We start from the raw sequence: 115,107 nt of genomic DNA, 5'->3' as shown, positions 1-115,107 counted from the left end.
GTCGCCGGCGGCTTTCCGCGTTTCCTCCTCCGTCATGCCGATCCGAAGGTTGCGGAAGCCGCTGGTGGAGAGTCGCTCCCGTGCGGATTCGGGATCCGAGGCAACCGCCAGCCGTGCGGTGAGTTGCGCCGCGTTGGCAGCGTCGATCGCCATGCCCCCGGTTGCGTCGGCGATGCACTTCAGCTGGGCGGACGCAGCGGCGTCGAGCTTGAATCCGATGGTGTGGATGGTCAGGTCAGGATCGTGGGGCATCGCTTCGGTGGACTCACACGGAGGTTCGGTCGAGCAGGTGTCCTCCCCGTCGGAGACGAGGATGATCGTGCGCTCACCATCGGCGGGGAGTGCGGCGGCGGCTTGTTGAAGCGCAGCCATGATCGGCGTGTATCCCGACGCGGACAACCCGTCGATTCCCGCTGCGAATGCATTTCGATCGAGTGGTCCGAGTGGCACGACGGTCTTGATGTCGCGGCAACCCGCGACCTTCTCGGCGTCGCTGCTACCCGTGGCGGTGCCGTACGCGATCAGACCGAGCGCAGCATCGTCTGGGAGGCCACTGACGAGAGTGTGAATCGCGTTCTTGGCGGCATCGATTCGAGGACCGGGAGCGTCGTCCTGCTTCATCGACCCCGAGGCATCCAGCACGATGACGGTAGGCGCCGTTGCGCTCACTTCTGAAGCTGGATCAGCAGTGACACTTACCTGCTGGGTCCCGCCTGCTTCTTTGGGCCCGCCACTGCCCTGCGTCGAACACCCGACGGCAATGATCGCAGTCGCCGCAATACAGATCGCCACACGAAGACGCATGGAACGAGGCTACGAGCTGACGTGGCCGGCCAACAGTCGTCCGAACGGACGACACTGGCTCAGCGAATCGCGAGTCGCTCCTTGCGGAGCTTGTCGACCTCGGGCAGATGCAGGGGTTCAAGCTCGTTCACACCCAAGGCGCGCATGAGCAGGAGGTCCGCGAGTTCCGGATTCCGGGCCAAAGCGGGTCCGTGCATGTACGTCCCGATCACCGAACCCTGCACGACGCCTTCGAATCCGTCGCCGACGCCGTTTCCGACACCATGGGTGACACGTGCGAATCCAGAGGCTGAGCTACCCAGAGTTGTTCCGCCGCGGTGATTCTCGAAACCTGAGAGGGGCGCGGTGAGTCCGTCGATCAGCGGCTTCGTGATGACTTCGCCGATGGAACGCTTCTCCTGCGGCGAGGTTGTGACGTCGAGCATCGAGACACCGTCGACGCGTTCGCCGCTGGAGGTTTCGTACCAGTTGCCGAGCACCTGAATGGCAGCGCAGATCGCCAGAACCGGTGCGCCACGCTCTGCGGCGCGTTGCAGACCAGGGTATTTCGCGAGATGACGCGTTGCGAGGCGCTGAGCGGAATCCTCGGCGCCACCCAACGTGTACACGTCGAGCGAATCGGGGACCGGATCGCTGAGGGTGATGTCCACGATTTCGGCGTCGTAGCCGCGCATCCGCAGACGCTGACGCAGGATCAGGGCATTGCCGCCGTCGCCGTAGGTGCCCATGACGTCGGGGAGTACCAGACCGATGCGAACTGTCGAGTCAGACATTGCGAGACTCCTTCGCGATGGCAGTGTTGAGGTCACGGAAGGCCGTGTAGTTCGCCAGTACCTCCACACGTCCGGGAGGGCAGGAAGCGATGGCGCGCAACGGGTCCGGGTCGAGAGTGTGCTCGACGCCCGCGTACGTGAGGCGAACTGCCAGATCTGTTCCGCGTTCACCGGCGGCCACTACCTTGACACCTTCGAAGTGCTCGAACTTCACGTCCCACAGCCAGGAGAGGTCCTCGCCGTCCGGCACCTGACCGTTCACCGCGATGACCAGACCGTCCACCGTGGGATCGATCATCGACAGCGCTTCCTGCCAGCCGGCGGGATTCTTCGCGAGCAGCATGTGAACGGAGTGCGGTCCGACCTCGACGGTGCTGTATCGACCTGCGACTTCTTGAACCGTCGATGCGGCGGCAACTGCCCCGACCGGATCTGCACCCAAAGCCGCTGCAGCCGCTACGGCCTGAGCTGCGTTGCCGCGGTTGGCTTTTCCGGGGAGGGTCAACGTCATCGGAATCTTCAGGCCGTCGGGGCCGTAGAGATTGTCGTCGTCGAGCCACCAGGTCGGCTCGGGCCGCGCGAAGTCGGAACCGGTACTGCGCCAGTGCTTTCCCTCCCACACGATGGGTTCGCCGGTGCGCGGGCAGCTGACGGAATCGCCGGCCCAACCGCCGCCGGCAGCAACCCACACGACGTTGGTGGCGTCGTATGCCACGGAGGTGACCAGTACGTCGTCGCAGTTGGCGACGATCACCGCATTCGGATGCGCGTTGACGCACGCGCGCAGTTTCCGTTCGATCATGTTGATCTCGCCGACCCGGTCGAGCTGATCGCGGCTGAGATTCAGCAGCACGATCACTTCCGGGTTCACGGCGTCGGCTACGTGGGGGACGTGCAGTTCGTCGACCTCGAGTGCCGCCAGCGTCGCATCGGTACGCGCGGCCAGGGCGGCCACGATCCCGGCATCCATGTTGGCGCCGTCGGCCTGCGTGGCGACGTCACCGAGTGTCGCGAGCGCTGCGGCGGTCATACGTGTGGTCGTCGACTTGCCGTTGGTGCCGGTGACCACGACGGTGCGCTTGCCGCGTCCGAGCTGAGTCATGAGCGTCGGGTCGATCTTGAGGGCGATCAGCCCGCCGATCATCGAACCCTTGCCGCGACCGGCCTTCTGCGATGCCCAAGATGCTGCTGCGGCAGCTCGCATGGCGAGCTTTCCGCGCGCTGTGATCGATAGTCCAGTTCCCACGGCCCGAGTTTGGCACAGGGCGTCGTCAGACGCCGAGTCGCGCCGGTGGTGAGGCTGCAGGTGTGTCCGAGAAAACAGTGTTCGCGGGCTTACGCCTCATCTGTGCGGCACTCGCTCCGGCGATCACGATGACCGCCCCGACCAGTGACAACGGGCTCGGATCCTCGTGCAGGAACAGCCAGGACGCGCCGATTCCCACGACTGGCACCAGCAAGGAGAGCGGCGCCACCATGCCGGCGGGATAGCGGCCCATGAGCATCGTCCAGAGCCCGGATCCGGCGATGGTGCCGAGCAGAATGATGTAGGCCAGCCCGACCAGCGACGGCCAGGCGTCGGCGCTGAATGCGGTGCCGAGTGCGTGCCAGCCGACTGTGGGGCCTTCGACCACGGCTGACAGTACGAGCATCGGTAACGGCGGGATGACACACATCCACAACATCAAGCGCATCGGTGCAGGCTCGCCGACGGTGTTCGCCGCAGCCAAGCGGCTGCCGAGATTGCCGAACGCCCAGGACAGGCCGCCGAGGAGCGTGAGGATGACGGGCAGCAGTGCCGCGTGGTGCGAGCGGTCCCAGCCGATCAAGGACATCCCGCCAACGGCGACGGCGATACCGGAGACCTGCCAGACGCTGAGCTTCTCGCGGAGCAGGAAAGCGCCGAGTAGGACGGTGAACGGTGCTGACGACTGCAGGACAAGTGATGCAAGGCCCGTCGGCATCCCCGAATGCATCGCCCAGAAGAGGAAGACGAACTGGCCGAATCCGAAACCGAATCCGTAGAGCAGCAGCCAACGGAGCGGCACCTGTGGACGCGGCACGAAGATGACCACCGGAATCGCGATGATCAGAAACCGCAGCGCTGCGAAGAAGAATGGCGGGAAATGATCCAGGCCGACGCGAATGGCCAGGAAGTTCAGACCCCACAAGACGATCACGGTCAGGCCGAGGAGACGGTCGCGGGGAGTCATGCGTTAATCGTGAGCCTTACGAAGCATCAGAACAAGCGAATATAGATGCACTATCCATGTAGTTTTGCTACATGGATATTCGTCACCGTATGGATGCCACGCGCCTGCGAATCCTCCGCGAGCTCGCCGACCGAGGAACCGTCGGCGCTACTGCTCTCGCCCTCTCGATGACGCCGTCCGCCGTCTCGCAACAACTCAAGATCCTCGGACGAGAAGCGGGGGTCTCGCTCCTCGAACCGGACGGGCGCACGCTGCGCCTCACCGACGCGGGTCGAGCGCTGGTGCTTCGCGCCGACGACGTGGTGGCGGCGCTAGACCGGGCGGCGGACGAGATGGCGTCGTACCGAGGCTCGCCGCGGGGAAAGGTGCGAGTCGCGTTCTTTCCCTCCGGCGCGGCGCTCCTGCTGCCCGGTGTCCTGACGGCGCTGAAGAACTCGGACGTGGACATCGACGCCTACGACGTCGACAAACCGGCGTCCGCCGTCCCTGGACTGTTGGCCGATCACGATGTGATCCTCACCCACCGTGACGAACGCGGAGCCGAGACGTCGTTTCCCCGGGTCAGCGTGCAACCGCTGATGCGTGAACCGATCGATCTGGTGCTGCGGCCTGATCATCCACTTGCCGAGCAGGATTCGGTCCGGCTGGAACAATTGGCCGACGAGAACTGGATAAGCGTGCGCGGCGGGTTTCCGGTCGACGACGTTCTGCTGTCGGTTGCGTCGGTAACCGGCGTCCAGCCTCGCGTCGCTCATCGGATAAACGATTTCCGCGTCATCGAAGAGCTGGTGGCGGCGGGCCACGGCGTGGCTTTGATGCCGCGATACGCGATCACGCATCCCGGAGTGTCGAGGAAACCGGTGGCGGGAGTGCGCGCTGCACGAGTTTATGAATTAGCAACTCGGTTACACGCCAACCGCAGTCCGGCTATCGGAGTCGTGCTCGACGCCTTTCGTGACGTCGCGCGTGCTGTCGGTGAATGAAGGCTGTCGGTGAATGAAGGGCTGTCGGTGAATGAAGGGCCGTCGGTGAATGAACGGCTGTCGGTGAATGAGCAGCTGTTGGTGAATGAACACAAAACGGGAGCGACACGATTAGTGTCGCTCCCGTTTCGGTAGTGCAATCCTCACGGTTTAGTGAGGGTCGCTTAGTGAGGGCCGGTATCAGGCGAGAGCCTTGGCCTTCAGTGCTGCGAATTCTTCTTCACTGATGGTGCCGGCGTCGAGAAGTGCCTTTGCATCTGCGATGGATTCGGCCGGGGACTTTCCGGCAACCTCACGGATGTAGCTGTCCTGTGCGTTCTTGACCTGCTGTGCAGCCTCGAGGGACCGCTGTGCCATTCCGTCACTGCGAACGATCAGGTAGACGAGCGAGGTGAGCAGCGGAATGAAGAACAGGAAGACGATCCAGATTGCCTTCACCCAGCCGGAGGTCTTGTGATCGCGGAACAGGTCGGTGATGATCGAGAAGAGCAGGATCAAGTACGCGATGAACGCGAAGCTGATGATGATCAGCCAGAGGAAGTCCCAAAAGGAATCCATTGTCGAGCTCCATTTCACAAGTCGGATTTGTCTGAGCTGACTATCTCACGCGCACGTGGCGTCTGCATCATCCTCGATGGGTGAATTCTTTTTGTTAACTTCGCTAACCGACTCTTTCGGGACCAATGTCATGCCGAATCGAAAACATCGACCGAAAATCTTCAGTGCTCTGAAAACGACCCTGGCCCCACCCGAAAATCGGGTGAGACCAGGGATTGTTCACGAGTCAGGAGCTGAGTGTCAGCTGGCGCGGTTCACTGCCGAGACCACAGCGCGCAGCGAGGCCGTCGTGATCGACGTGGCGATACCCACACCCCAGACGACGGTGCTCTGACCCTCCGGGCCCGTCACGGCGCACTCGACGTAGGCCGCGGCCTGGGCGTCGTCACCGGCGGACATCGCGTGCTCGGAGTAGTCGAGGACACGAACGTCGAAGTTGATGCTTCCCAGCGCGTCGACGAAGGCAGCGAGCGGGCCGTTGCCGGTTCCCGAGATCTCCTGTTCCTTGCCGTTCACCTTGACGATCGCGGTGATCGCATCGGTGCCGCCGTCCTCCTCGGACGCGGTGACCTTCTGCTTCATGCGCTCGAGCGGGGTGATGGGAGCGAGGTACTCCTCGTGGAAGACGTCCCACATTTCCTTCGGCGAGACCTCGCCGCCCTCGCCGTCGGTGATCTTCTGGACCGACTGCGAGAACTCGACCTGCAGACGACGCGGCAGCACCAGACCGTGATCGGCCTTCATGATGTATGCGACGCCGCCCTTGCCGGACTGCGAGTTCACACGGATGACGGCCTCGTAGCTGCGGCCGACGTCCTTCGGGTCGATCGGCAGGTAGGGGACCTGCCAGAGAATGTCGTCGACGTCGGAGTTCTGGCTGTCGGCGTCGACCTTCATGGCGTCGAGGCCCTTGTTGATCGCGTCCTGGTGGCTGCCGGAGAACGCGGTGTAGACCAGGTCGCCGCCGTACGGATGACGCTCGTGGACGGGCAGCTGGTTGCAGTACTCGACTGTGCGACGGATCTCGTCGATGTTCGAGAAATCGATCTGCGGGTCGACGCCGCGCGTGAACATGTTCAGAGCGAGAGTGACCAGGCAGACGTTGCCGGTGCGCTCACCGTTGCCGAACAGGCAGCCTTCGATGCGGTCCGCGCCGGCCTGGTAGCCCAGCTCGGCTGCAGCGACACCCGTGCCGCGGTCGTTGTGGGGGTGCAGCGACAGGATGACCGAATCGCGGCGGGCCAGGTTGCGGTGCATCCACTCGATGGAGTCGGCATACACGTTGGGTGTAGCCATCTCGACGGTGGCGGGCAGGTTCAGGATGACCGGGTTGGCCGGCGTCGCACCCAGGGTTTCGGTGACGGCGTCACATACTTCCTTGGCGTACTCGAGCTCGGTGCCGGTGTAGGACTCGGGCGAGTATTCCCAGCGCCAGTTCGTGTCCGGGTACTTCTTCGACTCGGCGAGGACCAGTTCGGCGGCGTCGGTGGCGATCTTCTTGATCGTGTCCTTGTCGGCGCGGAACACGACGCGGCGCTGGAGAATCGAGGTGGAGTTGTAGAAGTGCACGATCGCGTTCTCGGCACCTTCACAGGCCTCGAACGTGCGCTTGATCAGCTCGGGACGCGACTGCGTCAGCACCTGGATGGTGACGTCGGACGGGATGGCGCCGTCCTCGATGATCTCGCGAACGAAATCGAAGTCCGTCTGGCTCGCGGACGGGAAGCCGACCTCGATCTCCTTGTAGCCCATACGAACCAGGAGATCGAACATACGACGCTTGCGCGCCGGGCTCATCGGATCGATCAGCGCCTGGTTGCCGTCGCGCAGGTCAACGGCACACCACTGGGGTGCTCGGTCGATGATCTTGTCCGGCCAGGTGCGGTCGGGCAGCGTGACCGTCTCGACCTCTTCGGCGAACGGGCGGTAGCGGAACGTCGGCATCGACGAGTTCTTCTGCGTGTTCCACGCAGGCTGGTCGGACGGTGCCGGCTTCGTGGGCGGGGTGATGGTGCGAGTGCCGGTGGTGAATGCGTCAGCGGGGGACATGGGTGTGATCTCCAGGATTGTGGACCCGGCCTGTTGACCTGTTGGTCAAGACCATGAGTCCGGAAGGCTTGGTCGACCGGCGCACAAAAACCCCGCGGCGGGAGGCCAGTCTGGATCAGACCCCGTCGCGGCAACCAAGAAGGAGTGCGCGCTGCATGCACAGCACTCTACTCCTGGATTTCGCGAGAAATCGGTGGGGTTCGCCCTCATGTCCAATTTGTCGCCGAATTGTGCTGCCGTTTCGGCCCCGAAAATGGTGGACTGTCGTCCATGGATCCCCGAATCGCCGTGGCGAGCACGTACCTCGACGCGCTCCGCAGTCACGATGGCAGTTCCGTACCGCTGGCTCCGGACGCGGTACGCCACGAGGTCGGGCTCAAGACCGGATTTTCGGGGAATCATTTGCGGCGCAGCCTTTCCGGAGGTCCTCAGTATCGCGTGATCCGCGACATTCGTGAGGTGGAGTGGACGGTCGACGGGGACGACCTGACGGCTGACTACCTCCTCGACGCCGGGTTGTTCGGGCGGAACCTGATGACCGTTCGGGTTACCGAGACCTTCCGGATACCCGCTGACGATCACCGCATTCACCACATCACCGCGAAGATTCGACCGGCGCGCGCCAAGCACACGTGATGCGCTCGATCCGCTGGATCGTCTGTTCACTGCTGATCGTTCTCGCTGGTCTCGGTGCTGCCGGCTCGGTGCTCGCGCTGTTCGTCCACACCCAGGTGAACGACACCGACAGTTACGTCGAGACGGTTGCCCCGTTGGCTTCCGAACCTGCTGTCCAAGCGGCTGTCGTTGATCGGCTGACCGAGGAACTGACGCAGCGGTTGGACCGGTTTCCGCAGGTGGTGACGAGACAAGCCGAGAAACTTGTTCGGGAGGCGGCTCAGTCGTTGGTCTCCAGCGACCAGTTCGCGACGCTCTGGACCGCGGCCAACCGTCAGGCGCACGCGCAACTTGCTGCGATGGTGACCGGCAGAGCCACCGACGGCATCGTTCGGTCCGACGACAGCGGAACAGTCACCTTGTCCCTCGAGCCGATCATGACAGAACTGCGGACGAACCTCCGCGATCGCGGATTCACCGTCGTCGATCGTCTTCCGACGTTCGATCCGCAGTTCGAGATCCTGCAATCCGACGAGCTGGTGCGGGCCCAGGACCTCTCGAACACTCTCGACCGGGCAGCGGCCTGGCTGCCGTGGGTGTCGCTGGCCTGTGCGATCGCGGCCGTCGCAGTTGCGCCGAGGAGAATGCGCGCACTGTCCCTGGTCGGGCTGGCGACGGCGGTGGCGATGATCGCCCTGTTGGTGGCGCTGGCCGTCGTGCGGCGGGTCTATTTACAGAATTCAGACATACCGTCATCTGAGGCGGCAGTCGCGGTGTACGACGCGCTGGCAGTTTCGCTGGTCAGCAGTATCCGCGTGCTTCTCGCCTGCGGAGTTGCCGTCACGGTGGTCGGTTACGTTGCCGGTGGCTCGCGTTCTGCGACGTTGATGCGATCGCGGATCTCGCAACTGATCCCGCGCGGATCTGAGGCGAACAGCAGTACGCATCGGGAAGTCCCAGGACCACCTCGGTAAGCTCGACCTCTGGTATCTGTAAACAATTTCGACCTGGAGGTAGAAACGCGTGGCTCTCGTCGTCCAGAAGTACGGCGGATCCTCGGTGGCAACCGCCGAGCGCATCCGACGAGTCGCTGAACGGATCGTCGAGACCAAGAAGGCCGGCAATGATGTCGTCGTCGTGGTGTCAGCGATGGGCGATACCACCGATGAGCTGCTCGATCTGGCTCAGCAGGTGTGCCCTTCCCCGCCGGCCCGTGAAATGGACATGCTGCTGACCTCGGGTGAGCGCATCTCCAACTCCTTGGTAGCGATGGCAATTCACTCCCTCGGCGCCGAAGCTCGTTCGTTCTCGGGCTCACAAGCCGGAGTCATCACGACCGGCAGCCACGGAAACGCCAAGATCATCGACGTCACGCCGGGCCGTGTTCGCACTGCGCTGGACGAAGGCTCGATCGTTCTGGTCGCCGGATTCCAAGGCGTCAGCCAGGACAGCAAGGACATCACGACGCTCGGACGCGGTGGCTCGGACACCACTGCCGTGGCGTTGGCAGCTGCACTCAACGCTGACGTCTGCGAGATCTACACCGACGTCGACGGCGTTTTCTCCGCCGATCCGCGCATCGTCCCCGACGCTCACCGCCTCGAGACGGTTTCCTTCGAGGAAATGCTCGAACTCGCAGCGTGTGGTGCGAAGGTGCTCATGCTCCGGTGCGTCGAGTACGCCCGTCGTTACAACGTGCCTGTGCACGTCCGTTCGTCATACACCACCAAGCCCGGAACAATCGTGTCCGGATCGATGGAGGACATTCCTGTGGAAGAGGCCCTGATCACCGGAGTCGCGCACGATCGCGGCGAAGCCAAGATCACCGTTGTCGGATTGCCGGACACACCGGGACACGCTGCCAAGGTGTTCCGCGCAGTCTCCGATGCCGAGATCAACATCGACATGGTGCTGCAGAACATCTCCAAGGTGGAGACCAACAAGACGGACATCACCTTCACGCTTCCGACGGCCGACGGCCCCCGCGCCGTCGAGATCCTGACCAAGCGTCAGGAAGACATCGGCTTCACACAGATCTTGTTCGACGACCACATCGGCAAGGTTTCCCTGGTCGGCGCCGGAATGCGGAGCCACCCGGGCGTCACCGCCACGTTCTGCGAGGCGCTGGCCAAGGCAGACATCAACATCGACCTCATCTCGACCTCTGAGATCCGCATCTCAGTGCTGGTCAAGGACACCGAATTGGACGACGCTGTACGTGTCATCCACGACGCTTTCGGGCTCGGTGGCGAAGAAGAAGCAGTAGTACACGCTGGAACGGGACGGTAATTTCTCATGACGACTCTCGCTGTTGTCGGTGCGACCGGTCAGGTCGGCATCGTCATGCGCACTTTGCTCGAAGAGCGGAACTTCCCCGCGGACAAGGTGCGGTTCTTCGCATCTGCACGCTCCGCCGGTAAGAAGCTGCCCTTCCGCGGCGAAGAGATCATCGTCGAGGATGCGGCCGCCACATCGGATGAGGACCTGAAGGGCATCGACATCGCCCTGTTCTCAGCCGGTGCGACGCTCTCGCGCGCCCAGGCTCCGCGCTTCGCTGCTGCCGGCGCGACCGTTGTCGACAACTCTTCGGCATGGCGCAAGGATCCCGAGGTTCCCCTCGTGGTCAGCGAGGTCAACCCGCAGGACACGAAGAACCTGGTCAAGGGCATTATCGCGAACCCCAACTGCACCACCATGGCAGCGATGCCGGTGCTGAAGGTTCTGCACGATGAAGCCGGTCTGCAGCGTCTGATCGTCTCCAGCTACCAGGCCGTGTCCGGTAGCGGCATCGCCGGCGTCGAGGAACTCCTCGGCCAGGTGCGCGCCGTAGTCGGAGACGCGGAGAAGCTGGTTCACGACGGCAGTGCCGTCGACTTCCCCGCCCCGAACAACTACGTCGCCCCCATCGCGTTCAACGTCCTGCCGCTGGCAGGTTCGCTGGTCGACGACGGAAGCGGCGAGACCGACGAGGATCAGAAGCTCCGCAACGAGAGCCGCAAGATCCTCGGACTTCCCGATCTGTTGGTTTCGGGTACGTGCGTGCGCGTTCCCGTCGTGACCGGGCACTCGCTCGCGATCAACGCAGAGTTCGCCAACCCACTCTCGGTTGCTCGCGCCAAGGAGATCCTCGCCGACGCTCCGGGCGTCGAGCTGGTCGAGGTTCCGACGCCGCTGGCCGCTGCCGGTGGCAACGCGTCGCTGGTCGGTCGTATCCGTCAGGATCCGGGTGTCCCGGAGGGACGCGGACTCGCGCTCTTCGTTTCGGGCGACAACCTGCGTAAGGGTGCCGCGCTCAACACGATTCAGATTGCCGAGCTGTTGGTCGGCTAGATCTTTCGTTCGGTACCGGCCCCGCACCTAGGTGTGGGGCCGGTGTCGTTTCGACAGGCGCTCTAGTCGAGTTCGGAAATGGCGACCAGGCCACCGAGGTACTCGGCATCCGAATACGCTTTGGCGAGTAGCGCTCCGAGCTCACCGAGAGCTCCGTTGTCGCTGCCGTACGCAACAAACATGCCCGCTTCGGGATCGGTGCCGAAGCGGCCCTCCAGATGCGGTGCATCGCGGCCTACCACTGCGTGGGCGACCGACGCCCAGTCGTAACCGGAGCCTTCGAAACCCTCTACCTGCTCGAATATCGATGCCACCTTGCCGAAATGCTGGTCGGTGAGCATCAGTGACCAGTTGCCCGGAGACGTTTCGAAAAGCTGTAGCGGTTCGATCGATGGTGATGTCATGCGTGCATTGAAGCAGATCCGACCGACAGGTTTCAGTCGGCCGCTAACGCCCGACCGATTGTGCGAGAGCCACGGCAAAACTGGAAAGTCGTTCTCGGGTATAGGTTTCGGGATCACTGACGGCCAGTCGTCCGAGCATTTCGGCGAACGACATCATGGTGTGTGCGAGGAGAACCGGATCAAGGCCTTCGAGCTTCGACTCGAGGGCAATCCCGGCGCGGGCCAGTTCTTCGGCGCGGGCGAAGACAGCTCCGCGAGAGAGCTTCAACAAGCCGTGATACTCGCTGGGGGCGTTCTCGACAGACGTCAGAATCAGGCGCCAGCGCGTCGGGTTCTCCAGTACGGCGTCGACGAAGGCGCCAACGGTCCCGGTGTACGACGCCGCTGGGCCGAGTTCGCTCAGATCTGTCGGCATGGTTTCGAGCACCTGAGCGATGGCTCGCTCGTGCTCGCGGCGCAGCAGTGCAGCGACGAGATCGGTCCTGGTATCGAAAATCGTGTAGAGGACGGGCTTGCCGACACCGGCTTCGGCAGCGACGGATTCCATGCTGAGGTTGTGCAGGCCAACGCGGCCGGTGACCTCGAATGCTGCGTCGAGGAGCTGCTCGCGACGTTGCTCGGGCGCCATGCGAGGGGCGTACTTGCGCCGCGGTGTATCCGTTGCGTCAGCTTGTGACCTGGTCATCGTGTGCATCACCTCCGCTCTCACCCTAATCTGCCTGCCACTTCTTCGTGAATAATACGCAACCGTTGTATTCATCGTCTGCAATTGTTACGGTGGCGTTGTATTCGAATGGTGCTCAGTGAGGCGCCTCTGCCGAGATCTCGAGGAGAACAACCGCTATGACAGCGTCGACCTCTTTAGTGCCGAATGATCTGCTGCTCCATCCCTCCACGTACGATCGGCCGGAGTTCGACGCGACCACGCGGAGACTGCTGGGCGCGACCGTCGACTGGTTCGAGGCGCGTGGAAAGAACCGACTCCTGGCCGACTATCACGACAAGATCTTCTACTCCGATTTCCTCGATTTCGCGGCGAAGGAAGGTCTGTTCGCCACATTTCTGACGCCCGCCCGCGACAGTGGTGGCGACTCTGACAAGCGCTGGGATACCAGTCGTATCGCCGCGCTGTCCGAGATCCTCGGCTTCTACGGACTCAACTACTGGTACCCGTGGCAGGTGACCATCCTCGGTCTCGGGCCGGTGTGGCAGAGCGACAACGAGACGGCAAGGGCGCGAGCAGCTTCCGCTTTGGCTTCCGGAGGCGTTGCGGCATTCGGACTGTCCGAGAAAGAGCATGGCGCGGACGTCTACTCCACGGACATGGTCTTGACGCCCAACGGCAGCGGCGGGTACCTGGCCAGCGGTTCGAAGTACTACATCGGAAATGGCAACTGCGCCAACACGGTCTCTGTCTTCGGCCGTGTCGACGGAGTGGAGGGCACTGATCAGTACGTCTTCTTCTACGCCGACTCGGACCATCCGGCATTCACCGTGGTGAAGAACATCGTTCCGGCCCAGATGTACGTAGCGGAGTTCTCACTCGTCGACTATCCCGTTGCGGCAGAGGATATCCTGCATACCGGCGAGGCAGCATTCAGTGCCGCACTCAACACCGTGAACATCGGAAAATTCAACCTGTGTTTCGGCGGAATCGGTATGTCGACTCATGCCTTGTACGAGACGATTACCCACGCGCACAATCGAATCCTGTTCGGCAATCCCGTCACGGCGTTCCCACACGTACGACGTGAATTCGTCGACGCGTACGCGCGCCTGCTGGCGATGAGGCTCTTCTCGGATCGTGCGGTGGACTATTTCCGCACCGCATCGCCCGAGGACCGCCGCTACCTCTTGTTCAATCCTGTCACCAAGATGAAGGTGACAACCGAGGCACAGAAGGTGATCGGACTGCTCTCCGACATCGCTGCGGCAAAGGGCTTCGAGAAGGACAGCTACCTCGCGGTGGCCAAGATGGATGTCGACGGGCTGCCCAAGCTCGAGGGGACCGTCGCCGTCAATCTCGCCCTGATCGCCAAGTTCATGCCGGCGTACCTCTTTGCCCCCGAGTCATTTCCGGCGATTCCGACGCGTAACGACGCAGCCGACGACGAGTTCCTGTTCCGTCAGGGCCCGGCACGGGGGTTGTCCAAGGTTCGATTCGACGACTGGCGAGCGGTATACGCGAAGTTTGCGGATGTTCCCAACGTTGCACTGTTCGTGGAGCAGGCAGAAGCGCTCGTGACCCTTCTAGCCGAAGCTGCACCGGATGCGGCGCAGCAGGTCGACTTGGACTTCGGCCTTGCGATCACCGAACTCTTCACCCTCGTCGTCTACGGCCAGCTGATCCTCGAACAAGCCGAGATCTTGGGATTGGACGAGGGACAGCGGAGCGATGGGGTGCTGGATCAGATCTTCGATGTCCTGGTCCGCGACTTCAGTGCTGCAGCGGTGGAGTTGTACGGAAAACCCAGCGCCAGTGAAGATCAGCAACGGTTGGCACTCGCATCTATTCGGCGCCCCACGTTCGCGGCGGAGCGATTCGAGTACGTCTGGCAGCAAGTAGTCGCCTTGTCTGGTGCCTACGAAATGAACGGTGCCGGCTCAACGAACGGGGAGGAATGAAATGTCTGAACTGACGATGAATCGACCGCGTGAGGATTACGGCTTCTTCGGCCCAGGATCACCCAGTTGGAAGATCTGGGCCGCGCCGACAGCGCTGATCGGGTTCCAGCGGTCGGTGGTGCTCGAGCACTTCGACCCCTTCTTGGCTGCCGCAGTGGCAGACATGAGCGGGATTTACAGCGATCCGGCCGGGCGACTCGACCGAACCTTGGCGTACTTCCTGACCGTCGCCACTGCCGACGGGCGGACGGCATTGGCCTTGTCCGACCACCTCATGACAGTTCATGCTCAGGCCACGGGCATTGAACCGATCACCGGAACTCGTTACAGCGCAAACAATCCGGCGTCACAACTCTGGATCCACGTGACGGGTTGGCATTCGGTGCTCAAGTGCTACGAGATGTATGGGCCGGGCCCGCTTTCAGCTGTCGAAGAGCAGCGGTACTGGGAAGAATGCGTGATCGCTGCCGAACTACAGACATGCAAGACCTCCGACGTTCCACGCTCCCGAGACGAGGTACGTGAGTACTTCGCTGAAGTCAGGCCCAGATTGTGTACCTCCGAGCGTGCCAACCGGGCGATGCACTACTTGTTGAGAACACCGAGAGCGCAGGGGAAGACGAAGTTCGCGACATTCAGCCGATTGGTCGCGCCGGCCACTATCGCGACTTTGCCCGGCTGGATGCGAACGATGGGTGGGTTCGATCAGCCAGCGTTGTTGGACAGAGCAATTGCGCCCGCGGTGCGAACGGCAGTCCGGTTGGGTAGTTCACCGAAGAACATGACCACTGCTCTGAAAGTCATTGCGCCGATGACGGGCAAGGTGTTGGAGCGCCACCTGCGTGACGAGCAACCCCTGGACCCGAGAGTTGTCACGCCAGCGGAGATTCGGGAGCGATTCCCGCGAGCCGCCAAGGTTGCGCAGGCCGTCTGACGGGTTCGCCACGGCCTGTTGGCACCGCATCGGGGGGATCTCTTCGATGCGGTGCTCGGCCGTGTTCTGTTGTGCCTGAGGTTCGTTCTCAGGTTTTGAATGTGGTGTTCGCCGGGCGCGGTTGCTGCCCGGGGTCGATCGAGGGCGGGGGAATGAACCAGGGTTTGTTGTCGACTCCTATTCGGATTTCCCATTTCCCGACGAACCCTGATTTTCGGTGCATCAGCCGGTGATGTGAACGGCACAGCAGGACCAGGTTGTTCATCACCGTCGGGCCACCGTTCGCCCAGTGCCGGATATGGTGCGCATCAGTCCAGGCGGGCACGCATGTGCAGCCCGGGAAGGCGCAGCCTTTGTCTCGGGCGATGAGGGCGACGCGTTGTTCGGCGGTGACCAACCTCTTCCCTGGTTTCGCATCGAGCGGCGCGCCGTGATCGTCGAGCAGAACGGTCGAGAGGAAACAATCACACCCGAGAAGCCTGGTCTGCGACACCGACAGTGGCCCGAGCCAGGGCATGTGCCCGACATCAAGATCCGACACGGCCACTCCACCACCATCAGTTGGTGTGGCGGCGCAGTCCCGATGCTCAGCGAGATCACGAGCATTGATGTGCACGTTCACGTGCGGACGCTGACCACCATCGGTACCGGTTTTCGCGCAGTCCAGATAACGCCGGATCAGTTCCGTGAACCCGTCCGCGGTCCGTTTCGCCGCCGACCGAGAATCCGGGGTTCCATCGGGTGCCGGGGTGGGCATCGTCAGATTCGACAACGCCGACAACAACATTTCACCGGTCAGGGCGTCGAAATCACCACGCACCACCACCCGACCATTGAGCGTCGACGCGATCCGCAACTCGTTGAGATCGACATCCTCGGCGGGCGGAATCTCATCCGACTCGAACAACCTCTCCAACGTCGCGATCACGTTCCGCACCTTCGTCGTCGTCGCCTCCACACCCGACGCAGCCGCAAGCAGTAGGTCGATACAACGAGGGAGCGCCTCCTCCGGCATGCCCTTCGGTGGTGATTCACAGAACGCCACGATCAACACGGCATGCTCGAACGAGCAATCCCCGCCATCGAACCGAGCAGCCACCGCCGGAAACGGCCGCAAAGCAGCACCCAACGCGGCGATCTTCTTCCCGTCCCGAACCTGCAGCATCGTGTTAGCCGCCAACCAGGACCCCACACCGCGGCTCGCAATCACCTGATCATCCGGGCGCAACGACAACTCGTCCACCACCGCCACACGCACAGCTTCGAGACGAAGAATCTCCGCACTCGCCTCGACAGCAGCAGCGCGCAACTCGGCAGCAGACAACCGCCACAGGCGTCCGCGTAACCCCACCGCAGAACCAGACACCACATCCGACAACAAGACACTCATTGAATCCCCCGATCCCCTCCCCAAAGGATACTCGAACATGCGTTCGAGTCAAGGGCATATTCGAATCTTCGGCTTCTCGCAAAGCTGCAAGAGTGCATCCGTTGTCCGCAAACGTGTTTCGCCGGGACGGAGGAGGTCGTCGAGTACGGCGACCGGTGCGGTGGGGTAAGGGTCGCCGATTCTCGAGCTTTGGTTGGAGAATGTCGTTGGTGTTTGACCGTGCGAGCACGCGGGTAACCCGCTCCGGATGCCGTCAGCGTGAGGGGGCCGTGAGTGGACGAGTCACACAAGATCCGTCGCCGATCGTTTGTTCAAGGGCTTGGCCTGCTGGCCGGTCTGAGCGCGTTGTCCGCTGGATCAGCGACGGCTCGACCACCTGATGTCGATCCACTGCGCCCGTTCCAACTTCCGTCGCCCCGTCTGGAACCGTTTCGGGAGACCCTTCCTGTCCTGCCGGGCATTTCGGGTGGCAACCTGGAGCTTCGTGCGGCATCGTCGATGCACCGATTCCATCCGGACCTACCGTCGTCGCCGTCGCTGGGTTACGGCGGAATGGATTATCTGGGCCCCACCATCGAAGCTCACGTCGATCAGCTCGTCACAGTCCGATATGCCAATGACATTTCTGCGTATCCGCTTGCCGCGGATGTCGATCCGGGTCTGCACGGCGTCAGCGACCTCGACCGCACACAGGTCCCCACCTCGCTTCACCTGCACGGAGGAGTTACTGCACCGCAGTTCGACGGGCATCCGGAGCTGATTCAGCGTCCGGGCGAAGGTTTGGTTCACGAGTACACGAATGGTCGTGCCGCCGGCAATCTTTGGTATCACGATCACGCCATGGGAATGACGCGCCTCAACGTCTACGCCGGGCTGGTCGGGATGTATTTTCTCCGTGACGACGCAGATACAGGCACCACCGGGAATTCTCTCGGCTTGCCGTCCGGCGAATTCGAGCTTCCGATGATTCTGCAGGACAAGGTCTTCACCTCCGACGGTCAACAGAGTGTCCGTTCCACGTGGCTCACTCCGCAGGGTTCCTGGGATCCGGCGACTCCCGGTGACGTGGGTGTAGTGAACGGCGTCGTGTGGCCGAAAGTGGAGGTGGCTCGCGGACTGTACCGATTGCGACTGCTCAATGCCGCAACCTATTCGGTGTGGAATCTGCACTTCGCAAATCGTATGCGGTTCTGGGTGATCGGTTCCGAAGGCGGTTTTTTGGCCGCTCCTGCGCCGACGGATCACGTCCGGCTGAGTCCGGGTGAACGCGCTGATCTGCTGGTCGACTTCAGCATGCTCGAGCCGGGCACGACGGTGGAATTGCGCAACGACGAACCGGTACCCCTTGCGGTGGCGCAACGCGGCACACAGGTGATGCCGGTCTTCTGTCGGTTCGATGTGGGCAGCGCAAAGGGATTCACCGGCTCGATCCCGCAGCAGCTGAATTCCGTTGCTGCCGAACCGGCGTCCCCGGATATGGTGCGAAATCTCACGATCATGCAGCTGTCGCGTCCCTCGGATTACCCGTCGATCACTATGTCGCTCAACAATTTGAGGTTCACCGATTCGGATATCGAACTGCCACGTCAGGGAGCCGTCGAGCAATGGAATCTGATCAACATCACCACGGAACCACATCCGATTCATCTGCACTTGGTGGCGTTCCGCGTTGTGGGACGCCAAAGCCTCGACACTGCAGCACTGATGCAGCGGTATCCGGTGCCTGACTTGGGGGTCCGGTGGACGCCGTCGGCCGAGGAATTTGTGACCTCTTCGCTGCGGCCTCCCGAAGTGTGGGAAACGGGGGAGAAGGACACTGTCATCGTGGATGCCAACTCGATCACCCGCGTGATCGTGCGCTTTCCGACGGCCGACGAGTTGGGCTTCGATCCGGATGCAACTTTCGCGAGAGGTTCCATGGCAGACCACTCGGCACACGGAGAAGCCGGTATGGGGGACCTGCAGGGGTACGTCTGGCACTGCCACATGCTCGATCACGAAGACCACGACATGATGTTGCGATATCGGGTGGTGACGTAGCCTTCAAGGGGAGAAAAGTTCCCAGAGGAGGCAGCTGTGTCGGAAGGTGCGCCCACCGGGCCCCTGGACGGATATCGGGTGATTGAACTCGGAACCTTGATCGCCGGGCCCTTCGCCGGGAAACTGCTCGGCGACATGGGCGCCGACGTGATCAAGATCGAATCGCCGGACCGCCCGGACCCGCTTCGTACCTGGGGTCAGGCCGAGCAGGACGGTCATCGATTCTTCTGGACGGTTCACGCCCGCAACAAGCGGTGTGTGACGTTGGACCTTCGCGTCGACGCGGGACGAGACCTGTTTCTGAATCTGATCGAACATGCCGATGTGGTGGTCGAGAACTTCCGGCCGGGCACCCTCGAGAAGTGGGGCCTGGGATTCGACGTTCTCAGTGCGCGCAATCCGAAGTTGGTGTTGGCCAGGGTATCCGGTTACGGGCAGAGCGGACCGCAAGCCAAGAGCGCCGGCTACGCCTCGGTTGCCGAAGCGGTCAGCGGATTTCGGCATCTGAACGGTTATCCAGGGCAGGCGCCTCCGCGTATTGCCCTTTCGCTCGGAGATTCTCTCGGCGGGATGTTCGCCGTTCAGGGAGTGCTGGCGGCGTTGCTCTCACGAGAGCGGACCGGCCGTGGTCAGGTGGTCGACGTTGCCCTCACGGAATCCTGTCTGGCGGTGCAGGAATCCACGATCCCGGATTACGATCGGGGCGGGATCATCCGGCAGCCCTCGGGAACGAGATTGGAGGGTATTGCGCCGTCCAACATCTATCAGACCTCTGAAGGAAACTGGGTGGTGATCGCAGCCAATCAGGATACGCTCTTCGTGCGTCTGTGCACCATCATGGGGCGACCGGAACTAGCGCATGACGACCGCTTCTCCAATCATGTTGCCCGTGGCAAACATCAGGACGAGCTCGACGAACTGATCAGCGCCTGGGTCGCGCTCCAAGATCCCACCAGCCTGGTGGAACGCCTCACCGAAGTGGGAGTTGTTGCCGGGCCGATCAATACGGTTGAAGATGTCGTCAAGGATCCGCAGCTGATCGAGCGGGGGATGCTCGTCGACCACTACGACGAGCGGATCGGTGAAAACGTCCTCGGCTTGGGCGTCGTGCCTACCTTCAGTGAGACACCCGGATCCGTGCGCAACGCGGGAGCGTCGGCGCCGGGTCACGACAACTCCTCGGTGTGGGGCGGGCTCCTCGGACTCTCGGACGACGAGCAGGCAGAACTGAAGATGAAGGGCGTGATCTGACATGTCGGTACCTGGCGTGGGTATTCCAGCAGTCAGTATTCGTGAAGTCGGACCACGGGACGGGTTGCAGATCGAAGACCCGGTGTCGCTGGCGGAGAAACTTCGTCTTGTCGATGCTCTGGCTGCGACGGGTGTTTCGCGTATCGAGGCGACGTCGTTCGTCTCACCGCGCGCTGTGCCGGCGTTGGCCGACGCGGAATTGTTGGCAGCAGAACTGCACCAGTGGCCCGGCATCGAGTTCTCGGCATTGGTCGCCGGAATCGGTGGAGCGAAACGGGCCGTCGCCTCAGGAGTGAAAACCGTCGAATATGTTGTGTCGGCATCGAATGGCCACAGCGAGGCCAACACTCGGTCGACGACGGAGCAAGCGACCGAACGTATCGGAGAGGTCGTCCGGATCGTCCACGACGCCGGAGGACGGGTGGAGGTCATCGTGGCCACAGCCTGGGACTGTCCGTTCGACGGTCCAACCGACCCGGATCGTGTTCTGCGGATTGCGGAGCAGGCCAAGGAGTTCGGTGCTGATCAGTTCTCGATCGCAGATACCATCGGCACTGCCACGCCGGGACGTGTCGGACGATTGATCGACGCTGTGGGCGAAAGAGTAGGTGACTTCGGCTTGGGTGCGCACTTCCACAACACGCGTGGCGCTGGTCTTGCGTGCGCGTTTGCGGCTGTGCAGCACGGTGTTCGAAACCTCGACGCGTCCACCGGAGGTCTCGGTGGTTGTCCGTTCGCTCCCGGTGCCAGTGGCAACATCGCGACGGAGGAACTGGTCTACATGCTCGAAGACATGGGCATTGCGACGGGTATCGACCTGGATGCGAGCATTCGTGCCGCTGCCGTTGCAGAGGAGATAGTGGGCCATACGGTTCCCAGTAATCTTCTCCGCGCCGGCGATCGGAAGCGGTAGGGACCTTTACCCTTCTCGGTTGGGTGATGCCAGCTGCAGTTTGACCAGCTGCTCGTGCGCCGCGGCCGGCCAACCGATGCGCTGCTTCTCCAGATACCAGGCACCGGCGGCAAATGCGATCGCGAGGACGATCCAGATCGCGACGCTTCCGATCTGAGAGCCCAGGTCGCTCGACGAGGACACTTCGCCTGTGCTGTAGTCGTATTCCGTTGTCGTGGTGATTCCCTCTACTGCGAAGGTCCACAGAATCGGAAGGGCACACAATGCGGCGAGGGCACGCGCGACATGCGCTGGACGCAGTTCGAAGATCATTCATTTCTCCTGGTGATCGACCCGGTGAATCTCACTCTCCTCGAAAGCTATTCGGGTTCGACGGGCGCTGTCTGTAGTCGAATCGGCGGACATGGACGAGGTGCCGAGCTCTCCCCGGTCCCCCTGCCGTAGCAGCTGCATTCCGTTGTGATCGAACTCGATTCGTCGAACGTCTTCAGTGTCGACCAGCATCGTGGCCATAGCGGTACGCCGAGGTGGAAGGATCCGTATGGTCACTTTTCCTCGCGTGATCGCGGTGAGTTCCCGGACGATGCTCGAGTGGATTCGGTCGCGCACGTCGGGGTTCGCGCCATCCATTCCGTGGTCGTCGGGCAGGACCACTTCGACGCCGCGGTTTCGAGCGGCACGCACAGCATCGATGACATCTGTTTGTTGTAAGCCTGTCGCCCTCAGTGAATCTCGGAGTTGCGCCTCGAGGAGTTCGCATTCTTGCCGCTCGGTGGTTGTCAGTGGAACCCCGGAAGCGACCCGTTCGAGGAGCGGGCGTGCAAGGACATCGAGCCTGTCGAGTTGCGCGTCGCGTTCCTCGAGAATCGCAGCACTGGCGGATGCGGAGGCAATTCGTTGGGTGGACTGCTCACGAAGTTCGTAGATAACCCTGGCTTGAGGACGGATGGTGTATGCGAAGAAGGTCGACATCAGAACAGGGCCCGCGTTGATGACCGTCAACGACACTCCGTACATGGCCCCCTGGCCGGTGGTGGAGGACCAGATGGCGGTCACCAACACCATGAGTCCAAGCCCGAGCCACGCGAGTGCTGTACGCCCACGAACGCACATGAAGGTGAAGACTGCCGTCGACATCCCGAACATCCAGAGTTGAGTCATGTCGTTGACGGGGACGGGAACCACTGACAACACCAGGCCGCTCGTGACGGCGCCGGTCAGAGACACCAGAACGCTCTGCCCCAGCGGCATCGGGTCGCCTCTGCTCAGTACGAGTGTGAAAGCCGCAGTCGAGCACACGATAATTGCCAAGATCATCGGCCAGACTGCGCGGACGTCGGAGGATGTGTAGGCGACCGAGATCACGCAGGTGAGCGCGAAGCATGCAGCCATGAATCGAGCAGCACGGCTGTGCATGCCGAGAAGATCGCGGACATCTCGTCCGTCCGGCCTGGTCATGTCATCACCGCTACGGGCAAGCTCAACGTCAGAGTCACCGAAGTGCCGCGGCCGGGTGACGATCGAATGGTTGCCGATCCGCCGTCGAGTTGACGCATTCTGCCGCGGATGCTGACAGTGATTCCGAGGCGATGCGTCTCGACGGAGCTCGGATCGAAGCCGACGCCGTCGTCGGTGACGACTACTTCGAGGTGGGTGGCGGTTGCCGTGACCGTGACCGAACGCCGTGCACTGCTTCCGGCGTGTTTGACGCTGTTGCGCAGTGCCTCGGCCATCGCACGAATCGAGTCGGGTGCGTATCCGCTCGGATCAGACCCGTCGGAGAGGGCGGTCTCGAACGTGATGTTTTCGTCCACTTCCGAAGCGGCTGAACGCAACTGAGCGAGGATTCCGTCGAAGTCGAAACTCGTCTCGTGGTCGGTTCCGGAGCGCAGTTCGTCGAGTCTTGCCACCGTCCTTCGCGCCTGAGCGACGACCGAGGGATCGGCATCGTTTCTCGAAGCAGCGAGCAGAGTCGACATCACGGTGTCGTGGATGAGTGCGTCGAATCTCTCGCGTTCGACGGATTTGGCCTCGGCCGCGGCGGCGCCGGCGGCAGCGGCATGAGTGGTGGCGATGGTCGCATCCAGTACTCGTCCGGTTCGCAAGGCCATGACGGCCGCTGCTACGAAAACCGCGCAGAATGTCCAGGCGAAGGCGAGGTCGGGAACCAACAGGTGCGTCGTGGGACTCGTCCGGATTATGTGATTGGTCAACTGTGCGAGTGTTGCCACTACGAAAAGGTGCACGACGGCAGCGGCCGGTCGCCAAGCTGCAGCGGCAGCAAGGCTGGCGACGCCGGGGAAATTGGAAATCCACAAGGTGAAATCTGTGACGTGGTCACCATTCCACGCCGGCCACCACAGGAGGATGACCACGACGTAGAGAACCGCATTTGCGCTCGCAGTTCGTTTCACCCATCGGGTGTCGGCGTGGAACGTCGATGCTCCCAGCGCCAGCCCACTACCGAAAGTCGCGACCACCGCCAGTGGAGTCCACCACGACGCAGACATCGTGGTGGCTTCTGCAATCGCAGGGGCAAGCAATATCAGATAGCAGACATAGCCGGCGCCGATGAAACGGCCGAAGAGCCTCAGAATTTCGTCAGAAGCACTGGCTGTTTTGTCGAAAGCAACTCTGTCGATCAGAGTTCGTCGATCATCACTATCTGATCTTGTATCGCTCGCACGAGTAATTCGCATTTCGTCGGTGCGTTCCTTCCAACGTCGGCATACTTCTCGCGAATCCGCGACAGGTGGGTCCCCACCGTTCCCACGCTGATGTAGAGGTTTTGAGCGACGCGTGACTTCGAATCACTCAGTAGCCATTCCCTGAGAACCTCGATTTCGCGCTCCGAAAGGTGCGGTCCTACGGGATCCTGTGCCATGCAGTTTTCCACAGTGACTGTCATGAGTTTCGTCCTTACTTCTCTGTAGCGGAATGACAGACCCCCGACAGTGCCGTCTTCTTGTCAGATGAATGTAATTCGAAGAGGGAAATTTTTCCCAGACATCAATTCCTCTGCCCATATTTTCAGGGGCAGCGCTGTGAGAGTTATTGTTGCCGAACCTCATTGTTAGTCAAAGTCAGCTTTTTTCCGGAAGTAGGCCGTTCAGGAATTGGTAACACCCCGTCTTCGACCGCGCGTTTGTACAAATCCGTTTTTGTCGGTGCGGGTCGTCCGACAGCCGCATATTTCTGCCTGATGCGCTGGAGGTAGTCGTTAACCGTCTGCGGCGCCAAACCGGTGAGTCGCGCAACTCGATCCGCCTTCTCTCCGGATGCGTAAAGTTCGAGGACCTCGAGTTGTCGAGGGCTCAGACCCACTTCGTCGAGACCTGGATCCCCGTCGATTGCGGCAGCCCACTCTGTCGTCACCACCTGCCTTCCCGACGCGGCGGCGCGTATCGCATCAACCACGACGGCAGTCGGTTCGGACTTGCGTACAACACCCAGTACGCCGGCACGGGCGGCCGAGCGAACGAGGTACGGGTTTTCCGCCCCGGTGAAGATCAATGTCTCGAGCCCGGCGGACCGCAGTTGCTCGACATTGCTCTTGGGCGATGACCCGTCGGCCAGTCGGAGGTCGAGGATTGCCAGATCCAAGGCGACGTTCTGAGCGAGCATCTCGGACACAGTGGTCGCGATGCACACCAATTCGAGGTCCGGCTCGTCCTCGAGCATCACGGACACGCCGATTGCTACCGACTCGTGGTCTTCCACCAACCCGACACGGCGGTGTGGAAATGCTGTTTGCTCTGGCATAGCGATTGTTTCCCTCCGCTCGATGCGAGGACGTTATCAGGCAGAGCTGACTGACCGGTATGTTACGTGTCAAGATTTGAAGTCAGCCTGGACTGTTTTACGTTTCGGCTCTACAGTTGTCTTGTGACCGAGACCACTTCCGATGCGAAAGTAAGCCGTACCCAGGCCGAACGTACAGCGGCGATGCGTGGGCGCCTCCTCGACGCCGCCGTCGAATCGTTGGTCGAGCTGGGCTACGCACGGACCAGCACGCAAGAGATCGCCCGCCGCGCAGGCGTCTCGCGGGGTACGCAACTGCATCATTTTCCGACCAAGGAATCGCTGGTCGTCGCGGCCGTCGAGTATCTGGTCGACAAGCGGCTGGAAGAAATCCTCACCGCTGAAGTGGATCGTGGTCGAGGCCTCGAGGTCCTGTCGGACGCGTTCTCCGGGCCGCTGTTCTATGCCGCCCTCGAATTGTGGGTCGCGGCGCGGACCGATCCCGTTCTGCATGCGGCGACGGTGCCCCTCGAACGCAAGGTGAGTGAGGCGCTCGAGTTCGGCAGCGCCGAGTTGTTCGGTGATCGGTTCGACTCCGAGTCGGTCGAACTCACCATCGAACTCGTTCGTGGGCTTGCCGTCTCAGCCCTGTTTCGTACATCCGAAGCCGACGACGCGCTCAGAGCGCGACTGTTGCCGGCCTGGCAATCCCGAGTGGAGAAGAAGTGAAGCTTCCCGAACATGTCGAAACGCTGATCGTCGGTGCCGGATTTGCCGGTATGGGCTTGGCCGCCAGAATGCTTCGCGACAATCGCGCTGCAGACGTCGTGTTGATCGAGCGTGGAGCTGACATCGGCGGCACTTGGCGCGACAACACCTATCCAGGCTGTGCCTGTGACGTGCCGACGGCGTTGTACTCGTATTCTTTTGCACCGAGCGCCGATTGGAGTCATACCTTTGCTCGTCAACCCGAGATCTACAACTATCTGAAGAAGGTGGCCGCAGACACCGGCATCGTGGAACGCGTAGTCCTGAACTGCGAACTCGAAGCTGCTGTGTGGGACGAGGATGCGGCGCTGTGGCGTATTCGGACATCTCGAGGGTCGTTGACGGCCAAAGCTCTGGTCGCCGCGACCGGAGCGTTGTCGACGCCCAAGATCCCGGATTTTCCCGGTCTCGACCAATTCTCCGGGACCACTTTCCATTCGGCGACGTGGAACCACGAACACGAACTGCGCGGTGAGCGCGTAGCCGTGATCGGAACGGGAGCGTCGGCGGTTCAGTTCGTTCCCGAAATTGCCGACCCTGCTGCCCATGTCACCGTGTTCCAGCGAACTCCGGCCTGGGTGATTCCGCGGATGGATCGCACCCTGCCTGCCGCACAGAAGGCCGTGTACTCGCGGATTCCCGTTACACAGAAGGTGATTCGAGGGTGGGTTTACGGCTTCCGCGAGCTACTCGGTGCCGCGATGTCGCATGCGACGTGGGTGCTGCCTGCCTTCGAGGCGGCCGCGCGCCTTCATCTGCGCAGACAGGTGAAAGATCCGGAGTTGCGCCGGAAACTGACTCCCGATTTCACGATCGGTTGCAAGCGCATGCTTCTGTCCAACGACTGGTTGCGCACCCTTGACCGCGCGGACGTGAGTCTGGTCGACAGTGGGCTCGTCTCGGTCACCGAAAACGGAGTGGTCGACGGACGCGGAGTCGAGCACAAGGTCGACACCATCATCTTCGCCACGGGGTTCACGCCGACGGAACCGCCTGTTGCGCATCTGATCACCGGAAAACGTGGCGAGACGCTGGCCGCACATTGGAACGGTAGTCCCAACGCGTACAAGGGTACTGCGGTCAGCGGGTTCCCGAATCTGTTCCTCATGTACGGTCCGAACACCAACCTCGGACACAGTTCGATCGTGTACATGCTCGAGTCCCAGGCCGAGTACGTCAACGACGCCTTGAACACCATGAAGCGAGAGCGGATCGATGCCCTCGACGTGAACGAGACGGTGCAGGTGCACTACAACAAGGGAATTCAGCACGAGTTGCAGCACACGGTGTGGAACAAGGGCGGATGCTCGAGTTGGTACATCGATCCGGAGGGGCGCAACTCGGTGCAGTGGCCGACGTTCACTTTCAAATTCCGTTCGCTGCTGGAGCATTTCGATCGGGAGAACTACTCCGCTCGCAAGATCGAAAGCGTCGAGGCATGACCGCGACGCACTACGACGTGGTGGTTATCGGTTCGGGATTCGGTGGCAGTGTCGCCGCTCTTCGCCTGACGGAGAAGGGCTACCGCGTCGGGGTGCTCGAAGCCGGTCGACGGTTTGCCGACGACGAGTTGCCTGAAACCAGTTGGAGACTTCGAAAGTACCTGTGGGCGCCGTGGATCGGATGTTATGGGGTTCAGCGCATCCATCTTCTTCCGGATGTGCTCGTGATGGCGGGGGCCGGCGTCGGAGGTGGGTCGTTGAACTACGCCAACACGTTGTATCAGCCACCCAATCGGTTCTTCGAAGACCGTCAGTGGGCGCACATCACTGACTGGCACGACGAACTGGCGCCGTACTACGACCAGGCCAAACGGATGTTGGGTGTTCGCACCAATCCGTCCTTCACTCCTGCCGATGCGGTGATGAAGGACGTAGCCGAAGAGATGGGCGTGGGGGAGACCTTCACGTCCACCCCCGTCGGGGTTTTCTTCGGGGAGGCAGGAGTTTCCGTGCCGGACCCGTTCTTCGGCGGAAAAGGACCCGAACGCACAGGTTGCACGGAATGCGGGGGATGTATGACCGGTTGCCGAGTCGGTGCGAAGAACACGCTGGTCAAGAACTACCTCCATCTCGCCGAGCAAGCGGGCGCCAGGGTTCATCCGCTCACGACCGTCACCGACCTTCGGCCGGCGGCAAGCGGTGGTTACAGCCTGCTCGCGAGGCGAACGGACGGCGTCCGCCGGCGAGAAGTTCGGTTCACCGCCGATCAGGTGGTGGTTGCCGCCGGAACGTACGGAACGGCGAGGCTGCTGCTCGGTATGAAGGAATCCGGTGCCCTGCCGGGCCTGTCGGATACTCTCGGCACCGTCGTACGTACCAATTCCGAAGCCGTACTGGCCGCAACGTCGAAGTCGCGTCGACGGAACTTCACGCAGGGCGTAGCCATCACGTCGTCCTTTCACCCGGATGATCACACGCACATCGAGCCGGTGCGATACGGCAAGGGCAGCAATGCAATAGGACTTCTGCAGACCGTCCTGAGTGACGGCGGTGGGCGAACTCCCCGGGTGCTGAAGACTCTGGCGGTCGCGGCCCGACACCCAGGAGCGTTCTTGCGGTCGTTGTCGGTACGGAACTGGTCCGAGCGAACCGTCATCGCGCTGGTGATGCAGACCGACGACAACTCCCTCGAACTTTCCAAGAACACCAAACGATTCGGGCGCTCCCTCACCAGTAGACCGGGACCGGGCGATCCACCTCCTCAGTGGATTCCGCAGGGTCATAAAGCCATTCGCAAGGTCGCCGAGAAGATCGACGGCGACCCGGGTGGTTCCATCGCCGAGATCGTGAACATCCCGATGACGGCACACTTTCTGGGTGGCTGCGCGATCGGTGACAGCGCGTCGAGTGGCGTCGTCGATCCGTATCTGCGTGCATACGGTCATGAGGGACTGCACGTCATGGACGGTTCGGTGGTGAGCGCAAATCTCGGAGTGAATCCTTCCCTGACCATCACTGCGCAGGCGGAACGAGCGTGCGCGATGTGGCCGAACAAGGGTGGCGCGGACGCCCGGCCGAAGACCGGCGAGCCATACGTACGTATCGATCCGACTTTGCCGTCCGATCCGGTGGTGCCGACGCATGCACCAGGCGCTTTGCGGCTTCCCCTGACCATTCGAGCTGAGAAGGTGTCCGATGTGGAGCGTGCCTGAATCGACAAGTGACCGCGTCGACTGGCCGGTGAGTGATCCGCCGCCGTGGCCGGCTCGCGTTCGCGCGACACTGTGGTGGCACCGCAGTACGTCGGCGGCGCGGGAGCTCGGCCCGGATGGTCGAACGATTCCGATGACGGTGGCCATGATGGTGGACTACCTCGATTCGCCGGTCGGCCCGTATCGCGAGATCCTCGCCAGTCCGGTCTTGCATGCGCCAGGGAAACGGATCGGGCCTATGCCGCGGATGGCGGTCCCTTTCATCGCGGTGGATTCGGAACCGTCGGTGCACGGTGGGCGAGTCCACTGGCAACTACCCAAGGTTCTGGCCGAGTTCGACGGAGACGTGCAGCAGAAATTCACTGCAACCGGCGACGGTTGGCGGGTGCGTTCGGATACGCGGATGCTCGGGCCGCGTCTGCCGATTGCCGGGGCGTTGGGATTTGCGCAGCCGGAGTCCGGTGGAGGTCTGGCGATCGCGTCGGCAAGGCTGACGGGATCGTTCCGATACGCGCGCGTGGGCGTCGAGGCAGAGGGGCAGACCCTGCCGGACTGGCTTGCTGCGGGCACCCATCACGGCGTCGTGATTCTGGGCGGAAAAATGACTACGGGAGCGGCCAAGCATCGGTAGCGGGGGTTTGACCTGAGAAAAAGCGACCAAGGCCGCCCGTCAGTGACCGGGCGGCCTTGGTCGTGTGGTGTGGTGTGAAAGTCAGGTGTCGACGTCCCACAGGCGCCTCTCGGCGGGTGGTCGCTCGCAGCGACAAAAGGGGTGGGGCCCGGGGCTTGTTCGGACGCCGACAGGGTGTTCAACGGCGGTCTCCCCGGATTTGTTCCCGGGGATCGTGAAGTATTTCCGACGCGGTGTGTAGTGATTCAAGCAGGGCCGACGAGTTCAGGCAGCGCCGAGCTGGGCGAGTTCCATTTTCAGTGCCGTGCACAGGTCCGATCCGGCCGGCCCACTCAGAGCTGATCGCAGTCGATTGTAATACGTCCGCGGCGACAGGCCGAAGGTGACGAAGATGTCCTCGGCAGCGGCGCCGTTCCACGGGCGCCACAGGATTGCGAAGTCGATGAGGTCGTCCGCATACGATCCACGGTTTCGCGAGCGTTTGGCACGTCGAACCTGGCATTCGTGGGTGGTTGCGACGCTCGTCCCTCCACAGAGCTGAGGTGGCATCTTCGTCACTCGGTTCACGAGAGTCTCCTGAACTGGTCGGTCACTCACATGACCAGCACGCCGCCGTCCACGGGCAACGCGACGCCGGTGATGTAACGCGCTTCGTCGGAGGCGAGGAATTTGACGGCGTTGGTGACGTCGTCGTTTTCTACCCACGGGATCGGGTAGAGGATCATGTCGCCGGAGGCCTTGGCGAAGTCGTCGCGACCCGGATTGTCGGTGCCGGGAACGAATTGGTTGTACATCGCCTGGTTCTGCACCATCTCGGTGTCGACCTGCGTCGGGTTCACGGTATTGACGCGAATGCGATGCGGAGCGAGTTCCTGGGCGAGGGTCTTCATCAATCCCACGACGCCGTGCTTGGCCGAAACATAGTGTCCGACACCCGTGTACGCGCGCAGCCCGGCAACGGAGGCGGTGAGGACGATCGCGCCGCCGGTGCCCTGTTCGATCATGTGGGGGATCGCGGCCTTGACGGTGCGCCACACGCCGCTGAGGTTGACGTCGATCATTTCGCCCCACTTCTCCTCGTCCAATTCGTGCGCGTTCCCGAAGGAGAGGATGCCCGCGTTTGCGATGACGATGTCGACGTGGCCGAAGCGATCGAGCCCGGCTTCGAGGGCCAGCTTGACCGAGTCGAAGTTGCGCACGTCGGCGTGCGAGAAGATGATCTTGCCGCCTGCTTCTTCGACGAGACGGATTGTTTCCTGAAGGTCGTCCTCCGTGGCCAAGGGGTACGGCACGGTGTCGTTGTCCTTGACGGAGTCGAGAGCGATGATGTTCGCGCCCTCCTGCGCCAGCCGCAATGCGTGATTACGCCCTTGCCCGCGAGCAGCACCCGTGATGAATGCGACCTTGCCTTCGAATCGTCCGGTCATGGGGATCCTCCTGTTGCTGAAATTGTTGTGTACGTGGGTGATCGGAGAGCTATTTGACGAGTACGCCTGCGTCGACGGGCAGTGCGACGCCGGTGATGTACCTGGCTTCGTCGGACGCGAGGAAAAGCACGGCATTGCTGACGTCGACGGATTCGACCCACGGGATGGGCAGCGCATTCATCGCTTGCGACAACGGGGCGAAATCCTCCCGGGTCGGCTCGTCGATGTCCGGACAGAACAACTCGTACATGGCGTCGTTCATGATCATCGGAGTGTCGACCTGGGTGGGGTTGACGGTGTTCACTCGGATTTGGTGGGGAGCCAGTTCCTGCGCGAGAGTTTTCATCAACCCGTTGACGCCGTGTTTCGCGGCTGTGTAGTGCGCGATGTTGCCGTATCCCTTGAGCCCGGCCGCCGAGCTGGTCAGGATGATCGCGCCCCCGACGCCCTGTTCGATCAGGTAGGGGATTGCTGCCTTGGCGGTTCGCCACGTGCCGCTGAGATCGATGTCGACGACAGTGCCCCACTGGCTTTCGGTGAGTTCGTGTGTAGGTGATGGGATGTTGATACCGACGTTGGCACAGACGATGTCGACGTGACCGAACTGGTCGACTCCGCGGCCGAGGACACCTTTGATCGCGGTGAAGTCGCGAACATCGGCCACCTCGGCCAGAATTCGTCCGCCGACCGCCTCGACCGACCGGACGGTCTCGGCGAGGTCGGCTTCGCTTGCCAGCGAGTACGGAACGCCTTCGACATCGGCGCAGATGTCGAGCGCGATGATGTCTGCGCCTTCCTCGGCCAAGCGGATCGCATGTGCCCGGCCCTGGCCGCGTGCTGCGCCGGTGACGAACGCGACCTTGCCCGAAACTCTTCCGGTGGTGCGTGCTCTGGTGGTCACTTGATCACTCCGTATCGGCGTCGGTCGATGGTCAGTGCAACTGCGGCAATCACCACGATGCCCTTGATGACGAGTTGTGTGTAGGGGTCGACCGAGGTCAGGTCCATTCCGGCGCTCAGCAACACGATCACGAGTGCACCGAGGATCGTTCGATGTGGGCCGCCGACGCCACCGGACAGTGCGGTGCCGCCCACCACCACGGCTGCGATGGAATTGAGCAGGCTCGGGCCTGCACCCATCGGGACGCCGGTGCTGGCCTGGCCGGTGAAGATGATTCCGGCAATCGCGGCGACGGCTCCGGCAACCGCGAAGACCGCAAGTTTGGTGCGTCGTACGCGAACACCGACGAGTGCCGCGGCGCGTTCGTTGCCGCCCACCGCATACATGTGGCGACCGAACGACGTACCGAATGCCAGGACTGTCGCGCCGATGGTCAGCAGGATTGCGATCAGTGCCCCGTTGGGGACGTTGGGGATCATCGACTCGTTCACCAGGCTCTGGAGAAGATTCGAATTATAGGAAACAGGACCGCCTTTGGAGACGGTGTTGGAAATGCCGTCGAGTACGGACATCATTCCCAGCGTCACCAGGAACGACGGAACCTTGAGCATTGTCGTGATCAATCCGTTGACCAGTCCGACCACCGCCCCGGCGGCGATCACCATGACTATCGCCAACGGGCCGCCGAACTTGTCGATCCACGTGGCGATCAGAATTCCGGCGAGAGTGGCCGTCGCCGCCACCGAAAGATCGATACCACCGATCAGAATGACAAACGTGCCGGCGAGCGCGAGCACGGTCAGGAAAGCCATCTGGTTGAGAATGTTCTGCGCGGACGTCGCAGTGATGAAACTTTCCGTGCGCCACTGGAAATAGATGATCAGGACCAGCACTGCAACCGTCGGTACAACTATGTTGCGGTGCTGATCGAGTCGACTCAGCAGACCGCGCGCGCCTGACGGCGCTGCGGCATCGCTGGCCGGCGATTGCTTCGAGAGTGTCTGGGTCACTGCATTCCTCACATCATGTGCTTGATCACGTCGACTTCGGCGGGCTTGTGCTCTGCAGGGGCCGCCAGCTCTGCGCTGATGACTCCGTCCTTCATGATCACGATTCGGTCGGACATTCCGATCACTTCTTCGAGGGATTCGGCGCACAGCAGCACGCCGACCCCCGATGCAGCCATCGACCGGACCAAACCGTAGATCTCCTCTCGCGTTCCGACGTCGATTCCACGCGTCGGATCGCTGAGGACCAGCACTTTGCATTCGCGACCTTGCCACCGAGCGAAGATCGCCTTCTGTTGGTTTCCGCCACTGAGTTCCCCGATGGGCGTCGACAACGACGGGGCCTTGACCTGCAGCGCGCGGGCTAACTGCGTCGTCCATTCCCTTTCGGTCCGTAAACGCAGTAGCCGCGTCCACGGGTGGCGGAGGAGATCGAGGAAGCCGATCGAGATGTTGTTTCTGATCGACGCGCTGCGGAACAGGGAGTCCTGGGCACGCTCCGGCGGGACGTACAAGACTCCGGCTGCCACGGCAGCGGGAACCGACCAGTGCTCGTGCGCAGTACCGTCGACGTGAATCGAACCCGCCGACAACGACTCCGCACCCGCGACTGCTGCAGCCACCGACGCTTTCCCCGAACCGATGACTCCGGCCAGTCCCACTACCTCGCCCGGTCGGACGACAAGATCGACGGACTCGAACTCGCCTGCGCTGCTTGCATCTCGGAGTTCGATCAACGGCTTCGTCGACAGCACTCCGGTCTGTTCGCCTTCGCGGTAGTAGTCCGCGCTGCGTTCGCTACCCACCATCAACTCGTGCAGTTGCTCCGCCGTGACGCCGTCAGCGGAGAGCGTTTCGATGGACCGCCCGTCGCGAAGTACGAGTAGCCGTGTGCTGATCCGCAGGACGTCTTGCAGGATGTGAGAGACGAAGATGAACGACACCCGATCGCGCCACCCCTCGATCAACGCGAAGAGGATTTCCACCTCGGTCTCGGTCAACGCGCTTGTCGGCTCGTCGAGCAGGATCACCGGCGCTTCGGTGGCGTCGGTGATCCGCGAGAAGGCACGTGCGATCTCGACCAGTTGCCTTTGCGGGTAGGTCAATTCGGCGACAACGGCGTCGGCGCGCAGCCCCTCGATGCCGAGTGTGTCGAGTAGCGACTGGGCGGCGTCGCGCATTCTCCGACGCCGGCCGGGTCCCCAACCACCTATCTCGCCCTCACGTCCGAGATAGATGTTCTCGTACACCCGCAGTGCATCGACCAATGACTGCTCCTGGACCACCACGGAGATTCCGAGTTCGCGGAGAGTACGCGAGTCGCCGAGTTCCACGTGTGTCCCGTTGACATCGAGGCTTCCGGCGTCGGGACGCACCGTTCCCGTCAAAACGCCGATCAGCGTTGACTTTCCGGCGCCGTTCTCACCGATCAAGCCGAGAACGTCACCTCGGCTGACGTCGAGTGAGACGTCCTGGAGGGCGTGAACGGGTCCGTAACTCTTGCAGACCCCACGCAAGCTGATGGTTGCTGAGTCGCTCACCTTCGTATCACTCATTCTCAGGCCACGAGTTGGTCTTTGTACTGCAGCAACGGGCCCGAGCGGAACGCGGCTGCGTACTCGGTGCGTACTCCGGTGATATCTGCAGAGTTCCAAGCGCTGTTCAGCGTGTATTGGTCCTGCGATACGCCGACGTAGTACTCCCGCGGATCGATCGGGTTGAGTACGGTCTGCGGGTCCCAATCGTCAGGATGCAGGGCCTTGCTCATTTTTGCCCAGTCGAACGGAAGTGTGGGTGCGTACACGGTTTTCAGTACGTCGTCGGCGATCTCCGGAGTCACCAGGAGTGCTCCCTGTGAAAGGAATCGCTCCGGCAGAGACAGGTCGACGCCGTTGAGTTGATCGAAGATGGTGACACCGAGAATTCCTGCCGTGAGTCCGCCGACCGTCGCGCTGGTCAGGTATTGCTTTCCCTGCGCGATGTATTCGACGTTCTGCTTGTTACCGTCGAATCCGACCACGATCTTGCCGGTGATCTTCGCGGCGTCCAGTGCCGCAATGACTCCTGCAGCTTGACTGTCGTTCTGCGCGAACACCCCGACGAAGTCCGGCACCGAAGGCAAGATGTTCGTGAACGCCTTTCTCGCGTCCTCCGAAGTCCAGTTGCCCGGCGACGCGGTGACGATCTTGATTCCCGGGTAGTCCTTGGCCGCGGCGTTCAGTCCAGCTGTCCGTTGATCGTCGGAAGACGAACCCTTCTGCCCCGGAACATGAATGATGGTTCCGTTGCCGCCGACCTTGTCGAACAAAGCCTTGGCGGTTGCGACGGCGATCTTGGTGGACGGCGGTGTGATGAAGCGGACCCACTTGTCCGCGTCGGCCGGTGTGTACCAGGCGGGCGCCGTGTACGAGCTGGCATACAGAATCCCGGCTGCCTGGCAGGCTTTCGTGACAGCTGCCGCTTGAGCTTCGGTGGCGGGAGTACCGAAGATCGACTTGCCGCCCGAAGCGCGGACGTTGCCTACCTGTCCCAGCGCAGTGTTGACGTTGCCCTGGTCCTCCACCGAGGACATGCTCACGCCCAGCGCGTCCATCGCCTGCTTGCCGCCGTCCGAGAACGCGACGAAGTAGTCGTTGGAGAGAGTTGTGACCTGGCAGAGGGTCTTTTCCTGGACTTTGCCCGCGCCAGCGCCACCGCCGGCGGCGGTACTGGTGGAACTGCCGCCTGCTCCGCAGGCCACTGCGCCGAGGGTGATGCCTGCTGCGCCCATTGCGGCGAAGAAGGAACGTCGGGTCAGTGGATGAGAGAACGTCGCGTTTCGCGCGACGTCCACGATCTTCGATTCGATCGAAGGCATGATCACATCCTTGGTCTCACAAGAGGGGGCTCGAGAGGTTGTCTCGAGGTGTGGAGGAAACGGGAGATTTCGCTACTTCGCCAGCAGATGCGTTGTGAACCAACGGGAAGCGTGTTCGGCCGCTACTGCGAGCTTGGACTGATCGCTGTAGAGCGTCATGTGCGACGTGTGCGGTAGGACGACAAGTTCTTTCTTCGGAGTCGGGATGTTGTTGAAACTCTCGATCTCCAAGTCCCACAACGTGAGGTCGTCGCCTTCGGCGACGATCATCATCGACGGCGTGTCGAGAATCCGGGGTACGAAGTAGTTGACGTCGTAGTCGAGCAGGAGATCGACGGATTCCATGGTCGAACTGTTCTGGTAGAGAGGAGCTTCGGTGGCTTGAAGTGCCGCGAAGGTCGTCTTCGTCTCGGGGAACGGCCAGGACGACAGTTCTTCCTCGGGGTTCTCGCTCGCATGCGCGATGTGCAGTCGCTGATCCGGATCGTCGAAGCGGAGTCGGCGATCTTCGAGAATTGCGTCCCACAGCTTTCGATAACCCATGGTCCCGTGGATCCGACGCATGTTGCGGTACCCGTCGATCACCGGAATCTGAGACACGATGGCCTTCACCCGGGGATCGGTCGCGGCGAGAATCATCACGTGGCCGCCGGAGTAGGAAATTCCCCAGGCGCCGAGACGGTCGTTGTCGATGCCGGGAGTGCGCTCGAGAAAGCTGAGCGCGTTCTGATAGTCACGAATCTGTTGCTTCGGGTCCAGATGTTGGCGGGGCTCACCGTCCGAGACGCCCAGGTTGCGGTAGTCGAAGACCAGCGCAGCCATACCGGCCGTCACGAAGGCCTCGGCGTAATAGGGCATGACCAATTCGCGGACGTAGCACCAACCGCCTGCCAGTACGACGGCCGGAACGTCGTCGTCGGTGTCGGGTCGGTACAGCCAACCGCGAACGGTGACTCCGTCGCTGGAGAATTCGACATCTTCACGGCGCATTGCGCGACTCCTCATGTAACGAGTGAAAGCTGAACGGAAGTAGGTACGAAAGAAAACGGACGGTCTTGTCGCCGTGCGTATTACGGCATCGACGCGGTTCGCTCGTGCCAACTGCCCCGAGCGGATCGTCGCGGATCCGAAGTACTCCGTAATCGTGAGTCACCTCACAGCCTTTGTCAAGTGCCACTGGACAGCGAGGAAAATCCGTCGGTATAGTCCTGCTCACCCACTGCGCATGTATTCGTAACGAGCGCAGCATTATTGGAGGTGTTCCGGCTCGTGAACGGCGAAGAAGTTCTGTGTGCCTACGAAAAGATGTTGTTGATCCGGATGATGGAGGAGCGCATCTCGGCGCTCTACAAGGGCGACACCATTCCGGGGTTCGTTCACACTTCGATAGGTCAAGAGGCGTGCGCGGTGGGGGCTCTCACTCATGCGCGGGTCAGTGACGTCATCACCTCGACGCACCGCGGGCACGGCCATGTTCTGGCAAAAGGTCTCGAGCCCGACCGGATGATGGCGGAGTTGATGGGCAAGGTCACCGGAGCCAACAACGGCCGGGGTGGCTCGATGCACGTGGCGGATCCCCGCTTGGGGATCTTCGGTGCGAACGGGATCGTGGGCGCGGGGTTGCCGATTGCCGTCGGTGCGGCTTTCGCTGCCAAGGATCGCGGTGAGGGCGATCTGGTGGTGGCGTTCTTCGGTGACGGGGCGATTGCGACCGGTGCGTTCCACGAGGCGATGAACATGGCTGCTCTGTGGAAGCTGCCGATCATCTTCCTATGCGAGAACAACGGATTCTCGGAGTTTTCCTCGACGGTGGATCAGCATCCTGTCCCGATCTCTGCGCGCGCAGCGGGATACGGGATGAAATCGATCACGCTGGCAGGCAACGACGTCGAGGCGGTCGCCGACGGTATTCGGCCGGTGTACGAGCAGGTGCGAGGCAGCGGTGGTCCGGTGTTCGTGGAGGTCACGACTCTGCGGGTGCACGGGCACTACGAGGGCGATCCGCAGGTGTACCGCGACAAGGACGAGATGGCGCGAGACATTCTCGCGGCCGATCCACTGACGCTGACGCGTGGCCGACTCCGAGAGTTCGGCATCGGGGACGAAGTACTCGATCTGGTGGACAAGCGGGTGAGGGCGGTGGTCGCCGAGGCGGAGCGTTTCGCGCGGTCGTCGCCGCAACCGGAGGCGTCGAGCGTGATGGAGTACATCTTTTCGCCGCGTCGCATCTACCCGCCGGACCGCCTCGACGTGGGTGTCGGCGCGGGCGGCGCGGCCGTGTCGCAGTCCAAGATCCTCAAGGCGGCGCTCGATGACTCTCTGGCGGCCGATCCGGATGTGTTTCTTGCCGGCATCGACGTTGCCGGCGGAAATGTTTTCGGTCTGACCAGGGGATTGGCCGCAAAGTATCCGGGTCGAGTGCTCGATACGCCGATCTCCGAATCGGCAATCATGGGTCTTGCCGTCGGCTCCGCGATGGCGGGCCGTAGGCCCGTCGTGGAACTGATGTACCTCGACTTCCTCGGGGTGTGCCTGGATCAGTTGATGAATCAGGCGGCAAAACTTCGGTTCATGACGGGCGGCGCAGTGAGTCTGCCGTTGGTGGTGCGGACGCAGTTCGGTTCCGGCAGATCGTCGGGTGGTCAGCATTCGCAGAGTCTCGAGGCGCTGTTGGCGCACATCCCGGGACTGACTGTGCTCATGCCGAGTTCGGGCGCGGATGCATACGGGTTGTTGCGGGCAGCGATCGAGGACGACAACCCGGTCATGTTCATCGAGCATCGACTGCTGTACGAGAAGAAAAGTTTGTTGCCGAGCAAGGATTTTCGGGTTCCGATCGGAAAGGCAGCGGTGACGAGACCAGGTTCGGACGTCACCATCGTCTCGTGGTCGCGTATGGCATTGCACGCCTTGGTCGCGGCGCAGACGTTGGCAGACGAAGGGATCGATGCCGAGGTCATCGATCTACGAACGATTGCTCCGCTCGATCGGGAGACGATTCTCGAATCATTCAGTCGGACGAACCGGATGGTCATTGCCCAGGAAGCCGTCGTGGACTTCGGCGTCGGAGCCGAGATCGCAGCTATGGCGGTGGATTCCGGGTTCTATTCACTGGACGCGCCGGTAGTGCGGGTGGGAGCACGGTACGCGCCTGCGCCCTATGCGCCGGTGCTCGAACGTGAGTGGGAAGTCGGACCTGACGACATCGTTGCAGCCGTTCGGCGGGTGATGTCGTGCTGAGCGCTACCCGCCCGCGGGCAATGACCGGCGGCGGGGTGCTGCCCGAGATGCTTCTCGACGCCCTGCGTCGCGATCCCGAAGCACTGGCCCTTGTCGACGAGAGTGTGCGGTGGACTTACCAGGAATTGGTGGACGCTGCAACGAGCTTTGCAGGCGCACTGCATAAATCGGGATTCGAGCCTGGAGAAGTGGTACTCGTTCAACTGCCGAACTGGTGGGAATCCGTGGTTGCGGCCTGGGGCACGTGGCTTGCCGGCGGCATTCTCCTTCCGGTGGTCCCGATTTACCGCGCACACGAGTTGTCCTTCATCGTCGAGCAAGCTGAGCCGTCGGTGATCGTAGCCCCGCAGGAATACCGCGGATATCGTCACGTCGAGCAACTCGGGACGGTGCTCCGTGATCTGGGCCGAGAGGTTCTTCTGGTGGAGGCTCGAGGCGAAGGTGGGTTGCGACGCACAACGTTCGACGACTTCCTGGACTTCGGGATGGAGTCGAACCGGCCCGACCACCGCGCGGATCCCGACGATGTCGCCCTCGTTCTCTACACGTCGGGAACCACCTCGGCTCCGAAAGGCGTGCTTCACACACATCGGACCCTGATGGCCGAGAGTTCGAGCATGATCGCGCATTGTGGCGTGGATTCGCAGGACCGAATCTTCATGCCTTCGCCGTTACCCCACATCACCGGAATTTCGTATGCGGTAGTTCTGCCGGCAGCGGCAGCCTGCTCTACAGTTCTGATGCAACACTGGGTTCCCGAAGTGGCAGTTGCGTTGATCGAACGCGAGCAATGCACGTTCACCGTGAGCGCGACACCGTTTCTCCGTGGTCTCGCCGACGCCTACGAGAAGGGCGGATATCGACGATCTCAGCTGACCCGATTCGTGTGTGGTGGGGCCGGGATTCCGCCCGAGTTGGTGCGTCGGGCCCATCGCGTGATGGGGACGGCGGTTGTTCGCACCTACGGATCGACGGAACTTCCGACCCTCGTCATGGGTGATCCTTTCGGTGACATCGACCTGCAGGCAGAGGACGAAGGAGCTGTGATCGGCGGAAACGAATTCCGGCTCGGCGAAGACGACGAGCTGTTGGTGCGGGGCCCGGAACTGTTCGTCGGCTACGTCGACAGCTCGATCAACGAGGAATCGTTCACCGAGGACGGCTTTTTCCGGACCGGCGACGTAGCCGCCGTGGACGGACCCGGTCAGATCCGGATCACGTCACGGATCAAGGACATCATCAACCGGGGCGGAGAGAAATTCAGCGCTGCCGACATCGAGTGGGCCCTCGAGGCTCATCCCAATGTGGGAGAGGTGGCGGTGGTCGGGTATCCGGACGAGGATCTGGGGGAGCGCGCGTGCGCCTTCGTGGTTCCGGACGGTGATCCGCCAAGCGTTCGAGATCTGCGGATCTTCCTGCTGTCCGAAGGATTTGCCGTTCAGAAAGCTCCGGAGAGAGTCGAGACCGTTGCGTCGCTTCCTCGGACGGAGAGTGGGAAGGTTCAGAAGTTTCTCCTACGTCGAGCGCTAGGCTTGGGCTCCGCACAGGCGGTCCCCGAGACCTACGGAAGCGAGTTCGGACATGACGGCAACCGGCGCAAAGCCACCTCGTAAGACGGCTGAGTCGACAGCGGCTGCATCGAAGAAATCGCAACCGCGCAAGACGACTCCCCAAAAGACGACGGCACAGAAGAAGTCGGCACAGCAGAAGTCGGCGCCGGCCAAGGTGGCGGCGCGCAAACAGAAGACGGAGGACAACGGTTTGGGGACGTCGGTAGGCAAGACGGTTCGTGCCGAACGCACGAGACAGGGAATCCCGGTTCGTGAATTGGCGAGGCGGCTCGGCGTATCGCCGTCCTTCCTGTCGCAGTTCGAACTGGGGCAGAGTCAGGCCGCGGTGAACACGCTTTTTGCGATCGCGACCGAACTCAACCTGTCCTTGGACGTGCTGCTCGGCAACAGCGTCGATCCGGAACGGGAATCCGCATCCGAAACGAAGACTCACGAACCGCGGATCTCCGACTGCCTCACCTTTCGGTCGGGTGTTCGCTGGCAACGGTTGGCGAACACTCCCGCGAACCATCACGTCCAGTTCCTCCTCACGGAGTACGAGCCCGGCGCCGATTCCGCACCGGGCGATGCACCGCAGACTCATTCGGGTGACGACTACGGGTACGTGCTGGAAGGGACTCTGACGATCGACATCGACGGAATGCGTCGGCTCCTCAAGGCGGGTGAAGCGATACACCTGGTCGGGAACGTTCCCCACCGGTTGCGCAACGAGACGGACGAGACGGTCAAGGCGATCTGGTTCGTCCTGGGCTGAGTAACCGGGTGCGATGCACTGGGTGTGATGCCGCTAGGTGTGACACCGGTCTCGATTCAACTTAGGCAATCCTTTTCTTGACTAATTCCAGAAAAGCGGCATACTGGGAAACATGCGAGACGGAGAGCATGACTTCGACCCCCGAGCGCAATTGCGCGCCGTCGGATTGAGGGTCACTGCTCCGCGCCTCGCCGTGCTGGATGCGGTTACAGCCCAACCGCATTCAGACGCCGATTCTGTTGCAGCACTCGTGCGGCAGCAGCTCGGATCGGTATCCACACAGGCCGTTTACGACGTGCTGAAGGCATGCGTGAACGCAGGATTGCTGCGACGCATCGAGCCGGCGGGTTCGCCCGCACGGTTCGAGACGAGGACTGGTGACAACCACCATCACCTCGTCTGTCGCGGCTGCGGCAAGGTCGTCGACGTCGATTGTGTTGTCGGCCAAGCTCCCTGCCTCGAACCTTCCGATAATCACGGCTTCGAAATCGACGAAGCCGAGGTCGTGTTCTGGGGCCGTTGCGAAGATTGCCTGAAGAATTCTGCCGAATCCGACACCGAGTCGGACGCGGTCTCGCAGAATCGAATTGATGCGTCCAGAACCTCCGAGTCAGCCACCTCGCATGCAGCCCATGCGTTCGGCTCGGATGCAGCCCCGCTCCTCTGACGCCCAGCCCACAACGCTAGGAGGCTTCGCCATGACCAAGCCCACCACCAACAATTTCGGTATCGCGGTCGCAAGTGATGACGAATCGCTGACCGCGGGTATTCAGGGGCCGGTGCTCCTTCACGACCACTACCTGATCGAGAAGCTCGCGCAGTTCAACCGCGAGCGTGTCCCGGAGCGCATCGTCCACGCCAAGGGCGGCGGCGCTTTCGGTGAACTCGTCATCACACACGACGTCAGCAAGTACACCAAGGCCGCGTTCCTGCAGCCGGGTAAGAAGACCGAGTCCCTCGTCCGCTTCTCCACCGTCGCCGGTGAGCAGGGCAGCCCGGACACCTGGCGCGATCCGCGCGGTTTTGCGATGAAGTTCTACACCGAAGAGGGAAACTACGACCTCGTCGGCAACAATACCCCGGTGTTCTTCATCAAGGACGCCATCAAGTTCCCCGACTTCATTCGTTCGCAGAAGCGACTGCCCGGCTCGGGTCTTCGTGACCACGACATGCAGTGGGACTTCTGGACTCTGCGTCCCGAGACCGCTCACCAGGTGACCTGGCTGATGGGTGACCGCGGTATCCCGAAGACCTGGCGCAACATGGACGGCTTCGGATCGCACACCTACCAGTGGGTCAACGCTGCGGGTGAACGCTTCTGGGTGAAGTACCACTTCAAGACCGATCAGGGCATCGAGTTCCTGACGCAGGCCGAAGCAGACAGCCTCGCCGGTAGCGATCCCGACTACCACCGCGCGGATCTGTACAACGCCATCGAGGCCGGTAATTTCCCGAGCTGGACACTCAAGGTTCAGATCATGCCGGTCGACGAGGCCGAAGGCTACCGCTTCAACCCGTTCGACCTCACCAAGGTCTGGTCCCAGAAGGACTACCCACTGATCGAGGTCGGCAAGTGGACGCTGAACCGCAACCCGGAGAACTTCTTCGCGCAGATCGAGCAGGCTTCGTTCGAGCCGTCGAACGTGGTGCCCGGCATCGGATTCAGCCCGGACAAGATGCTTCTCGGCCGCGTCTTCTCCTACGCCGACGCACATCGTTACCGCATCGGCACCAACTACGCCGACCTGCCGGTCAATGCCCCGAAGAACGAGGTGAACTCCTACTCCAAGGAGGGCGCCATGCGTTACAGCTTCAATTCCCCGTCGACGCCGGTGTACGCACCGAACTCGTACGGCGGACCGCATGCCGATCCGTCGGTTGCCGGTGACGAAGGACTGTGGGCGTTCGACGGCAAGGCAGTGCGCGCCGGATACATCGAGCACGCCGAGGACGGCGACTTCACGCAGGCCGGAACGCTGGTCCGTGAAGTTCTCGACGACGCAGCTCGTGAGCGCCTGGTGAGCAACATCGTCGGCCACGCCCTTGCCGGCGTCAGTGAGGAAGTTCTGTTGCGTGTCTTCGAGTACTGGAAGAACGTCGACGCAGATTTGGGCAAGCGCGTCGAAGAAGGTGTACGCGCAGGTCAGTGACCCGCTGACATGAGCATCGCTTAGGTCTACCGAATGCGGACCGCTGCAAGGGAAATCACTTCCCGGCAGCGGTCCGTTTCCGTCTACCCAACTACAGAAGCGCAAACCAATAGACGAAGCATGCGAGAAGGAATACAACGACTGACTCCATGACGACACCCCTGTTCGACGTGCACTTCTGCTGTTCGCACTCTCCATGATCCGCTTCTCGAGCTGAGAATGCTCGGGGCACAAGTTTCGCGAACCGAGGTGTTGGGCAGTCAATTCCCATGGCAATAGGTGCGGTTCTCTTCGACATCGACGGAACGCTCGTCGATTCCAACTATCTGCACGTAGAAGCGTGGTCGCGAGCTTTCTTCGAGGTAGGTCGCCCGGTCGACGCGTGGCGGGTACACCGCAGCATCGGCATGGATGGAGACCAACTACTGGAGTCCTTGCTCGGCGAAGACATCGACGGGTGCGGACCGCGAGCCAAAGAACTTCACACCACGTACTACCGGCAGTCGGCCGACCGTCTCCGAGTACTGCCGGGAGCGCGCGAGTTGATCCGCCGAGTTCACTCGCTCGGACTGCATGTGGTGCTCGCTACCTCGGCGCCGGACGACGAACTGAAGTTGCTACGCCGGACGCTCGACATCGACGAAATGATCTACGCCGCCACCTCTTCGGAATCCGTCGACGAGGCAAAACCTGATCCGGACCTGATCGAGGTCGCGCTCGCGAAGGCAGGTGTCGACGCGGGCAATGCGGTCATGGTCGGGGATGCCGTCTGGGACATGAAGGCGGCGACATGGGCGGGCGTTGTGGCTGTGGGAGTGCGCAGTGGTGGCATGTCGACCGACGAACTCGAAGGTGCGGGTGCGGCTGCCGTGTACGACGACGCCCGCGACCTCCTCGACCACCTCGACGGCAGTGTGATTTCCGAACTCGTTTCAGGCCTAGATACCGGGAGTTGATCAGTGATGGCACGATTCGGCTACACCTTGATGACGGAGCAGGCAGGTCCGAAAGAACTGGTTCGCCATGCAGTTCGGGCCGAAGAAGTCGGCTTCGACTTCGAAGTGATGAGTGATCACTACTCGCCGTGGCTGACCGAGCAGGGGCATGCACCCTACGCCTGGTCGGTGCTGGGGGCAGTCGCCCACGCCACCGAGCGAGTCGGTTTGATGACGTACGTGACTTGTCCGACCGTGAGGTACCACCCCGCCGTCGTCGCTCAGAAAGCTGCGACGATCCAGATCCTCGCGGACGGACGCTTCACCCTGGGATTGGGAAGTGGCGAGAGCCTGAACGAGCATGTGGTCGGCGAGGGTTGGCCGTCCATCGACACCCGCCAGGACATGCTGCAGGAGGCGGTGAGCATCATTCGCGCACTGCTCGCCGGAGATCTGGTGAGCTGGAAGGGGGAGTACTTCGACGTCCAGTCCGCCAGGATCTGGGATCTCCCCGAGAACCCGGTTCCGCTGGCGCTGGCCATGTCCGGAGACAAGTCCGTCGAGCGTTTCGGTCCGATGGCCGACGATCTGATTGCCGTGCAACCGGATTCGGAGCTAGTGCACTTGTGGAAGCACGTGCACGGCCGAGCATACGGATTGGCTCCCGCAGGCCGGACCATCGGTCAGATTCCGATCTCGTGGGACCCTGATCGCGACATGGCAATTGCACGAGCTCATCAGCAGTTCCGGTGGTTCGGCGGAGGGTGGTCCGTGAACTCCGAACTGCCGACGCCGGCGAGCTTCTCGGGTGCGACTCAGTTCGTGCGCAAAGAGGATGTAGCTGAAAGCATTCCGTGTGGTCCCGATCTCGATGTGATCGTCGAAGCGGTCAAGGCATACACCGACGCCGGATTCACCGATGTGGCACTGGTACAGATCGGTGGAGATACCCAAGACCGATTCTTCGACGAGGCGGCCAAGCCGCTGCTCGAGGCTCTGCACGTCGAATTGGGTTGATCGAGAAGATCAATCGAGTTCCGCCGAGTGGGCTCTTGTCGAGTCGCGCGCTACCGCCGTGCAGCCTCGCCTGCTGCGCGACGAGGGCCAGTCCCAAACCGCTTCCGGCGTCGCCCGCACCGGTACCACGAACGAATCTCTCGAACATCGCTTCGCGTTCCGAAGGCGCGATCACGGTGCCGTTGTCGTCGACGAATACCGTCGCCGAACCCGTCGCAGCCCCTGATCGGACAGTGATCTCGACTTCGTCGGCATTGCCGTGCCGAACGGAATTGGTGACGGCGTTGGTCAGCACCAGACGGATACCCGCGGGAAAGGCCTGAACCGAAAGTTCTTCCGGTGCTTTCAAACGAACGTCGACCTGCGGGTGCAGACGGCCTGCGTCAGCGACGGCGCGATCGGCAACCTCGACGAGATCGACGTCGGCACAATCCTCGGGATCGGCCACGTCACCCAGGGCTAGAGTCTCGAGGTCGGTCAGGGTGCGCTCGATCTGGCGCTGCGCCTCCAACAATTCGCCGGACAGTTCGCGCCGTTGGCTTTCCGTGAGATCGAGTGTTGCGAGAACTTCGAGATCGGTACGCATCGACGTGAGAGGTGTGCGCAGTTCGTGGGCGGAGACGCGAGCGAAATCGCGTGCCGACTCCAACGCCTCCTCGGTGCGGCTTCGATCGCTTTCGATGCGACTGAGCATGCTCTGGATTGCCTCCGACAGTTCTTCGGCTTCTCGCGTTCCACGTACCGACGGTGCCCGGCGCGAGAGTCCGTCGACGTCGAGGTTGTTGCCGATCGAACTGGTGGTCTCGGTCAATTGCTGTAGTGGCCGGACGGCTCGGCCGGTGAGGAACCAACCGAGCCCGGCCGCGGCAAGGATGGCGACCACTGCTGCAGCGGCCACTTGGAACTGCTGCTCACGGATTGCCTGGGTCAGTGGGTCTTCGGGGATGCTGACGGCCAGTGCGGCGCCGCTGTCGCCGGGCACCAGAACATCACGACTGCGAACATCGGTGGTAGCCAAGGCGCTGACGGTCGCGGCGTTGAATCCGGGGCTGACCACGGATGGTTCTGTTGTTGCAGTTGGTGTTTCGATGAATAGCGGGCTCGGCGCACTCGCCGCGACGCCCAGGGTGACGGAATCGAGAGTGCGTTCGAGTTGTTCGGATCCGTTGACACGCAGAAAGACCGCGAACGCAATTCCGATCGCGGCAATCACGATTCCGGCTGCCAGGCCCGAGGCGATGGCTACGCGAGTCTGAAGTGACAGCGGCCGCTTCATCGTTCGGCCCTCAGGACGAAGCCCACCCCACGCACTGTGTGGATCACGCGGGGCGCTCCGTCGACTTCGAGTTTCTTGCGTAGGTAGGTGACAAAGACGTCGACGACATTGGTGTCGGCGGCGAAGTCGTAACCCCAGACGAGTCGCAGGAGTTGTGCGCGACTGAGTACGACACCGGTGTGCTCGGCGAGTACCGACAACAGGTCGAATTCTCTTTTGGTGAGTTCGATTCGCCTACCGTCGATGTGCGCTCGATGGCCACGGAGATCGACCGTCAGCGGTCCCACCGTGATCGGATGGTCGACCGACGGGGTGGCTCGCGTCGTGCGTCGAAGTAATGCGCGGAGTCTGGCGACGAGCTCGGCCAACTCGAAGGGCTTGGTGAGGTAGTCGTCGGCGCCCGCCTCCAGCCCCGCGATGCGATCACCCACGGAACTTCGGGCGCTGAGCACGCAGATCGGAACCTCGTTGCCGATCGCGCGCAGGGCGGTCACCACCCCGACGCCGTCGAGACCGGGCATGTTGACGTCGAGAACGAGCGCGGCCGGGCATTGCTTGTTCACCGATGACAAGGCCGATCGTCCGTCGACGGCAGTTGCCGTGTCGAAGCCCGACAATCGGAGTCCACGTTCGAGCGAATTCAGAACCTTCGCGTCGTCGTCAACGATCAGGATGCGCTCGCGTGTACTCACCCCAGCCATGGTGCCATCGGATCAAGGCCTGGGGCCTCGCTCGGAGCGAGGGCCGTCGCATTCTCATCAACTCCTAAGAAACCGACAACAGATCTGCAGTGTTGGCTTCATAACCTCGGGTTTCTCGGATGCGACCGCGCCGAGAACTCGAGAACGTTCGATCAAGGAGAACTACGATGACGCGATTGAAAGTGAACGGCAAGCGGGCCCGCCGGACCGGTGTGGTGGTGGCGTCCGTGGCGGTCCTCGGTATGGCAGTGGCGCCGGGAATCGCCTGGGCTTCCAATCCGATTTCCGACGGGTCACCGGTGGCGGTGCGGTCGATCGCGACCGCTCCGTCCGAGTTGGGTGTGGCTCCCGAAGTAGCGTGTGGTGTCGCGGCGCCGATTTCCGACGAGGAGCTGCAGAAGCTCATCGACGAGGGGAAGGTCGTGCGCGCGGAGGAGGCCGGTACGGCCGCAGTCACTATCGAAGTGCCGAGCGAAGCTGCGACATTCGTTGCGCGTGAAGGGGTGCCGGCGTTGCCGACCGTCGAGTGGGCTCCGACGACCGAAGGTGTTCCGGCAGAGGTGCTCGACATGGCCGGTGTCGCTCCGCTGGAGGAGGGCGTTGCCCTGTCATGCACGGTTGCCGCGGGCTGACGAGCGAAAAAAGCTCCGCATGAACCGCTTTGACCTGGAACGGTACGGCCGTACTCAACTGGGTCTGGAGGTTGGTCAAGCCTGTCGGTAGCACTTGCTACGTTCGGGGCGGTCTCGGCGAGCATGCCGGGGCCGTCGCCGACGGCGTCATGTGTGTGGTGTCTTGCAGAGGTGCGGTACGGCCTGATGCGGGGCGCGTTTCGAAAGGTGTTGTGTTTCATGGTCATGGGCCCCACCCACGCGATGTCCGGTGCTGCTGTGGGGTTGGTGGTTGCGGAGTTGTTGCCTCTCGACTGGGGAGGGCCCACATCCACTGCGGAAACTTTGACCTTTGCCGGAGTGTGCGCCGGAGCTGCCTTGCTTCCCGACCTCGATACCGGTCAGTCGACGGTTTCGCGATCATTCGGTCCGCTCAGCAAAGCGCTGGCCAAAGGCATCGACGCACTTTCGGTGACCTTCTACCGCATCACCAAAGGCAAGAAGGACGGCAAGCGTCGTGGTGGGCATCGGACGCTCACGCACACCGCGCTGTTCGCCGCCGGGTTGGGTGCCGGGGTCTCGGCGCTGGTTGTTCAGTTCGGGAAGCCAGCCATCATCATCACCCTGTTCTTCTGCCTCGGGTTGGCCATCCGTGGATTGGCGGGTGAATTGGCCAAGGAGAAGGGTTGGCTCGCGGTCTCCGCCGTTGCGTTGGTGCTCTCTGCCCTCACCTGGCAGTGGTATCCGAGTGAGGCCGGATCCACGGGGCTAGGTGTTGCGGTGGCACTGGGCTGCGCCACGCACTGTCTCGGCGATGCGATCACCAAGGAAGGGGTGCCGTTTCTCGCGCCCCTGATTCCGCTCGGCGGCAAACGATGGTGGGAACAACGGCTGCCGTCATTCCTGTCCATCCGTGCAGGTGGGAACCTCGAGAAGATCCTGATCGGGCCGGCGTTGACGGTTCTGACTGCCTGGTTGATCATCAGTGCGTTCGACGGTGCCCCGGAAGCGATCTACGCGGTCTTCGCTCCGATGGTGCAGTGAGCTTCGGAAAACTTTTATTACGGAACCACTGGCATCGTAATCATATTTGTTCTACGTTCGTCCCTGACATGAACCGAGTCGGCTGACGGAGTGAGCAGTGGTGCATCAAGCAGAGCGCATGGCAGAGCACAGCTCGAGCGAAGACGGTGTGAGCCGGCGCGGATTTCTCGCAGCGAGTGCCGGCGCAGCTGCTCTCGCGGGCATTTCCTGGGCGCCGGCGGGAGCAGTTCCCTGGGGTTCGGCATCGACCATCGCGCCACCGCCCGGATTTCCGTCGGACATTCCGTTGTTACAGCAGGCGTACGCGAACTGGTCGCGAGAAATCATGCTCGACAGCGTGTGGACGGCCACGGCACGTCACAGCGATGACGTCGTCACCCTCGCCAACTGGGCGTTCGACAACGGGTACACAGTGCGTGCGAAGGGAACGATGCACGGGTGGAGTCCGTTGACGGTGGTGCCCGGCGCGCCTTCGGATCGAGTTCTGCTGGTCGATACGATGGCCAAACTGAATTCGGTTGTGGTGCAGCACGGCACGCCCGCAACGGTCACGGCGGGCGCCGGCGCCAGTATCGAAGCGATTCTGACAGCGCTCGAGCGAGAAGGGCTCGGCTGGGCCAACTCTCCGGCGATCGGTGAGCTGTCCATCGCCGGCGCGCTGGCGATCGGTGCTCACGGGGCAACCTATCCGGCTGTGGGGGAGACGATCACCCCTGGTCAATCGTATGGTTCGCTGAGCAACCTGATCACCGAGATCACGGTGGTGGCGTGGGACGAAGGCATCAATCGGTACGCACTGAAGACATTTCACCGATCGGACGTCGAGAGCACCGCCTTCCTGGCCCATCTGGGTCGAACCTTCGTCACCTCCGTGACGCTGCAAGCCGGGGAGAATTATCGGCTGCGGTGCCGGAGTTTCACCGACATTCCGTGGCAAGAACTCTTTGCTGCTCCCGGTTCGCCAGGGCGTACCTACGAGAGTTTCGTCGAGAAATCCGGACGGGTGGAAGCAATCTGGTTCCCGTTCACGCAAACACCGTGGCTCAAGGTCTGGACACCGACCCCGGTCAAACCGCCGGAGTCCCGAGAGGTGAGCGGGCCGTACAACTACTTCTTCTCCGACGCGATTCCCGAAGAGGTCACTACCCCGTTGGGGATGGTGGCACAGGGTCTCCAAGGTGCGACACCGCTGTTCGGCGCCTCTCAGTTCGGCGCTGTAGCAGCAGGATTGGTGCTGACCGACACCGACGATCTCTGGGGCTGGTCGAAAGACGTTCTGTTCTACCTCCGGCACACGACCTTGCGCGTCGTAGCCGGGGGCGGAGCCGTGATCACCAAGCGGTCCAACATCGGCCGAGTCGTCCACGAGATGACGAGTTGGCTGAACGAACGAATGACGCACTACGCGTCGTTGGGGCAGTATCCCGTCAACATGCCGTTCGAAGTGCGTCTCTGCGGTGTCGACGATGACGGCGAGGTGTTGGTCGACAGCGCCGGAGTGCCGGACCTGTCAGCGGTGCGGCCGCGGGCGGATCGTCAGGACTGGGACACAGCGATCTGGATGAACGTGGTCTCGATTCCCGGCACCGCGGGATTGCCTGCGTTCCTTCGCGAAATGGAACGGTGGATGGTCGCGAACTACTCCGGCGATTACGCGACCTTCCGTCCGGAGTGGTCCAAGGGGTGGGCATTCACCGATCAGGCGGCGTACCAGGACGACGAATTCCTCACCAGCACAGTGCCTGCCACCTTTCGTGCCGGTGGCGACGGGAATTGGGACTTCGCTCTCGCCACTCTCGACGAACACGACCCGCACCGCGTATTCAGCAATGCGTTCCTCGACCGCGTATTGCCACCCAGCTGAATCTCCTACTGCGGAAGCGGTTTGCGCCAACATACGTCGGTGACACGGATACGCTGATTGTTGTCACCGTTCCAATCGACGCTCAGCCCCTGAGTTCGGAGTGCGTCGGCTACCTGGCGCCCGACGGTCTGATCGGTGTGCGCGATCATGTGTGCCTTGGCGGTTTCGTCGCCGCCGAAGGCAGCGGCGACCAGCGCGGGATCGAGATCGTGGGCCGGACGGAACGCACTGTAGGACAAGTAGAGATCGGACGGCTCGTCGCCGAGACGCTCCGCATCTTGCATGTGGAAGAACGTGTACGCCCACTGAGCAAAGGGATACCCGTTCTCGTCGGGTTCGGACGGCGTGCGTTCGTCGTCGATTTCGGTAGTGCCGCACTGCATGCAGCAGGTGAAGTTCATCCGGGCCACGATGCCGTTGCGTTCGAGTTCGGCGAAGGCTGCGGAGAGGCGCTCGAAGTCTCCGGGAGCCGTCCACTGGGTCTGCTCCTCGACTCTTCGGTCCCAGACCTCACGCACTACTGCGTCGATCTGTCTGCCGAGTTCGTCGTTCTCGAAGCCGCCCTCGACACAGTCTCGGGCGGCTTCGCAGATTTCGTCGAACGTAGCGAAACCTGGGACTACCAGTTCGCGTGCTTGCTCACGTACGGCGACGATGTCGGCCTCACTGAGCCCCGGTGCTGACCGTGACTGTGCTGACCGTGACTGTGCTGACCGTGACCAGGGCAATCGCATACCGGCACCGTACTGCACCGATCCGACCGTCAGGCGACGTCGGCTGCTGCTTTCGTTTCCTCCTCGTTTGACGGGGCAGGCTTGTTCGGGATGAGCGCCGTGGCGATCAGGCCCACCACGACAAATCCGGCCGCAAGGTATCCGCCGAGTGTGATGCCGTGAGTCATCGCAGATTGGGCAGCGTCGGCGACGAAGGCAGTGTTCGGTGAACCGGCCAGCGAGTCGATGGCGGCGCCTGCGCTGTCGGTGACTGCCCGCGTCAACTGATCAGCCTGAGCTTGGTCGACACCGGATCCGGTGAGGTCGTTGTTCAGCGTCGAATTGAGAGTGCTGAAGAAGACCGTGGTGAGGACAGCGATGCCCAGTGCGGATCCGAGTTGGCGGAACGCGCTCTGAATGCCGGAGCCTTGACCGGCGCTCTGCTCGGGAATCTCCTCGAGCACGACGTTGGTCACCTGGGCAGTCGCAAAACCGACGCCGATTCCGTAGAAGAACAGCACTGCGGCGATAGTCCACCAGGGGCTGTCTGTCGCAGCGATGAATCCGAGACCGGCGAGACCGAGCGCCTCGAGAGCCAAACCGATACGGACCAAGCCCAACGGCGAGACCTTCGATGCCAGCCCGAAGCTCGCACCACTGGCGACAAAGCTGCCGATGGCAATGGGAACCAGTGCGAGCCCTGCCTGGAGTGCGCTGTATCCGAGCGTGAACTGGAGCCAGAGAGGAAGCACCGCAACGATTCCGAACTCGCCGAGCCCGATGATCAGCGTCGCGATGTTGCCGTTGCGGAACGACGAGATGGAGAACAACCGTACGTCCATCAGCGCCCGCGACGGATCGGCGCTGCGGGTGAGCATGGTTTGACGGTAGGCGAACGCACCGAGCGACAGAACGGCGAGAACCAACGCCACCAGAACCGGCGACGGGCCGCTGGACCATGACAGACCGAATAGATCGAAGGGTTCCTTCGTCGTCAGCCACCCGTACGTTCGTCCCTCGACGAGTCCGAAGGCCAGCAGGCCCAGGCCGGCGATGGACAGTGCCGCTCCGGTGGCGTCGACGCGCCCAGCGGTGCGGGGTGAGGGCGCGATGAACAGCACTGCGCCGATCAGAATGAGCGCAGCAAGCGGAATGTTGATCCCGAATGCCCAACGCCATGAGGCATGTTCGGCAAGCCAGCCGCCGAGCAATGGGCCGAGGGCGGATGCAGCGCCGATGGTGGAGCCCCAGACCGCGAAGGCCTGGCCGCGCGCCTTTCCGGTGAACATCGCGTTCAGAAGCGACAGTGACGTGGGCAGGATCATGGCCGCGCCGGCGCCCTGCAGGAAGCGCGCCAGGATGAGCAGACCGCCGTTCGGCGCCAGTCCGGCCAGCAGGCTCGTTGCGCCGAACACGACGACACCGGCGATGAAGATACGACGGGCGCCGACCAGGTCGGCAACTCTGCCGACCAGAAGCAGGAGTGCCGCGAACACGATTGCGTAGGACTCTTGGATCCATTGAGCCTGAACGGAATTGATCCCGAGATCTTCGATGATCGAGGGAACTATGACGTTGACGATCGTGGTGTCGACGACGATCAATGCCACGCCGAGTGCAATGGCGATCAGGCCCAACCACTTGCGGGTGGTGGGTGAGATGTTCACGAATAAACCTCCATTGTGAAGTAACTTCATTATGAAGGTATATTTGAGGCGGTAAGTTGTCAACGTGCGCGCTGGGTTCGACCGGCCGCCGTCTGGCACAGGAAAGGTGGGATCACCGAGGTGGAGGCACCGCGCGACATCTCCGTGGAGCGGGAGCGGCTGATGGACGAATTCCGCGCGTACGGTGGCACGTTCACCGAATTCAGCCATCGATTCGCGTCGTGGCTCGGCCTGCATTCCACCGACGCGACTGCCTTGATGGAAATCACCGCTGCCGAGGAGAAGGGGACGCCGCTCTCACCCGCCCGCCTCGGAGAGCGGATCTCGCTGACGTCGGGTGCAACCACCGCGTTGCTCAACCGCCTGGAGAAGGCGGGACATATCGTCCGGACCCGAGAGAATGCCGACCGGCGAGTGGTCACGCTGCACAGCAGTGCGCATGTGCAGGACCTGGCGGACGAGTTCTTCGGGCCCCTTGCCGTGCGACTCGACGCCATGATGGCGAAGTACCCGCCCGAACTGCTCAGTCGATTCGAGGAATTTCTCGTCGACCTTCACTCGACGATGAACGAACACCTCGAGCAGGACAACCGCTGAACAAAGAACGCCGCTCGACTCCGGAGAGTCGGGCGGCGTTCTTTGTGCCGGTGACGGCTACTTGCCGAGCTTGGCCTGCAGGTCGTCGAGAACCAGGCCGGCACCTGTCGGGCCGAGGCCCAGGAACCAGGTCTCGTCGCTCACCTCGGTGGCGCGTCCTTCCTTGACTGCGTCCATGCTGGCCCACAGCGGTCCGGCAACAACCGTGGTCTGGCCCGTGTCGGCGGGATTTCCGTAGCTGGAGTAGAAGATTCGGTCACCCTCCGCCTCGGTGATCGTTTCGGGGCTGACCTCGACGGCCAGTTCGTCGATGTCCTGGATCGCCGGGCGGGGCAGACCGACGTCCTTCAAGATGACGCCGATGAACGACAAATTGCCGTACAGGCGCAGCTTCCCGGACATGAAACGAACCAGTGAAACGGTCGGGGAGCCGTCGATCGACTCACGTACCTTGTCGGCGTGCTCTTGGTAGTCGTTGAGAACCTGCTCAGCCTTGGTCTCCTCGCCGAGTGCGTCACCGGCAAGGAGGAAGTTCTCCTTCCACGGAAAGCCGGGGCGGATGCTGAAGACCGTCGGAGCGATTGCCGCGAGTTGCGGGTAAAGCTTGTCCTGGCGCAGCTTGCTGCCGAGGATCAGATCGGGCTGCAGTGCGGTGATCGCCTCGAGGTTGAGGTTGTTGGTCGTGCCGACATCGGGGACACCGACCAACTTGTCCGCCAGGTACGACGGCTGACCGGCGGCGCTTTCCGGGCTGGCGATGCCGACCGGGGTGATCCCGAGCGAGAGAACCTCGTCGAGTTCACCGCTGTCGAGGACGACGACGCGGGTCGGCTTGGCCTCGAGGGTGGTCTCGCCCAGGGCATGGGTGATGGTGCGAGGGAACTCGCCTGGCGCGGCATCGCTGCCGAGCTTCGCGGTTTCCGTGTCGGCGGTGCTGAACAGCTTGCCGCCAGTCGCGACATCGGTGTTGCCGTTTGCGTTGCCGCCGGCGTCGGACGAGCCGCAGGCCGTAGCGAAAAAAACAGTCGCCAAGGCAACCATGGCGACCCGGACCGACGTGCGGCTCCGGAGAGTGGTGCGTGAGTGCATTAGGCTACCCTACCTTTCGGCTATCGGGCTTGGTCAGGGAGGTATCCGCACCGTTGATGCCAGGTGAGCGGCGCGTCAGGTCTCGCTCAGCGGGACCGCTACGCAATTCGGACTACAGGGTGCGACCAACGTGTTAGCTTCGCGAAAGACCTGTACCGGTAAGCGAAGACGCGTGTAGTGAGGATTTCGATGACCCTGAACATTGCCGATCTGTTCGAGGCCGTTGCCGATGCGATCCCCGATCGAGTTCCCTTGATTCTGGAAGACGTGCGATTGAGCTACGCCGAACTCGAACTGCGATCGAACCGACTCGCTCATCAGCTGCAGTCGGTGGGCGTCGAGCCTGGGCAGCACGTCGGTATTCACATGCGTAACTGCGTCGAGTACGTCGAAGCGCTCCTGGCTTGCTTGAAGATCAGAGCGGTACCGATCAACGTCAACTTCCGCTATACCGATGCAGAACTCCTGTACATCTACACCAACTCTCAAATGGTGGCACTGCTGGTCGAAGAGGAATTCGCGCCGACGGCATTGGCCGTGGTTCCGCAGTGTCCGGAGATCACCCACGTGCTGATCGTCGGCGAAGACTACGAGAACGCCCTTGCCGCGCAGACTGATACCCGCGACTTCGGCCCTCGCAGCAACGACGACCATTTCGTCATCTACACCGGCGGCACAACCGGAATGCCCAAGGGTGTGGTGTGGCGGCACGAGGACTTCTTCTTCGCCGCGCTGTCCGGAGCGAACCTCAGCGGGCCGCCGCGTCGGAGTCTCGAAGAGGTTGTGGATGCAGCTGTAGCGAACACCAATCCAACTGTGCTGCTACTCATCCCGCCGCTCATGCATGGAGCCGCAATCTATTCACTGCTCACGGCATTCCTCATGGGAGCGCCCCGAGTACTGACCCGCAGCTTCGATCCGATGGAAGTGCTGCGACTGGTCGAGGCCGAGAAGATCACCGGAATCACCGTCGTCGGCGACGCAATTGCTCGGCCGATCGCCGACGCCATCACCGCAAGCGAAGGGCGCTACGACCTTTCGACTCTCCAACTGATCGGGTCGGGTGGCGCGTTGTTCTCCCCGAACCTGAAGGCAGAACTGACAACCCGACTACCGGGGTTGGTGATCAAGGATGCATTCGGTGCTTCGGAATCCGGCAACGACGGCGTCGTCGAATTCGGTGAGGACGGTTCCAAGCGAATTCGATCCAACCCCAACATGATTCTTGTGGACGACGAATTCCGTCGCATCGAACCAGGCTCGGACACAGTCGGTTTCATCGCCCGGGCCGGCCATGTTCCTGTTGCCTACTTCGGCGACCCGGCCAAGACTGCTGCAACTTTTCCCGTCGTCGACGGGGTTCGTCTGGCGGTACTCGGGGACATGGGCACGATGGAAGCCGACGGAACCATCGTGCTGCTCGGGCGCGGTTCGATGTGCATCAACTCCGGCGGCGAGAAGGTCTACCCCGAAGAAGTGGAGCAGGCACTCAAAACTCACCCGGCAGTTTTCGACGCTTTGGTGGCGGGTGCGCCCGACACTCGATTCGGTGAGAAGGTCGCCGCGGTGGTGCAGGTTCGACCGGGATTCGAAGATGTTGCGACGGAATCATTGTCGGAGCATTGCCGCACCCACGTCGCCGGGTACAAGATCCCCCGCTCGATCGTGCTCGTACCAACCATCCTCCGCTCGCCCAGCGGTAAGGCCGACTACCGTTGGGCTCGCGAAACCGTAGCGGGAGCGTAAATCACCTTCCGGCACTTCGGACGACGCACCACTCGTTTCCCTCGGGATCCAGCAGCACCTGAAAGGTGCCGGCCGGGTCCTGCTGGACAGTACCGACCCGAGTTGCGCCGAGGCGCTCGGCAGCTTCGGTCGCAGCGACGACGTCATCCACACTGACGTCGATGTGTAGACGATTCTTCGTCAGCTTGGATTCCGGTACACGCTGGAAGGCGAGGCGAGTCCATCCTGGAGGGTCGACAAACGCCCACTCTGCGCTCCGCTCCACCGGCTGCCCACCGAGGATTCCGGCCCAGAAGGTCGCCAACTGGGCTGGTGCGGAGCAATCCACAACTACTTCATCGACCTGCCCGATCACCGCTTTACAGCTCCGCTGAATTCGGCTGTCACACCTGCGCTGAATTCGGCTGTCACAGCTGCACTCAATTCGGCTGTCACAGCCAGGGCTCGATCGGCTTCTTCACCCACATGATCTTCTCGTCCGGATGCTCACGCCGAGCTTCGGGACGGTCTGGGTTGGCTGCTGCCCACACGGCTTTCTCGTCGAGCAGTCCGGCTGCGATCGTCCAGGTCTCCCGCGTGCTCGGCGGATTGGCGCCCGCCGCCCGCGCAAGCTTGCGCAGCCGATCGTCGGGCATGTCGAGCAACTCTGCACTACTGATATCGCGATCCCAGGCGAACTTGGCAAGACCGACAGCTTTCTCACGTCGGCTACGGCTCGCCATGTCGTTGTGCGCGAAGTCTGGTTCGGATGCCACGGCTTCACCTTATCGTCAACGAAATCGAGGCCCTCCCGCGTAAAGCGGAAGGGCCTCGATTTCTGTTCTTCACTGTCGGGGTGGCGGGATTTGAACCCACGACCTCTTCGTCCCGAACGAAGCGCGCTACCAAGCTGCGCCACACCCCGTGTCGAACCTCGGTTAGCTTACATTACCGAGTCGACTGACATTAAATCCGCAGGTCAGTTGCGTAGAACCGACGCTGGAGACTCTGCGGAACTGTGTGCGGAGACATGCTCCGGTTCGCGCCTGGTCGCCGGAACCAAAGTCAGCAGAGTTGCCTCGGGGCGGCAGCAGAAGCGTGCCGGAGCCCACGGCGAAGTGCCGATGCCTGCTGAGACGTGCAGCTGGGTGTGTGCGCCCCACTTCGACGGTCCCTTGACCCGGGATCGGTCGATCTGGCAGTTGGTGACCAGCGCGCCGTAGAACGGAAGGCACAGCTGACCACCGTGCGTGTGGCCGGCGAGCACCAGGTCGTAGCCGTCGTCGGCGAACCGGTCGAGAACTCGAGGTTCGGGTGAGTGCGTCAGGCCGAGCTTGAGCTGGGCGACGGGATTCGGTGTTCCGGCGACGGTGTCGTAGCGATCGCGCTTCAGGTGCGGATCGTCGACGCCGGCGGCAGCGATGCGAATACCGGCCACTTCGAGTTCGCGGCGCACGTGGGTCATGTCCAGCCATCCACGTTCGGTGAACGCGGCCCGCAGATCGCCCCAGGGGAGGGGATCGCCGGTGATGCGCTTGTCCTTGTTGAAGATGTAGCTCAGTGGATTCTTCGGTTTCGGAGCGAAGTAGTCGTTGCTGCCGAAGACGAACAGACCCGGCCGAGCCAACAGATCGCCGAGCGCCTGGACCACTGCCGGGACGCTGCGCTGATGCGACAAGTTGTCGCCGGTGTTGATTACGAGGTCGGGGTCGAGGCCTTCGAGCTCACGCAACCAATTCTGTTTCAACCGTTGGTTCGGCATCATGTGCAGGTCGCTGAGATGGAGGACCCGCAGCGACGACGAACCGGGCGCCAGGACTGGCATCGTCACCTCACGCAGTGCAAATGCATTGCGTTCGATGCCGGATGCGTACCCGATCCCTAGTGCAGCGGCGCCCGCGGCACCAAGTGCGGTGCGGGCCAGATTGGTGCGGAACTGGGAAGACACCTCTCAAGGATACGGGTGTGGCGTTCTTCTGCGTCGCTCTCGCCGCCTTTTACAGCTATTCCACAGAGAATTGTGTCCGGGCGGAGGTAACTATCGGCACGCTCGAAACGCCGAGCGCGTAGCGTTTCCACCATGTCCGACACGACACCATCGCTCAAAGCCACCCTCCGAACCGACATGGTTGCATCCATGAAGGCGAAGGATCCGCTACGTACAGCCACCCTTCGGATGCTCATGGCAGCCATCCAGACCGAAGAGGTGGCCGGTAAGGAAGCACGAGTCCTCACCGACGAAGAAATCATCAAAGTCCTTGCAAAGGAATCGAAGAAGCGCGGCGAATCGGCCGAGATCTACACCGAGAACGGCCGCGGAGAACTTGCCGCGAAAGAGCGCGCCGAAGCTCAGATCATCGACGAGTACCTGCCGACGCCGTTGACCGACGCCGAACTCGTCGACGTCGTCGACACCGCCCTCGCTCAGGTGTCCGAGGAGCTCGGTGAGCGTCCGGGTATGCGTCAGATGGGCCAGGTCATCAAGGCCGCCAGCGCGCTGGCCAAGGGCAAGGCCGATGGCGCACGTATCTCTGCAGCAGTGAAGTCCCGCCTGTAGAAGCGCGCCACCGGAAACCGAAAACGGCCGCGAACTCCGAGTCACTCGGAGATCGCGGCCGTTCTTGTTTTCAGAGCCGTCAGTTTTCAGGGCCGTCAGTTCGGTGGGGTCCCCGCAGGCGGTGCGGGTTCGCCTCCCGGCGGAGTCGCATCCGGGGGAGTCGCGCCCGGTGCCGGAGCCGCGGGGGATGCGGGTGCTGCCGGAGCCCTCACGGAGCCGTCACTGATGTAGATCGTGACGGTCGAACCCGGGATCGCGGACCCGGACGGCGAAACTCCGGTGACCGTTCCCGCCCGTGCTCCGGATGCCGTGGTCACGGAATTGACCGTGAAGCCGGACGCCTGCAACCTCGACGTCGCCGCCGACTGGCTCAGGCCGACAACCTCGGGAACCTGGCCGTTCTGTGATCCCCGTGCGTACTTCTCGTCGATCGGGGGCAGCGAGGTGGGCCCGAAGTTGTTGGCGACCGGGTTCATTGCCGCGAACCAGGATCTCGCCGGTTCGGTACCGCCGTACAGGTTGCCGCTGTAGCAGGGGCGTAGCGGGCTCGAGCAGATCTCGCCGGGTGTAGGGGAGTCGCCGAAGATGTAGACGGCCGCAGCGAGGTTGTTGGTGAAGCCGAGGAACGCCGAGGACTTGTGGGTCTCGGTGGTACCCGTCTTGCCCGACATCGGCAGGCTCCATCCGGCGCTGCTCGCGGCACCGGCAGACGTACCGGCGCCGACGTCGTCACGGCTCATGGCGTTGGCGAGTGTGTCTGCCAAGCCGGGCTCGACGACCTGCTCACAGCCCTGCTCGGTGACGGCCACCGGCTTGCCGTAGCGGTCGAAGACCGAATCGATGGGACTCGGCGGGCACCACTTGCCGTGCGAGGCGAGAGTGGCCGCGACGTTGGAGAGTTCGAGCGGGTTGATCCAGGTGGGGCCGAGGGTGAACGAACCGAGGTTCTGTTCCTTCTGGAAGTCGGCCATGCTGCGCTCGTCGAAGCCCGAGGTGTTGGGATCGGCGTACGAGCGCATGCCGAGACGGACAGCCATGTCGACGGTCGGCGTGACGCCGGTCGCCTCGATGAGCTTGACGAAAGCGGTGTTTGGGGACTGTGCCAGGGCGTCGGTCACGGACAGCGTCGGCGGATAGTTGCCGGCGTTCTCCACGCAGTACGTCGAGACCGGGCAGCCTGCCGCACCACCGCTACCCATGCCCTTGGCTTCGAAGCGCTTGGGCACGTCGAGGGTCGCGTTGATGCCGAGGCCCTTCTCCATCGCCGCAGCGGTCGTGAAGATCTTGAAGACGGAACCCGCACCGTCACCGGCAAGGGAGTACGGCTGCGCCTGGACGGTTTCGTCGGCGTCGGCATTGAGTCCGTACGTGCGACTGCTGGCCATCGCGATGACCTTGTGTGAATCCTGGCCCGGCCTGATCACGTTCATCACGTTCGCGATGCCGTCGAGGTTGGCGCTCGCGTTCGCGTTCAGTCCGGCCTTGGTGGACGCCTGGACCTGCGGATCGAGAGTGGTCTTGATGAGGTAACCACCCTCGTTGATCTGGTCGCGGGTGATTCCGGCATCCGAGAGGTACTTCAGTGCGTAATCACAGAAGAATCCGCGATCGCCTGCAGCGATGCAGCCGCGCGGCAAGTTGTTGGGGGTTTCGAGGACGCCGAGGGGCTCTTCCTTGGCTGCACGGAACTCGTCGGCACGATCCGGAATGTTCGTGATCATGGTGTCGAGCACGGTGTTACGACGCTCGGTCACGCCCTCGACGTTCGTGTACGGGTTCAGCGCGGAGCTGGACTGAACCATGCCGGCCAGCATCGCGGACTGCGGAACGGTCAGATCTGCGGCGTCGACGCCGAAGTAGGTCTGAGCCGCGTCCTGAATGCCGAAGGATCCGTTGCCGAACGGTACGAGGTTGAGGTACCGGGTGAGGATCTCGTCTTTCGTGAGTTCCTTGTCCAGCGTCAGCGCCATCCGGATCTCGCGGATCTTTCGGGCCGGGGTGGTCTCGATGGCAGCGCGGCGCTCGGCATCCGTCTTGGCCACGACCAACAGTTGGTAGTTCTTCACATACTGCTGATCGAGTGTCGACGCGCCCTGCTGCACTTCACCGGTCGTCGTGTTGGTGAGGAAGGCGCGCAGCGTTCCCTGCCAGTCGACGCCCTTGTGGTCGGGGAACCGGCGGTCCTCGATGGAGACGATCGCCAACTTCATGTTGTTGGAGATCTTCTCGCTCGGGACTTCGAAGCGTCGTTGGTCGTACAGCCAGGCAATGGGATTGCCTGCCGCATCGACCATGGTGGACACCGCGGGGACCGTGCCTTCGACCAGTTCGGCCGAGACGTTGTCGACGGTATCGGCAGCGCGATTGGACGCGAATCCGAATCCGCCGGCCACCGGGAACATCACCCCTGCGACCAGGACACCCGCCAATGCGGAGCTTCCGGCGAGCTTCGCCACTGTTTTTGCAATCGACACGATCTACAGAGTACGTGTGCCCACCCATTGGAACCGGTTTCAGTGTTTTGCGGGTGTTCAAAACCTCCTGAACACGCGCTTTGTACTGCCGTACCAAAAAATGCTCCCGACCGTCTTGCGTTAGGGGCGTTCTTTACCTAAATTGTGATCAGTGTGATCGACGTAACACTCGATCACGAATGTGTCTCAGCTTTCACGTGCTACCGCGAGACGGCTGAGATGGTGCGCTGCTCGCCTCATGGCGACGGTCAGACTTTGTAGAGGGGACCCAGAATGTACACAGCCACCCCGAGTAGCCGTTTGGACATCGAGCAGGCCGAGGCACGAATTGCCTGGGTAACTCAGGCGCGATGCCGCGAGGTCGATCCCGACCAACTTTTTGTTCGTGGCGCCGCACAGCGCAAGGCAGCCACCATCTGCCGTCACTGCCCGGTCCTCATGCAGTGCGGAGCAGATGCTCTCGACAACCGTGTCGAGTTCGGTGTGTGGGGCGGAATGACCGAACGTCAGCGCCGTGCACTGCTCAAGCAGCACCCCGACGTCGACTCCTGGTCCGAGTTCTTCGAAGACCAGCGCCAGCATCACTCAGCAGTCTGATCCAGGTCGATCGGGGGATCAGCCCTTACGAGTGAGCTGATCTCCCACCGCGCGCAGCGCCTCGAGGTCCGAGACCTCGAACGGTAGCGACGGAACACCGATCAGCGGCACCCTCGGGTGAGCTGCGGTGAATCGACTCAGCAAGGCGATTTCTCGCTTCGCGATCACTGCCCGATGGGCATGGATGCGGAGAACGGCTGCGGTGAGGGCCTCGGCCTCGGTCGCATTTTCCTTCGCTTCCAGTTTGTCGGCGGCGGTCACCGCATGATCGGCAGGCAGAGCCGTCAACGTCGGGTGAGTGCGGTTGAGAACCAGACCGGCCAACGGCATCGAGTCACCCGCAAGGCGATCGACGAAGAACGCCGCCTCACGGAGAGCGTCGGGCTCGGCCGCTGCGATCACCAGGAAATGAGTCCCCGGCTGACGCAGCAACTCGTAGGTCTTCGTGGCGCGTTCACGGAAACCGCCGAACATCGAGTCGAGCGACTGCACGAATGCCGATGCATCCGAAAGCATTTGGCTTCCCACGATGGTCGAGACACCCTTCAGGGCCAATCCCATCGCGCCGGCCACGAGCCTGGTCAGGCCACGGCCGGGTGCCGAGAGCAGCCGGATCATCCGTCCGTCGAGGAATGTTCCGAGCCTCTGTGGAGCGTCGAGGAAGTCGAGCGCATTGCGCGACGGCGGGGTATCGACGATCACCAGATCCCACGCGTCGTTCGACGCCAGCTGCCCCAACTTCTCCATCGCCATGTACTCCTGCGTTCCGGAGAACGATGTGGCAACGGTTTGGTAAAAGGGATTCGCCAGGATCTGCTCGGCCTTCTCAGGGCTCGAATGCTCGATGACCATCTCGTCGAAAGTCCGACGCATGTTCAGCATCATCGCGTGGAGTTCGCCCGTGGCCTCGGGACCCAGCTTCACCGGCTGCGGAGTGTTGTCGAGTTCGGCCACACCCAAGGCCTGTGCGAGGCGACGGGCCGGATCGATGGTGAGGACGACTACGCGTCGGCCCTCTTCGGCTGCCCGCAACGCCAGCGACGCAGCCGTCGTGGTCTTGCCGACGCCACCTGCGCCGCAACACACCACGATCCGGGCCGTCGGGTCCTTGATGATCGCCGAAATATCGAGGGCAGGAGCTGCGCGTCGGCCGGTCCTGGAACTGCCGACCGTCACGTTCTCGGTGGTCTCGGTCATCACACGCCCTGTTCCGTGAGGTATTCGGCCAGCTCGTAGAGCCCACCGAGATCGACGCCGTCGGCGAGTGCGGGAAGTTGCACCCGCGCGCCGTCGATCTCGCGGAGCTTCTCCGCACTGGATTCTTGAGCTTCGAGCACCGACGCGTGCTCGATCGTCTCGGTGAGCAGGCCGGCGAAGTCGTCGTCGGACAGATCGATGCCGACATCGGAGAGCGTCGACCGGATCGAAGCTGCATCGATGTTGCCGGCTGCAGCACCGGAGAGTTGGTCTTCGGGCAAGAACCTCGGGCTGGCGCGGTTGACGATGATGGCACCGAGGTTGAGGTCGTCACGCGCCAGTTCTGCGGCGGCGTCGGCGGTTTCCTGAACGGGCAGCGCTTCGAGAAGCGCAACAAGATGTACGACGGTCTCCGGCGAGTGCAGCAGCCGAACGACGCCTTCACTCTGAGAATGCACCGGGCCGCCCTTGGCGAGGTCGGCCATCGCCTTGGTGACGTCGAGGAAGCTGCCGATCCGCCCGGTCGGGGGAGCATCGACGACAACGGCGTCGTACACGCGTTTGCCGGTTCGATCGGTGCGGATGACGCACTCCTTGATCTTGCCGGTGAGCAGAACGTCGCGAAGGCCTGGAGCGATTGTGGTGGCGAATTCGATGGCGCCGAACTTACGCATCGCCCGGCCGGCGAAGCCGAGGTTGTAGAACATTTCGAGGTATTCGAGGAACGCGGTCTCGATGTCGACGGCCAGAGCCATCACTTCACCGCCACCTTCGGCGGCCGCGACCTTGGTCTCCTGCGGTGGAAGCGGTGGTACGTCGAAGAGCTGCGCGATTCCCTGGCGGCCCTCGACCTCCACGAGGAGAACGCGCTTGCCGCCTTCGGCCAACGCGAGCGCCAACGCGGCGGCAACCGTGGACTTACCGGTTCCGCCTTTACCTGACACAAAGTGCAGGCGGGCCTTCGTCGCAGACTCGGGCCAGGTCCTGCTCAGCTCATCTTGGGATGCAACCACACCGCGAGCCTATAAGTCTGGGGCCGAAGATGTACGCGGGATAGGCTCACCGCATGAGCGAAATAACTTCCTGGGAATACACCGTGACTCCGTTGCTGGTCCACAATCCGAAGGCAATTCTCGACAACTGGGGTGTCGACGGCTGGGAACTCGTCGCCGTCCTGCCGAGCGCGTCGGGCGAGCAGCACGTCGCGTACATGAAGCGTCCGAAGGGCTGAATCACATGGCAGAGGCAACACAGACCTGGTCGGAGCGTCTCGCCGAACTGGGCATTGCACTTCCCGCCGTCGCGGCACCCGTCGCTGCTTACGTTCCCGCGGTTCGCAGCGGCAACCACGTGTACACGTCGGGTCAGCTCCCGTTCGTCGACGGAAAACTGGCGCTGACCGGCAAGCTCGGCGCGGGCGTGTCGGATGAGGACGCCAAGGCCGCGGCTCGCACCTGCGCGCTCAACGCTCTCGCTGCCATCGACGCCCTGGTCGGCATCGACAACGTCGTCCGTGTCGTCAAGGTTGTCGGCTTCGTGGCATCCGCCGAAGGATTCACCGGTCAGCCCGGCGTGATCAACGGCGCATCCGAGTTCCTCGGTGAGGTGCTCGGCGACGCCGGTATCCACGCCCGTTCGGCAGTCGGCGTGGCAGAACTTCCCCTCGGCTCTCCGGTCGAGGTGGAACTGATCGTCGAAGTTCGCTGATGTCGACTGTCCATCCCGCCTACGCGCAGCTTCGCCGCGTCACCGACATCGCTTCGGTCTTGCTCGAGAACAACCCGGGCATGATGACGCTGGACGGTACGAACACTTGGATTTTGCACGCTCCGGGCAGCGTCGAGTGTGTTGTCGTCGATCCAGGCGACAACGACGAGGAACACCTGCAACGTGTCGCTGGTATCGGTCCGGTAGCGCTGACCTTGATCACGCACCGGCACTACGACCACACCGGCGGGGTGGACCGTTTCCACGAATTGACTTCGGCTCCAGTGCGTTCCGTCGACCCAACTTTTCTTCGCGGGGGCGCTTCGGCGCTTGTCGACGGTGAAGTGATCGAGGTAGCGGGCCTGAAGTTGCGGATCCTCGCGACGCCGGGCCATACCGCGGATTCGGTGTCGATAGTCATCGAGAACGATGCGAGCGTGCTGACGGGCGACACCATTCTCGGCCGCGGCACGGCAGTTCTCGACGACTCCGACGGCGATCTGGGGGACTACCTCACCTCGCTGCGATCGCTGGCCGCACTCGGCGAAGGACTGACGGTTCTTCCCGGGCACGGTCCGGACCTACCCGATCTGCAGGCGATTTCGCAGCAGTACCTCGCCCACCGCGAGGAGCGTCTGGATCAGGTGCGGGCTGCTCTGTCGACGTTGGGCGAGTCGGCCTCGGTGCGCGACGTAGTCGAGCACGTCTACTCCGACGTCGACCCGAAGCTGTGGCCGGTCGCGGAGAAATCCGTCAACGTGCAGTTGGCGTATCTGCGACGCTGAGGCGCTCGGCGCCGACACGAAGAGCTGAGTTGTGTGGCCGAACTGCCGCCATCTATGCCGATCGAGGTATAGCTGGCGGCAGTTTTTGCATTTGTTTGATATGGGTCACGGGCCAATAGTTAGTTCATGACCTCACAATGCGACGGATGGATCCGCAATTACGTGGACGGCTCCTATGTCGAACCCGACGAGTCGTCGAGCTTCGATCAGGTCGACCCAGCAACGGGCCGTGTTCTCGCCCGGGTCCACGAGGCCGACAAGGCCCTGGTCGATCGGGCCGTGACCTCTGCCAGACGTGCTCTGGACAACGGTTGGGCCGATACGCCGGTTCGAGAGCGGACGGCTCTGCTGCGACGCGCTGCCGACCGGATCGAGGAGCGATTCGAAGAGTTCGTCGCCGCAGAGATGGCGGACACCGGCAAGCCGATCACGCAGGCACGCGAACTCGACGTCGCGCGCGCCCTGACGAACTTCCGCACCTTCGCCGACATCGTCGCCGCGGCGGGACAGGAATCGTTTGTCACGGATCTCGCGGGCGGCAAGCAGGCGCTGAACTACGCGATCCGCAAGCCGCTCGGCGTCGTCGCCGTGATCGTTCCGTGGAACCTGCCGCTGCTTCTCCTGACCTGGAAGGTTGCGCCCGCGCTCGCGTGCGGAAACTCCGTGGTGGTCAAACCCTCCGAGGAGACCCCGGCGACTGCGTCGTTGCTGGCCGAGGTGCTCGAAGAGGTCGGCCTGCCTGCCGGCGTCTACAACGTCGTCCATGGATTCGGTGCGAACTCGGCCGGCGAGTTCCTCACCACGCACCCCGGTATCGACGGCGTCACCTTCACCGGATCTTCGGCAACGGGTTCGCATGTCATGAAAACCGTTGCCCCGCGGGTCCGTCCGGTCTCGTTCGAGCTCGGCGGCAAGAACGCCGCGATCGTGTTCGACGACGTCGACATCGACGAGGCTCTGACGGGTCTGACCAAGTCGGTGTTCACCAACACCGGCCAGGTCTGCCTGTGCACCGAGCGGGTGTACGTGCACCGCAGCATTTTCGACGACATCGCCGGTGGACTCGTCGAGCGGGCAGCAGGACTGCGTCTGGGCGACCCGACGCTCGATGCAACGACGACCGGACCGCTCATTTCGCAGGCACACCGGAAGAAGGTACTCGACTACTTCGAGATCGCCGAGCGGGAAGGCGCGAAAGTGCTGACCGGCGGCGGTATTCCGGACCTCGGACAGGAACTGTCGGGCGGATCCTGGATCGAACCTACCCTGTGGACAGGCTTGACCAACAAGGATCGCGTCGTGCGCGAGGAGATCTTCGGACCCGTCGCAGCACTCATTCCGTTCGAGACCGAAGGCGAAGCGATCGCCCTCGCAAACGACACCGAGTACGGCCTTGCTGCCTCCGTGTGGACCAACGACCTGCGCCGCGGGCACCGCGTCGCGCAGAAGATGAACGTCGGAATCTCCTGGGTCAACACGTGGTTCACCCGCGAACTGCGATCTCCCTTCGGCGGCATGGGCCTGTCCGGCATCGGACGTGAGGGCGGCGAGTCCTCGCTGCACTTCTACACCGAACCGACGAATGTATGTGTGCAACTGTGAACATCGAAACCGCAAAAGATTTCCAGAAATGAGCGAGGCGTGATGACAGCCCCCGAAGACACCGTATCCGCGCTCGCGCGTCGCCTCGACGACGCTGCGCAGACGCGCACCGACACGCCGAGCCTCGCCGACGAACACACCATCGACATCGACCAGGCCTACCGGATCCAGAACGAACTCCTCGAACGGCGCACCAGCCGTGGTGAATCGATTGTGGGCATCAAGCTCGGCTTCACGAGCAAAGCGAAGATGGCGCAGATGGGTGTCTCCGAAGTGATCGTCGGTCAGTTGACCGACGCGATGTGCGTGAGCAACGGCGGCGAAGTCGACCTGAGGACGTTCATTCATCCCAAGATCGAACCCGAAGTGGCATACCGCTTGTCGAAGGACGTCGATCTCGACGATCCGAACGTCGACATCGAAACCTGCGTCGACGCACTGGCTCCCGCAATGGAGATCATCGACTCGCGGTACCGCGACTTCCGCTTCACCTACACCGACGTCGTCGCTGACAACACCAGCGCTGCCGGGTACGTGATCGGGAGGTGGCTGCCGCTACAGAACGTCGAAGACCGTTCCGTACGTATGGAAGTCGGCGGCGAGACGGTAGTCGGTTCCACGTCGGCCATTCTCGGCGATCCGGCGCGCGCTTTGCATGCACTGCTCGACATCGCCCGCCGACGCCGAATTCCGTTGCGCGCCGGTCAGGTAATTCTGGCCGGTGCCGCCACAGCAGCTGTGCGACTCGACGAGGGCGTCGCACAGTGCACGATCGACGGACTCGGAACCGTCACGGTGAAAGGTGTGAAGCGATGAGTGGGGCGCAGGTCATCGAGAAGCTGGCGAAGCCGCGCGGAAAGTTCCCCCACGTCAAGGTGGTCGGCGATTTCGTCTATGTCTCCGGGACCAGTTCGCGTCGACCCGACAACACGTTTGTCGGCGTCGAGGTCGACGAGATGGGGACCACGGCGCTCGACATTCGGGCGCAGACGCGTGCCGTCATCGAGAACATCACGGCGATTCTCGCCGAAGTGGGCGGAGAACTGAGTGATCTGGTTCAGGTCACCTCCTACCTGGTGTCGATGAACGACTTCGGCGGATACAACGAGGTGTACGCCGAACTGTTCGACGAAAACGGTCCGACGAGAACGACTGTGGCTGTTCACCAGCTGCCCCACCCTCACCTGCTCATCGAAATTTCCGGCGTGGCGTACGTGCCCGCCTCCCGACGCTCGGCGTCCGAAGATACGGAGAATGCATCATGACCACGATTCCTCCCGTCATCGACTTCAAGAAGTGGATCGACGACAACCGCCACCTCCTGCAGCCGCCCGTCAACAATCAGACGATGGCGCTCGGAGACGATTTCATCGTGCAGGTCGTCGGCGGCCCCAACCAGCGGACCGACTACCACCTCGATCCGTACGAGGAGTGGTTCTACCAGCTCGAAGGCGACATCCACGTCAATGTCATGACCGAAGACGGTCCTCAGCGCGTCGACATTCGCGAGGGTGAAACTTGGTTGCTGCCAGGAGACATTCCGCATTCGCCGCAGCGTCCCACCGCGGGCTCGATCGGCCTGGTCATCGAACGCGTCCGCAAGGAAGGCACGCTCGAGAAGTTCCAGTGGTACTGCCTCGAATGTGATCACAAGATTCACGAGGTCGAACTTCAGGTGCGCGACATCGTGGCCGACCTTCCGCCGGTGTTCGTCAAGTTCTACGAGAGCGAAGAAGCCCGCACGTGTGACAAGTGCGGCACGCTCCATCCCGGCAAGGGCTGAGCTATGAGCAACCTGATCGACATCCACACCCACTACGTGCCCAACGGGTGGCCGGATCTGACCGAAGACGCGGGGCCGCAAGCGCCGTGGCTGAAGGTCGAGTCGGAAACCGAAGCAATGATCATGATGGGCACCAAGGAGTTCCGTCGCATCCAATCCGATGCCTGGGACGCCGAGGTGCGGCTTCGGGACATGGATGCCGACGGCGTGCAGACGCAGGTCGTCTCACCTACTCCGGCGTTCTTCAACTACGGCCGGAGCGGTGAGCAGGCAAGTCGCATTGCACGGATCTTCAACGACCTCGCACTCGAGATCGTGGAGCCGGCGAAGGATCGGTTGATTCCGTTCTGCCAGGTGCCTCTGCAAGACACCGACGCAGCGTGCCGTGAGTTGGAGCGGTGCATCGCGAACGGGCACCGCGGTGTCGAGATCGGCAATCATGTCGGCGATCTGGACCTCGACAGCGAGGGCGTGGTGACGTTCCTGCAGCACTGCGCGTCGCTGGACGTGCCGGTATTCGTGCACCCGTGGGACATGGCCAACTCTCCGCGCCTCGATCGCTGGATGGCGCAGTGGCTCACTGCGATGCCGGCCGAAACGCACCTGTCGATACTCGCACTGATTCTCGGTGGGGTGTTCGACAAGATCGACGATCGTCTCAAGATCGGATTTGCTCACGGTGGTGGATCTTTCGCGTTCTGGTTGGGACGGATGGAAAACGCCTGGCACGGCCGCAACGACATCATCGGTACGTCGCAGTTCCCGCCTTCGCACTACCTGGGAAGGTTCTACGTGGATTCCGTCGTCTTCGACGAGCGTGCGCTGCGACTGTTGGTGGACACGGTGGGGGTGGACCGTGTGATGGTGGGTAGTGATTACCCGTACCCCTTGGGGGAGCGTCCGGTCGGTGAGGTGGTTCGCAAGAGTGAGTTCTTGGACGATACTGCGCGCCAACTGATTTCGCGGGGGAATGCCGAACGCTTCCTGGGTCTCGTCTGAGGCCCCGGCTATACCTTTTCCGGTATGGCGGACGGTGAATTCGGCATTTGTGAGTCATGTCTCGAGCGAGCACAATTCCAAACACAACGATCGACGACGCTCGTGATACCGACAATCCCGAAGACGGGGTCGGTGACTACAGACTTCATCGTCCGCCTGCCCCATCCAATCGATAGGTTCCGCGATGTCAGACAAGATATCCAACAGCACTACGAGCGACGGAAAGCCGTTGCCGGAGAAAGCGGCCCGTAGCCGAGTTGCCATGGCAACCCTGGCCGGCACAACTCTCGAATGGTACGACTTCTTCCTCTACGGCACAGCCGCCGCGTTGATCTTCAACAAACAATTCTTCCCGAGCCTGAGCCCCACGGCCGGCACGCTGGCTGCCTTCAGCACCTTCGCCGTCGGGTTCATTGCACGGCCGGTGGGTGGACTCGTGTTCGGGCACTTCGGTGACCGGATCGGGCGCAAGGCCACGCTCGTGGTCTCATTGGTGATGATGGGCATCGGGTCCACACTCATCGGCCTCATCCCGAACTACGACTCCATCGGTTTCTGGGCGCCCGTCCTCCTGGTGGCGATGCGCGTCGTTCAGGGCATCGGTCTGGGCGGTGAAGGCGCCGGCGCGACACTCATGTCGATGGAGCACGCGCCGGCGGGGCAGAAGAATCTCTATGCAGGTTTCCCTCAGATGGGCACACCCGCCGGACTGGTTCTCGCCAACGGCATCTTCCTGACGACCAACGCCGTGATGTCGGACTCGGCATTCGCTTCGTGGGGTTGGCGAATCCCGTTCCTGCTCAGCTTCGTTCTGGTGGCGATCGGTCTGGTGATTCGCCTGCGCGTCACCGAGTCGCCGTCATTCGCCGGGATCATGGAGAAGGGCGAAATAGTCCGCTTCCCGCTGCGTGAGTCGCTCAAGGTCGGCTTCCCCCGTTTGTCTCTCACGCTTGCCGCGTGCTTGGCGAACTCCGCCGTGGCGTACGCCTTCATGGTGTTCACCCTGTCGTACGGAACTCAACATCTGGGCTACGACAAGCAATTCCTGGTGCTCAGCGTGACCGCGGCAGCAGTCCTGTGGTTCCTTTCCATCCCGTTCTGGACAAAGATCGCCGACAAGTACGGGCGTCGGCACATGTTCATCGGCGGATCTGCCGCAATCCTGTTGTGGTGCATCGTGTTCTTCCCGCTCCTCAACACCGAGAACAAAATGGTCGCCGTCATCGCGTTCCTGGGCATGGGCCTGATCGTTCCGGTCACACATTGTGTCCAGGGCAGCATCATCGCCGATACCTTCCCGGCCAAGGTCCGCTATTCCGGCTCGTCTCTGATCCTCCAGAGCGGTGCAATTCTCGGCGGTGGACTGGCACCGATGATCGCCACGGCTCTGCTCGACGCCACCGGATCTTCGGTCGGTGTGACCTGGTATCTCGCCGGGGTGTGCACGATCAGCCTGGTCGGCGCCATCGCACTGTTCAAGATTGTCCCCGATTCGTCGCGGGGCTTGGAGCACGAGGAGATTCGCGTCTCCGAAAACGCCTGAGTCCTGGTTGATCCGACATCGGCCCGTTCCCTCTGGAGGGAACGGGCCGATCGGCGTTTCACGGTCGCATGAGCTCAGTTGCAAAGGACTCCAGCGTCGCGATCAGGGCCTGCGCGGACGGACTCGACGTGCGAGTCGCCGACGAGGTGATGCCGACGCTGTGCCCGATCGGATCGAGTGTGATGGACAGGGTGGTCAAGCGCGCATCGTCGCGGGGGATGAGGCTCGGTAGTACCGCGATCATGTCGGTCTCGACCAGTAGCTGACGCACGGTGAGGAAAGAGGTTGCCTCGACCCGATTTTCGGGCAACGGCAAGCCGTTCCGGGCGAAGAACTCCTCGAGTTCGCGTCGGAGCACTGTCTCGACCCCGGGAAGGATCCAGGGGAAGCCGCGTAGTTCTTCGAGTTGGACGTCCTCGCGGTGAGCGAGCGGGTGATCTACGCGGGTGACGAGTTCGACGGATTCGGCGTAGAGGTTCCGTCTTGTCGCGGTGTCATCGGTAGGTGAGGTGAGCCGGCCGACGATCAGGTCGATTCGGCCCGCTTCCAGATCGGTGAGCAACTGCTCTGGCGTACCTTCGCGCACGACGACGGTGAGCAACGGGTGGTGAACCTTCAGGCGCGCGATAGCGCCGGGAAGCAGCACGTTGGATCCGGCGAGATGTGTTCCCACGATGACGGTTCCGCGATTGGCGTCGGCAAGTTCGACGACGTGCCGCCCGGCTTCGGTCAGCTGCGCGATCACGGCCCGTGCATGAGTTGTGAAGGCCTCGCCGAAAATGGTCGGGGTGATGCCGCGTGGGCCGCGGTCGAAGAGCGAGACACCGAGAATGGACTCGATGTCGTGCAGACTCCGAGTCGCGACGGGTTGCGTGATGTGAAGTGCGGCAGCGGCGCCGACCACACTGCCCTGACGGCTCAATGCGTCGACGAGCAGGAGATGGCGGAGTTTGAGTCGCCCGTCGAGGAGCTTGGGCATGTCCATGGAGCAATCCTAGACGGGATTTCTCCGGGTGGGTAGGCGCCCGAAGTTGCTCAGGAGAAGGTGATTCCGATCGATTGGGACGAGGCGTACTTCTCCCAGGTTTCGCTGCTGTCCGGACTTCCCGTGTGCGCAAACGACGTCCAGTGCCGGCGTATCCGACGGCCCAGTGCGTCGATGCTCTGCCAGTCGCTGCTGCCCAGCATCGGTGAGCCCTGCCAGGACTGCTCGGTTCCCAACACGAAGGGTAGTTCTATGCAGTGAGTTGCTCCGAAGACGTCGTCCGTCGGTGCCCAGTCGAAGCGGTACGTGTACACCGACGCGCCGGCCGCTGTGAAGGTCTCGGCCAGCTCCATTGCCGGTTCGGCAAACATGTTCTGTGTCAGTGCCTTTTCGGCGACGTGTTCGGGATCGGGTACTCCCGCTACGTCGCGCACGAAAGCAGATCCCTCGTCTCGGGTGTATCCCACGATGACGTCAGGCGCTGTTTCGAAAGTTCGGATCACCGGTTCCAGTTCGGAGATCGGCGCGAAGGGCGGTTGCACGACATTGGGGGACCGCCGGCTGAACTCGACAGCCGTGCCGCGGAATGCGTCGAGAATGTGGGAGAGCGGCGCGGTCCGAGGATCTCCGTCGAGCAGTCGGGCAAACGTCTCCCCGTTCTCGATCGCGGCAGCCTGCGTGAAGTTGAGGTCCGGCCGTGGAGTGCTCTGCAGAATTGCTCGATGGAACAGAGTTCGAGAGTTGTTACTGCTCAACAGATTCACAATCGAATGAGCGCCGGCCGACTGCCCGAACACGGTGACCGAGTCGGGGTCGCCGCCGAATGCCTCGATGTTCTCGCGCACCCACTCGAGCGCTGCGATCTGATCGTGGACCCCGAGATTGCCTTCGCTGACGCCGTCGAGGAGGAGGTATCCGAGCACGCCGACGCGATAGTTGACCGACACCACGACGACGTCGCCCTCGGCGGACAAAGCGCCGCCGTCGTACCAGGGGAGTGAGCCGCCGCCACTGGAGTACCCGCCACCGTGAAGCCACACCATCACCGGGCGATGACCGGTCAGCGACGGGGTTGTGACGGTGACGGTGAAGCTGTCCTCGCTGTGCTCCGGTTCGGGGAGCGGTGGCCCCATGATGCGTTCGAGTCGTGAAGGTGGTTGGGGGAAGACCGTTCCAAGCGCTGTGGCGTCGAAGACGTCGGAGAACGGTTCCACCGGTCGCGGCTTCTCGAAGCGCGGTGCGCTGGCGTAGGGGATCGCACCGAAGTAGTAGGAACCGTCACGCTTTCGGCCGCGGACCTTCCCCGAAGGGGTGGATGCGATCACCGTCTCGAACGAGGGCATGGGTTCCTTTCTTCTTGTGCATGCTTTTTCGAGCATGCCAGGTGGATGCCGCGGCACAAATGCCTTTGTGGTCGTGCGGTATGCGTTACGGCGTGAGTGCCTGTACCAGTCGATCTTCGAGTCGCGTCGTCACTCGGCTGTAAACGGAACCGTCGTCCAGGGCCCGGGACATCACGATCGCCCCTTGGATCCCGGCCACGGCTTCTTCGGCGAGTCCGATGGAATCTTCGGCACCGACGAGTGCCGCCTCGAGAGCCGCTGTCCATTCGTCGAAGTATGTTCGCACCCTGGCGCCGAAGCGGTTTCGCTCTTCACCGAGTGCAAATGCGCCGAACAGGCAAATGCGTTGCCCTGACCGAAAGTAGTCGCCCGCGGTAGCGAACATGCTCTGGATGCGCTGCCTCGGTGGAACCGATTCTGCTCGAAGAGGTTCGAAGACTTCGCTGCGAAACCATCCGTCGACCTCGTCGAGCACCACCTCGGCCATCTCTTCCTTCCCGCGCGGAAAGAAGTTGTAGAGACTGCCTTTGCCCAAACCGGTGTGTTCGGTGATGACGGCCAGGCTTGCTCCGTCGAACCCGTAGGTTCGAAACACGTTCGCGAGAGCGGGAATCGTGTCCGAGCGTTCAGCTACCTGTCTGGCCATGGATTCATCCTTTCATCACAGACCCAACTCGCTCAGGCCCGGATGATCGTGCGGGCGTGGTCCGGTCGGATCCCAGAAGAACTTTCGCTCGGACTCCTCGATGGGAACGTCGTTGATGCTGGCATGACGGTGGTGCATGAGTCCGTCGGCGTCGAATTCCCAGTTCTCGTTGCCGTAGGAGCGGAACCACTGCCCGTCGTGATCGTGCCACTCGTACGCGAATCGCACTGCGATGCGGTCGTCGCTGTGTGCCCACAACTCTTTGATCAACCGGTAGTCCAGTTCGCGGGTCCACTTCTCGGTCAGAAGTTCGACGATCTCGGATCGGCCGGTCACGAACGTCGACCGATTACGCCACCAACTGTCCGGCGTGTAGGCCAGTGACACCTTGTGCGGGTCGCGGGAGTTCCATCCGTCCTCGGCGAGGCGGACCTTCTGGACGGCAGTTTCGTGAGTGAAGGGCGGAATCGGTGCTCGGACGGTCATTGCGGGGCCTCTCGATCAGATATGTACCTATCGGTACAGACTTTACCGATAGGTACAACAAGAGTCCAGTGAACGACTTCGGCCGCCCCCACCGAAGCGGGAGCGGCCGAAAGAGTCGAACAGGAAGAGCTAGCGCGCGCGACGAGCGAGGCGCTCGGAATCCGAGATCAGGACGCTCTTGCCTTCGAGGCGAAGCCATCCGCGGTGTGCGAAATCGGCGAGCGCCTTGTTGACGGTCTCGCGGGAAGCGCCGACGAGCTGGGCGATCTCTTCCTGCGTGAGGTCGTGAGTGACGCGCAGGGCGCCACCTTCCTGAGTGCCGAAGCGCTGCGCGAGCTGCAGGAGCGCCTTGGCGACACGGCCGGGAACGTCCGTGAAGATCAGGTCGGCCAGGGTGTTGTTGGTACGACGCAGACGGCGGGCGAGAACGCGCAGAAGCTGCTCGGCGATCTCGGGGCGCTGCTGGATCCATGCCTTGAGAGCGTCGCGGTCCATGCTCACGGCGCGAACCTCGGTGACGGTCGTAGCCGTCGAGGTGCGGGGGCCGGGGTCGAAGATGGACAGTTCGCCGAACATGTCGGACGGGCCCATGATCGTCAGCAGGTTCTCGCGACCGTCGGGTGAGCGTCGACCGATCTTCACCTTGCCGGACACGATGATGTACAGGCGGTCACCGGGTTCACCTTCGTTGAAGATGACATGTCCACGGGGGAAGTCGACGGGCTGCAGCTGCTTTGTCAGCGCCGCTACCGCTGAGGGCTCGACTCCTTGGAAGATGCCGGCTCTTGCCAGGACGTCGTCCACGTGCGCTCCTTGTTGGGATTTGTTCGTTTGTGGTGTCATTTTTGCGCTATCTATCTTTGTACCCTCGCTGCGCACAAACCGTCGTACACAGGCTCAGCCCTCATGAGTGAGACACTGTGTCCAATGCAATCTGTGTTCAATGCAACAGGTACGGCATCGAAGTCTACGTCCCGTTAGCTCGCGACGAGTGATTGATGCCACGTAAGAGCCGAAAATTCTTCCGGAATCTGCTGCGGTGACTACTTTGTATGGCCGTCAACTTGCCCGTTGTGTCCGGATTTCGCCCAGGCTGGCGCTCTCGGGAGCCTCCGACTGACGGCCCTTACGCCTCCGGTGGAAGCGGGCGAACGCATGGGGAAACCCATCGCTTGCCAGGCGGGCGACGTCGTCGTGACTTGCCTGGTCGAGGAAGTCTTCTACTTCATGCTCTTGGACCGAGAGCCGACGCAATCGCCCTTCGACTCGTTCCATCGCCAGGGCAAAGAGCATAAGCAGTAGCGGAAAGAGAATTACTGCGAGTCCTTGCATAGGGGGAAGTAAACACGTCGAAGGTCTCAGAATCGACACGACGGAGTCTCCACTCATGTCGTATCCGTACAGTTGTCTGAGTGCAGACCACCCCGACAGGCAGTTCAGAGCAGCGGAAGAAACCGCGTTCGGGGGGTGCGCGGAAGGAAGAATCACACCTCGGATTGGTACGCCGGGCGCGTCGGATGAATCGTGAGCTCGCTGTGGCTTTCCCACACGTGTACTGCGAACTCGACTTCACGACTCCGTTGGAACTGGCAGTGGCGACAATCCTGTCGGCGCAATGCACCGACGTCCGCGTCAACATGGTCACGCCGGCACTCTTCGCCCGTTATCCCGACGCAAAGGCATACGCGGAAGCCGATCGGACCGAACTCGAGGAGTACATCCGCTCCACCGGCTTCTACCGGAACAAGACGACGTCGCTGATCGGACTCGGTCAGGCGCTACTCGAACGCCACGACGGGCAGGTCCCGAACAAGCTCGAAGATCTGGTGAAACTCCCAGGCATCGGACGCAAGACCGCGAACGTCGTGCTGGGCAATGCCTTCGACATTCCGGGAATCACCGTCGACACCCACTTCGGTCGGCTCGTGCGTCGGTGGAAGTGGACCGAGGAAGAAGATGCCGTCAAAGTGGAACACGCCGTCGGGGCACTGATCGAACGTAAGGAATGGACTCTGCTCTCGCATCGCGTGATCTTTCACGGCCGACGGGTCTGCCACGCGCGCAAGCCCGCGTGCGGTGTGTGTGTTCTGGCCAAGGACTGCCCGTCGTACGGTCTCGGCCCGACCGACAAAACCGAGGCCGCGGCCCTGGTTAAAGGCCCCGAGACCGATCATCTGCTCGCCCTGGCAGGGTTGTGATCACCGATGACAAGTGCCGGAAGATGGTCTCTCGCTGCGCTCGTGGTCGTCGCGGCTCTCGTCGTGGCGATCTGGCCGCGCGGAGGAGACGACACGACGCCCACCTCGACGGGCCCGTCCTCGTCCGCGTATCAGCCGCCGACGTTCACTCCGTCGTCGGAATCGCTCGATCAACTCCGTAGCCAGGCGGCTCTGGCCTCCTGCCCGACTCCGACCGGCGAAGCGCCTGCCGGCTCGGCTCTCGCCGGAATCACCCTCGACTGCGTCTCCGACGGAGCGCCCGTCGACCTTGCCGCAGCGGTGGGCGGAAAGCCGACTCTGCTCAATCTGTGGGCGTACTGGTGCGCGCCATGCGCCGAAGAGCTTCCGTACCTTCAGGAATTCGCGGAGCGCGCCGACGGCAGCATCAACGTGCTGACCGTGCATTCGGATCCGAATCAGGAGAACGCTTTGACGCGACTCATCGACTACTCGGTGCGTTTGCCCGGCGTCCAGGACGGTGACGGCAAGGTACGGATCGCAGTGGGCGCACCGCCGGTGCTGCCGGTGTCGGTGCTCGTGCGCGCGGATGGAACAGTCGCCAAGGTCTTGCCCCAACCCTTCCGCAGTGCGGACGAGATCGCCGCCGCTGCGGCGCAATATCTGGGAGTCGTCGTATGAGCACACCGGTTCCCGAGTGGTTGCGCGCTGTCGCCAGCACCCAGCCCACCGATCCCCATCGGATCAACCCCGTCCTCGAGCGTCGCGCGCCGCGCGGCACCGTGACGCGTCCGGCCGCGGTGCTCGTGCTCTTCGGCGGACCGCGTGAGGCCGACCCTCTCGCCGTCGGCGGCTTGCCGGAGGGCGCAGACGTCCTGCTGACCCAACGGGCGTCGACGATGCGTCAGCACAGCGGACAGGTCGCATTCCCGGGCGGCGCCGCCGATCCGGGCGACGACGGCCCCGTCGGCACCGCGCTGCGTGAAGCGCAGGAGGAGACCGGGCTCGATCCGAGCGGAGTTCAGCCGCTCACCGTGCTGCCGGAGATCTTCATCCCGCCGTCGGGTTTCGACGTGACGCCGGTGCTCGGCTACTGGGAGCAGCCGACGACGGTGGGCATTCAGGACGAGGGCGAGGTCGGACGGGTGGCCCGGGTGCCGCTGCGCACGTTGCTCGACCCCGACAACCGGTTTCAGGTTCGACATCCCCTCGGGTACCAGGGCCCGGCGTTCCGCGCCGACGGCATGCTGGTCTGGGGGTTCACAGCAGGAATACTCGCGGCGCTGTTCACGGTGTCGGGCTGGGAGATTCCGTGGAACTACGAGGACGTGAGAGACCTGGACACAGCGCTGTCCGAGTTCGGTGAAGGTGTCGAGGATTCGGCGGTGCCGCGATGACAGGTTCTCGTTGGGTGGACATCGCGATCGTTCTGGTCGCCCTCATCGCGGCCACGTCCGGATGGCGTCAGGGAGCGGTGGCGTCGGCGCTGGCGTTCGTCGGCGTGATCCTCGGTGCCGTCGCCGGGATTCTGTTGGCGCCGCACCTGCTCGTGCACGTCACCGAAGGCAAGCTGCGCATCCTCGCGGGCATCTCGCTGATCGTCGTGTTGGTCATCATCGGCGAGGTCGCCGGCATGGTGCTCGGACGCGCGGCGCGCAGCGGAATGCACAGTCCGACGGCGCGATCCGTCGACAGCGTCATCGGTGCGGGTCTACAGGCGGTGGCTGTCGTGGTCGCGGCGTGGTTGCTCGCGATTCCGCTCACTTCCTCGTCGCAGCCGAATATTGCCGCAGCTGTTCGTGGTTCGGACGTTCTCGCCAGCGTGGACGAAGTGGCGCCGCAGTGGCTGCGCCGCATCCCGACCGAGTTCTCGGCGCTGCTCGACACCTCCGGCCTGCCTGACGTCATCGGCCCGTTCGGGCGCACGCCCATCACCGAGGTCGAAGCACCCGACGCGAGCGTTCTCGCCAGTCCGTTGGCGGCGCAGTTGCGTCCGAGTGTTCTCCGCATCAACGGCGTCGCACCGAGTTGCCAGCGCGCGCTCGAGGGATCCGGATTCATCGTCGCCCCCGAACGCGTCATGACCAACGCCCACGTGGTTGCCGGAACCGAGAGCATCACCGTGGACACCATGGAGGGCGCACTGCCCGCGCAGGTGGTTCTCTTCGACTCCGCCGTGGACATCGCGATTCTGGCGGTTCCCGGATTGGACGCGCCGGTGCTGCCGTTCGCTCCGGAGCAGGCTCGGACCGGTGACAACGCGTTGGTGCTCGGCTACCCCGGCGGTGGTCCGTACACGGCCAGCGCAGCCCGCGTTCGTGAGGTCCTCAACCTGAACGGGCCGGACATCTACAAGGCCGGAACCACCCAGCGTGAGGTCTACACCGTCCGCGGATCCATCCGGCAGGGCAACTCGGGTGGACCGATGGTCGATGATCAGGGGCGGGTCCTCGGCGTCGTGTTCGGTGCTGCCGTCGACGACAGTGACACCGGATTCGTCCTCACCGCGCAGGAAGTCTCGCGCCAGTTGAACGCGGCTGCCTCGGCATCGACGCCCGTACCGACGGGCGCGTGCATCCTGTAGCGGTCACTTCTCCGTAAGGAGGAAGTCCCCGAGTTCGCGATTGACGCGCTCGGGGGCTTCCTGATGCGCGTAATGACCGACTCCGGCAATGGTGCGCAGTTTCTCGCCGGGAGCCCAGTGCTTGTCGCGACGCACGGTACGGGTGAGCACGTACGGGTCGAGTTCGCCGTGAATCTGGACGATCGGAATGCGAAGAACCTGATCCATCAAACGCATGAAACGTCGGCCCTCGGGGCGGAGCTGGCTGCGGAAGGCCCAACGCTGGTACTCCAACGTGGAATGCGCGACGCCCGGGATCCGGATCGCGGACCGCATCTTGCTCATGACGTCTGCGAATTCGGGTTGCTGCGGCCAGGTGGGGCCGGACCGCGAGCGAACCAGACGCTCCACTTCGGCGCCGTTGTCGGCCGTCAACCGACGTTCCGGGCGTAGCGGTACCTGATAGGCCAGGAACGAGGGCAAAAGCGCGCGGCGCTGATAGGGGTCGCGGACGACTGCTTTCTTGAGCGCCATCGGGTGTGGAGACGAGATCAGCGCGATCGACCGCACCAGGCGTGGATGCAGGAGCGCGGTCGCCCAGCACACCAACCCGCCGTCGGCATGACCGATCAGCGTGGCCTTGCCGTAACCCATCGCACGAATGAGGCCGGCTACGTCACCGGCGAGCGTCCAACCGTCGTAGCCGCGAGGGGGCTTGTCGGAATCACCGTACCCACGAAGATCCATGGCGACGACGCGGAATCCCTGCTCCGACAGTGCCGTCAACTGATGGCGCCAGGACCACCAGAAATCGGCGAATCCGTGCAACAGGACCACCAACGGAGCATCCGGCTCCGCGTCGCCTACCTCGACGACGTGAAACCGGATGCCGTTGGCGTGAATGTCCCGGTGAATCCAGGGGCCGTCGAACCTGACGGTGGATGGATCTGGGGCTGCCACTTTCGATCAGACTCGCTACCGGCGCGCGTTGAAATCGACCGACGGCTTTGCGTCGTCATGGCTGCCGGGGATGACGTTCTTGGCCTGCTTGAGCGATTCGATCGTCTTCTCCGGAGCCCTCAGCTTGCGCACGCGCAGATAACCGAGCAGCGCCAGAATCGCGGTGGTCACCACCATGATCAGGAAGACGATGAGGAACGCCAGCCAGCGCGGCACCCAGGTGTCGAGCATCTCGGCCAGGAAGAAAAAGAAGAAGAACGAGCTGAACAGCAGAACCGTGAAGGCCAGGATGAAAAAGACGCTGCCCTGCAGACCCTTCTTGACCTCGCCCGTCACCTCGGCCTTGGCAAGTTCGACCTCGGCGCGCACGAGGGTGGAGACCTGTGCGGTCGCGTCCTTGACGAGGGCCCCGATGGTGGCCTCGCCCGGCGTGCGGGCGTCCACATCGGTGAGAGGGATGGAAGAGACCGTGTTCGGTACTCCATCTCCGGTGAAGCGCTGGCTCTCTCCGTTGGTCAAGCTCACTTGTCGACCTCTCCAGGTAGTTCTCTCGCGTCCGTGGCAATGGCGGTGGAAGCGTCGTCTCGAGCCGCATGAACTCGTCCACGTCGCCACAGCAGCGCTGATCCGATCAGCGATGCCACCAACGATGTCACGAGAACTGCGGCCTTCGCTATCTCGGCCTCGCTGCCATCGCCGACCCCGTCCAATGCGAGGTCTGCTACAAGCAGGCTAACGGTGAACCCGATGCCACCGAGAACTGAGAGGGCAAACATGTCTCTCAATTCCAGTGTCTTGGGTTTGGTTGCTATCCCCAATTTGATCGCGAGCAGGGAAATTCCGAAGATTCCGACGGTTTTGCCGACCAGAAGACCGACGACAACCGATTGCCCGACGGGGTCGGTGAAAATGTCGCCGAGCACCGCCGCGTTGATCGGAACACCGGAGGCGAACAGTGCGAAGACGGGGACACAGAAGCCTGCAGAGTAGGGCTGAATACGGTGCTCGAGACGGCTACCGGGCGCGTACTCCTCGTCCGGATCGCGCCTCACCCGGGTGAGTAAGCCGAGCGCGACGCCCGCGAGTGTGGCGTGTATCCCCGCTTCGTGCATCGCGTACCAGGTCAGTAGTGCCAGCGGGACGTAGAGGAACGGCGTCGTGATGCGTTTGTGTTGGGCGTAGGCGTAGGCAGCCAGGGCTGCGGCCGCGGTCAGCAGCCACAACATCGCGAGGGAACCGGTGAACAGTACGGCGATGAGGATGATCGCGAGCAGATCGTCGACGACGGCCAGGCTGAGCAGGAAAACTCGGGCGCTCGCCGGGATCTTCGAGCCGGTCAGCGCGAGCACGCCGAGGGCAAAAGCGATGTCCGTCGCGACGGGAATGGCCCAGCCCTTGTCCATGCCGGGCGTACCGAAACCGATGGACGCCGCGATGATCGCGGGAACCAGGACGCCGCCGCACGCCGCGATGATCGGGAGCATCGCGGCTTTGCGGTCCGCGAGTTCGCCGACCACCAGTTCACGTTTGAGTTCGAGGCCGGCGACGAAGAAGAAGACGGCAAGCAGTCCGTCCTGCGCCCACGTGCCCAAGCTGAGGTCGAGATGGAGTGCGGACGGACCGATCTGGAAGTCACGTAGTGCGATGTAGCTCTCACCGAAAGGAGAGTTCACCCAGATCAGAGCGAGGGCGGCAGCGATCAGGAGGATCGATCCGCCCACCGTTTCGGTGCGGAGGTAGCGGGACAGTTCGGAACGCAGGGTGGAGATCACGCGTGGGGACGACCTTTGTTCGTGCAACCGAATTCGGATGCAACAGACATGAACGTGATCGACGTTGTGACGCATCGAATGCACGTGCCGACCAGACTTCCCGGCTCACCTTTACGGAATTTTATCGCGGATTGCCCGCTGAGCCGAATTCGCGAACCGAATTTGCGTCGGAAAACCCCGCGGGTGTTCAATTCCTACTGATTGGGACTCTATCCCACCAATTGGACATCTTTCGTATAACGGCGCAGGAGCATGTTTTGAGCACGTCAGTCAGTGAGAATCCACCCAAGCCGGAGGGCGGCGACGCAGATACCGTCGCCGGAGTGCCGCGCAGCCGAATCGTGGTCGCCAGCATGGTGGGTACGTCCATCGAGTTCTACGACTTCTACATCTATGCAACAGCGGCAGTATCGGTGTTCCCGCACCTGTTCTTCCCGAAGGGCAACGACACCACCGCGCTTCTCGCGTCGTTGGCGACGTTCGGACTCGCGTTCGTCGCCCGTCCCCTCGGTTCGATTCTCTTCGGGCACTTCGGTGACCGCGTCGGACGCAAGGCAACTCTGGTCGGCTCGTTGCTGACGATGGGCATAGCGACCTTCCTCATCGGACTACTGCCGACCTATCACCAGATCGGACTGCTGGCCCCGGCGTTGTTGGCGCTCATGCGTTTCTGCCAGGGTCTCGGGCTCGGCGGCGAATGGTCGGGTGCGGCTCTGCTCGCGACCGAGACAGCCAAGGAAGGCAAGCGGGCCTGGGCGGCGATGTGGCCGCAACTCGGTGCGCCCATCGGCTTCTTCATGGCCAACGGACTGTTCCTGATCATCACGTTGTTCATGAACCACGACAATTCCAGCCCGGACCTCGAGGGTGCCTTCCTGAGTTGGGGATGGCGAATTCCGTTCCTGCTCAGCGCAATCATGGTGATGATCGGCCTGTACGTCCGGCTCAAGCTCGAGGAAACCCCGGTGTTCGCGCGCGCAGTCGAGCGCGGCGAGAAGGTCAAGACTCCGGTGGCCGAGGTATTCAAGACCAGTTGGCGTCAGCTGATCATCGGTACGTTCGTGATGCTCGCGACGTACACGCTGTTCTACATCATGACCACCTGGGTTCTCAGCCACGGAACCGGCAAGACGCCGGCCGACGGTGGAACCGGTGCGGGCTTCAAGTACACCGATTTCCTTGTCCTGCAGTTGATCGCAGTCGTGTTCTTCGCTGCCGCCGTGCCGGTCTCGGGTTGGCTCGCCGACCGTTACGGGCGTCGTATCACCTTGCTGATCATCACCGGTCTGATCATGGTGTTCGGCTTGACCTTCGGTGTCTTCCTCGAACCGGACGGAATGAACGACGGTCGCATGTTGGCGTTCCTCATCGTGGGCATGCTGCTCATGGGCCTGACCTTCGGCCCGATGAGTGCCGTTCTCCCGGAACTCTTCCCGACCAACGTCCGCTACACGGGCTCGGGAATCGCGTACAACACGGCCAGTATTCTGGGCGCAGCGGTGGCGCCGTTCATCGCCGTCTACCTCGCGAAGAACTACGGCGTCGGTTGGGTCGGCATCTATCTTCTCGTAGCGGCGACGCTGACTTTTGTCGCGCTGCTGGTCATGCGTGAGACGAAGGGTGAGTCGCTCGACGATGTAGGGGCATAACCCTGCTGTGCGCCTTTATTAACCCCCGGCGGTTAATAAAGGCGCACAGCAGTTGTCAGGGAAGCTGAGCAGGCAGGACGTGCTCACCGGTCTTGTCGGTGCTCAAGGCCAGGGAGCTGATGTACTGCTTCTCGCCGTTCGGGCCGGGAACGTTCGACGCGAGCATGTCGGGACGCTCGAATTCGATTCCGCTGACGCAGCACAGAAGCGTTTCACCGGAAGGGTTCCCGTACTCGTCGAACATTGGCAGATCGATGCCGTCGTCGGTGCGTCGTAGGTAGTACTTTCCCTTGGTGGCGACGGCCAGGACCGGCGGCATCACCAGCGCGATGACGATTGCGACGATCGGGGAGAACGGCTTGATCGCCGAACCGAAAGCACCGAAGAACGCCAGGATCGAAATGCCCGCGGCCAGCAGCATCGACACGAAGCCGACGGGGTTGACGTCGTAGAGCATCCCGCGTCGGAACTCGGGGACTTTCGGGGAGAGCTTCAACCAGTACTTGTTGATCGCGATGTCCGAGGCGACGACCACGACCCAGGCGATACCGCAGTTGGCGTAGAAGCCCAGGATCGTGTTGAGGAAGTCGAACATGTTGGCTTCCATCAAGATCAGTGCGATCGCCAGGTTGACCAGAACGAAGACCATGCGTCCGGGGTAGGTCTTGGTGACGCGGGTGTACGAGTTGGTCCAGGCCAGTGAGCCGGAGTACGCGTTGGTGACGTTGATCTTGATCTGGCTGATGACCACGAGGATCACGGCCAGCGTCATGGCCAGCAAATGCGGCATCATGTCCTGGTAGATCTCGAGGAACTGGTGCACGGGCTGGTTGGCGATCGAAGATCCGTCGACGACGTTCGCGATGATGTACACGGCGAGGAACAGTCCGACGATCTGCTTGAACGCGCCGAAGATCACCCAGCCGGGGCCGGCGAGAATTACTGCAGCCCACCAACGACGGGTGTTCTCCGGCGTCTTGGGCGGCATGAAGCGTAGGTAGTCGATCTGCTCGGCGATCTGTGCGATCAGCGACAAGCAGACACCCGCGGCCAGCATCACCGATCCGAAGTTGACGCCCTTGCCGTTTGCGCCGTCCTCACCGCCGAAGGCGAAGAACGCGCTCACCGAATCAGGGTGCTTGAACAGCAGATACAGGAACGGCAGCACCATCATGACGAGCCACAGAGGCGTCGTCCACACTTGGAGCTTTGCCAGAGCCTTCATTCCGTAGATGACCAGTGGAATGACCATCAGGGTCGAGACCGCGTAGCCGATCGAGAGTGGGATCCCGAGCCCCAGTTTCAAACCCTGTGCCATTATGGAACCTTCGAGCGCGAAGAAGATGAAGGTGAACGTCGCGAAGATGACGTTGGTGACCACCGAGCCGTAGTAGCCGAAACCGCTTCCGCGAGTGATCAAATCGAGGTCGATATTGTATCGCGCGGCATAGTAGGCGAGTGGGAAGCCGGTCGCCATGATGACGACGGCAAACACGGCGATGCCCAGCAATGCGTTACCGGTGCCGTACGAGATGCCGATGTTGGCGCCGATCGAGAAGTCTGCGAGATACGCGATTCCGCCGAGCGCGGAGGTCGCGACGACGCCGGTTCCCCATTTGCGGTAGCTGCGTGGCGCAAATCGGAGGGTGTAGTCCTCCAGAGTCTCCTTCAGTGCGGCATTCTCACCGAGATCTGCCCCGTCCGGTGCGCCGGCGGACACCTGCTCGTTCACTGCTGTCATGACGTCACTTCCCCTGGGTGCCTGTGCATGTGCACTTTGTGGTGCAGGCACCCAACCTAGGGAGGTGGCGTTACGCGGACATGTTTGAAATGTGTCGCCCACGTTGCGGATTCGATCCGCAACGTGAGCGAGCACTCATGGGACTTTCTTTACCTGTATCTGATCACCAACTGCCCGCGCCTGCAAGGCGAGTGGTTGCGTCCCGACCGGCCGAAGGTCGAGAACGGCGGCGGCCACCGGGTCGGCCAAAACGTTCCGGATGGTCCGGCGCAGGCCACGTGCTCCGTACACCGGGTCGAACCCGCGCCGTTGCAACAGGGCGACGGCGCTGTCCTCCACCTCGACGTCGATGCCTCTCCTGGCCAACCGAGTCGTGATCAGTTCGATCTCGAGACGGGTCACTTGTTCCGCGGTCTGTTCGTCGAACTCGTCGAGGATCACGGTTTCGTCGATGCGGTTGAAGAATTCGGGGTCGAAGAACTTCTCCAACGCGCGTTGCACCAGATGATGACCATGGCGCGGTCGATCGATCCGGACGCGATCGGCGAGCTGCCGCAGGTGAGAGCGCCGACGTTCTGCCACCGCAGCAGAGCCGAGATTCGAGGTCAGGAACACGTAGCTGTTGCGGAACGAGATCTTCTGCTGACCGTTCGCCAACCGGAGTTCGCCGTTGTCGAGGACCTGCAGGAGCGCACGCAGCACGGTGGGGTCGGCCTTCTCCACTTCGTCGAACAGGACGATTCCGGGGGTGTACGGATCGCCCTCGACGGTGTTCTTGTCGAACAGCGTGAAGGACTCCTTGCTACCGGCATATCCAGGTGGAGCCCCGGAGAATGACGCCGCATAATGCTCTTGCGCAAGAGCATTCATGTCGATGCGGCACAGATCATCGGGTCCTGACCGTAGTTCTGCGGCCACGCGCCGCACCAATTCCGTCTTGCCGACGCCGGTCGGGCCAACGAGAAGGATGTTTGCGAGCGGACGCGTCGGATCCGTGGCACCGACATGCGCGATCGAAATCGCACGAACCACTGCGTCGACGGCGGCCTGTTGTCCGACGATCTTGGAACTCAGGGCTTTCGAGAGCTTGCGAGCGTCGAAGGCCCCGACCGGTACGGGTTCGGTTCGTTCCTCGGCCGGCGGTGGTGCTGCTGCACTGTTCCGGTCATGGAGCATGTCGGTGATATAAGGCACAGTGAGATCCTTACGCTTCGATTGTCTTCTCGACCGGCAGGTTTCCGACGCGACAATCCGCTACACCCACTGTGTCTCGGGTGATGGCCTCGACGCGTTCCTGAGCCTTCTGGGCGTCGGTGACCCACAGCTTGTAGAACTCGAACGGGCAGTCCGCGACGCCCTTGTCTCCGTCACCTGCTGCGTGGACACCGGAGTAGCCGCGATGGAGGAGTTTGAAGATGTGGTTCTGGGACTGATCGTTCTCGCGTGCGTCGCGAATGGCTGAGACGGAAAGCTGCGCGTACTGGATTCCGTATTCTTCTTCGCCGGTTTCACCCAGCGTCCGGCCGTCGAATCCGATGATCGCGGAGTGTCCGAAGTAGGAGTAGACGCCGTCGAATCCGGCCGCATTGGCAACTGCCACATAACAATTGTTGGCCCAGGCCATTGCCTTGGACATCATCACCTGCTGGTCCTTGGCGGGGTACATGTATCCCTGGCAACGGACGATCAGTTCCGCACCCTTCATCGCGCAGTCGCGCCAGATCTCCGGGTAGTTGCCGTCGTCGCAGATGATGAGCGAGATCTTCAGCCCCTTCGGGCCTTCGGTGACATACGTCGTGTCTCCCGGGTACCACCCTTCGATGGGGCACCAGGGCAGGATCTTTCGGTACCTCTGAACGATCTCGCCCTTGTTGTCGATGAGGATCAACGTGTTGTACGGGGGCTTGTTCGGGTGGTCTTCGTGCTGTTCGCCGGTGATGGAGAAGATTCCCCACGTGTCGGCTTCGCGGCACGCTGCGGAGAAGATCGCGGTCTCGTCGCCCGGGATGGTGGCTGCTGTCGCGTACATCTCCTCTTCGTTGTACATGATTCCCTGCGTGGAGTATTCGGGGAAGACCACCAGATCCATTCCGGGGAGGCCGGTCTTCATGCCGATCATCATGTCGGCGATCTTGCGCGCGTTCTCGAGGACGCCGGCGCGATCGTGCAGGCGGGGCATCTTGTAGTTGACCACTGCTACGCCGACCGTGTCGTTGCTCGAGGAGATGTCACCGTGTCGCATTGTCTTTCACTCCTTGGTTGTGTCGATCAGTTGAAGGCTGGACGGGATTGGGGTACTGCGGTTTTGGGTGCAGCGAGGATCTTGGCCAGGCCCAGGAGAACCAGAAGTGCTCCGGCCCAACCGGCCGCGACGGCGGGTGTGGTGTGGAAGTTGTCGGTCAGGATCAGAAATGCGGGGACCGTGCACGTGGGCTGGCTCAGGAGGACCGCTGCCCAGCCGGTGAAGCGACTGAGATTCTCGCGGCCGAGCCCGAGTACCAGGAAGAACAGCGTCCACAGCGCTGCCCATGCGAGCCAGATGACCCCGAAGACGGGGTCGTTGCTCACTGTGAAAGAGAGGAAGGAGTACACGAGCGCGGCGCACGCGACGAACAGCGAGAACCACCCGATTCCTTCCGGCTCGAAGCCGGCGAGATTGCTGATGCCCACGTAGAGATAGGTGAATCCGAACAGATAGAGCCCTGAGGCCGCCAGGACGGCACTCGAATCTCCCTGAGCCTGAATCAACATGACGGTGGGGACGACGCATTGAAGTGCGCCGACGAAGAGGTTGAGGACCGAGGCGGATCGAACGGGAACTGTGCCGAGCAGCATCAGTCCGTTGACGAAGAGGACGGCTCCCACGTAAAGCAAACCAACACTGCCCATCGGGCACCTCCGGTTACTTCGGGACGGTTACTTCGGGACGGGTTACTTTCAAATGAAATGATTCCAAATGAAACTAAGTGATGCGCGCCACAGAAGTCAAGAGGGAGATCTCAGGGAAAATCTCAGAGCGTTGCGATGATCGAGAAGTCGAGTCCGTCGGCGACGGCGAGCTGAATCTTCTGCCGTGCAACACGATCACGAAACTCGACGGTTCCGCGAGGCCCGTCGTACGCGGCACCCTCGACGACGGCGTCCAGGTCACGCGGATGAGTGCTGTCGGCGCGCCGCACCAGGGCCGAAAGGGTATGTATCCCTTCGTAACACGATTCGGCGGCATTGTTCAGCGCCGGAGCGTGCGCGCCGTGCAGTGCAACGTAGCGCCCGAGAAGATCCATGGAGTTGCCGTCGACCATCGAACGGAAGTACGCGGCGGAGGCAAACAGGTTGCGGGTTGCCCTCGGCCCGCTCGCGAGCAGCATGTTCTCTTCCATCAACGGGCTGAACCGGATCATCGACTCGTCGAGGCCGCGGCGGGCGAAGGCGCGGTTGAAATCGACGGCGTCCTGGCCGACGAGGAGCATGATCACGCCGTCGCAACCGGAGTTCGAGACGGTCTCGACCAGTTGTTTCATGTTGCCGCGCCCCAGGTCGACAAACGAACCGCCGACAAGGCTGAGATCGAGTTCGGTGGCGAATTGCCTCACGGCTCCGAGAGAGCTGTGCGGCCAGATGTAGTCGTCCCCGACGACAAACCACTTACGCGCTCCGACGTTGTCGCGCAGCCACTTCAGCGCCGGCGCGATCTGCTGCCGTGGTGTTTCGCCGGAGCAGTAGATGCCGGACCTGACCTCGCCGCCCTCGTAGAGCGAGGTGTACGAGTACGGAATGCGGTCCGCGACCACGGGTGCAAGAGCGTGGCGGACAGAGGAGATGTGCCAACCGCTGACGGCGTCGATGTCGCCGGCGTCGAGTAGTTGTCCCACGCGGGCGGCGACGACGCTCGGCGAAGCGCCGCCGTCGATCACTTCGATCTGGACTTCGCGTCCCAGCACGCCACCGGAGTTGTTGAGGTCGCGGGCGGCCAACTCGCTGATTGCTTCGCAGGAGGGGCCGAACAGTCCGGCCGGCCCCTGAAGGGGAACCACCATGCCCAGGCGCCACACCGCGCTGCGCGCGCGTTCGAGCGCGCCGGTAGCGCTCATGCGTCGCCGCCGGAATCGGGAGTCAGCGGCCTGGCCTGGGTTACTATCATTTCATTTGAAAGTATTGCCCGAGAAGTGTGAACTGCGCAACAGCGGGGGAGCGATCAGTGGGAAAAAGTGACTCCGGAATTCTTGATGCGTCGCTGACGACTGCGCTGGTCCGAGCAGCTCGAATGGCCGCGGCAGCGGCGGAGAAGGCGCTGGCGGCAGAGAATCTCACTCTTGATCACTGGATGACGCTCGAAGCCCTGGCGTCGACCGAGGGGCTGACGATGGCTGAGCTGCGCGATCGAACGGGAACACCGGCTCCGACGCTGACGCGAGTTGCGGACAAGTTGGTCTCGCTCGCGCTCATCTACCGCGAAGTCGGGGAGGACGACCGTCGGAAGGTACGCGTGTTTCTCTCCTCGCGCGGAAAGTCCTTGCACAAGAGGGTTGCCGCAGACATCCGGGTAGCCGAGGAGTCCTGGCTGACGTCGAAAGAGGAAGTGAAGTTGCGAGAGGGGCTTCGCCCCTGTGTGCCTTTCCGGTAGTGGGGACTACCAAAAAGGCGCACAGGGGCCGAAGGCCCTACTTGCCGCGGATGGCGTCGAATACCTTGGGGTCGACCAGGGTCGAGGTGTCTCCGAGGTCGCGGCCTTCGGCGACGTCGCGCAGGAGGCGGCGCATGATCTTGCCGGACCGGGTCTTCGGCAGTTCCGGCACGATCGTGATCTGACGCGGTTTGGCGATGGGGCTGATGTCGGTGGAGACCTGAGCCTTGAGTTCGGCGATGAGGACGTCGCCGGTGTTCTCGACGCCTTCACGCAGGATGACGAACGCGACGATGCCCTGTCCGGTGGTCTCGTCCGCGGCACCGACGACGGCGGCTTCGGCGACTCCGTGATGGTTCACCAGTGCTGATTCCACTTCGGAGGTGGAGATGCGGTGACCGGAGACGTTCATGACGTCGTCGACGCGGCCGAGGACCCAGAGTGCGCCGTCGTCGTCGTACTTGGCGCCGTCACCGGCGAAGTACCAGCCTTCTTCGGCGTAGCGGGACCAGTAGGTGTCGCGGTAGCGGTCCATGTCGCCCCAGATGCCGCGGAGCATCGCCGGCCACGGCTCGTCGAGGACGAGGTAGCCGTTGCCGCCGGGGCCGAGGGGCTTGGCGTCGTCGTCGACGATCTTCGCGGAGATGCCGGGCAGTGGTGCCATGGCGGATCCGGGTTTGGTGGCGGTGATACCGGGGAGTGGGGAGATCATGATCGCGCCGGTCTCGGTCTGCCACCAGGTGTCGACGATGGGGGCTTTGTTGCCGCCGATGACCTCTCGGAACCAGCGCCACGCTTCGGGGTTGATGGGCTCGCCCACAGATCCGAGGAGGCGGATCGAGGACAGGTCGTGGGCGTCGGGGATCTCGCGGCCCCACTTCATGAACGTGCGCACGAGGGTGGGTGCGGTGTAGTAGATGGAGACGCCGTACTTCTCGATGATGTCGAAGTGGCGGTGCTCGTTCGGGGAGTTGGGGGTGCCTTCGTAGACGACCTGGGTGACGCCGTTCGAGAGGGGTCCGTAGACGATGTAGGAGTGTCCGGTGACCCAGCCGATGTCGGCGGTGCACCAGTAGACGTCTTGTCCCGCTTTGTGATCGAAGACGTTGTGGTGGGTGTACGAGGCCTGGGTGAGGTAGCCGCCGGAGGTGTGGATGATGCCCTTGGGCTTTCCGGTGGTGCCGGAGGTGTAGAGAATGAACAGGGGATGCTCGGCGTCGAAGGCCTGCGCCTCGTGCTCGGGTGAGGCCTGTGCGACGGTTTCGTGCCACCACAGGTCGCGGCCGTCGGTCCAGTCGACGTCGATGCCGGTCCGGTTGACCACCAACACGTTCTGGACGGATTCGGCGCCGGCGACGGATTCGTCGACCGCTGTTTTGATGGGTGCTGCTGCGCCGCGTCGCCACTGCCCGTCGACGGTGACCACGAGTTTGGCTTGGGCGTCGTCGATGCGTGAGCGTAGGGCGGTGGCGGAGAATCCGGCGAAGACGACCGAGTGGGTCAGGCCGAGGCGGGCGCAGGCGAGCATGGTGACGATCGCTTCGGGGATCATCGGCATGTAGATCGCTACGCGGTCACCGGCGACGAGGCCGAGGTCGGTGAAAGTATTTGCGGCGCGGCTGACTTCGGCGAGGAGGTCGTTGTAGGTCAGGTCGCGGGAATCGCCTGGTTCGCCTTCGAAGTGGATGGCGATGCGGTCGCCGTTGCCGGCGACGACGTGGCGGTCGACGCAGTTGTAGGCGACGTTGAGCTTTCCGCCGACGAACCACTTGGCGACGGGGGCGTCGGTCCAGTCGAGGACGTCGGTCCATTTCTCGTGCCAGTGAAGGCGCTCAGCCTGATTCGCCCAGAAAGCGAGGCGGTCGGTATCTGCGGCAGCCTGCAACTCCGGTCCCGCGTTGGCGGCCGCAGCGAACTCTGCGCTCGGCGGATATGCCTGGGGGACGTCTGTTTCGGCTGCGCTTGTCATGGCTGACGGCCTTCTTTCCACTTTGATCGACACTTTTCTGACTCCGTGTGAGGGTAGTCACAAGCTCGCGTAAACGCACCGTTGCATCACGTTGCAACCCGTTGTCCTGCGACGATCGGTCGAATTGATGCGACGGGTGGTCGCTTCCGCCGACGAGTGAATGGGCGCGGACAGATTTCCCTCGGAATTGCGGACAATGGGTGCGATGCGCGCCCCGCGTCGGATGTGTCTATTGTCAAACCATTATTCGACCACAACTCGAAGTCACGTTCACTTTCAGTTGTAGGCGACACGACGCCGGCAGTTACGGCTGTCGGCAGGCCGCGAGCATGCTCGGGGTCACTTAGATGTGGAAGGAATTCCTTTGCGTATCTCACGCATAGCGACGGGCGCGGTCGCGCTCGGAATGACGGCAGTGCTGATCACGGCATGTTCGTCCGGCGATTCGTCGGGCGGATCGTCCAGTGGCGTCGTCAACGCCTGGGCGGGCGAGCCTCAGAACCCGTTGATCCCCACGAACACGAGTGAGAACATGGGCGGCCGCGTCCTCGACTCGCTGTTCTCCGGTCTCGTTTCGTACACCGCAGACGGCGGTACGGAGAACGAGGTTGCCGAGTCCATCGAGAGCACCGACGGTCAGAACTTCACCGTCAAGCTCAAGGACGGTTGGACCTTCACGGACGGCACCCCCGTCACCGCGAAGTCGTTCGTCGACGCGTGGAACTACGGCGCCCTCTCCACCAACGCTCAGCTTCAGGCATCGTTCTTCGATCCGATCAAGGGCTACGACGAAGTTGCCGCCGAGGTTCCGACGGCACAGACCATGTCGGGTCTGAAGGTTGTGGACGACTCCACCTTCACCATCGAACTCAAGCAGCCCGAGTCGGCGTTCCCCGATCGCCTCGGCTTCACGGCGTACTACCCGCTGCCCGAGGTCGCGTTCAAGGACATGACCGCCTTCGGTGAGAACCCGATCGGCAACGGCCCGTACAAGCTCGACGGAACCGGCGCGTGGCAGCACAACGTCCGCATCGACACCGTCGTGAACCCGGACTACAACGGCAACCGTAAGCCGAAGAACGCCGGCGTCGACTTCATCATGTACAACAGCCTCGACACGGCGTACACCGATCTCCTGGCCAACAACGTCGACGTTCTCGACCAGGTTCCGCCGAGCGCCGTCACGACCTTCGAGTCGGACCTGCCCGGACGCACCGTCAACCAGCCGTCGGCAACCATCGAGACGTTCACGATCCCGGGTCGCCTGCCGCACTTCAGCGGCGAAGAGGGCATGCTCCGCCGTCAGGCGATCTCGATGGCGATCAACCGCGATCAGATCACCCAGCAGATCTTCAACAAGACCAGGACGCCTGCACTCGACTTCACCAGCCCCGCAATCAAGGGCTGGAACGACTCGCTGACCGGTAACAGCAACGTGAAGTTCGATCCCGAGGCGGCCAAGGCTGCTTGGGCCAAGGCCGACGCCATCGCACCGTGGTCCGGCAGCTTCGAGATCGCCTACAACTCCGACGGCGGACACCAGGAATGGGTCGATGCCACGGCGAACAGCATCCGCAACACCCTCGGTATCGACGCAAAGGGCAAGCAGTACGCCACCTTCGCTCAGATCCGCACCGAAGCCACCGACCGCACCATCCAGAGCTCTTTCCGCTCCGGTTGGCAGGGCGACTACCCGCAGCAGTACGGCTTCCTGGCGCAGAACTACCAGACCGGCGGCAGCTCCAACGACGGTGAGTACTCCAACCCCGAGTTCGACCGCCTCCTGCGCGAATCGGCCGGCCAGACCGATCAGGCGAAGGCTCAGGAACTGCTCGATCAGGCCCAGGAAGTCCTGCTCAAGGACCTGCCCGCAGTTCCGACGTGGTACCGCAACGCTGCCAGTGGATGGTCGGAGAACGTTTCCAACGTGACCATCAGCTGGAACGGTGTTCCGGTCTACGAAGACATCGAAAAGAACTGACGCGTAGAACGATCCGCATCTGAAACGTGAGTTCGGGGCGGCAGGCGCCCTGCCTGCCGTCCCGAACTCGTGTTCACACCGGACTGTCCGCTGACGTACACGATCATCGACAAGGAGGTGATCCGATGCTCTGGTACATCGGTCGCCGAGTGCTTCAAATGATCCCGGTTTTTCTCGGGGCCACTCTTCTGATCTACGCCATGGTCTTCCTGCTTCCCGGTGATCCGATTGCCGCGTTGGCGGGCGACAAGGCGCTCAGTCCGGCTGTGGCAGCACAGCTTCGGGAGCGCTACCACCTCGATCTCCCCTTCTATCAGCAGTACCTGCTGTACCTGAAGGGCATCTTCACGCTGGACTTCGGCACATCGTTCTCCGGACGACCTGTCAGTGAAGTTCTGGCACAGGCATTTCCGATCACGATGAAACTTGCCTTCATGGCACTGATCGTCGAGACCGTCTTCGGTGTCGGCTTCGGCCTCATCGCCGGCCTGCGTAAGGGCGGATTCTTCGACAGCACCGTCCTGCTGTTCAGCCTCGTTCTCATCGCCATCCCGATCTTCGTGATCGGCTTCCTGGCTCAGTTCTTCATCGGCGTCAAATGGGGCATCGTCCCGCCGACGGTCGGTGGCAACACCAGCTTCACCAATCTCCTGCTCCCCGCCCTGGTTCTGGGTTCGGTCTCGTTCGCCTACGTACTGCGACTGACCCGAACGTCCGTGGCGGAGAACCTGAGTGCCGACTACGTGCGCACTGCCACCGCCAAGGGACTTTCCCGTGGACGAGTGGTTCGCGTGCACGTGTTGCGCAACTCGCTGATCCCCGTGGTCACGTTCCTGGGCGCCGACCTCGCAACGTTGATGGGCGGCGCCATCGTCACCGAGGGCATCTTCAACATCAACGGCGTCGGCGGCACGATCTACCAGGCCGTGACCAGAGGTGAAGCGCCGACGGTGGTTTCGTTCGTCACCATTCTCATCGTGATCTACCTGATCGCAAATCTGCTCGTCGACCTCTTGTACGCCGCGCTCGATCCGAGGATCCGCTATGTCTGAGACCGTGAAGACCGGACGCGCCGTCCGGCAAAGTCATTTCGTGGCACCGCCCGAAGTTGCGGCACCCGGGGAGACGGACGCCGTCAAACTCGATCAGGCGCCGACCAGCATGTGGACCGATGCGTGGCGCGACCTACGCAAGCGCCCCCTGTTCATCATCTCGACGATCATCATCCTCGCGGTCATCGTCATCGCAGCGTTTCCGAGCTTGTTCACGAGCACCGATCCGCGGTTCTGCGACCTGACCTACAGCATGCAGGGGCCGACCTCAGGGCACTGGTTCGGTTTCGACCGCCAGGGCTGTGACGTGTACTCGCGCACCATCTACGGTGCTCGCGCATCCGTACTCGTGGGCGTCGGTGTCACTGCGTCGGTGCTGGTGATCGGCGTGATCTTCGGTGCGCTGTCCGGTTTCTACGGCGGATGGACCGATTCGATCCTCTCCCGTGTCGCCGACATCTTCTTCGGCATCCCGCTGATCCTGGCTGCCATCGTCCTGATGCAGCTGTTCACCGATCGCACCATCTGGACCGTCGTCGGCGTCCTGGCACTGTTCGGTTGGCCGCAGATGGCACGAATTGCTCGAGGCGCGGTGATCTCGGCGAAGAACAACGACTACGTCATGGCTTCGGAAGCGTTGGGTGTCTCGAAGCTCAAGACACTGATCCGCCACGTCATCCCGAACTCGTTGGCGCCCATCATCGTGGTGGCCACCATCTCGCTCGGCACGTACATCGTCGCCGAGGCGACGCTGTCCTTCCTCGGTATCGGACTTCCGTCCACCGAGGTTTCGTGGGGCGGCGACATCAGCAACGCTCAGGTGACGCTGCGTCAGGGATCGACCATTCTGTTCTACCCGGCAACGGCTTTGGCGATCACCGTCCTCGGATTCATCATGATGGGTGACGCTCTGCGCGACGCCCTCGATCCCAAGTCGCGGAAGCGGTGAGCACGATGACCACCAAGGAAACTCTCACCTCGGAGGAAACTCCGTTGCTCGAGATTCGTGATCTCGAGGTGTCGTTCCAGTCCAATTCCGGTCCGGTCCCGGCAGTTCGAGGCGTCAGCCTGACCGTGTATCCGGGTCAGACGGTCGCCATCGTGGGCGAATCGGGTTCCGGTAAATCCACCACCGCGCACTCGATCATCAATCTGCTTCCCGGCACCGGCAAGGTGACGGCAGGCGAGATCATCTTCGACGGCAAGGACATCTCGAAACTTTCGGAGAAGGACTTCGTCCACATCCGGGGCAGCCAGATCGGTTTGGTTCCGCAGGACCCGATGTCGAATCTGAATCCCGTGTGGAAAGTGGGCTTCCAGATCGAGGAAGCTCTGGCCGCCAACGGAATTGCCAAGGGCAAGGCAGCCAAGGTTCGGGCCGCCGAACTGCTCGAGGAGGCCGGCCTCGCCGAAGCCGAGAGCCGGTTGGGCCAGTACCCGCACGAGTTCTCGGGCGGTATGCGTCAGCGCGCACTGATCGCGATCGGGTTGTCCGCTCGTCCGAAACTCCTGATCGCGGACGAGCCGACGTCGGCGCTCGACGTCACCGTCCAGCGTCAGATCCTCGACCACCTCGACGGTCTGACTACGGAACTCGGCACCGCCGTTCTGCTCATCACCCACGATCTGGGGTTGGCCGCCGAGCGTGCCGAGCATCTGATCGTGATGAGCAAGGGTCGTATCGTCGAATCCGGTCCGGCACTGGAGATTCTGAAGCGCCCGCAGCATCCGTACACGCAGAAGCTGGTCGCTGCTGCGCCGTCGTTGGCGTCGAAGCGGCTCAGCTCGTCGGTGGCACGCGCCGAGATTCGCGAACAGGCGGAAGAGGTCGCCGAAGCGGTGAAGGCCGAGGAAAGTACGGCAGAGTCCTTCGGCAAGGCGACCGACGACGTTCTTGTCGTCGATCATCTGACCAAGGTGTTCAAGCTGCGCAAGGGTTTCCGCAAGACCACCGACTTCACAGCCGTGAACGACGTGTCCTTCAAGGTCCGCCGCGGAACCACAACGGCGATCGTCGGGGAATCAGGTTCCGGTAAGTCGACGGTCGCGCAGATGGTCCTCGGTCTGCTCGAGCCCACCGCAGGCAACGTGGTCTTCGACGGTCAGGACGTGGCGAAACTCGGTGCGAAGGAAACCTTTGCATTCCGTCGCCGAGTGCAGCCGATCTTCCAGAACCCCTACGGCACGCTCGACCCGATGTACTCGATCTACCGCACGATCGAGGAGCCGCTGCGTACCCACAAGGTCGGGACCAAAGCCGAGCGTGAGGCTCGCGTCCGCGAACTTCTCGACAAGGTGGGTCTACCGCAGTCGGTCATGCGTCGGTTCCCGAACGAACTCTCCGGTGGACAGCGTCAGCGCGTCGCGATCGCGCGAGCACTGGCCTTGCAACCGGAGGTCGTGATCTGCGACGAGGCGGTCTCCGCTCTCGACGTGCTCGTGCAGGATCAGATCTTGACCCTGCTGAACGACCTGCAGGCAGAGTTCGGGTTGACGTATCTCTTCATCACGCACGACCTGGCCGTGGTTCGTCAGATCGCGGACAACGTGTTGGTGATGTCGCGTGGCTCGATCGTCGAATCGGCACCGATCGACGACGTGTTCGGCAATCCGCAGCAGGACTACACACGCAAGTTGCTCGACGCGATTCCCGGTGGGTCCATCAAGCTGGGAAGCTGACGCAACAGGTAGGTAGGCAAGTCCGCAGAGGGGCTGCAAGGGTACCGTCGTTGATCGTGACGGACCCCTTGCAGCCCCTCGTCGATCTTCCAGGCGTACGCGCCGCCGCCGACCATGCGCGCGACGCTCTGGGTGAGGTTCATCGGCACAAGACCAACCGTCGCGGTTGGCCCACGACTGCCGCCGAAGCCGCGGTTCGCGCTGCGCGAGCCTCCGCATCGCTCGCCGGAGGCACCACCGAATTGCCGGCCGAGGGCATGGCCGGTGACCCGATTCTCGCGGGTGCTCTGCGCGTGGCTCAGGCTCTCGACGGCGACAGTCTTCCGCTCATGGAGTCGACGTGGAAGCGCGCCCCACTTCAGGCTTTGGCCCGGCTGCACCTGTTGGCCGCGGCGGATCTCGTCGAGGACGCAGATCAACTGGGGCGGCCACGGTCGGATCGCGGAGTGGGGGAGCGGTTGGACGCTCTCGCCCAACTCGTTACAGGCGGAACCAGTGCACCGGCACCTGTTCTGGCGGCCGTCGTACACGGAGAACTCTTGGCGCTGAGCCCGTTCGGCACCGCTGACGGCATCGTCGCCCGCGCGGCCTCGCGTCTGGTTGCGGTCTCGTCGGGGCTGGATCCGCACAATCTCGGGGTCCCCGAGGTCAGTTGGCTTCGGCGGCCACAGGCGTACACGGACGGCGCGGCAGGATTCGCTTCGGGAAATCCGGCGGGCGTCGGCAGTTGGGTGATTCTGTGCTGTGGTGCGCTCGAAGCCGGTGCGCGAGAGGCGACTTCGATTGCCGACGCCGCTACCGGATAGTCCGGCAAATTGCCCCTGCCGGAACATAACGAACGGGCGGCGCTGCCGATAACTCGACTTCGCCGCCCGTCAGCACGGACTACTCGTTACCAAGCGTGCTCGGTGGGTTGTGTGGGTGGCCTCGGCGAGGGATCGCACTTTCTGAGGTCGTCCCCGCAACCTGTGCGGGGTCCTCGCTCAAATTGAACGAATCTCGCAGGCCCACAACGCTTCTGCCCTTATAGTGGCTTGTGCTCCGCGTGGGTGCCCTAGTGCCCGTGCTAGGAATTTCGGTTGGGGAAACGGTCCTTCTCTTCCGAGCCGTTCCTGGCCTTCCGTTCTTCCGTAACTCCTTTGTACCCTGTGTCCGGGCTCACAGCAAGTACCAATTTTTGTTTGTGGGCCTTGGATTTCAGCGTTTCCGGCGCAGTAGCCCGAAGGTCATGGCGCCGGCCACCAGAGCTGCGATTCCCACCGCAGCGGTAGTAGCCACCGTGGTCGTGGACTGGGCCGACAATCGGGCACGAAGTGAGACCGGATTCGAGAAAGTCAGTATGGGCCAACCGTTTACGGCCGCTTCCTTGCGCAACGCTCGATCGGGGTTGACTGCGGTCGGATGTCCGACAGCCTCGAGCATGGGTAAATCCGTCACCGAGTCGGAGTAGGCGTAACTGGCGGCGAGGTCGTAACCGTACTCCGCGGCGAGTTTTTCCATGGCTTCGACCTTGCCGGGGCCGTAGCAGTAGAAGTCCACCTCGCCGGTGTAGTGGCCGTCTTCCTCCCTCATCGACGTCGCGACGGAATGGGTGGCGCCGAGGGCGCGGGCGATCGGTGCGACGATCTCTTCACCCGAAGCAGACACGACGATGACGTCGTGTCCACGCAGCTTGTGATCTGCGATCAGATCGGCCGCCTCGGCGAAGACGAGTGGATCGACGATGTCGTGCAGAGTCTCCGCGACGACGGCCTTCACCTGTTCCACGTCCCAGCCCGCACACATCGCCGTCAGATGCTCGCGCATGCGCTCCATCTGATCGTGATCGGCGCCGGACAGTAAAAACAAGAATTGCGCATAGCTGCTCTTGAGAACCGAGCGTCGATTGATCAGACCCTGTGCGAAGAATGGCTTGCTGAACGCCAGGGTGCTCGACTTCGCGATGATCGTTTTGTCCAAATCGAAGAAAGCGGCTGTCCGCCCGGTATTCAGTCCGTTCGCAGGCTTGTCGGTCACAGGATTGAGGATAGTCCGACAGGCGGTTCGTGTGCTCTTCGGCAAGCGTCCTCTTTCGGCGAAAAACAGCAGTTCAGTGCAGCTCAGGCTTGCATTTCTCGCCGATGGCGGGTGTAAGATCGTTGCTGTTCGATTCGTTCGAACTAGTTCAGCCCGACCCCCCGGGGCTGAACTCAGACGGCCCCCGCCTCCTCCCCCCATTGGCGGGGGCCGTCCTCTGTCTCAGGCCTGTTTCTCCCCAACCTCCCAGTTGTCCACAGGGTTGTTCGGCCCACTGTTTTCGGTGCCGGTGCTCGTTCAGGCTCTGCAGTCATGAACACGACGATCAGCTCTCAGGAAACCGGGGCTCCCATTCTGGTTCTCGTCGACGACGCGAAAATCCTCGCGAGCGTGCGACGCGTCGCTGCCGCGGTGGACCGCCGGCTGGACGAGGCCGAACATCCCGTGTCCCGGCAACAGTGGAACCGGGCCTCGGCGGTGGTACTGGACGCGTCGGCGGCGCGAGATGCTCTGGCTCGTTCCCCCAAGCGAACGCGAGTGTTCCTCGTATGCGACGGCACACCGACCGTCGACGATTGGAAGAGCGCCACCGCGATCGGAGCCGACAGCGTTCTGTCCTTGCCCGAGGAAGAGAACGCGCTGGTCGCAGTTCTGGCCGATCACGTAGACGTCAGTGGTGACGGCACCGTCGTGAGCGTGGTGGGTGGTTGTGGCGGCGGCGGAGCCTCGGCAACTGCTGCGGCTGTCGCGTTGACGTCGGCGGCACGTCACGTCCCGACGCTGTTGGTGGACGTCGACGCACTCGGTTCCGGCGCCGACGTGCTGTTGGGTATCGAGACTGCTCCCGGATTACGTTGGGGTGCACTGACCGTCGAGGGCGGGCGGTTGTCCCCGGAGGCGCTGCGCGATGCACTGCCGGCGAAGGGAAAGTTTCTGAGGGTTCTGGCGAGCAGTCGCCGGGAGATCGACGGTCCGACAGTGACCGCCGTTCGCGCCGTGCTTGACGCAGGTCGCAGTTCCGGCGGGCTCGTGGTCTGCGACGTGCCACGTCATCCCAGCGAGGTAGGTCAGGCCGTGTTGGAGATGTCGGATTCGGTGCTCGTGGTGGTTCCGGCCACCGTGGCCGCATGCGTCGCGGCCGAGAAGGTCGGAGCCTGGGTGGTGCGACACAACTCCAACGTCGGGCTCGTCGTGCGTGGGCCGGCACCGGGAGGCCTACGCGGCGCCGATGTGGCAGACATGCTCGGCCTGCCCCTGACGGCCGTGATGCGCGGCCACCGATCGCTGGCGCCGATGCTCGAGCGTGGTGGCCTCGAATTGACCCGCGGTTGTCCGTTGAGTGTGGCGGCAACAGCGGTACTCGACGCCGTCGAATCCGGCGCACGCCCGCGCAGGGCTGCGGCATGAGTGCGTTGGTCACGGCCGAACTGCTCGACCGAGTTCGCGAGCGATTGACGGCGTCGTCGGTCGGCGAGCCGACGGCGGCCACCGTTGCCGATGCCGTGCGAGCTGAGTCCTCGGGCGTTCTGGCGGACACGGATCTGTTGGAGGTCGTCAGGGTGCTCCAGACGGAACTGACAGGCGCGGGGCCGCTCGAACCTCTGCTGCACGAACCCGGGGTCGCCGACGTACTGGTGACCGCGCCGGATCAGGTCTGGGTGGACCGCGGGGTCGGCCTCGAAAGGTCGGGGGTCCGGTTCACCGACGAGGCAGCCGTGCGTCGACTGGCGCAGCGGTTGGCACTGTCGGCAGGTCGACGCCTCGACGACGCCCAACCGTGGGTCGACGGCCGCCTGCGGGGCGTCGGCGACGGGCACTTCGGGGTACGACTTCATGCCGTACTCGCACCCGTGGCCCAGGGTGGAACCTGCGTGTCACTGCGAGTGTTGCGGCCCGCAACACAGGGTCTCGACGCGCTGTCCGCCCACGGCGCCGTGGAACCGGACGCGCGGGAGCTCCTCAATCGCATCATTTCTTGTCGCTTGGCTTTTCTGGTGATCGGCGGGACCGGTGCGGGAAAGACCACGTTGTTGTCCGCCATGCTCGGCGCGGTCGACCCGCGCGAGCGAATCGTCTGTGTCGAGGACGCGGCCGAACTGGCGCCGCCGCATCCACACGTCGTCCGCCTCGTCGCCAGAGCTCCCAACGTCGAGGGCGTCGGAGAGGTGACGGTGCGCGATCTGGTTCGGCAGGCACTACGAATGCGTCCCGATCGCATCGTCGTCGGTGAGGTCCGCGGCGCAGAGGTGACTGATCTGCTCACGGCGATGAACACCGGCCACGACGGCGGCGCCGGCACCGTTCACGCCAATTCGCCCGAAGAGGTGCCGGCCAGACTCGAGGCGTTGGCGGCGCTCGGCGGGATGGATCGCCACGCGTTGCACAGTCAACTTGCCGCGGCAGTTCAAGTGATCCTGCACGTGCACAGATTGGCTGACGGATCGAGGCGTCTCGAACAGATCGGTGTCATCGACCGCGGTGCGGACGGGTATGTACGAATCATGCAGGCGTGGCCGGACGGCGGTTCGGGTCGTGAGCGGCTCGAGCGGATGTTCCGGCTTCGCAATCGAGAGGTCGGGACGTGACGGTTTCCCTCTTGGCCTTCGCGTTGGCGGTCTCGATTGCGCCGGTGCGGGATTCACGTGCTCGGCTCGCCACGTACACCCCGAGCGTCCGCAAGTCCTCCCGGCAGATTCCGTGGCAGTTCGTCGCCGCATTTCTCGCGATTTCGGCCGCGTGGATCCTCGGAGGTCTTCCGGCAGGGTGTGCGGCTGTCGTCCTCGCCGGGACCCTGATCCTCCGTGGCCGACGCGCGAATGCAGCCGAAACCCGGGATCTCTCACAGAAGATGCTGCTCTCCGGTCTGGAGGTGCTGATCGCCGAGCTGAGCGTCGGCGCGCATCCTGCAGCGGCCAGTTCTGTTGCAGGCGAGGAATGTACCGGAGAAGTGAGTGCCGTATTCCGTTCCGCTGGGGCCAGGGCGCGTCTCGGTGGTTCTGCCGCAGCGGCCTTCGCGGTACCGGATTCGTGCATCGAGCGTGAGTTCTCCCGCATCGGATCCGTCTGGCGGGTCGCCGACCAACACGGGCTGGCGCTGGCGGAACTACTCGGCGCCGTCCGGACGGATATGTTGGGACGTAGACGCTTTCGTCAGCGTACCGAGGCCGGGTTGGCGGGCGCTCGGGCGACCGCTGCGGTGTTGGCCTTTCTCCCGCTGTTGGGGATCGGTCTCGGGCAATTGATGGGTGCTTCGCCGCTGCGCGTGCTGTTCGGAGGTGGGCTCGGCGGCGTGCTCCTGGTGATCGGAACCGCTTGTGTCTCAGCTGGTCTGCTCTGGACCGACCGGATAACTGCGAAGGTCACGTCGTGAGTTGGGCATCCGTGGCGATGATGGCGTTGGCGCTCGCGATCATTCCCGATCGGCGCGGTGCTTCGGCCAGGGCGGCAGAAATTCTCTTCGCGGACACAACAACAGAAAATTCGGTTCCAGTCCCAGACAAGCCGGATCCACTCGCAGTTGCCGCAAGTCTCGACCTTCTCGGGGCCTGCCTACGAGCGGGGCTTCCCGTCTCCGCCGCGATCACAGCGATGGCGTCGACGGCACCGAAACCGATGGCCGACTCGCTTCGTCGCGTCGCCGACCTTCTGGCGCTCGGTGCCGATCCCGACGCCGCGTGGAGCGAGGCCGCTCTCGATCCCGATACCGAGGCGCTCGCCAGAATGGCTCGGCGTTCCGCCCGTTCGGGTTCGTCGCTGTCCTCGTCCATGGCCGAACTCGCCGAGCGCAGTCGAGGTGACGCCGAGGATCTTGCTGCCGCCGCAGCCGAACGCGCGGGAGTGCTGATCAGCGGTCCACTCGGGCTGTGTTTCCTGCCGGCGTTCATCGCCTTGGGCATCGTCCCGGTGGTGATCGGGCTTGCCACGACTGTGCTCGGTAACGGCCTGCTGTGAGCCGGATCCGAGTGAAAGCTCCTGCGGCAGAAGTGCTGCCACAGGTTTCGATTGAAGGGGGAGAAATGATTTCGAAGACGTTGAGGACGGTGTCGGCCAGATTTGCGCTGTTGGTAACGGAGGACGACGGTATGTCCACCGCGGAGTATGCGATCGGCACGATTGCGGCTGCCGCATTCGGTGCCGTCCTGTACACGGTTGTCACTGGCGACTCCATTGTCTCGGCGCTGACAGGCATCATCGACAAGGCTCTCAAGACAGCTGTGTGATGTTGTCCACGAGAGGTATTCGGCAAGCCGACGACGGCGCCGTGACGGTGGAGGCCGCGATTGCTCTGGCTTCGATCGTCACGGTGGTCGTGCTGTGTATCGGCGGAGTCCTGGCGGTGTCGATGCAGGTTCGGTGTGTCGACGCCGCTCGTGAGGCCGCGCGGTTGGTGGCACGTGGTGATCGTGAGTCTGCGGTCACCACGGCCCGCCGGATCGCACCCGAAGATGCGTCGATCTCGGTGGAGATCGTGGACGGTTTTGCCGTTGCCGTTGTCAGCGCCGAGAGTGCGTTGCTGCCGTTGGTCGACATTTCTTCCGAGGCGGTGGCAGCTGTGGAGTCGGGAGTGGAGGAGGGGTGAACCTACGTGACGACGAAGGTGTTGCCACGGTTCTGGCGTGCTGCGTTCTGGCGGCGATCGTGATGGTGACCGGTGGGATGCTGCATGTCGGTTCCGCAGTGGTGGCTCGGCACACGGCTCAGTCGGCCGCTGATCTTTCGGCTCTCGGCGGTGCGGGCGCCTTGGACGGCGGCGACGAGTCGGCGTGTGAGATGTCCGCGGTGATCGCGGAGCGGATGCGTACGGTGCTCGAGGAGTGCGAGGTGCAGGGGTGGGATGTATTGGTCGAGATACGCGCACCGGTGTTGTTGTCGGGCTTCGGGATCGGGGATGCGCAGGCTTACGCGCGTGCGGGTCCGGTCAGCTGATGGTGTCGATGACGGCGGTCAGAACCTTGACCGCGCCGTCTTTGTCGAGTGGGTCGTTTCCGTTGCCGCACTTGGGTGAATAGACGCAGGACGGGCAACCGTGAGCGCACTCGCAGGACAGTATGGCGTCGCGCGTCGCGGTGAGCCATCGGGACAGTTCGCTGTGCCCTCGGTCGGCGAACCCGGCGCCGCCGGCATGACCGTCGTAGACGAAGACGGTCGGGAGTCCGGTGTCCGCGTGCATCGCGGTGGACACTCCGCCGATGTCTCCGCGGTCGCAGATCGCCACCAGTGGCAGCAGGCCGATTGCGGCATGTTCGGCGGCATGCAGTGATCCGGGGAACCGTTCGGGCGGGACCCCGATGGATTCGAGGAGTTCCGGCGTGACCGTGTACATCACTGCCCTGGTGGGCAAAGTGTGTGCGGGCATGTCGAGTTCGATCGAGTCGAGGACTTCACCCGAAGTCAACCGTCGTAGGTATCCGACGACTTGATGTGTCACCTCGACCTGGACGAGAGCGACGGCGATGTCGCCGTAGTTCTTGTGCTCGAGTTGTTCGGTGATCGTGATTTCGGTGGTCTCGCGGGCCGAGGTGGTCCAGTCCGGATTCTCGGTGTGTACCAATGCGAGTCCGACGTCGAGGTCCAGTTCGTCGACGACGTAGGTCTCGCCTTGATGGATGTGCACGGCGCCGGGATGAACTGTGGCCGGAGCGCGGCCCGCGTCGACAGTGCCCAGCATCCGGCCGGATTCCCCGTCGACAATGGCCACCTGAGTTCCGATGCCGCCGCGAATGTCCAAAGAGCCGTGGGGGTTCGAATCGGCGGTGACGAACCATCCGTGCTTTCGGCGCCGGATCTTGCCTTCCTCGGACAGTCTCGTCAGAACCTCGAGAGCCCCGAACGCGTCCACCTCGGCATCGGAAAGTGGGAGTTCCATTGCAGCGCAGAGAAGTTGTGGTCCCAGGACGTACGGATTTCCGGGATCTGTCACCGTCGCCTCGACGGGTTTGTCGAGTACCGCTGACGGATGGTGAACGAGGTAGGTGTCGAGTGGATCGTCGCGGGCGATCAACACGACGAGTGAACCCTCACCGCGTCGCCCGGAGCGACCCGCTTGCTGCCAGAACGAGGCGACGGTGCCCGGGAAGCCTGCCACGACAACGGCGTCGAGGCCTGCGATGTCGACGCCGAGCTCCAGTGCGTTGGTGGTGGCTGCGCCCAGCAGTGTGCCGTCGGCGAGTGCAGCTTCCAGTTCGCGTCGGTCCTCGGCCAGATATCCGGCGCGATACGACGCGACTCGCTCGGCGAGGTCCGGGTCCACCTCGGCGAGTAGACGTTTGGTGGCCATCGCGGTCAGTTCGGCGCCGCGGCGGGAGCGGACGAAGGTGAGAGTGCGGGCGCCTTCGATCATGAGGTCGGCCATGATCCGCGCGGCTTCCGCGCCCGCGGGACGTCGTACCGGGCTACCGTTTTCGCCGGTCAATGCCTCGAGTAGCGGCGGCTCCCACAGCGCGACGGTGCGTGGGCCGTGCGGCGATCCGTCTTTCGTGACCTCGGTGCAGTGTGCGCCTATCAGCCGCGATGCCGCTGCGCCGGGATCTGCTGTGGTCGCACTCGCCAGGATGAAGGTAGGTTCGGCGCCGTAACGGGCTGCAATTCTGCGTAGTCGCCGGATCACGAGCGCGACGTTGGATCCGAAGACTCCCCTGTAGGAGTGGCATTCGTCGATGATCACGTATTTCAGGTTGCGGAAGAAGTGCGCCCATCGCTGATGGGTACGAAGCAGCGAAATGTGGATCATGTCGGGGTTGGTGAAGAGCCAGCGTGAGTTCTCACGTGCCCAAGTGCGGAGTTCCTGCGAGGTGTCGCCGTCGTACGCACTGGCGTTCGTGCTGCGAAGTTCGACGTCGAAGTCGGTGAGGGACAGCACTGCTCGCAGTTGATCGGAGCCCAGCGCTTTGGTGGGGGAGAGGTACAGGGCTGTTGCGAGCGGATCGGTCGCCATGGCCGTCAGCACCGGGAGTTGGTACGCCAGTGACTTACCCGACGCCGTACCGGTGGCCACGACCACGTGTTTTCCGGCGTAAGCGAGGTCGGCGGCCTCACTCTGGTGGATCCACGGGGACCGCACGCTGTGCTCGGCGAGCGCACGTACGACGCTGGGGTGCACCCACTCCGGCCATTCGGTGAACTCGGCTACGCGAGCAGGTAACTGCGCGGTGAACATCAGTGGTTTTTCGCTTCCACTGACCCCGGCGACGACCCGATCGAGCAGCATCTGCCCGTAGGTCTCGCCAGGCTTCCCTCCCGGGGCGGGAGTCGGGGAAGGTGCGTTCACGTGACTCTCCGGGCTCGGCGTTGGGGTGTGGCGGCAATCGGAAACTGTCGCTACCTGCAGTTTTGATGATACGCAACGGTCGGCGGTCTTGGTGGAACCGGGTGCTCGGCGCGCGCGCGGGAAACCACGATCGTGGGCTGTTTTTCTCGTAGCGAACTTTTAACGTTTTTAGTTCCCTTTTCGACTGTTGTGCACGCGGAGAACATGGTTGACTGACAATCGGTCGCAGCTTCTGTGTTCGTAGGCTTGAGAAAGTGCACGCTCGCAGGATCGTTGTTGCGGGCGCGGTGCTCTGCCTTTCCTGAGGGGGAAATAAAGACGTACAGCGGTCGGAACCGGCCCGGTGGACTGTAAGGGCTGTTCACCGAATCCGGTGTTAGAAAGAGAAGGAAAAGCATGGCACAGGGCACTGTGAAGTGGTTCAACGCTGAAAAGGGCTTCGGCTTCATCGCTCCCGAAGACGGTTCCGCAGACGTCTTCGTTCACTACTCCGAAATTCAGGGCAACGGCTTCCGTACCCTCGAGGAGAACCAGCGTGTGGAGTTCGAGGTCGGCCAGGGCACCAAGGGTCCCCAGGCTACCGGCGTTCGCGCGGTCTGATTTTTCCGCTCACTTGCTGAGCGAATAGTTCGGACAGTATTTGTCCCCCATCGCATCCGTGCGGTGGGGGACAAATCTTTTCGGGCTGAGTTAGTACTTTCCCTGTCCGAGGTGAATGCACGCAGCTGTTCGGCCACGGCCGGTCGTCTATGCCGTCGATACCTTCGTGGCTTACGTTTCACTCTGTGAGCCAACTGTCCTTTTTCTCTGCCGAGTCGATTCCACCTGCCGTGACGGACCTTGCCGGAATGCTGGCCGGACCGGGGCAGGTCGTGACCTCGGAGGATCGCGCGCGGATCTCGATCGTCGTGGATCGGGACTGGAGAGCACAGGCCGTTGCCGAGTTGATCGCGCAGTGCGGACTCGGGGCCGAGGTGACGCGTAGCGAAGAAGGCAGCCCACTCGTCCGAACTCAGTCGACGCCCGCACTCCTTCCGCTGTCCGTGCAATGGACCAAGGGAGCAGTGAAGGCGGTGCCGGTCGGGTGGGTTCCTAATTCTCGCCAACTCCGAGTGTGGGCCGTCGCCGCCGGCCGCCTCGAAGAAGGCGGTGAACGATTCGTGTTCGGCCTCGACCCCCATGCGAAGGAGACACACGCACCGCTGGCTCAGGCCTTGATGAGGGTTGGTATCGCGCCGACTCAACTGGGTAACCGGACACCGGGTCCGGGGCTCCGTGTGTCGGGAAAGAAGAGACTGACAAAGCTCGTCGAATACCTCGGTGAGGCGCCGAAACACGTCGACACCTCGGTCGCCTGGCCGCACGTCTGACAGTGCTCATGCCGCGTGTCCGACGGAGCCCATACTGTACTGATCTGCACGAATGTCTTGCGGGTATGTCACTCTGTAAAGAGAGACACGGGGTATAACTTGCTCCACACGTCTAGTTCTGAAGATCTGCCGACGGCAGTGAACGTCCAAAGGAAGGCTCGGGCAGCAGGTGGCTAAAGCGGACAACGGCAGCGGTCAGGGAGCGTCCGGTAACCCTCGTCGCCTCGTGATCGTCGAGTCACCGACCAAGGCGCGCAAAATCGCTCCCTACCTCGGTAAGGACTACGTCGTCGAGGCATCGGTCGGTCACATTCGCGACCTCCCGCGCGGCGCAGCGGACGTTCCGGCCAAGTACAAGGGCGAGTCGTGGGCCCGTCTCGGCGTCAACGTCGATCACGACTTCGAGCCGCTCTATGTCGTGAGCCCGGAAAAGAAGGGCAAGGTCGCCGAACTCAAGTCTCTGTTGAAGGACGCCGACGAGCTCTTCCTCGCAACTGACCCCGACCGCGAGGGCGAGGCAATCGCCTGGCATCTCCTCGAGACCCTCAAGCCCAAGATTCCGGTTCGTCGAATGGTCTTCCACGAGATCACCGAGCCGGCAATCCGTGCTGCCGCCGAAGACACCCGCGAACTCGACACCGACCTCGTCGATGCTCAGGAAACCCGCCGCATCCTCGACCGTCTCTACGGTTACGAGGTCAGCCCGGTTCTCTGGAAGAAGGTCATGCCGAAGCTCTCGGCCGGCCGCGTCCAGTCGGTGGCCACTCGCGTCATCGTCCAGCGTGAACGCGAGCGGATGGCGTTCAAGTCGGCGTCGTACTGGGATATTTCCGCGACGCTCGACGCCGGTGCAGAGGCCAGCCCGCGTAGTTTCGGTGCGCGCCTGGTCTCCGTCGACGGTTCGCGTGTCGCCTCCGGTCGCGATTTCGGAGCTGACGGAAAGCTCAAGGGCAGCGCGGTCACCGTGCTCGACGAGGCGTACGCGCGTCGTCTCGCGGAAGCGTTGCAGGGCGTCGACCTCACGGTTTCCTCCGCCGAGGACAAGCCGTACACGCGCAAGCCTTACCCGCCGTTCATGACGTCGACGCTCCAGCAGGAAGCCGGACGCAAACTTCGTTTCACGTCCGAGCGTGCAATGCGCATCGCACAGCGTCTGTACGAAAACGGCTACATCACCTACATGCGTACCGACTCGACGACTCTCTCGGAGTCGGCGATCGCTGCCGCTCGTGCGCAGGCCACCGAGTTGTACGGTCCGGAATACGTGCATCCGACGCCGCGTCAGTACACCCGCAAGGTCAAGAACGCGCAGGAAGCCCACGAGGCGATCCGCCCCGCCGGCGACGTGTTCCAGACCCCGGGTCAGCTGCACTCCAAGCTCGATTCCGACGAGTTCAAGCTGTACGAACTGATCTGGCAGCGGACCGTCGCTTCGCAGATGGCCGACGCCCGCGGTACGACGTTGACGCTTCGCATCTCCGGCACGGCAGGCACCGGCGAGGACTGCACGTTCTCCGCTTCGGGTCGCACCATCGTGTTCGCCGGCTTCCTCAAGGCTTACGTCGAAAGTGTCGACGAAGAAGCCGGCGGTCAGTCCGACGACGCCGAATCCAGGCTTCCGGTACTGGTCAAGGGCCAGGAAGTCACGGCCACCAAGCTCGATCCGGACGGGCACAGCACCAACCCGCCCGCTCGCTACACAGAAGCCAGCCTGATCAAGACGCTCGAAGAACTCGGCATCGGCCGTCCTTCGACCTACTCGTCGATCATCAAGACCATCCTCGATCGCGGATACGTCTACAAACGTGGCAGCGCGCTGGTTCCGTCCTGGGTGGCGTTTGCCGTCATCGGACTGCTCGAGGTGCACTTCGGCCGGCTGGTCGACTTCGACTTCACGGCAGGAATGGAAGACGATCTCGACGCGATCGCCGGCGGCCGTGAGCAGCGCGGCAACTGGCTGAGCAGCTTCTACTTCGGCGGCGAGACAGGCGCCGAAGGTTCGGTCGCCCGCGAGGGCGGGCTGAAGAAGATGGTCGGAGTCAACCTGGAGGAGATCGACGCTCGCGAGGTCAACTCCATTCGTCTCTTCGACGACGCCGAGGGCCGCGAGGTTCATGTGCGCGTCGGCCGGTTCGGGCCGTATCTCGAGCGCATGGTTCAGAATCCGGACGATCCCGAAGGCGATCTGATCTCGCAGCGGGCAAATCTTCCCGATGACCTGCCACCGGACGAGCTCACTCCCGAGTACGCCGAGAAGTTGTTCTCGACACCTCAAGAGGGCCGCAAGCTGGGCGTCGACCCACTGACGGGCCACGAGATCGTCGCGAAGGAAGGCCGCTTCGGTCCCTACGTGACCGAGATCCTGCCCGAACCGCCGGCCGAGCCGGAACCGGACATCGTTCCCGTCACCGCTCCCGAGCCGGAAGAAATCAGTTCGGGCAGCACCAAGACTGCGGTGAAGAAGGCCGCTGCCAAGAAGGCGCCTGCGAAGAAGGCTGCCAAGAAGGTCGCGGGCCCGAAGCCTCGGACCGGATCGCTGCTCAAGTCCATGGATTTGGCGACGATCACCTTGGAAGATGCGCTGCGTCTGCTGTCGCTTCCGCGCGTCGTGGGTGTCGACCCCGAATCGAAGGAAGAGATCACCGCGCAGAACGGCCGTTACGGTCCGTACCTGAAGAAGGGCACGGACTCACGCTCGCTCGCCAACGAAGAGCAGATGTTCACCGTCACGCTCGACGAGGCGCTCAAGATCTACGCCGAGCCGAAGCGTCGTGGGCGTCAGGCGTCTGCAACGCCTCCGTTGCGTGAGTTGGGCGTCGATCCGGTCAGCGAGAAGCCGATGGTGATCAAGGACGGCCGTTTCGGTCCGTACGTCACCGACGGCGAGACCAACGCCAGCCTTCGCAAGGACGACGACGTCGAATCCATTTCCGATGCTCGTGCATCGGAGTTGCTGGCTGATCGTCGTGCGCGCGGCCCGGTCAAGAAGAAGGCAGCGGCCAAGAAGGCTCCGGCAAAGAAGGCCGCTGCCAAGAAAACAGCCGCAAAGAAGGCCCCGGCAAAGAAGGCCGCCGCCAAGAAGGCTCCGGCGAAGAAGGACTCGTAAGGCTTCGTCGGTGCCGACGGTTAGGGTTTTTGCATGAGTACTGAAGTGGCCGAACGAGGTGTGTTCGGTCGGCTGGTGGGTCAGCACGACGTCGAGCAGAGCCTGCGTGATGCTGCACTGTCGGCTCGTGGCGATTCCAGCGGCTCGGAGATGACCCACGCGTGGCTCTTCACCGGGCCACCCGGCTCAGGTCGTTCGGTGGCTGCTCTCTGCTTCGCCGCTGCCCTGCAGTGCACCTCCGACGGTGCACCAGGGTGCGGTGAGTGTCATGCGTGTACGACGACGATGGGTGGAACCCACGGTGACGTACGACGGATCATCCCCGACGGCCTGAGCATCAGCGTCAAAGGCATGCGCGAGATAGTCAACATCGCTTCGCGTCGACCGACGACGGGGCGGTGGCAGGTGATCGTGGTCGAGGATGCCGATCGTTTGACCGAAGGCGCAGCCAACGCCCTCCTGAAGGTTGTCGAGGAGCCGCCGGACCGCACGGTCATCCTGCTCTGCGCGCCGACGACCGATCCGGAAGACATGTCTGTCACCCTCCGATCGCGGTGTAGGCACATGCCGTTGGTGACGCCGTCCGTCGAATCGATCGCCCAGGTACTGATCGACCGCGACGGGCTGGATCCGGAACGGGCGAGAATCGCCGCATCGATCAGCGGCGGACATGTCGGCCGGGCTCGGCGTCTCGCCACCGACGAGAGCGCGCGCGACGAGCGTCAGCGTTCGCTTCGACTAGCCGCCGACGCGATCGGGGCTTCGACGGCGTACAAGGCCGCAGAGAACTTGGTGAAGTCGATCGAGGCTGACACCAAGGCGTTCTACGCCGAACTCAAGGAACAGGAGCTCGAGGAGCTCAAGGTTTCCTTGGGTGGTGGTGGAACCGGCAAGGGAACAGCCGGGACTCTGCGCGGATCGGCTGGTCTGATCAAGGACCTCGAAGCGCGTCAGAAATCGCGCGACACCCGGGCCCGCCGCGATCTTCTCGACCGGACGCTGATCGACCTGGCCGGCATGTACCGGGACGCGCTTTCCTATTCGCTGGGGTCGACGTCGACGGCGACCCATCCCGACATGGCTCGGCAGGCCGCCGAGTTGGCTGCACGAACGTCCCCGGAGGGGTTGCTCAAATGCATCGAAGCGGTGCTCGAATGCCGCGAGGCCGTCGACTTCAACGTCAAGTTGCAGTGGGCGCTCGATGCGATGGTTGCCTCCATCGGAGCCGCTTTCCGACCCCCGTTTTCGCGATCCGGGGGTTGACCAGATAGACTCGCCACCGCCGAAAGGCACGCTGCCTTAGCTCAGTCGGTAGAGCATTTCACTCGTAATGAAAAGGTCGAGAGTTCGATTCTCTCAGGCAGCTCAGCCAAGAGCCCCACACCCGGAAATCCGGATGTGGGGCTCTTGTCGTTAGTTCCCAATTCTTGCGTATGTGCGGTTTATCCTGAGTTCGGCGAACACGTGCCTGAACAGGGGAGACCTCGATGTCGGATCAGAACTGGGGACCAGGTCAACCATCGCAGAATCAGCCGCCGTACGGGCAGATGCCGCCGATGCCGCCGCAGGGTTATCAGCCGCCGACGCCCGCCTATCCGTACGCAAGCTGGATCTCGCGGGTGTTCGCGTCAATCCTCGACGGCTTTGTCGTTCCGCTCCCGGGCGTCATCCTCGCGATCATCGGGGCGGTGATCGCGTTCTCCGGATCCGAAGTGACCACATACGACGACGGCAGCGTGAGCGCTGAAGGCGGCAATCCGGTCGGCGTGATCGTCATGGTCGTCGGCATACTGGCGATCTTCTTGATCGAGGTATGGAACCTCGTCTTCAGACAAGGGAACACCGGACAGACGCTCGGCAAGAAGTGGCTGGGAATTTCGGTGATTCGGGAGTCCGACGGTGTACCGCTCGGCCCGGTGATGGCGCTGCTTCGTTGGATCATGATGGCGATCCTGGGTGGGGCATGCTTCCTCAACTATCTCTGGCCGCTCTGGGACTCGAAGCACCAGTGCTGGCACGACATGGTGGTCCGGTCGGTAGTCGTTCGCGCCCGCTAGTCGCTGCCGGGGTCTCTTACAGTGGGTGCCATGGAGTTGGAAGCGGTCACAAGTCGACGACGCTCGCTGGCCGCACCCGTCGGTGTTGCTGCAGTGGCCGTGACGGCCGCCGCGGTACTCCACTTCCGTGATCCCCACAGCGCGGGTAGTTACGGCGTTTGTCCGATGTACGCGTTGACGGGATTGTGGTGCCCGGCGTGTGGTGGCCTTCGTGCGGTCAATGACCTGACTAATCTGGATATTGGCGCCGCAGTGTCCAGCAATGCCTTGATCGTGCCGTTTATCGCGGTGTTGGTGATCGCGTGGATCGGTTGGACAGTGCGCCGTTGGAAAGGCACGCGGGATCGCATGATCGTGCTTCGGCCGACTGTGACGATCGTGGTGCTCGGAGTTCTCGTTGCATTTACGGTTGTTCGAAACACCCCGTGGGGGAGCTGGCTCGCGCCGGCGTGACGGTAAGAGGTCGACATGGCACTGCAGGTTTTTTCGCTCATCGTTCTGCTCGGCGCGCTGATCATCTTGATTCCGACGGCACGACGTGTCTTCGGCAAGAAGGACGACGAGTAGGCCTCGACAACTGGGCCCGCGCGGCACATGCTGGCGGTATGGCTGATTCGTTGAAAGCCCGCGTCAAGGAAAAGTTGCTGAGGCAACTCGCCGAGGACGGTCGGCACCCGATTCAGGAAGCTGAGGGTGACGATCCGCGGTTGGTGTCGATCAACGACGATCTCGAAGCGTTGGAGCATGCCGAGGAAGGCGATCCGATCGTCGAAGAACTGGCCGAGAGGTACTGGGTTCCGTGAAGTTAACCGACCGCAGTCCTCTGACCTGGCGATTTGGTGTTGTGTTGATCTTCGCGTAACTTTGTCCAGGTCAGAGCGACACGGACACCGACTCCCACCTGCGAGGGTGAGTGACACGAGGTTGTACGAAGTGCCTGGCGAACACAATCCAGTTTTTCTTCACGGGGTTCCGGTTTGCGCCGGTGGCCAGGTTGGGATAGGCTGGAAAAGTTGCCCCGGAGCGGCGGCCATAGGGTCGTGGTGATGGTGTGTGCGTGTTCTTTGAGAACTCAACAGTGTGTCGATGAATGTCAGT

The 115,107-nt window shown here is 62.7% G+C and carries 111 protein-coding genes and 2 tRNA genes (1 of these 113 only partly in view); 63 read left to right on the top strand and 50 right to left on the bottom strand.

What is annotated here, in order from left to right; genetic code table 11:
- The 4 genes in view from M1L53_RS14225 to M1L53_RS14210 are tightly spaced (at most 59 nt apart) and all read right to left on the bottom strand, a layout consistent with a single transcriptional unit that may run on beyond the window.
- On the bottom strand, positions 1–804 hold the start of the coding sequence (locus tag M1L53_RS14225) for a VWA domain-containing protein (protein ID WP_054188601.1). It extends 897 nt beyond the left edge of the window; the window shows 804 of its 1,701 coding nt (coding positions 1–804); the start codon lies at positions 802–804; the stop codon falls past the left edge of the window.
- Between the two features lie 59 nt (positions 805–863).
- Positions 864–1,577 (bottom strand): type 1 glutamine amidotransferase, encoded by a 714-nt coding sequence (locus M1L53_RS14220; RefSeq protein ID WP_007731510.1) that lies wholly within the window; start codon positions 1,575–1,577, stop codon positions 864–866.
- The gene (locus M1L53_RS14215) at positions 1,570–2,823 is read right to left on the bottom strand and encodes a MurT ligase domain-containing protein (protein WP_003943457.1); all 1,254 of its coding nucleotides are present in this window, start codon (positions 2,821–2,823) and stop codon (positions 1,570–1,572) included. Before M1L53_RS14215 ends, M1L53_RS14220 begins: the two co-directional genes overlap by 8 nt.
- 25 nt (positions 2,824–2,848) lie before the next feature.
- Positions 2,849–3,790 (bottom strand): EamA family transporter, encoded by a 942-nt coding sequence (locus M1L53_RS14210; protein ID WP_054188600.1) that lies wholly within the window; start codon positions 3,788–3,790, stop codon positions 2,849–2,851.
- An 89-nt stretch (positions 3,791–3,879) separates the two neighbouring features.
- On the opposite strand from M1L53_RS14210, the gene M1L53_RS14205 reads away from it, so the two are divergent.
- Positions 3,880–4,773 (top strand): LysR family transcriptional regulator, encoded by an 894-nt coding sequence (locus M1L53_RS14205; protein WP_003943476.1) that lies wholly within the window; start codon positions 3,880–3,882, stop codon positions 4,771–4,773.
- Positions 4,774–4,953: 180 nt separating this feature from the next.
- Here the strand turns inward: M1L53_RS14205 and M1L53_RS14200 are convergent, their stop codons facing one another.
- Positions 4,954–5,331: an SHOCT domain-containing protein gene (locus M1L53_RS14200; RefSeq protein ID WP_003943489.1), complete on the bottom strand. Its 378-nt coding sequence runs from the start codon at positions 5,329–5,331 to the stop codon at positions 4,954–4,956.
- 240 nt (positions 5,332–5,571) lie between these two features.
- Positions 5,572–7,380, bottom strand: coding sequence for a 2-isopropylmalate synthase (gene leuA, locus M1L53_RS14195; RefSeq protein WP_003943488.1), 1,809 nt, complete (start codon positions 7,378–7,380; stop codon positions 5,572–5,574).
- Between the two features lie 270 nt (positions 7,381–7,650).
- Here leuA and M1L53_RS14190 point away from each other — a divergent pair, with 270 nt between their 5' ends.
- Genes M1L53_RS14190 through M1L53_RS14175 form a run of 4 tightly spaced genes read left to right on the top strand, consistent with a single transcriptional unit; the run spans position 7,651 to position 11,325 of the window.
- Positions 7,651–8,016 carry a hypothetical protein gene (locus M1L53_RS14190; RefSeq protein WP_003943492.1) on the top strand — a complete coding sequence of 122 codons (366 nt, stop codon included), beginning with the start codon at positions 7,651–7,653 and terminating at the stop codon, positions 8,014–8,016.
- Positions 8,016–8,969 carry a hypothetical protein gene (locus M1L53_RS14185; protein ID WP_007731502.1) on the top strand — a complete coding sequence of 318 codons (954 nt, stop codon included), beginning with the start codon at positions 8,016–8,018 and terminating at the stop codon, positions 8,967–8,969. Before M1L53_RS14190 ends, M1L53_RS14185 begins: the two co-directional genes overlap by 1 nt.
- Positions 8,970–9,018: 49 nt before the next feature.
- Complete coding sequence (locus M1L53_RS14180) at positions 9,019–10,284, top strand: aspartate kinase (protein ID WP_003943494.1); 1,266 nt, start codon at positions 9,019–9,021, stop codon at positions 10,282–10,284.
- A 6-nt stretch (positions 10,285–10,290) separates the two neighbouring features.
- Positions 10,291–11,325, top strand: a complete 1,035-nt coding sequence (locus M1L53_RS14175; protein ID WP_054188599.1) for an aspartate-semialdehyde dehydrogenase — start codon at positions 10,291–10,293, stop codon at positions 11,323–11,325.
- A gap of 62 nt (positions 11,326–11,387) precedes the next feature.
- Here M1L53_RS14175 and M1L53_RS14170 read toward each other — a convergent pair whose 3' ends face one another.
- Together M1L53_RS14170 and M1L53_RS14165 are read right to left on the bottom strand one after the other, a co-directional pair.
- Positions 11,388–11,729 (bottom strand): Imm51 family immunity protein, encoded by a 342-nt coding sequence (locus M1L53_RS14170; RefSeq protein ID WP_003943507.1) that lies wholly within the window; start codon positions 11,727–11,729, stop codon positions 11,388–11,390.
- Between the two features lie 43 nt (positions 11,730–11,772).
- Positions 11,773–12,423: a TetR/AcrR family transcriptional regulator gene (locus tag M1L53_RS14165; RefSeq protein ID WP_007731498.1), complete on the bottom strand. Its 651-nt coding sequence runs from the start codon at positions 12,421–12,423 to the stop codon at positions 11,773–11,775.
- 149 nt (positions 12,424–12,572) lie between these two features.
- Between M1L53_RS14165 and M1L53_RS14160 the strand changes: the two genes are divergently transcribed.
- Positions 12,573–14,354, top strand: coding sequence for an acyl-CoA dehydrogenase (locus M1L53_RS14160; protein WP_054188598.1), 1,782 nt, complete (start codon positions 12,573–12,575; stop codon positions 14,352–14,354).
- A gap of 1 nt (position 14,355) precedes the next feature.
- Positions 14,356–15,288 (top strand): oxygenase MpaB family protein, encoded by a 933-nt coding sequence (locus M1L53_RS14155; RefSeq protein WP_080961232.1) that lies wholly within the window; start codon positions 14,356–14,358, stop codon positions 15,286–15,288.
- 88 nt (positions 15,289–15,376) lie between these two features.
- On the opposite strand, the gene M1L53_RS14150 is transcribed toward M1L53_RS14155, so the two are convergent.
- A complete protein-coding gene (locus M1L53_RS14150) occupies positions 15,377–16,678 on the bottom strand; it encodes an HNH endonuclease signature motif containing protein (RefSeq protein ID WP_142006321.1) in 1,302 nt (433 codons plus the stop codon).
- Between the two features lie 273 nt (positions 16,679–16,951).
- On the opposite strand from M1L53_RS14150, the gene M1L53_RS14145 reads away from it, so the two are divergent.
- Genes M1L53_RS14145 through M1L53_RS14135 form a run of 3 tightly spaced genes read left to right on the top strand, consistent with a single transcriptional unit; the run spans position 16,952 to position 20,882 of the window.
- Entirely contained in the window at positions 16,952–18,718 is a 1,767-nt protein-coding gene (locus tag M1L53_RS14145; RefSeq protein ID WP_054187013.1) for a multicopper oxidase family protein, read from the top strand.
- A 36-nt stretch (positions 18,719–18,754) separates the two neighbouring features.
- Positions 18,755–19,969: a CaiB/BaiF CoA-transferase family protein gene (locus M1L53_RS14140; RefSeq protein ID WP_007732303.1), complete on the top strand. Its 1,215-nt coding sequence runs from the start codon at positions 18,755–18,757 to the stop codon at positions 19,967–19,969.
- Positions 19,970–19,985: 16 nt separating this feature from the next.
- Positions 19,986–20,882 carry a hydroxymethylglutaryl-CoA lyase gene (locus M1L53_RS14135; protein ID WP_371748385.1) on the top strand — a complete coding sequence of 299 codons (897 nt, stop codon included), beginning with the start codon at positions 19,986–19,988 and terminating at the stop codon, positions 20,880–20,882.
- Positions 20,883–20,888: 6 nt separating this feature from the next.
- Here the strand turns inward: M1L53_RS14135 and M1L53_RS14130 are convergent, their stop codons facing one another.
- The 5 genes from M1L53_RS14130 to M1L53_RS14110 form a co-directional block, all read right to left on the bottom strand.
- On the bottom strand, positions 20,889–21,194 hold the full coding sequence (locus tag M1L53_RS14130; RefSeq protein ID WP_054187015.1) for a hypothetical protein: 306 nt from the start codon (positions 21,192–21,194) through the stop codon (positions 20,889–20,891).
- Positions 21,195–22,340, bottom strand: coding sequence for a hypothetical protein (locus tag M1L53_RS14125; protein WP_232318992.1), 1,146 nt, complete (start codon positions 22,338–22,340; stop codon positions 21,195–21,197).
- Entirely contained in the window at positions 22,337–23,392 is a 1,056-nt protein-coding gene (locus M1L53_RS14120; RefSeq protein ID WP_054187016.1) for a sensor histidine kinase, read from the bottom strand. The genes M1L53_RS14125 and M1L53_RS14120 overlap by 4 nt, the downstream gene beginning before the upstream one ends.
- 131 nt (positions 23,393–23,523) lie before the next feature.
- Positions 23,524–23,766, bottom strand: coding sequence for a LuxR C-terminal-related transcriptional regulator (locus M1L53_RS14115; RefSeq protein ID WP_054187017.1), 243 nt, complete (start codon positions 23,764–23,766; stop codon positions 23,524–23,526).
- 167 nt (positions 23,767–23,933) lie between these two features.
- Positions 23,934–24,644, bottom strand: coding sequence for a response regulator transcription factor (locus tag M1L53_RS14110; RefSeq protein ID WP_050656944.1), 711 nt, complete (start codon positions 24,642–24,644; stop codon positions 23,934–23,936).
- A gap of 183 nt (positions 24,645–24,827) precedes the next feature.
- Between M1L53_RS14110 and M1L53_RS14105 the strand changes: the two genes are divergently transcribed.
- From M1L53_RS14105 to M1L53_RS14090, 4 genes are read left to right on the top strand one after another with little or no spacing between them, the layout of a single operon-like run.
- Positions 24,828–25,352 carry a TetR/AcrR family transcriptional regulator gene (locus M1L53_RS14105; RefSeq protein WP_202427151.1) on the top strand — a complete coding sequence of 175 codons (525 nt, stop codon included), beginning with the start codon at positions 24,828–24,830 and terminating at the stop codon, positions 25,350–25,352.
- On the top strand, positions 25,349–26,833 hold the full coding sequence (locus tag M1L53_RS14100; protein ID WP_007732326.1) for an NAD(P)/FAD-dependent oxidoreductase: 1,485 nt from the start codon (positions 25,349–25,351) through the stop codon (positions 26,831–26,833). The genes M1L53_RS14105 and M1L53_RS14100 overlap by 4 nt, the downstream gene beginning before the upstream one ends.
- Complete coding sequence (locus M1L53_RS14095; RefSeq protein ID WP_054187018.1) at positions 26,830–28,545, top strand: GMC oxidoreductase; 1,716 nt, start codon at positions 26,830–26,832, stop codon at positions 28,543–28,545. Before M1L53_RS14100 ends, M1L53_RS14095 begins: the two co-directional genes overlap by 4 nt.
- Positions 28,529–29,176, top strand: coding sequence for a hypothetical protein (locus M1L53_RS14090; protein ID WP_042922823.1), 648 nt, complete (start codon positions 28,529–28,531; stop codon positions 29,174–29,176). The genes M1L53_RS14095 and M1L53_RS14090 overlap by 17 nt, the downstream gene beginning before the upstream one ends.
- A 264-nt stretch (positions 29,177–29,440) precedes the next feature.
- Here the strand turns inward: M1L53_RS14090 and M1L53_RS14085 are convergent, their stop codons facing one another.
- The 7 genes from M1L53_RS14085 to M1L53_RS14055 form a co-directional block, all read right to left on the bottom strand.
- Entirely contained in the window at positions 29,441–29,743 is a 303-nt protein-coding gene (locus M1L53_RS14085) for a hypothetical protein (RefSeq protein ID WP_054187019.1), read from the bottom strand.
- A gap of 26 nt (positions 29,744–29,769) precedes the next feature.
- Positions 29,770–30,603: a mycofactocin-coupled SDR family oxidoreductase gene (locus M1L53_RS14080; RefSeq protein WP_054187020.1), complete on the bottom strand. Its 834-nt coding sequence runs from the start codon at positions 30,601–30,603 to the stop codon at positions 29,770–29,772.
- Between the two features lie 49 nt (positions 30,604–30,652).
- Positions 30,653–31,504: a mycofactocin-coupled SDR family oxidoreductase gene (locus M1L53_RS14075; protein ID WP_054187021.1), complete on the bottom strand. Its 852-nt coding sequence runs from the start codon at positions 31,502–31,504 to the stop codon at positions 30,653–30,655.
- Complete coding sequence (locus M1L53_RS14070; RefSeq protein ID WP_168421999.1) at positions 31,501–32,514, bottom strand: ABC transporter permease; 1,014 nt, start codon at positions 32,512–32,514, stop codon at positions 31,501–31,503. The genes M1L53_RS14075 and M1L53_RS14070 overlap by 4 nt, the downstream gene beginning before the upstream one ends.
- Before the next feature lie 8 nt (positions 32,515–32,522).
- A complete protein-coding gene (locus tag M1L53_RS14065; protein ID WP_185744486.1) occupies positions 32,523–34,052 on the bottom strand; it encodes a sugar ABC transporter ATP-binding protein in 1,530 nt (509 codons plus the stop codon).
- Between the two features lie 17 nt (positions 34,053–34,069).
- Complete coding sequence (locus M1L53_RS14060; protein WP_142006323.1) at positions 34,070–35,368, bottom strand: sugar ABC transporter substrate-binding protein; 1,299 nt, start codon at positions 35,366–35,368, stop codon at positions 34,070–34,072.
- Positions 35,369–35,440: 72 nt separating this feature from the next.
- Positions 35,441–36,358 carry an alpha/beta hydrolase gene (locus tag M1L53_RS14055; protein WP_054187024.1) on the bottom strand — a complete coding sequence of 306 codons (918 nt, stop codon included), beginning with the start codon at positions 36,356–36,358 and terminating at the stop codon, positions 35,441–35,443.
- A gap of 279 nt (positions 36,359–36,637) precedes the next feature.
- Between M1L53_RS14055 and M1L53_RS14050 the strand changes: the two genes are divergently transcribed.
- The 7 genes from M1L53_RS14050 (at position 36,638) to M1L53_RS14020 (ending at position 45,035) form a co-directional block, all read left to right on the top strand.
- Positions 36,638–38,608 (top strand): thiamine pyrophosphate-dependent enzyme, encoded by a 1,971-nt coding sequence (locus tag M1L53_RS14050; protein ID WP_198165719.1) that lies wholly within the window; start codon positions 36,638–36,640, stop codon positions 38,606–38,608.
- Complete coding sequence (locus M1L53_RS14045; protein WP_142006325.1) at positions 38,602–40,221, top strand: AMP-binding protein; 1,620 nt, start codon at positions 38,602–38,604, stop codon at positions 40,219–40,221. The genes M1L53_RS14050 and M1L53_RS14045 overlap by 7 nt, the downstream gene beginning before the upstream one ends.
- Positions 40,190–40,933, top strand: a complete 744-nt coding sequence (locus M1L53_RS14040; RefSeq protein WP_054187027.1) for a helix-turn-helix domain-containing protein — start codon at positions 40,190–40,192, stop codon at positions 40,931–40,933. Before M1L53_RS14045 ends, M1L53_RS14040 begins: the two co-directional genes overlap by 32 nt.
- 112 nt (positions 40,934–41,045) lie before the next feature.
- Complete coding sequence (locus tag M1L53_RS14035; protein ID WP_054187028.1) at positions 41,046–41,600, top strand: Fur family transcriptional regulator; 555 nt, start codon at positions 41,046–41,048, stop codon at positions 41,598–41,600.
- Between the two features lie 31 nt (positions 41,601–41,631).
- The gene (locus M1L53_RS14030) at positions 41,632–43,083 is read left to right on the top strand and encodes a catalase (RefSeq protein WP_003943483.1); all 1,452 of its coding nucleotides are present in this window, start codon (positions 41,632–41,634) and stop codon (positions 43,081–43,083) included.
- Between the two features lie 269 nt (positions 43,084–43,352).
- Positions 43,353–44,039, top strand: a complete 687-nt coding sequence (locus M1L53_RS14025; protein WP_003943463.1) for an HAD family hydrolase — start codon at positions 43,353–43,355, stop codon at positions 44,037–44,039.
- Positions 44,040–44,045: 6 nt separating this feature from the next.
- Positions 44,046–45,035, top strand: coding sequence for an LLM class F420-dependent oxidoreductase (locus M1L53_RS14020; protein WP_054187040.1), 990 nt, complete (start codon positions 44,046–44,048; stop codon positions 45,033–45,035).
- Here M1L53_RS14020 and M1L53_RS14015 read toward each other — a convergent pair.
- Together M1L53_RS14015 and M1L53_RS14010 are read right to left on the bottom strand one after the other, a co-directional pair.
- The gene (locus tag M1L53_RS14015; RefSeq protein WP_054187029.1) at positions 44,932–46,311 is read right to left on the bottom strand and encodes a sensor histidine kinase KdpD; all 1,380 of its coding nucleotides are present in this window, start codon (positions 46,309–46,311) and stop codon (positions 44,932–44,934) included. The genes M1L53_RS14020 and M1L53_RS14015 overlap by 104 nt on opposite strands.
- Positions 46,308–47,012 carry a response regulator transcription factor gene (locus M1L53_RS14010; protein ID WP_054187030.1) on the bottom strand — a complete coding sequence of 235 codons (705 nt, stop codon included), beginning with the start codon at positions 47,010–47,012 and terminating at the stop codon, positions 46,308–46,310. Before M1L53_RS14010 ends, M1L53_RS14015 begins: the two co-directional genes overlap by 4 nt.
- A gap of 167 nt (positions 47,013–47,179) precedes the next feature.
- Between M1L53_RS14010 and M1L53_RS14005 the strand changes: the two genes are divergently transcribed.
- From M1L53_RS14005 to M1L53_RS13995, 3 genes are all read left to right on the top strand, one after another.
- Positions 47,180–47,644 (top strand): hypothetical protein, encoded by a 465-nt coding sequence (locus M1L53_RS14005; RefSeq protein WP_050656940.1) that lies wholly within the window; start codon positions 47,180–47,182, stop codon positions 47,642–47,644.
- 219 nt (positions 47,645–47,863) lie between these two features.
- The gene (locus tag M1L53_RS14000; RefSeq protein WP_054187031.1) at positions 47,864–48,667 is read left to right on the top strand and encodes a metal-dependent hydrolase; all 804 of its coding nucleotides are present in this window, start codon (positions 47,864–47,866) and stop codon (positions 48,665–48,667) included.
- Positions 48,668–48,785: 118 nt separating this feature from the next.
- Positions 48,786–50,531 carry a cholesterol oxidase substrate-binding domain-containing protein gene (locus M1L53_RS13995; protein ID WP_054187041.1) on the top strand — a complete coding sequence of 582 codons (1,746 nt, stop codon included), beginning with the start codon at positions 48,786–48,788 and terminating at the stop codon, positions 50,529–50,531.
- Positions 50,532–50,536: 5 nt separating this feature from the next.
- On the opposite strand, the gene M1L53_RS13990 is transcribed toward M1L53_RS13995, so the two are convergent.
- Positions 50,537–51,265, bottom strand: coding sequence for a DUF6891 domain-containing protein (locus M1L53_RS13990; protein ID WP_231782865.1), 729 nt, complete (start codon positions 51,263–51,265; stop codon positions 50,537–50,539).
- Positions 51,266–51,294: 29 nt separating this feature from the next.
- Positions 51,295–52,911 (bottom strand): DHA2 family efflux MFS transporter permease subunit, encoded by a 1,617-nt coding sequence (locus tag M1L53_RS13985; protein ID WP_054187032.1) that lies wholly within the window; start codon positions 52,909–52,911, stop codon positions 51,295–51,297.
- Between the two features lie 120 nt (positions 52,912–53,031).
- Between M1L53_RS13985 and M1L53_RS13980 the strand changes: the two genes are divergently transcribed.
- Positions 53,032–53,508, top strand: a complete 477-nt coding sequence (locus M1L53_RS13980; protein WP_003943458.1) for a MarR family winged helix-turn-helix transcriptional regulator — start codon at positions 53,032–53,034, stop codon at positions 53,506–53,508.
- A gap of 57 nt (positions 53,509–53,565) precedes the next feature.
- Here M1L53_RS13980 and M1L53_RS13975 read toward each other — a convergent pair whose 3' ends face one another.
- Positions 53,566–54,597 (bottom strand): ABC transporter substrate-binding protein, encoded by a 1,032-nt coding sequence (locus M1L53_RS13975; protein WP_042446652.1) that lies wholly within the window; start codon positions 54,595–54,597, stop codon positions 53,566–53,568.
- Between the two features lie 189 nt (positions 54,598–54,786).
- Here M1L53_RS13975 and M1L53_RS13970 point away from each other — a divergent pair, with 189 nt between their 5' ends.
- Positions 54,787–56,343, top strand: coding sequence for an acyl-CoA synthetase (locus M1L53_RS13970; RefSeq protein WP_054187033.1), 1,557 nt, complete (start codon positions 54,787–54,789; stop codon positions 56,341–56,343).
- 1 nt (position 56,344) lies between these two features.
- Here M1L53_RS13970 and M1L53_RS13965 read toward each other — a convergent pair whose 3' ends face one another.
- The 4 genes from M1L53_RS13965 to M1L53_RS13950 form a co-directional block, all read right to left on the bottom strand.
- On the bottom strand, positions 56,345–56,698 hold the full coding sequence (locus M1L53_RS13965; RefSeq protein ID WP_042446659.1) for a VOC family protein: 354 nt from the start codon (positions 56,696–56,698) through the stop codon (positions 56,345–56,347).
- A 76-nt stretch (positions 56,699–56,774) separates the two neighbouring features.
- Positions 56,775–57,098, bottom strand: a complete 324-nt coding sequence (locus tag M1L53_RS13960) for a hypothetical protein (RefSeq protein ID WP_003943496.1) — start codon at positions 57,096–57,098, stop codon at positions 56,775–56,777.
- A 75-nt stretch (positions 57,099–57,173) separates the two neighbouring features.
- A tRNA-Pro gene (locus M1L53_RS13955) sits at positions 57,174–57,247 on the bottom strand.
- A 54-nt stretch (positions 57,248–57,301) separates the two neighbouring features.
- A complete protein-coding gene (locus tag M1L53_RS13950; RefSeq protein ID WP_054187034.1) occupies positions 57,302–58,270 on the bottom strand; it encodes a metallophosphoesterase in 969 nt (322 codons plus the stop codon).
- Between the two features lie 132 nt (positions 58,271–58,402).
- On the opposite strand from M1L53_RS13950, the gene M1L53_RS13945 reads away from it, so the two are divergent.
- Positions 58,403–58,879, top strand: coding sequence for a GatB/YqeY domain-containing protein (locus tag M1L53_RS13945; protein WP_003943491.1), 477 nt, complete (start codon positions 58,403–58,405; stop codon positions 58,877–58,879).
- Between the two features lie 95 nt (positions 58,880–58,974).
- Here M1L53_RS13945 and M1L53_RS13940 read toward each other — a convergent pair whose 3' ends face one another.
- Complete coding sequence (locus M1L53_RS13940) at positions 58,975–61,335, bottom strand: transglycosylase domain-containing protein (protein ID WP_047270021.1); 2,361 nt, start codon at positions 61,333–61,335, stop codon at positions 58,975–58,977.
- A gap of 291 nt (positions 61,336–61,626) precedes the next feature.
- Between M1L53_RS13940 and M1L53_RS13935 the strand changes: the two genes are divergently transcribed.
- Positions 61,627–61,950, top strand: coding sequence for a WhiB family transcriptional regulator (locus M1L53_RS13935; protein WP_007732375.1), 324 nt, complete (start codon positions 61,627–61,629; stop codon positions 61,948–61,950).
- An 18-nt stretch (positions 61,951–61,968) separates the two neighbouring features.
- Here M1L53_RS13935 and M1L53_RS13930 read toward each other — a convergent pair whose 3' ends face one another.
- Positions 61,969–63,147 (bottom strand): ArsA family ATPase, encoded by a 1,179-nt coding sequence (locus tag M1L53_RS13930; RefSeq protein ID WP_007732380.1) that lies wholly within the window; start codon positions 63,145–63,147, stop codon positions 61,969–61,971.
- The gene (locus M1L53_RS13925; RefSeq protein ID WP_037130910.1) at positions 63,147–64,160 is read right to left on the bottom strand and encodes an ArsA-related P-loop ATPase; all 1,014 of its coding nucleotides are present in this window, start codon (positions 64,158–64,160) and stop codon (positions 63,147–63,149) included. Before M1L53_RS13925 ends, M1L53_RS13930 begins: the two co-directional genes overlap by 1 nt.
- Positions 64,161–64,213: 53 nt before the next feature.
- Here M1L53_RS13925 and M1L53_RS13920 point away from each other — a divergent pair, with 53 nt between their 5' ends.
- The 9 genes from M1L53_RS13920 (at position 64,214) to M1L53_RS13880 (ending at position 71,566) form a co-directional block, all read left to right on the top strand.
- Positions 64,214–64,378: a hypothetical protein gene (locus M1L53_RS13920; RefSeq protein ID WP_003943454.1), complete on the top strand. Its 165-nt coding sequence runs from the start codon at positions 64,214–64,216 to the stop codon at positions 64,376–64,378.
- 5 nt (positions 64,379–64,383) lie between these two features.
- On the top strand, positions 64,384–64,854 hold the full coding sequence (locus tag M1L53_RS13915) for a RidA family protein (RefSeq protein ID WP_003943508.1): 471 nt from the start codon (positions 64,384–64,386) through the stop codon (positions 64,852–64,854).
- On the top strand, positions 64,854–65,639 hold the full coding sequence (locus M1L53_RS13910) for an MBL fold metallo-hydrolase (protein WP_007732381.1): 786 nt from the start codon (positions 64,854–64,856) through the stop codon (positions 65,637–65,639). Before M1L53_RS13915 ends, M1L53_RS13910 begins: the two co-directional genes overlap by 1 nt.
- 126 nt (positions 65,640–65,765) lie before the next feature.
- Complete coding sequence (locus tag M1L53_RS13905) at positions 65,766–67,241, top strand: 2-hydroxymuconic semialdehyde dehydrogenase (RefSeq protein WP_054187035.1); 1,476 nt, start codon at positions 65,766–65,768, stop codon at positions 67,239–67,241.
- A 42-nt stretch (positions 67,242–67,283) separates the two neighbouring features.
- Positions 67,284–68,057: a 2-keto-4-pentenoate hydratase gene (locus M1L53_RS13900; RefSeq protein ID WP_042446669.1), complete on the top strand. Its 774-nt coding sequence runs from the start codon at positions 67,284–67,286 to the stop codon at positions 68,055–68,057.
- Entirely contained in the window at positions 68,054–68,506 is a 453-nt protein-coding gene (locus M1L53_RS13895; protein WP_007732394.1) for a RidA family protein, read from the top strand. Before M1L53_RS13900 ends, M1L53_RS13895 begins: the two co-directional genes overlap by 4 nt.
- Positions 68,503–69,024, top strand: coding sequence for a 3-hydroxyanthranilate 3,4-dioxygenase (locus M1L53_RS13890; protein ID WP_003943511.1), 522 nt, complete (start codon positions 68,503–68,505; stop codon positions 69,022–69,024). The genes M1L53_RS13895 and M1L53_RS13890 overlap by 4 nt, the downstream gene beginning before the upstream one ends.
- Before the next feature lie 3 nt (positions 69,025–69,027).
- Positions 69,028–70,023, top strand: coding sequence for an amidohydrolase family protein (locus M1L53_RS13885; protein ID WP_042922846.1), 996 nt, complete (start codon positions 69,028–69,030; stop codon positions 70,021–70,023).
- A gap of 184 nt (positions 70,024–70,207) precedes the next feature.
- Positions 70,208–71,566, top strand: a complete 1,359-nt coding sequence (locus tag M1L53_RS13880) for an MFS transporter (protein ID WP_042446679.1) — start codon at positions 70,208–70,210, stop codon at positions 71,564–71,566.
- A gap of 58 nt (positions 71,567–71,624) precedes the next feature.
- Here the strand turns inward: M1L53_RS13880 and M1L53_RS13875 are convergent, their stop codons facing one another.
- The 6 genes from M1L53_RS13875 to M1L53_RS13850 form a co-directional block, all read right to left on the bottom strand.
- Complete coding sequence (locus M1L53_RS13875; RefSeq protein WP_003943516.1) at positions 71,625–72,551, bottom strand: LysR substrate-binding domain-containing protein; 927 nt, start codon at positions 72,549–72,551, stop codon at positions 71,625–71,627.
- A 50-nt stretch (positions 72,552–72,601) separates the two neighbouring features.
- Complete coding sequence (locus tag M1L53_RS13870) at positions 72,602–73,894, bottom strand: carboxylesterase family protein (RefSeq protein WP_042922849.1); 1,293 nt, start codon at positions 73,892–73,894, stop codon at positions 72,602–72,604.
- Positions 73,895–73,979: 85 nt separating this feature from the next.
- The gene (locus M1L53_RS13865; RefSeq protein WP_054187036.1) at positions 73,980–74,540 is read right to left on the bottom strand and encodes a TetR/AcrR family transcriptional regulator; all 561 of its coding nucleotides are present in this window, start codon (positions 74,538–74,540) and stop codon (positions 73,980–73,982) included.
- A 15-nt stretch (positions 74,541–74,555) separates the two neighbouring features.
- Positions 74,556–75,026 (bottom strand): nuclear transport factor 2 family protein, encoded by a 471-nt coding sequence (locus tag M1L53_RS13860; protein ID WP_007732407.1) that lies wholly within the window; start codon positions 75,024–75,026, stop codon positions 74,556–74,558.
- 129 nt (positions 75,027–75,155) lie between these two features.
- The gene (locus M1L53_RS13855; RefSeq protein WP_003943506.1) at positions 75,156–75,830 is read right to left on the bottom strand and encodes a Crp/Fnr family transcriptional regulator; all 675 of its coding nucleotides are present in this window, start codon (positions 75,828–75,830) and stop codon (positions 75,156–75,158) included.
- A 255-nt stretch (positions 75,831–76,085) separates the two neighbouring features.
- Entirely contained in the window at positions 76,086–76,358 is a 273-nt protein-coding gene (locus M1L53_RS13850) for a hypothetical protein (RefSeq protein WP_039973294.1), read from the bottom strand.
- An 80-nt stretch (positions 76,359–76,438) separates the two neighbouring features.
- On the opposite strand from M1L53_RS13850, the gene nth reads away from it, so the two are divergent.
- From nth to M1L53_RS13830, 4 genes are read left to right on the top strand one after another with little or no spacing between them, the layout of a single operon-like run.
- On the top strand, positions 76,439–77,224 hold the full coding sequence (gene nth, locus M1L53_RS13845) for an endonuclease III (protein ID WP_003943471.1): 786 nt from the start codon (positions 76,439–76,441) through the stop codon (positions 77,222–77,224).
- A gap of 6 nt (positions 77,225–77,230) precedes the next feature.
- On the top strand, positions 77,231–77,884 hold the full coding sequence (locus M1L53_RS13840) for a TlpA disulfide reductase family protein (protein ID WP_003943500.1): 654 nt from the start codon (positions 77,231–77,233) through the stop codon (positions 77,882–77,884).
- Positions 77,881–78,600 carry a CoA pyrophosphatase gene (locus M1L53_RS13835; protein ID WP_007732411.1) on the top strand — a complete coding sequence of 240 codons (720 nt, stop codon included), beginning with the start codon at positions 77,881–77,883 and terminating at the stop codon, positions 78,598–78,600. The genes M1L53_RS13840 and M1L53_RS13835 overlap by 4 nt, the downstream gene beginning before the upstream one ends.
- Positions 78,597–79,787, top strand: coding sequence for a MarP family serine protease (locus M1L53_RS13830; RefSeq protein WP_003946095.1), 1,191 nt, complete (start codon positions 78,597–78,599; stop codon positions 79,785–79,787). Before M1L53_RS13835 ends, M1L53_RS13830 begins: the two co-directional genes overlap by 4 nt.
- Before the next feature lie 3 nt (positions 79,788–79,790).
- Here the strand turns inward: M1L53_RS13830 and M1L53_RS13825 are convergent, their stop codons facing one another.
- From M1L53_RS13825 to nhaA, 3 genes are read right to left on the bottom strand one after another with little or no spacing between them, the layout of a single operon-like run.
- Positions 79,791–80,726, bottom strand: a complete 936-nt coding sequence (locus M1L53_RS13825) for an alpha/beta fold hydrolase (protein WP_007732412.1) — start codon at positions 80,724–80,726, stop codon at positions 79,791–79,793.
- A 15-nt stretch (positions 80,727–80,741) separates the two neighbouring features.
- The gene (locus M1L53_RS13820; RefSeq protein ID WP_007732413.1) at positions 80,742–81,251 is read right to left on the bottom strand and encodes a phage holin family protein; all 510 of its coding nucleotides are present in this window, start codon (positions 81,249–81,251) and stop codon (positions 80,742–80,744) included.
- Positions 81,248–82,582 carry a Na+/H+ antiporter NhaA gene (gene nhaA / locus M1L53_RS13815; RefSeq protein ID WP_007732414.1) on the bottom strand — a complete coding sequence of 445 codons (1,335 nt, stop codon included), beginning with the start codon at positions 82,580–82,582 and terminating at the stop codon, positions 81,248–81,250. Before nhaA ends, M1L53_RS13820 begins: the two co-directional genes overlap by 4 nt.
- A gap of 173 nt (positions 82,583–82,755) precedes the next feature.
- Between nhaA and M1L53_RS13810 the strand changes: the two genes are divergently transcribed.
- Positions 82,756–84,147: an MFS transporter gene (locus M1L53_RS13810; protein WP_003946096.1), complete on the top strand. Its 1,392-nt coding sequence runs from the start codon at positions 82,756–82,758 to the stop codon at positions 84,145–84,147.
- A gap of 55 nt (positions 84,148–84,202) precedes the next feature.
- On the opposite strand, the gene M1L53_RS13805 is transcribed toward M1L53_RS13810, so the two are convergent.
- The 5 genes from M1L53_RS13805 to M1L53_RS13785 form a co-directional block, all read right to left on the bottom strand.
- Positions 84,203–85,888: a cytosine permease gene (locus M1L53_RS13805; protein WP_054187037.1), complete on the bottom strand. Its 1,686-nt coding sequence runs from the start codon at positions 85,886–85,888 to the stop codon at positions 84,203–84,205.
- A 135-nt stretch (positions 85,889–86,023) separates the two neighbouring features.
- Entirely contained in the window at positions 86,024–87,082 is a 1,059-nt protein-coding gene (locus M1L53_RS13800; protein WP_007732419.1) for an AAA family ATPase, read from the bottom strand.
- 10 nt (positions 87,083–87,092) lie between these two features.
- Entirely contained in the window at positions 87,093–88,130 is a 1,038-nt protein-coding gene (locus tag M1L53_RS13795) for an aliphatic amidase (protein ID WP_003946093.1), read from the bottom strand.
- A gap of 26 nt (positions 88,131–88,156) precedes the next feature.
- Positions 88,157–88,777 (bottom strand): AmiS/UreI family transporter, encoded by a 621-nt coding sequence (locus tag M1L53_RS13790; protein ID WP_054187038.1) that lies wholly within the window; start codon positions 88,775–88,777, stop codon positions 88,157–88,159.
- Positions 88,778–88,899: 122 nt separating this feature from the next.
- Entirely contained in the window at positions 88,900–89,979 is a 1,080-nt protein-coding gene (locus M1L53_RS13785) for a substrate-binding domain-containing protein (protein ID WP_007732424.1), read from the bottom strand.
- A gap of 107 nt (positions 89,980–90,086) precedes the next feature.
- Between M1L53_RS13785 and M1L53_RS13780 the strand changes: the two genes are divergently transcribed.
- Positions 90,087–90,512, top strand: coding sequence for a MarR family transcriptional regulator (locus tag M1L53_RS13780; RefSeq protein ID WP_042446697.1), 426 nt, complete (start codon positions 90,087–90,089; stop codon positions 90,510–90,512).
- Between the two features lie 37 nt (positions 90,513–90,549).
- Here the strand turns inward: M1L53_RS13780 and acs are convergent, their stop codons facing one another.
- On the bottom strand, positions 90,550–92,481 hold the full coding sequence (gene acs, locus M1L53_RS13775; protein WP_042446700.1) for an acetate--CoA ligase: 1,932 nt from the start codon (positions 92,479–92,481) through the stop codon (positions 90,550–90,552).
- 364 nt (positions 92,482–92,845) lie between these two features.
- Here acs and M1L53_RS13770 point away from each other — a divergent pair, with 364 nt between their 5' ends.
- The 5 genes from M1L53_RS13770 to M1L53_RS13750 all read left to right on the top strand — a co-directional run bounded on the left by M1L53_RS13770 (position 92,846) and on the right by M1L53_RS13750 (position 98,999).
- Positions 92,846–94,462 carry an ABC transporter substrate-binding protein gene (locus M1L53_RS13770; protein WP_007732431.1) on the top strand — a complete coding sequence of 539 codons (1,617 nt, stop codon included), beginning with the start codon at positions 92,846–92,848 and terminating at the stop codon, positions 94,460–94,462.
- Between the two features lie 125 nt (positions 94,463–94,587).
- Entirely contained in the window at positions 94,588–95,514 is a 927-nt protein-coding gene (locus M1L53_RS13765) for an ABC transporter permease (protein ID WP_007732434.1), read from the top strand.
- Complete coding sequence (locus M1L53_RS13760; protein WP_019746638.1) at positions 95,507–96,463, top strand: ABC transporter permease; 957 nt, start codon at positions 95,507–95,509, stop codon at positions 96,461–96,463. Before M1L53_RS13765 ends, M1L53_RS13760 begins: the two co-directional genes overlap by 8 nt.
- A 5-nt stretch (positions 96,464–96,468) precedes the next feature.
- Positions 96,469–98,193 (top strand): ABC transporter ATP-binding protein, encoded by a 1,725-nt coding sequence (locus M1L53_RS13755; protein ID WP_099696931.1) that lies wholly within the window; start codon positions 96,469–96,471, stop codon positions 98,191–98,193.
- 56 nt (positions 98,194–98,249) lie between these two features.
- Positions 98,250–98,999, top strand: coding sequence for a hypothetical protein (locus M1L53_RS13750; protein ID WP_020905979.1), 750 nt, complete (start codon positions 98,250–98,252; stop codon positions 98,997–98,999).
- A 391-nt stretch (positions 99,000–99,390) separates the two neighbouring features.
- Here the strand turns inward: M1L53_RS13750 and M1L53_RS13745 are convergent, their stop codons facing one another.
- Positions 99,391–100,209, bottom strand: a complete 819-nt coding sequence (locus M1L53_RS13745; RefSeq protein WP_003946123.1) for an HAD-IB family hydrolase — start codon at positions 100,207–100,209, stop codon at positions 99,391–99,393.
- A gap of 312 nt (positions 100,210–100,521) precedes the next feature.
- On the opposite strand from M1L53_RS13745, the gene ssd reads away from it, so the two are divergent.
- The 7 genes from ssd (at position 100,522) to M1L53_RS13710 (ending at position 105,135) form a co-directional block, all read left to right on the top strand.
- Positions 100,522–101,616 carry a septum site-determining protein Ssd gene (gene ssd, locus M1L53_RS13740; RefSeq protein WP_042446709.1) on the top strand — a complete coding sequence of 365 codons (1,095 nt, stop codon included), beginning with the start codon at positions 100,522–100,524 and terminating at the stop codon, positions 101,614–101,616.
- Positions 101,613–102,794, top strand: a complete 1,182-nt coding sequence (locus M1L53_RS13735) for a TadA family conjugal transfer-associated ATPase (protein WP_042446712.1) — start codon at positions 101,613–101,615, stop codon at positions 102,792–102,794. The genes ssd and M1L53_RS13735 overlap by 4 nt, the downstream gene beginning before the upstream one ends.
- Positions 102,791–103,579 carry a type II secretion system F family protein gene (locus M1L53_RS13730; protein ID WP_042446714.1) on the top strand — a complete coding sequence of 263 codons (789 nt, stop codon included), beginning with the start codon at positions 102,791–102,793 and terminating at the stop codon, positions 103,577–103,579. Before M1L53_RS13735 ends, M1L53_RS13730 begins: the two co-directional genes overlap by 4 nt.
- On the top strand, positions 103,576–104,160 hold the full coding sequence (locus tag M1L53_RS13725) for a type II secretion system F family protein (protein ID WP_054186587.1): 585 nt from the start codon (positions 103,576–103,578) through the stop codon (positions 104,158–104,160). The genes M1L53_RS13730 and M1L53_RS13725 overlap by 4 nt, the downstream gene beginning before the upstream one ends.
- Before the next feature lie 65 nt (positions 104,161–104,225).
- Positions 104,226–104,429 carry a DUF4244 domain-containing protein gene (locus M1L53_RS13720; RefSeq protein WP_042446719.1) on the top strand — a complete coding sequence of 68 codons (204 nt, stop codon included), beginning with the start codon at positions 104,226–104,228 and terminating at the stop codon, positions 104,427–104,429.
- Positions 104,429–104,788, top strand: coding sequence for a TadE family type IV pilus minor pilin (locus M1L53_RS13715; RefSeq protein WP_042446722.1), 360 nt, complete (start codon positions 104,429–104,431; stop codon positions 104,786–104,788). Before M1L53_RS13720 ends, M1L53_RS13715 begins: the two co-directional genes overlap by 1 nt.
- A complete protein-coding gene (locus M1L53_RS13710) occupies positions 104,785–105,135 on the top strand; it encodes an Rv3654c family TadE-like protein (protein WP_007732450.1) in 351 nt (116 codons plus the stop codon). Before M1L53_RS13715 ends, M1L53_RS13710 begins: the two co-directional genes overlap by 4 nt.
- Here M1L53_RS13710 and M1L53_RS13705 read toward each other — a convergent pair.
- Positions 105,128–107,416: a DEAD/DEAH box helicase gene (locus tag M1L53_RS13705; RefSeq protein WP_054186588.1), complete on the bottom strand. Its 2,289-nt coding sequence runs from the start codon at positions 107,414–107,416 to the stop codon at positions 105,128–105,130. The two genes, M1L53_RS13710 and M1L53_RS13705, sit on opposite strands and share 8 nt — an antisense overlap.
- 456 nt (positions 107,417–107,872) lie before the next feature.
- Between M1L53_RS13705 and M1L53_RS13700 the strand changes: the two genes are divergently transcribed.
- The 8 genes from M1L53_RS13700 to M1L53_RS13665 all read left to right on the top strand — a co-directional run bounded on the left by M1L53_RS13700 (position 107,873) and on the right by M1L53_RS13665 (position 114,812).
- Positions 107,873–108,076: a cold-shock protein gene (locus tag M1L53_RS13700; RefSeq protein ID WP_003946117.1), complete on the top strand. Its 204-nt coding sequence runs from the start codon at positions 107,873–107,875 to the stop codon at positions 108,074–108,076.
- A 185-nt stretch (positions 108,077–108,261) separates the two neighbouring features.
- Positions 108,262–108,846: a hypothetical protein gene (locus M1L53_RS13695; RefSeq protein WP_003946106.1), complete on the top strand. Its 585-nt coding sequence runs from the start codon at positions 108,262–108,264 to the stop codon at positions 108,844–108,846.
- 169 nt (positions 108,847–109,015) lie between these two features.
- A complete protein-coding gene (gene topA, locus M1L53_RS13690) occupies positions 109,016–111,952 on the top strand; it encodes a type I DNA topoisomerase (protein ID WP_003946104.1) in 2,937 nt (978 codons plus the stop codon).
- Positions 111,953–111,985: 33 nt separating this feature from the next.
- On the top strand, positions 111,986–113,215 hold the full coding sequence (locus tag M1L53_RS13685; RefSeq protein WP_019746652.1) for a DNA polymerase III subunit delta': 1,230 nt from the start codon (positions 111,986–111,988) through the stop codon (positions 113,213–113,215).
- 30 nt (positions 113,216–113,245) lie between these two features.
- A tRNA-Thr gene (locus M1L53_RS13680) sits at positions 113,246–113,318 on the top strand.
- Positions 113,319–113,439: 121 nt separating this feature from the next.
- Complete coding sequence (locus tag M1L53_RS13675; protein WP_047270004.1) at positions 113,440–114,009, top strand: RDD family protein; 570 nt, start codon at positions 113,440–113,442, stop codon at positions 114,007–114,009.
- Positions 114,010–114,039: 30 nt separating this feature from the next.
- Positions 114,040–114,462, top strand: a complete 423-nt coding sequence (locus M1L53_RS13670; RefSeq protein ID WP_007732476.1) for a DUF2752 domain-containing protein — start codon at positions 114,040–114,042, stop codon at positions 114,460–114,462.
- Between the two features lie 152 nt (positions 114,463–114,614).
- Positions 114,615–114,812: a hypothetical protein gene (locus M1L53_RS13665; RefSeq protein ID WP_054186589.1), complete on the top strand. Its 198-nt coding sequence runs from the start codon at positions 114,615–114,617 to the stop codon at positions 114,810–114,812.
- Positions 114,813–115,107 lie beyond the last annotated feature (295 nt).

This window comes from Rhodococcus sp. T9N (genome assembly GCF_024436645.1).
In the GTDB taxonomy this organism is placed as follows: Bacteria; Actinomycetota; Actinomycetes; order Mycobacteriales; family Mycobacteriaceae; genus Rhodococcus_F; species Rhodococcus_F qingshengii.
This window is presented reverse-complemented; position numbering and strand designations above follow the sequence as displayed.

Bases quoted from the DNA above. Each gene is read 5' to 3' on its own strand.
- M1L53_RS13755 (WP_099696931.1), top strand. From the start codon at position 96,469: ATGACCACCAAGGAAACTCTCACCTCGGAGGAAACTCCGTTGCTCGAG.
- M1L53_RS14060 (WP_142006323.1), bottom strand. From the start codon at position 35,368: ATGCCTTCGATCGAATCGAAGATCGTGGACGTCGCGCGAAACGCGACG.
- M1L53_RS14115 (WP_054187017.1), bottom strand. From the start codon at position 23,766: ATGGCACAGGATCCCGTAGGACCGCACCTTTCGGAGCGCGAAATCGAG.
- M1L53_RS13760 (WP_019746638.1), top strand. From the start codon at position 95,507: ATGTCTGAGACCGTGAAGACCGGACGCGCCGTCCGGCAAAGTCATTTC.
- M1L53_RS13685 (WP_019746652.1), top strand. From the start codon at position 111,986: ATGAGTACTGAAGTGGCCGAACGAGGTGTGTTCGGTCGGCTGGTGGGT.
- M1L53_RS14205 (WP_003943476.1), top strand. From the start codon at position 3,880: ATGGATGCCACGCGCCTGCGAATCCTCCGCGAGCTCGCCGACCGAGGA.
- acs (WP_042446700.1), bottom strand. From the start codon at position 92,481: ATGACAAGCGCAGCCGAAACAGACGTCCCCCAGGCATATCCGCCGAGC.
- M1L53_RS13675 (WP_047270004.1), top strand. From the start codon at position 113,440: ATGTCGGATCAGAACTGGGGACCAGGTCAACCATCGCAGAATCAGCCG.
- M1L53_RS13700 (WP_003946117.1), top strand. From the start codon at position 107,873: ATGGCACAGGGCACTGTGAAGTGGTTCAACGCTGAAAAGGGCTTCGGC.
- M1L53_RS13905 (WP_054187035.1), top strand. From the start codon at position 65,766: ATGACCTCACAATGCGACGGATGGATCCGCAATTACGTGGACGGCTCC.
- M1L53_RS14035 (WP_054187028.1), top strand. From the start codon at position 41,046: ATGCGAGACGGAGAGCATGACTTCGACCCCCGAGCGCAATTGCGCGCC.
- M1L53_RS13670 (WP_007732476.1), top strand. From the start codon at position 114,040: ATGGAGTTGGAAGCGGTCACAAGTCGACGACGCTCGCTGGCCGCACCC.
- M1L53_RS13900 (WP_042446669.1), top strand. From the start codon at position 67,284: ATGACAGCCCCCGAAGACACCGTATCCGCGCTCGCGCGTCGCCTCGAC.
- M1L53_RS13910 (WP_007732381.1), top strand. From the start codon at position 64,854: ATGTCGACTGTCCATCCCGCCTACGCGCAGCTTCGCCGCGTCACCGAC.
- M1L53_RS13805 (WP_054187037.1), bottom strand. From the start codon at position 85,888: ATGACAGCAGTGAACGAGCAGGTGTCCGCCGGCGCACCGGACGGGGCA.
- M1L53_RS13705 (WP_054186588.1), bottom strand. From the start codon at position 107,416: ATGCTGCTCGATCGGGTCGTCGCCGGGGTCAGTGGAAGCGAAAAACCA.
- M1L53_RS14210 (WP_054188600.1), bottom strand. From the start codon at position 3,790: ATGACTCCCCGCGACCGTCTCCTCGGCCTGACCGTGATCGTCTTGTGG.
- M1L53_RS13870 (WP_042922849.1), bottom strand. From the start codon at position 73,894: ATGCCCTCGTTCGAGACGGTGATCGCATCCACCCCTTCGGGGAAGGTC.
- M1L53_RS13840 (WP_003943500.1), top strand. From the start codon at position 77,231: ATGACAAGTGCCGGAAGATGGTCTCTCGCTGCGCTCGTGGTCGTCGCG.
- M1L53_RS13850 (WP_039973294.1), bottom strand. From the start codon at position 76,358: ATGCAAGGACTCGCAGTAATTCTCTTTCCGCTACTGCTTATGCTCTTT.
- M1L53_RS13865 (WP_054187036.1), bottom strand. From the start codon at position 74,540: ATGGCCAGACAGGTAGCTGAACGCTCGGACACGATTCCCGCTCTCGCG.
- M1L53_RS13945 (WP_003943491.1), top strand. From the start codon at position 58,403: ATGTCCGACACGACACCATCGCTCAAAGCCACCCTCCGAACCGACATG.
- M1L53_RS14125 (WP_232318992.1), bottom strand. From the start codon at position 22,340: ATGACCAGGCCGGACGGACGAGATGTCCGCGATCTTCTCGGCATGCAC.
- M1L53_RS14155 (WP_080961232.1), top strand. From the start codon at position 14,356: ATGTCTGAACTGACGATGAATCGACCGCGTGAGGATTACGGCTTCTTC.
- M1L53_RS13720 (WP_042446719.1), top strand. From the start codon at position 104,226: ATGATTTCGAAGACGTTGAGGACGGTGTCGGCCAGATTTGCGCTGTTG.
- M1L53_RS13935 (WP_007732375.1), top strand. From the start codon at position 61,627: ATGTACACAGCCACCCCGAGTAGCCGTTTGGACATCGAGCAGGCCGAG.
- M1L53_RS13915 (WP_003943508.1), top strand. From the start codon at position 64,384: ATGGCAGAGGCAACACAGACCTGGTCGGAGCGTCTCGCCGAACTGGGC.
- M1L53_RS14005 (WP_050656940.1), top strand. From the start codon at position 47,180: ATGACGCGATTGAAAGTGAACGGCAAGCGGGCCCGCCGGACCGGTGTG.
- M1L53_RS14040 (WP_054187027.1), top strand. From the start codon at position 40,190: ATGACGGCAACCGGCGCAAAGCCACCTCGTAAGACGGCTGAGTCGACA.
- M1L53_RS14220 (WP_007731510.1), bottom strand. From the start codon at position 1,577: ATGTCTGACTCGACAGTTCGCATCGGTCTGGTACTCCCCGACGTCATG.
- M1L53_RS13735 (WP_042446712.1), top strand. From the start codon at position 101,613: ATGAGTGCGTTGGTCACGGCCGAACTGCTCGACCGAGTTCGCGAGCGA.
- M1L53_RS13895 (WP_007732394.1), top strand. From the start codon at position 68,054: ATGAGTGGGGCGCAGGTCATCGAGAAGCTGGCGAAGCCGCGCGGAAAG.
- M1L53_RS14105 (WP_202427151.1), top strand. From the start codon at position 24,828: ATGCGTGGGCGCCTCCTCGACGCCGCCGTCGAATCGTTGGTCGAGCTG.
- M1L53_RS14090 (WP_042922823.1), top strand. From the start codon at position 28,529: ATGTGGAGCGTGCCTGAATCGACAAGTGACCGCGTCGACTGGCCGGTG.
- M1L53_RS14025 (WP_003943463.1), top strand. From the start codon at position 43,353: ATGGCAATAGGTGCGGTTCTCTTCGACATCGACGGAACGCTCGTCGAT.
- M1L53_RS14000 (WP_054187031.1), top strand. From the start codon at position 47,864: ATGGTCATGGGCCCCACCCACGCGATGTCCGGTGCTGCTGTGGGGTTG.
- M1L53_RS14010 (WP_054187030.1), bottom strand. From the start codon at position 47,012: ATGGCTGGGGTGAGTACACGCGAGCGCATCCTGATCGTTGACGACGAC.
- M1L53_RS13920 (WP_003943454.1), top strand. From the start codon at position 64,214: ATGAGCGAAATAACTTCCTGGGAATACACCGTGACTCCGTTGCTGGTC.
- M1L53_RS14175 (WP_054188599.1), top strand. From the start codon at position 10,291: ATGACGACTCTCGCTGTTGTCGGTGCGACCGGTCAGGTCGGCATCGTC.
- M1L53_RS14110 (WP_050656944.1), bottom strand. From the start codon at position 24,644: ATGCCAGAGCAAACAGCATTTCCACACCGCCGTGTCGGGTTGGTGGAA.
- M1L53_RS13665 (WP_054186589.1), top strand. From the start codon at position 114,615: ATGGCTGATTCGTTGAAAGCCCGCGTCAAGGAAAAGTTGCTGAGGCAA.
- M1L53_RS13875 (WP_003943516.1), bottom strand. From the start codon at position 72,551: ATGGACATGCCCAAGCTCCTCGACGGGCGACTCAAACTCCGCCATCTC.
- M1L53_RS13795 (WP_003946093.1), bottom strand. From the start codon at position 88,130: ATGCGACACGGTGACATCTCCTCGAGCAACGACACGGTCGGCGTAGCA.
- M1L53_RS14150 (WP_142006321.1), bottom strand. From the start codon at position 16,678: ATGAGTGTCTTGTTGTCGGATGTGGTGTCTGGTTCTGCGGTGGGGTTA.
- M1L53_RS14120 (WP_054187016.1), bottom strand. From the start codon at position 23,392: ATGTCTGCGTCGTGGTGGACTCCACTGGCGGTGGTCGCGACTTTCGGT.
- M1L53_RS13880 (WP_042446679.1), top strand. From the start codon at position 70,208: ATGTCAGACAAGATATCCAACAGCACTACGAGCGACGGAAAGCCGTTG.
- M1L53_RS13830 (WP_003946095.1), top strand. From the start codon at position 78,597: ATGACAGGTTCTCGTTGGGTGGACATCGCGATCGTTCTGGTCGCCCTC.
- M1L53_RS13715 (WP_042446722.1), top strand. From the start codon at position 104,429: ATGTTGTCCACGAGAGGTATTCGGCAAGCCGACGACGGCGCCGTGACG.
- M1L53_RS13890 (WP_003943511.1), top strand. From the start codon at position 68,503: ATGACCACGATTCCTCCCGTCATCGACTTCAAGAAGTGGATCGACGAC.
- M1L53_RS13790 (WP_054187038.1), bottom strand. From the start codon at position 88,777: ATGGGCAGTGTTGGTTTGCTTTACGTGGGAGCCGTCCTCTTCGTCAAC.
- M1L53_RS13765 (WP_007732434.1), top strand. From the start codon at position 94,588: ATGCTCTGGTACATCGGTCGCCGAGTGCTTCAAATGATCCCGGTTTTT.
- M1L53_RS13975 (WP_042446652.1), bottom strand. From the start codon at position 54,597: ATGCACTCACGCACCACTCTCCGGAGCCGCACGTCGGTCCGGGTCGCC.
- M1L53_RS14080 (WP_054187020.1), bottom strand. From the start codon at position 30,603: ATGACCGGACGATTCGAAGGCAAGGTCGCATTCATCACGGGTGCTGCT.
- M1L53_RS14165 (WP_007731498.1), bottom strand. From the start codon at position 12,423: ATGCACACGATGACCAGGTCACAAGCTGACGCAACGGATACACCGCGG.
- M1L53_RS14030 (WP_003943483.1), top strand. From the start codon at position 41,632: ATGACCAAGCCCACCACCAACAATTTCGGTATCGCGGTCGCAAGTGAT.
- M1L53_RS14190 (WP_003943492.1), top strand. From the start codon at position 7,651: ATGGATCCCCGAATCGCCGTGGCGAGCACGTACCTCGACGCGCTCCGC.
- M1L53_RS13860 (WP_007732407.1), bottom strand. From the start codon at position 75,026: ATGACCGTCCGAGCACCGATTCCGCCCTTCACTCACGAAACTGCCGTC.
- M1L53_RS14185 (WP_007731502.1), top strand. From the start codon at position 8,016: ATGCGCTCGATCCGCTGGATCGTCTGTTCACTGCTGATCGTTCTCGCT.
- ssd (WP_042446709.1), top strand. From the start codon at position 100,522: ATGAACACGACGATCAGCTCTCAGGAAACCGGGGCTCCCATTCTGGTT.
- M1L53_RS14130 (WP_054187015.1), bottom strand. From the start codon at position 21,194: ATGATCTTCGAACTGCGTCCAGCGCATGTCGCGCGTGCCCTCGCCGCA.
- M1L53_RS13835 (WP_007732411.1), top strand. From the start codon at position 77,881: ATGAGCACACCGGTTCCCGAGTGGTTGCGCGCTGTCGCCAGCACCCAG.
- M1L53_RS14200 (WP_003943489.1), bottom strand. From the start codon at position 5,331: ATGGATTCCTTTTGGGACTTCCTCTGGCTGATCATCATCAGCTTCGCG.
- M1L53_RS14170 (WP_003943507.1), bottom strand. From the start codon at position 11,729: ATGACATCACCATCGATCGAACCGCTACAGCTTTTCGAAACGTCTCCG.
- M1L53_RS13995 (WP_054187041.1), top strand. From the start codon at position 48,786: ATGGCAGAGCACAGCTCGAGCGAAGACGGTGTGAGCCGGCGCGGATTT.
- M1L53_RS13990 (WP_231782865.1), bottom strand. From the start codon at position 51,265: ATGCGATTGCCCTGGTCACGGTCAGCACAGTCACGGTCAGCACAGTCA.
- M1L53_RS14020 (WP_054187040.1), top strand. From the start codon at position 44,046: ATGGCACGATTCGGCTACACCTTGATGACGGAGCAGGCAGGTCCGAAA.
- leuA (WP_003943488.1), bottom strand. From the start codon at position 7,380: ATGTCCCCCGCTGACGCATTCACCACCGGCACTCGCACCATCACCCCG.
- M1L53_RS14160 (WP_054188598.1), top strand. From the start codon at position 12,573: ATGACAGCGTCGACCTCTTTAGTGCCGAATGATCTGCTGCTCCATCCC.
- M1L53_RS13785 (WP_007732424.1), bottom strand. From the start codon at position 89,979: ATGAGCGCTACCGGCGCGCTCGAACGCGCGCGCAGCGCGGTGTGGCGC.
- M1L53_RS14055 (WP_054187024.1), bottom strand. From the start codon at position 36,358: ATGCGCCGTGAAGATGTCGAATTCTCCAGCGACGGAGTCACCGTTCGC.
- M1L53_RS13970 (WP_054187033.1), top strand. From the start codon at position 54,787: ATGACCCTGAACATTGCCGATCTGTTCGAGGCCGTTGCCGATGCGATC.
- M1L53_RS14015 (WP_054187029.1), bottom strand. From the start codon at position 46,311: ATGAAGCGGCCGCTGTCACTTCAGACTCGCGTAGCCATCGCCTCGGGC.
- M1L53_RS13930 (WP_007732380.1), bottom strand. From the start codon at position 63,147: ATGACCGAGACCACCGAGAACGTGACGGTCGGCAGTTCCAGGACCGGC.
- M1L53_RS13885 (WP_042922846.1), top strand. From the start codon at position 69,028: ATGAGCAACCTGATCGACATCCACACCCACTACGTGCCCAACGGGTGG.
- M1L53_RS14095 (WP_054187018.1), top strand. From the start codon at position 26,830: ATGACCGCGACGCACTACGACGTGGTGGTTATCGGTTCGGGATTCGGT.